The sequence below is a fragment of the Paenibacillus sp. OK076 genome, from assembly GCF_900110055.1.
Taxonomy (GTDB): Bacteria; Bacillota; Bacilli; order Paenibacillales; family Paenibacillaceae; genus Paenibacillus.
The window spans coordinates 3921481-4035983 of sequence record NZ_FOCH01000001.1 but is presented as its reverse complement, the minus strand read 5'-3'; the positions used below and the strand labels follow the sequence as shown (position 1 = coordinate 4035983).

Below are 114503 nucleotides of genomic sequence, written 5' to 3'. Positions count from 1 at the left end.
CAAACAAATCACTACACCGTTACTTTTCGCTGTACTGTTCGGTTTCAGCTCCTATCTGATGTTTACCGCGTTGATTCCGGATTCGTATCCATATGTGCAGTTTGTTATCCTGTTCTCTGTGTTGTATATGCAGTACACCCGTGAGCGCGAAGATGTCCGTTATATCCCGAATGCGCTGCTGGCATCCATCAACTTCGGACTGACGTCGACCAACATCGTGCCGTTTGCGGCCGCCATGTTTTTCGATTTGCGTACGTGGCGAAACAAGTCTGGTTGGAAAAAGTATATCGGAATTATGGCACTGGCCGTTGCCTTCATCGTAGTATTGACAGGCATCCAGTACATCGCGTTTGGCGGTCGAAGCTGGGTCAGCAATTGGCTGCTTGGCATTCAAAATGGGGGTACAAGCTATGCCACTCCATTCCAGTTCGCAGCTCATTGGAAAGCTCTAAGCCTGCTAACGATTAATCCGATGCTGTCACCGAAAGTGCATTTGCTGGACCCGGGCATGGTCGCGTTTGTAACGGATCTGTCCCGTTCCAATCCGATCTATGTTCAGCTAACGGGTATATTTATTCTGCTGCTGGCGCTCATGGGGGTTATCAAGGGCATCCGTGAACGGGAAGTATGGACTCTTGTGCCATACATTCTGTTTGCCTTTTTACTTCATATCGTCGTTGGTTTCGGGCTGGCCGTATTTCAATACGATATGTACCTGTATGCAGGACACTATCTGTTTGCGTTTTTCCTTCTCGGTGGGGGCTTCGTCATCAGTCTGCGTCCGGGGATGGGTAAAAAAGTGCTAATAGGTTTGATCATGCTATGTATCCTCGTTACTGCAGGGAACAACATCTATCGTCATGTAGAAACATTAACAACCATCAAGCAGTCCTATGATCAGTTAGAACAGGAACGTACAGTGAAATAATCAGAGGTTTTATTTATCTATATAATGAGACAAGGCCATTGGACTGTAGATCCAATGGCCTTGTCTTGTTTGGCATGATTCATTCGATATGTGCATGTTGGTTTCAAACAAAAGACCCACTGCGTTCATTACGCAGAGGGTCTCAGGGACGCTTTTAAGCAATAATTTTGGTCTTCTTGGCATTCTCGGCTGAACGTTTGGTGAGACTGCTGAGTGGACGTTTCAAAGCAAGTGCAACGATGAGACTCAACGCGATGAACATGCACAACCACAGAATATCCTTAATGGCAGTGGACCACAGGATGCCCCCGACCGACTCACGCAGCAGGCTGATCGCATACGTGAAGGGCATGAACGGATTCAATGCCTGGAAAAAGGACGATGTCATGCTGATCGGGAACGTACCGCCCGAGCTGGAGAACTGGAACACCATGAAGATGATCGCGATCCCTTTTCCGATATTCCCAAAAACGGACAGCAGGGTGTACGTTATGGTGACAAATACGGCACTCACCAGCATGGCAAACAGGACAAACCACAGTTTATCTGCGACATAGGTGCCGAGAATCAAAATATCTCCCAAGCTGACACAGATCGCTTGAAGCAATCCAATCGTTAGAAAAGTGGCAAGACGTCCAAGATACAACTCGTATCCCCTGAACTTGCCGTCTGGATTCTCAGCTTCGGCACGAAGCAGGGAAATCAGCAGCGTTGAGCCGACCCACAATGACAGCACGCCATAAAATGGTGACATGGCCGATCCATAATTAGGAATCGGGTAAAGCTGCTGTTCCTTGATTTGCACCGGACTTGCTAGGAAAGCACTCTCTTCTTCAATGTCGCCGCGCAAAAGCTTGGCAAGCTCGGCAAACTGGTTATTGCCTTCGACTTCTCTAAGTTTGTCTGCTGCCTTGCTGATGGCATTTTCCAGCGCTGGCAGATCATCACGTACCAGCGTGGCAACACGATGTACTCCTTGTTCGACCTCCGGTAGCTGATTTTGTACAAAATCGGATGCCTTGCTTATCTGTTTCTCGGCATTGGGCAGATCGTTCCGAACAAAATCAGCCGCTTCATTCAGCTTGGTCCCCAGCTTGGGCAGATCGTTTCGTATTAATGAAGACACTGTGTTTAAAGCTTGGATAAAGCCTTCACTTTTATTTGCGAGCGTCTCCGATATCTCATGAATCTTAGATTGTATTTGGGGCAGTTCACTCTGGATTTTGGTCAATTCAGTCTGCCCAAACGTAATGCCTTCTTTGGCAGATGCAAGAATGTCCGCAATATCCGGAATTCGATCCCTTGCTCCCTGTAATGTATCTGCTGAAGTGGAAAGGAGAGACCTCAGCTTATCCGCACCAGCCGCAAGAGCCGGCGATATTTCGCTTTCGTAGGTGTTCATGATATTGCCAATGCCGCTGCTAATGTCCTTGGACAGAGCATTTAACTGGGCGATGACGTCTGCGGGCGGAGTTGTATTGCGACGCAGAGCATCACTGATAATTCCAGCCAGGCGGACTTGCAACTGAAGTTTATCTGAAATGGTATTCAGCTGCGTAATTTTATTGGCAAGTGGATGGCTTGGAAGCAAGTTGTCGATTTTGCCGAGTAGTTCTGCCATACTGTCGACGAGTTTGACTGCAATCCCCAAACGGGCAGCGATCCGGTCCAGATCCTCAGCTGTTGGCAGTTTATTAAGATCAGTATTTTGCAATTGCCCAAATACGTCTGACGCAGCGTTTGCGATTTGCTGCACCAGCAGCAGGTTTTGCCGGATCACCGGGCCTATAGCCTGAAACGCTTCTTCACTGGAATCCACAAACTGATTCAAGCCTTCGGCCAGCTCAATCCCGTTACCAGCGATTTGGGATACTTTGTCCAGATCTTGCTCTGCGTCCGTTACGATAGAGAGAGCCTTGTCGGTTTTATCCAGGGCCGTTTGGATGACACCTGATACCTGACCAAAGTTTGCATCCACTTCGTGAATGCGTTCTACGGCTTTTTGAATATCGGGAATCCGCCCCTGAATAGCCAACACCTCGGATGCTGCGTCATTAATTTGTGGCCAATACTCCTGCACCTTGAGCACATACTGTGCGGCTTCATTGATTTCCGGCAGCTTTTTTTCGATCTCTACGATCTTTTGAGCATCTTTTACGATACCAGGCATGGCTTTTTCTACTTCCAGTACCTTTTGACCTGCAGCTTGTATCGCCGGAAGATTTTTCTCCAGCGTGAAAATGCCATTCTCCATTTTGCGCAAAGTAGGAAGCTGGGCATTGATCTCAACTCCGGCTTCCTTCAATTTGGTTAGAACAGCCTCACTGACGGCTTCCGTGAAATTTTCATTAATTTGTGTTGTAATCGCAGATACACCAGAGCCTGTGATTTTTGGAGCGATGGCATTAACCTTCTCGTTAACGGTATAGATTACCTCTGGGCGCTCCAGCTTCCCGTCAACGATACCTGTAATTTTGGTTGAAAAGTCCCCGGGAATGAGGAGGCTTGCATAATACTCTCCTGTTTGCACACCACGATCAGCCTCAGCCTGGTCCACAAAAGTCCATCCTAGCTTTTCGTTGTGTTTCAGACTGGACACCAGTTCGTCTCCAATATTAACGTTAGTTCCTGCAACAGTAGCACCCTTGTCCTCGGTTGTCACCGCAATTTTGATCCCTTGGGTATTACTGTACGGGTCCCATACGGATTTCACGTTGACCCAGTCATATACTCCGGGCAGTAAAATAATAGCTACAATTAGAAATATACCTGTGGGAACCTTCAAAATATGTAACCAGTCTGTTTTGTAAACTTGCCAAATGTGACGCATAACTTCCTCCTAAATGTAAATAAATGTAGGTCTTATCTTATTTCTATGTCGCGTATTTGTAAATCCTTATGTATATCGGCTTTATTGAAGCATCAATGAATTGTTTCATGTTTATAAACTTTACCCATTTCACTGGGTACTAATGCAGAGCCTTCATGTATTTCATGTTTCTGGACGTTGAACTCTATAATTAGACTCTGTTCCAACGTTGAATATAGGCAGAGGATTATTTTGGCTGTAAGATTCTCCGCAATTTCCTATGGATAAATATGCAGAATTATTGTATAATTATGAATAACGAATGAAATGTGATGTGTTTGGATGTTTTTCAGCCGAACTGCTGATTCTAAGGGGAATACAGTAGGGGAATTTCGCCTGTGATGTTGAGGTGTTGACAGAGGGTTGTCTTTCTGTCATAATTCATGAAGACAAACGGACATATTGAGTATAGAACCCTGTGAGGTCCTTCAATATGAACGACATGAATAGCACCTTTAAATCAGTCCCGTGAGACTGGCAAGGTAACGTGAACGATACATCGTTTTTTTGCTGCGGCAAATGAAGCGATGCATCCCGAGAGTAAACTTTCTTCAGAGCGGTCTGAAGTTCGGAGACTCCTTGCCAATAAACACGGCAAGGAGTCTTTTTTGTTCTCCTCGTCACGGGGCCATGATCTGAAAGGTAAATCCTGAGGAGGCTGAACGCATGAGCACAGAGACACATGTCATTATGGATGAAACCGCGATCCGCCGCGCATTAACACGGATTGCCCATGAGATTTTGGAGAAAAACAAAGGCATTGAGGGCTGTGTACTGATCGGCATTCGAACACGGGGTGTATACCTCGCAGAACGGATCGCTGCCAAGATTGAAGAAATCGAAGGTACACCGATCCCTTGGGGAGAGCTCGATGTGACCCCTTATCGCGATGATCGCTTGGATGAGAACAAAGCGAATCGCAAGGAACTGTTGACGATGACACCTGAATCACTTTCGATTCATAACAAAAAAGTGATTTTGTTCGATGATGTGCTCTATACCGGACGGACGATTCGCGCAGCGATGGATGCCCTGATGGACTGTGGAAGACCACAGAACATTCAACTGGCGGTTCTCGCAGATCGCGGACACCGGGAACTTCCGATTCGACCTGATTTTATCGGCAAAAATGTGCCGACTTCCAAATCAGAGGAGATCGAGGTTGCACTGATGGAAACGGACGGACAGGACGAAGTCAAGATCATCCAGAACCGGGGGGAACAAGCATGATGATTACACAACCAGCATTGAAGGACCGGAGCTTGCTTGGCCTTAAGGACCTTAGTCGAGATGAGATCGAATCCATTCTGAACAGAGCAGCACACTGGGAAGCGCAGAAGGAGAAACTGGTTCCTGTACTGGAATCCCACTTCGTAGCTAACATGTTCTTCGAGAACAGCACGCGTACTCGCTTCTCATTTGAGATGGCGGAAAAACGTCTGGGTGCACAAGTGCTAAACTTCACGGCGGCTGCATCAAGCGTGGAGAAAGGTGAATCCATCTATGATACGGTACGCACACTGGAGTCCATGGGCATTGACGCAGGGGTGATCCGGTTGAAACCTTCCGGTGTTCTGCAACAACTGGCTCAGAAAGTGAATGTTCCACTAGTGAACGCCGGAGACGGGAATAACGAGCATCCTACACAGGCGCTGCTGGATCTCTACACGATGCGGAAGGCTTTCGGTGAGCTGAAAGGTTTGCGAGTGTCGATCATTGGAGATATCCTGCACAGCCGTGTAGCTCGCTCGAATCTGTGGGCACTGCAAAAGTTTGGTGCAGATGTGCGCTTCTGCGCACCGCAAACGATGCAGGCACCGGAGCTGGCAGAACACGCACCTTATGTAGGTCTGGAAGAAGCACTCAATGCGGATGTAGTCATGATGCTCCGAGTTCAACTGGAACGTCATAAACACGGCCTGATTACTTCGGCCGAGGATTATCGCGAACACTACGGATTGACGGAAGAACGGGCGTCACGCCTGAAACCAAGCACAATCATTATGCACCCTGCTCCTGTGAACCGAAATGTCGAGGTGGATGACGCGGTAGTGGAGAGCGCAGCATCGCGGATCTTCCCGCAGATGGCAAACGGTGTTCCAATCCGCATGGCGGTCATGGAACGTGCGATGAAACTGTAACAGGGTCTGGCTGTGGGTCATAGGCTGACGGGACGGAAGTTCTTATAGAGCAATGTGAGGGTACACGATAAAGAAAATCATCCGGCTTGCCCGGCAAGCCGGACAGAACCGAAGCGGAGGGCAATTATGCTACAGATTATAAAGAACGCGAACATCTTGAATCAACAAGGGGAACTTGAACGGAAAACGATCATTATAGATGAAGGAAAAATTCAAAAGATCGCTGGAGTGGAAGACGAAGCGGTATTGAAAGCAGAGCAATCAGCGCATAGCGTAACGGATGCTTCAGGCAAACTGGTCATTCCCGGTTTGATTGATATGCACGTGCATCTGCGTGAACCTGGATTCGAGCATAAAGAGACGATCGAGACGGGTGCCCGTTCGGCAGCACAAGGCGGTTTTACAACGATTGCATGTATGCCGAACACAAGACCGGTAACCGACAGCGCGGATGTCGTTAAGCTGGTTTTGGATAAAGCCAAAGAAGCCGACCTGGTAAAAGTACTGCCTTATGCAGCTATTACGAAGAACGAGCTTGGACGTGAGCTTACGGATTTCGCCGCATTGAAAGAAGCGGGTGCGATTGGATTCACGGATGATGGTGTGGGCGTTCAAAACGCTCAAATGATGAAAGATGCCATGAGCCTCGCAGCAAGCATGGATATGCCAGTCATCGCTCACTGCGAAGACGACTCATTGGTAGTTGGCGGATATGTGACAGAAGGCGAGTTTTCGAAGCGTCAGGGTATCAAAGGTATCCCGAATGAATCCGAGGCCATCCACGTAGGCCGGGATATCCTGCTTGCAGAAGCAACGGGAGTTCACTACCATGTCTGCCACGTAAGTACGGAGCAGTCGGTTCGCTTGATTCGCCTGGCAAAGTCCATCGGTATTAAAGTAACTGCTGAGGTATGTCCGCACCATCTGGTATTGTCGGATGAAGATATTCCGGGCATGGATGCCAACTGGAAGATGAACCCGCCTCTTCGCTCACCACGCGATGTGCAAGCTTGTATCGAAGGTTTGCTGGACGGAACGCTGGACATGATCGTTACCGATCACGCCCCGCATAGCGAAGAAGAGAAAGCAAAAGGCATGGAGCTGGCACCATTCGGCATCGTTGGATTCGAAACAGCCTTCCCGCTGCTGTACACGAAGTTTGTGGAAACAGGGCTTTGGAGCCTGGACTTCCTCGTGAAACGCATGACAGCTGATCCGGCTCGGGTATTCCGGCTGGATACTGGCAAGCTGGAAGAGGGAGCACCAGCGGATATCACGATGATTGACCTGAACGAGGAAAAAGCGGTTGATCCTGCAACGTTCGCAACCAAAGGAAGAAACACTCCATTCACAGGCTGGAAGTTAAAAGGATGGCCGGTACAGACATGGGTGGACGGGAAAAGCGTGTGGAACAACACGGTACAACAGTAAATCAGTAACTTATTAGATCAATAAATCAATAAACTTTACCTCTTTAATTCTTTTAAAACAACAAGGCTTTATAACTCTAAATCTACAACCTATGCAAAACAACATCTTTAAAACTAACTCGAGGCAAACCATGCCGAGAGTCAAACATACGAAACAATGCAAAGTCGAATGTATGGTTTTTGAACTTGGGCGCGCTACAGTAGCTTACGAAGTGGACAGAAAAGACCCGAAGAAGCGAAGCGTTCGCCTTTATCACCGGATTACATCATTTGAAAAAATGATAAAAAGTAATCCGGGGATAACAGCGATCGAAGGGTTTTCTGTCCACGAAGTCACCGCCATTGTGGCACGCACCCCACGTTCAACGAAATACATTCGACCTGATAAACACAGAGGAGTGAAATGGGATGCAGGCACAGGCAAGATTATTGTTGGAAGACGGCACACTGTTCACCGGGAAAGCATTCGGTGCTGAAGGTGAAACAACAGGTGAGGTCGTTTTTAATACGGGAATTACAGGCTATCAAGAGGTGCTTTCGGATCCTTCTTATTGCGGTCAAATCGTAACCATGACGTATCCACTGATTGGTAACTACGGCATTACGCGTGACGACTTCGAGTCGATTCGTCCGTTCGTACACGGTTTTGTGGTACGTCGTCATGAGCCGACGCCAAGTAACTGGCGTGCGGAATACAGCGTAGACGATTTGCTTAAAGAGTATGGCATCGTAGGGATCAGCGAGATTGATACACGGATGCTGACTCGCCGGATTCGTCACCACGGCACAATGAAAGGAATTCTCACAACAGGATCGAAACCTGTGGAAGAGTTGCTGGAGATGATGGGAGACACCAGCATCGCTGAGCTGCGTAACCAGGTTCCTATGACTTCTACTCAACATGTTTACAACAGCCCGGGAACGGCTGAACGCATTGTATTGGTTGACTACGGTGCAAAAACAGGGATTTTGCGTGAACTCAGCAAACGTAACTGTGACGTTGTCGTAGTTCCGCATGATGTAACAGCGGACGAAATCCGCCGCATGAACCCGGATGGTATTCAGCTGTCCAACGGCCCTGGGGACCCGAAAGACGTTCCTCACGCAGTTAAAATGATCAGTGAACTGCTCGGCGAATTTCCGATCTTCGGAATCTGCCTGGGTCACCAACTGTTCGCACTTGCAGCAGGAGCCGATACAGAGAAACTCAAGTTTGGACACCGCGGCGGAAACCACCCGGTTAAAGAACTGGAGAGCGGACGTTGCTTCATCACATCCCAGAACCACGGTTACACTGTTAATGAAGAATCCGTGAAAAATACGGACCTTGAAGTGACACATATCAACAATAATGATAAGACCATCGAAGGTCTGAAACATAAAACATTCCCGGCGTTTTCGGTTCAGTACCACCCGGAAGCAGCGCCAGGACCATATGATAACAGCTATCTGTTCGACCGCTTTATCGAGATGATTCGGGAGCACAAGATTACTCACCCGCAACAGCCGCGTCAAGCCGTACTGGCAGCCGCAGTGAAAGGAGCACAATAACATGCCGATTAACAAAGATCTCAAAAAAATCCTGGTGATTGGTTCAGGTCCAATCGTCATCGGTCAAGCGGCCGAGTTCGACTATGCCGGTACACAAGCATGCCAGGCACTGAAAGAAGAAGGCGTGGAAGTTGTACTCATCAACAGCAACCCGGCTACGATTATGACGGATACCAACATGGCTGACAAAGTATATATCGAGCCAATCACACTGGATTTTGTAACGCAAATTATTCGCCAGGAACGTCCAGACGGTTTGCTGCCTACCCTTGGCGGTCAAACGGGTCTGAACATGGCTGTAGAACTGGCACGTGCCGGCGTCCTTGAACGTGAGAATGTCAAATTGCTTGGAACACAGCTCACATCCATTGAGAAAGCGGAAGACCGTGACTTGTTCCGTGATCTGATGCGCGAACTGGAGCAGCCTGTGCCTGAGAGTGTCATCGTAACAACACTTGAGGAATCACTTGATTTTGCGAATGAGATTGGTTATCCAATCATCGTCCGTCCAGCCTACACGCTCGGCGGAACAGGCGGCGGGATCTGTGCCAACGAAGAAGAGCTGCGCGAGACAGTTGTAGCAGGTATTCGTTATAGCCCGATCGGTCAATGTTTGGTCGAGAAGAGCATCGCAGGCATGAAGGAAGTCGAGTATGAGGTTATGCGTGACAAAAACGATAACTGTATCGTAGTCTGCAACATGGAAAACTTTGACCCGGTAGGTGTTCATACAGGTGACAGTATCGTTGTGGCACCAAGCCAGACGTTGTCTGACCGTGAATATCAAATGCTGCGCTCAGCTTCCCTGAAAATCATCCGTGCCCTCAACATCGAAGGTGGATGTAACGTACAGTTTGCGCTTGATCCACACAGCTTCCAATACTATGTTATCGAAGTTAACCCACGGGTAAGCCGCTCTTCGGCACTAGCTTCCAAAGCAACGGGCTATCCAATTGCCAAGATGGCTGCCAAAATTGCCATGGGTTACACACTGGACGAAATCGTGAACCCGGTAACGGGCCAAACGTATGCATGCTTTGAGCCAACACTGGACTATATCGTGAGCAAAATCCCACGCTGGCCGTTCGACAAGTTTATCTCGGCAAACCGCAAACTGGGTACACAGATGAAAGCGACAGGCGAAGTTATGGCGATTGGCCGGACATTCGAAGAGTCGATTCATAAAGCTGTACGTTCCCTGGAAATCGGCGTACACCGTCTGTATCTGAAAGATGCCGAAACACTGGATGAAGAAACGCTGAACGAGCGTTTGGTCAAAGCCGACGATGAGCGTATCTTCCTGCTTGCTGAAGCCTTCCGTAGAGGTTATACATTGCAACAGCTTCAGGATCTGACGAAGATTGACTGGTGGTTCCTGGATAAACTCGAAGGGCTGATTCGCTTCGAAGATCGCATTCGCGAGGAATCCGAATTGTCCTCCGAAACTCTCTATCAAGCGAAGCGTCTTGGCTTCACAGACCGTGCTATTGCTGAGCTGCGTGCTGAAGGTCAACCAGGAGGTACGCTAACGAAAGAAGCTGAAGTCAGAGCACGTCGTGAAGAGGAAAACCTTCGCCCAGTCTACAAAATGGTAGATACATGCGCAGCTGAATTTGAAGCAACAACGCCATATTACTACTCTACTTACGAAACTGAGAATGAAGTCATTCCTTCAGATAAGAAAAAAGTAGTTGTACTTGGTTCGGGTCCAATCCGGATCGGTCAAGGGATTGAGTTTGACTACTCGACAGTACACGCAGTATGGGCTCTGCAAAAAGCAGGCTATGAAGCAGTTATCATCAATAACAACCCGGAGACCGTGTCTACGGACTTTAATACATCGGATCGCTTGTACTTTGAACCTCTGTTCTTCGAAGATGTCATGAACGTTATCGAACAAGAACAGCCTGTAGGGGTTATCGTACAGTTTGGTGGTCAAACGGCAATCAACCTGGCAGCACCACTGCGTGCCGCTGGTGTAACGATTCTCGGAACAGATCTGGAAAACATTGATGAGGCAGAGGATCGCAAGAAGTTCGAGCATTTGCTCTCCCGTCTGGAAATTGCACAACCAAAAGGCAAAACAGTCATTTCGGTAGATGATGCAGTTGAAACGGCTCAAAGTCTGGGCTACCCGGTACTGGTTCGTCCTTCCTATGTACTCGGCGGTCGTGCGATGGAGATTGTATACTCCGATGCAGAATTGCTGACATATATGGAGCAGGCGGTTAAAATCAATCCGGAGCATCCGGTCCTGATCGATCGTTACATGATGGGTAAAGAGGTTGAGGTTGACGCGATCTGTGATGGTGAAACGGTATTGATTCCGGGCATCATGGAGCATATCGAGCGCGCAGGTGTTCACTCCGGTGACTCCATCGCGGTTTATCCGCCACAGCACCTGTCCCAGGATCTGAAAGAGAAAATTGTAGAGATTACAATCAAGATTGCAAAAGAACTGAAAACGATCGGTTTGGTTAACATCCAGTTTGTTATCCATGAGGGTCAAGTGTACATCATCGAGGTGAACCCGCGTTCATCCCGTACAGTTCCTTTCTTGAGCAAAGTAACCAACATTCCGATGGCGAACCTGGCAACACAAGCCATTCTGGGTGTGAAGCTGAAAGACCTCGGATATGTCGACGGTCTATGGCCTGAATCGGATCATGTTTCCGTCAAAGTTCCGGTCTTCTCCTTCGCGAAGCTGCGTCGTGTGGAACCAACGCTTGGACCTGAGATGAAATCCACAGGTGAGGTTATGGGTCGTGACCCGAATTACGCCAAAGCGTTGTTCAAAGGTCTTATCGGTGCAGGCATGAAGATCCCGGCCACCGGAGCAATCGTGGTAACGGTAGCGGACAAAGACAAAGAGGAAGCTGTTCCACTGCTTGAAGGTTTCTATAGACTGGGATACAAAATCATGGCTACCGGAGGCACGGCAGCTGCGCTTGAAGCAGCGAACATTCCGGTGACGACGGTGAACAAATTAAGTGAAGGTTCGCCGAACATTCTCGATATGATTCGCAGCGGCGAAGCAAACTTTGTGTTCAACACGCTGACCAAAGGCAAAACTCCGCAGCGTGACGGATTCCGTATTCGTCGTGAGGCGGTAGAGAACGGTATTGTATGTATGACTTCACTGGATACGATCCGTGCCCTGTTGATCATGCTGCAAACGATCAACTTCTCCTCTGAGGCTATGCCAGCACTTGTAAAATAAATAAGACGATTTGTCACTGATCAAGGACATCAGTCAGCCTTCGGGCTGGCGGGATGTCCTTTATATCGGGCAAAAACGGAAAAATCAAGCTTTTGGAAGGAGCGCTGGAATATGAATCACCCGAATTTCAACGAAATGGCTGGCCGTCTGATGGTGGCACTCGATTATCCCGGAGCAGAGCAAGCACAGAAATTGGTACAAGCCTTAGAAGGCATTCCATGTTATCTGAAGGTGGGCATGCAGCTCTTTTACGCCGCTGGCCCGGACTTCATTCGCGAGCTGAAATCGAAGGGATACTCGGTATTCCTTGATGTGAAAATGCATGATATTCCAAACACGGTCCGTGGGGGTGCTGAAAGCATCACCCGATTGGGTGTGGACATGTTTAATGTGCATGCAGCTGGAGGTACAAGCATGATGCGTGCCGCCCGTGAAGGTGCAGAGGCGGCTCTGGCTGCTGATCCTTCTCTTCGCAGACCTGAGATTATTGCGGTTACCCAGCTGACCAGTACAAGTCAGGAAACGATGAATACCGAGATCGGCATCCAGGGCAGCGTTGAGGCAGCAGTAGTCCGTTATGCAGGACTGGCTCGTGAGGCAGGTCTCGATGGCGTCGTTGCTTCCCCGCTGGAAGTACCGGCGATCCGCGCAGCCTGTGGCAGTGATTTTCACACGGTCACACCAGGCATCCGCCCAGCAGGGAGTGGCCTCGGCGACCAGACTCGTGTCCTGACGCCGGGTGAAGCTATTGCCAGAGGCAGCCATTACATCGTTGTAGGTAGACCAATTACAGGCGCTCCCCATCCGCGTGAAGCGGCAGAAACCATTTTGAAGGAGATGTTGAACGCATGATCGAACTTAATGAGATTCCTAACCATATTGCTTCCCAACTGTTGAAAATAAAAGCGGTGGCGCTGCGTCCGCAGCAGCCATTCACCTGGACATCCGGCATCAAATCACCAATCTATTGTGATAACCGTCTAACGATGTCTTATCCTGAGATTCGTAACGACATTGCTGAAGCTTTTGCAGCGATCATTCGTGATCAATACCCCGATGCAGAGGTCATCGCAGGTACTGCAACAGCGGGTATTCCGCATGCTGCCTGGGTGGCGCAAAAGCTGAATTTGCCGATGGCTTACATTCGTGATAAAGCCAAAGGACATGGCAAAGAGAACCTGATTGAAGGTCTGATTACCGAGGGGCAGAAGGTTGTTGTCATTGAAGACCTGATCTCAACAGGTGGCAGTTCAATCAAAGCCGCTGAAGCAGTACGCGTAGCCGGGGCGACTCCACTGGCAGTGCTGGCGATTTTCAGCTACCAGCTGGACAAAGGCATTAAGGCTTTTGAAGAAGCGGGAATTCCACTGCAAACCCTGTCCAATTACACCGCTTTGATGGATGTGGCTTTGGCTGAGGGGACAATCCAGGAGAGTGATTTTGAACTGCTCAAATCCTGGCGTGAAGATCCTTCTTCATTTGGTAAATAATATCATTCAAACCGGATTGGACGGTTTGCTTGTGAACGGTATCAAAATTGTAATGATTGCCGCCATAGAGGCAAATTCAGCGAATATTCAAGAGGCATCCCACTCGTTGGGGTGCTTTTTTCGTTTGTTCATCAAAATATTAACTTTTTCACGGAACGTTGTAAAAAGCTTGTAACTTTTAGTTGTGATCCGTCGTTTATAATGCAGGGTAGTATGGAATAGATTTCTATTTTTAGTGTCTTGATGAAATGAATGGGATATGAAGAAAGGATGATCGTGATTGCTGGCATGAAGAAATTATTTTCCAAAATCAGACCTGCCAAGAGCCAGTCAGGCGAGGACAGTGCAGTCGGACACACGGAGCAGCAGGAACCAGTCGGGCAGGAGGAATCTGCATACATAAGTGAACCACAGAATACATCCATCGACCCGCACGACATAACCAGTGAAATAAGCCAGGAGGAAGTTGCGGTTGCAGCAGCTGAACCTGAAGTGAAGTCCAAGCCCTCCAAGAAGGATCTGTTGCCTCCATATGACGGGCCTGTGCTGGAGGTTCGCAATGTTCATCGCAGTTTCCAGACGGGTAGCCGTATTATTCATGTGCTCAAAGGCATCGATATGGAAGTGAACCCGCAGCAGCTGGTGATGTTAAAAGGGCGGTCAGGCTCAGGGAAAACGACGCTGCTCAATATGCTGGGCGGGCTGGATCAGCCATCCAGTGGAGACATTCTGTTCTCCGGTCAACCTCTTCAGGATTGGGGTGACCGGCGGCGGACCGCATTGCGGCGCAGAGAAATCGGTTTTATTTTTCAGGCGTATGCGCTGATGCCCTTGTTGTCTGCCTGGGAAAATGTAGAGCTGTCGCTGCGCATGGCGGACGTGCCGCGTTCGGAATGGAAGGACCGTGTAGGTCATTGTCTGGATCTGGTCGGACTAACCAAACGGGTCAAGCACCGTCCATTCGAGATGTCCGGGGGAGAGCAGCAGCGGGTGGCCATCGCCAAGGCCATTGCCCACAGACCGAGATTATTGCTCGCGGATGAGCCGACAGCTGAACTCGATTCCAAAATGGGAGCACAGGTTATGGCTGTATTTCGCAATATTATCGAAGTTGAACAAGTAACGATCTGTATGACTACACACGATCCTACGATTTTGGAGGTTGCGGACCATGTTTATGAAATGGCGGACGGCAGATTTATCAAATAAAGGGGCCGCTCCGAAGAGGGGAAAACGCGCAGCGCTTATTGTGCTTAGTGCGATAGTGGCTGCAACGATGTCTGGCTGCTCTTTGCTGCCGGCAGAAACAGAGGAAGAAGTACTTCCGCCAATTACACCGCCAACGATCTCCAAGAAGCCGGAATATGAAGTTCGGACAGAGACGCTGGAGAAGAAAGTAAGCGGAAGCGGCAAGATGATGAGCCAGAGGGAAGAAAAGGTGTATTTTACGCTGGACGGTATGCATATCAAAGAGTTGAATGTAAAACCAGGTGATAAAGTGAAAAAAGGTCAACTCCTCGCTGTTCTGGATGTAGAGAGCGTTGAGAAGGAAATTCGGGCCAAAAACCTGCAGATTCGCAAATCGGAAGTGCAAATGAAGGAAACGCTTCGTAAACGGGATGAGATGGACCCGGTGGAGTTCGAAGAGTCCACGATTGCCTTTGAAGAGCTTCGTCAGGAACTCGCCGATCTGGAGGATCAATTGGGTAAAGCTACTTTGACCGCTCCATTCGGTGGAACAATCATTGCTGTGCAGGTGGAGAAGGGCGCGGCTGTCAAAGCTTATGACCCGATTGCAACCATAGCAGATACATCCAATCTGGTTGTCGCAGCTACGTTTGCCAAGGAAGATCTGGAGAAGTTCTCGGCTGGCATGAAGGCAGATGTGGATATTAATGGCGCAGGCAAAGTGGCTGGCAAAGTTAAAGTGATGCCTGTAGCCCAAGCGTCGGGAAGTGGAAGTGGTAACGGCGGAGGTTCGGGGGAAGGCGGAACGCCTCCAGCGAAAGAAAGCCTGGATCAATATGTTATCGTCTCGCTGGCGAAAATGCCCAAAGGGGTTGAACGCGGTACACCTCTAACGGTATCGATTGTCACGCAGCGTACAGAGAACGCGATTGTCATTCCTGTATCCGCACTGCGCTCCATCGGTTCAAGAACGTACGTGCAAGTGGTGGAGAGTGATGGAAGCAAGCGTGAAGTGGATGTAGAAGTCGGGCAGCAAACATCCACGGATGTGGAGATTCTGAAAGGTCTGACCGTTGGACAGAAAGTAGTGGGCCGCTAATGGGGCTGCCATTGCTTCGACTGTTGTTCCGCAAAATGTGGAACACTCGCTGGATGACGTTCAGCACACTGATCGGACTGATTGTGGCGGTAGCGTTCACCGTTAGTATTCCGATGTATGCCGATGGTGCGCTGAAGCGGGTCGTGGCCCAGACGCTGCAGGATAACAGTGAGGGACTGCCAGCCGGCTCGTTGCTCATGAGTTACCAGGCACCTGGTGGTGTGAAGACAGACACACGTGGTCTGGAAGAGGTGGATCGATATATTCGCGAGGATGTGCCCCGCGACATCGGTTTTCCTTATCATACGTATGTGAACTCCCGTTCCATCCGCAGCACAGAGGTAAACCCGGAAGACCCAACCAAAGTGGATGCCAGCCGGGTCCGCAGCATGAGTCTGGGTACGATGACAGGCCTGGATGCACAGGTTAATTATTCTGCGGGAGTGAAGCCGGGCAACCAGGTCAAGGACGATACGATTGAAGCGGTCATGCTGGAAGAGGGTATGTATCGTAACGATCTGCATATCGGAGATGTTCTGGAATATCCGATTTACAGCGGTCTCGATATTACGTTGCGTGTGAAGATTATAGGTTCCTTCAAAGCCGATGACCCTAACAGCCCGTATTGGGTACAGGGATTTGACGGGATGATGAACGGACTATATGTGGATGAATCGGTATTTAATAATGTTTTGTTAAAGGAAAAAGGGATCCCTCTTCAGAATTCACGTTGGTATTATGCATTTGATCTGAAAGAGATTCAAACGAGCCAGCTCTCGGGACTGACCTCTGTGCTGGAAAGGCTGGATATCGATCTGTATCAGCGGTTGAAGGATACGAAAGTGGACATCACCTTCGGGGATCTGCTGAAACAATTCCGCAGTCAGAGTCTGCAATTGCAGACCATGCTGTTCACATTGGCAGCACCGATGATTGCGATGGTCTTTTATTTTATTGCCATGAATGCCAGACAGTCGTTACAAAAGCAGGAAAGTGACATCGCAGTTCTGCGCAGTCGCGGAGCTTCTGCGAGGCAGATATTCTCTCTTTATCTGCTTGAAGGGATATTCCTGGGAGCGATTGCTCTTGTCATCGGACCGTTTCTTGGATGGTTTATGGCGAAAAGCATCGGTTCAGCGAGCGGATTTCTGTCGTTCGTGGATCGGAAATCCATTCCAATCGGAATATCCAAAGAAGCCATCCTGCTTGGCCTTATCGCCGTATTGGTGGCCATCATAGCCTCGCTCATTCCGGCAGTAACCTATGCGCGTGCGACGATTGTATCGGCCAAGCGTCGGCAGGCACGTACGGACCGAGCGCCGGTATGGCAGCGCTGGTTCCTGGATATTGCGCTGCTGGGGCTCGCCGGATATGGATACTACCTGTTCTATGAACGGCAAATGTTGACGTTCCAGACCGGAATGACGACAGATCAGCTTCAGGTACAGCCGTTTCTGTTCTTTGTACCGGCACTCGCCATCTTTGCACTGGGACTGTTCTTCTTACGGTTGTTCCCGTGGATTTTGAAGCTCATCCAGCTGATCGGGCGCAAGCTTCTTCCGGTTCCACTGTATCTGACACTGACGCAGCTTTCGCGTTCATCGTCTTCTTACTATCCTTTGATGATCCTGCTTGTATTGACACTCGGACTTGGTGTGTATAACTCGGCAGCGGCTCGTACCATTGATCTGAACTCGACCGAGCGCACGTTATACCGCTATGGTTCGGATGTTATTATGCAGACGGTATGGGAAGGCACACCTGAAGTTAAGCCAACGGGTTCCGGACAAAATGGAGGTTCAGGCGGCGGACAGCAAGGTGGAGGAAACGGTGGTGGTGCTGGAGGCGGCGGTAACGGCGGCGGAGGTGGCTCAGGTGGGGGCGGTGGTACTTCACAACCCACGAAGATGATCTATTCCGAGCCACCTTTTGAAGTGTTCCGGAGTCTGAATGGTGTCGAACATGCAGCGAGAGTGCTGCAAACGAAAGGCAACATTATTGTCTCTGGCAAATCAGGCGGACAGGGAATGCTGGTGGGGATCGACAATGTGGATTTTGCCAAAGTGGCGTGGTTCCGTAACGATCTGTTCCCGGCTCATCCTTATAAGTACCTTGATTTGCTTGGAAAATATGAAGGGGCCGTATTGATCTCTTCCAAATTTGCAGACAAATTCAAGCTCAAAACCGGAGACCTCGTCTCCATCGGTGTTCAGGGCCAGGCAATTGAATTTGTGGTGTTTGGCATTATCCCTTACTGGCCTGCCCAGTACCCGGATCAGATGCCGTTTTTCATCGCCAATCTGGATTACATCTATGATCAGGTGCCCCTGATTCCATATGAGGTCTGGCTGAAGATGGAGCCGGATGCTAAAGTCGCTCCTTTGATGGAGAAGCTTGCAGCAGAAGGCATTGAGTTATCGTCTGTGCGCGATGTGCGTACAGAGCTGGTATCCCAGGGCAAACATCCGTCAAGAGGCGGGGTGTTCGGCATACTGAGTCTCGGATTCCTTGTGTCGGTCATTATTTCCCTGATCGGATACATTCTGTATTGGTTCTTTAATCTATCCGGGCGTGTAGTACAGTTCGGTGTTCTGCGGGCAATGGGGTTATCCCGCGCACAATTGAGCGGTATGTTGCTGTTGGAGCAGGTGTTCACCGCGGGGCTGTCCATCATTCTGGGTATTGGCATTGGTCAGGTATCCAGTCGTCTGTTCCTGCCCTTCCTGCAAACGACAGATAATGTGTCCGCACAGGTACCTCCGTTCCGAATTGTATTTGAAGAGAAAGATATGCTGCAACTGTATGGCGTGACCGTGGTCATGCTGATCATTGGAGCAACGATGCTGCTGTGGCAAATCCGCAGGCTGCGGGTTCACCAGGCAGTCAAAATGGGAGAGGAGAGGTAAACGTGATCCAATGCGAAGGACTTGTCAAAATTTTTAAATCCAGCGATGTGGAAGTCGTTGCCCTTCAAGGTCTCAATCTGACTGTCACTCAAGGTGAAATGATGGCCATTATCGGCAACAGTGGGAGTGGTAAATCCACATTGCTCAATATTCTGGGTGGACTTGATCGTCCAACAGCTGGTACAGCCGTTGTCGGGGATTGGGATTTGCTGAAAATGACAGACGCCCAATTGGTCGAGTACAAACGTCATACCGTAGGGTTCATATGGCAAAATAACGGCCGTAACTTGCTACCATATCTCACAGCACTGGAAAATGTGGAAACGCCCATGATTTTGGGAGGCAAGCGAGATCGTGCCTATGCCATGCAGCTGCTGGAGTGGGTTGGACTGAAGGATCGGATGCACAACAAGCTGCATCAATTGTCCGGTGGGGAGCAGCAGCGGGTGGCGATTGCCATCTCGCTATCGAATCGCCCCAAGCTGCTGCTTGCCGATGAGCCGACAGGATCGGTGGATTCGGAGACATGTGATACCATCATGGGTATTTTTCGCAAGATGAACAAGGAGCTCGGGGTCACGATTGTAATTGTTACCCATGACTTAACCCTTGCTGGCAAAGTGGACCGGATCGTTGCGATTCGGGACGGCTTGACCAGCACCGAGTTTGTGAAGCGTAATCCGAATCTGGATGACGAGCATGGCTTGTCGGAGGCAGGAGCCCCGGATATTCATGAAGCTTTTGTCATTATTGATCGGGCGGGACGGCTTCAGGTGCCCAAGGAGTATCTGGAGGCGCTGTCCATCGATAATCGTGCGACATTGGAATTTGACGGTGAACGTATTGTCATTACACCGCCAAGATAATTTTAGAGGGGGAATTGGGAGATGAAGAACAGGTTTTGGGGAAAACGGGTGTTGGCCGTGTTGGCTACAGCCAGTCTGGCATTGCCGCTGATTGCGGGTTGTACAGCGAGTGAGTCCAAGGATAACGAGCAGCGTGTATTGCGTGTAGCGACGTTGTGGGGGGGCCAAGATGACAGCTATTTCCGTCAGCAGTTTACCGATGCTTTTGAATTGACACATCCAAATATAACGATTGAAGTTGTACCTGCGGTAGATCAGGGCAGCATGTATGGGTATGGTAACCAGGAAGAGCAGAAGGACGTTCCGGATACGATGGAGAGCTTGAAGAAGATAATGACAGGGGATAATCCGGTAGACGTCATCGTGGCGGATACGGCGACAGTCAAGTCGTTAATTCAGGAAAACATGGTGAAACAACTGGACCCACTGATGCAGGAAGACAAGTTTGACACATCGGATATTGTGCCGAGTGTTCTCGAAGGAATCAAGGATTTGGGAGATCAGAGCATCTACGCTTTGACGCCAACGTTCTCCTCTTCAGCTTTGTTCTATAACAAGGGTATGTTTGAAAAAGCAGGCGTGGAGCCTCCAACGGATAACATGACTTGGGATGATATTTTCAACTTGGGTACACGCCTTACCAAAGGTGAAGGAAAAGACCATGTATTTGGTTTCTCTTTCAGTACCTATCAAGGCGGTTCTCCATACTATACGATGTCGCAGTATTATAACTCTTTGCAGCTGAAAATTTTTGATGACAAAGCGGAGAAAATGACTGTAGATTCTCCTCAGTGGGAGAAAGTATGGAGCACGATAAGCAAACTCGCTTTAGATAAAGTCATCCCTAAAGGAGACGAACCGCAGGATAATCAGGATGAGAGTGGACGTTATAATCCGCTTCAGGGTGATCTGTTCCTGAGTAGCAAAACAGCCATGGTGATTGGAGATTACAGTTACATTAATCAATTGATTGATGCCAATAAAAATGCGGATAAAATGAAAGACTTTACGAAGGTAGACTGGGATGTTGTCACTCCTCCAGTTCATCCGGAGGCTCCTGAAATTGGAGGCAATATTTATCTGAGTAACCTCATGGCCATTAATAGTTCAGCTCAGAACCCTGATGATGCATGGGAATTGATCAAGTATATGAACAGTGAAGACTGGGCGAAAATCAAAGCTCGCAGCAGTTATGAGATGGTTTCCCGTAAGAGCTTCATTAAACCGAAGGATGGTTTGGATTACAACATCCAGGCGTTCTATACACTGAAACCTATACCTCCAACCAATACGAACTTGGATAAGATGTATCAAAAAATGCCGAACCTGTGGCAAGTAAGCGATAAGGGTATGGAATACTTCAATCAAGTTCTTGAGAACAAAAAAACACCAAAAGAAGCGCTTGGTGAATGGGCAGCCAAAGGGAACGAGATGTTGGAGAAGTTGAAAAAGAATCCTAAAGCCACGTTCCAATAAGGTTAGATGATTTTGTGATCAAATCATTTAGAAGCAGCCGCTGGAGATTTATATCTTCGGCGGCTATTTTTATGAAATTGGGGTATTCTACAAAAGCAGGGATAAATGATGACTTCAAGAAAGGACGAGTGGAATGCACTGGGTATATTTCAGCAAATTGTATGCAACTAAATTTCAGGCAGGGTGTCTTGCAAAACGGATGGAGCAGGATGGGTGGATTTACGGCCATAACGAGCCAGCTGAAGTGGAAGTATATCGTTCAAAAAAGGGGCGATATGGCGTACGTTTTATTCCCTAACATTACCCCTTGACTTATATAGTTGGAATGGTGTATATTAATTAAGTCGCTGTTTTAATATTTCTTACTGACGCGGGGTGGAGCAGCCCGGTAGCTCGTCGGGCTCATAACCCGAAGGCCGCAGGTTCAAATCCTGCCCCCGCAATTTAGTTTTACTGGATGATTCACAGCCATCATCTGAACGTTATACATTTTTGTTCAGGGCCCTTAGCTCAGTTGGTTAGAGCGGTCGGCTCATAACCGATTGGTCACAGGTTCGAGTCCTGTAGGGCCCATTCTCTCAAAACCCTTGCGTAGCAAGGGTTTTTTTCTGTCTTCATGTAGGATGGAGATAGAGAAGGAAGGATGACAACTTAAAATTATGAATGGTGCTAGTGCTGTTGGTTTTGCAGGGATTTTAACTATATTTATTTTCATTGGTCTGGTAGGTCTGATTTTATATGCTGTGTTTTCGATGGCCATAAAAAGATCTGGTTTAAGGGGGGAAATCTCAGGTTTGAAGCAAGAGGTTCGATTATTAAAAGAGAAAATGGAGAAAAACGATCATAACTTCGATTAAGAAATTCTAAAAAGAAAAATAATTCGAAGTTGAAGATTGTATATTTCAATCAGAATGAAACAGCTAATTTTGCAAAATTTGAAAGCTAAACGAAAGAGGCGCTGCCTTAACAATACGGGCAGTGTCTTTTTCATATGCCCTTTTTTCTAAACATCAGTGTCTGTCCAGGCCATATCTCAAATCTCACATATACTATCCTATCCCCGACAGAAGGAGGTAGATTCCATGAGTCAATTTCTCGATGCTAGAACCTCGCAGAATGCGAGTTTGGCTAACTCTATTGCGATCCCAATCCTCGTAATCAATACACCTCAACTGTTTGGTCAGATTGGTCTGCAAACAGCCGGTGCTGGTGCAAACCCACGGGTACAATTCAAAGGAACTGTTTCAGTGCAGCTTCCATTAGCCCTCGTAGGTGTAACGATAACAATTGTCAGAGGAACCTTGGCAACGGACCCTGTCATCTATTCTGCTACGTCCACATTCAGCTTGAGTGTTCTGGCTCCTCAGGTCATTACGTTCTCTGCGGATGATTTCAATCCACCAATAACACCTCAGTTGACGTACACTGCATTTATCAGCTCTAACTTGCTGGGTACGATCCGTGTAGGTCCTGAGAACTTTGATGGAGCGGTATATTCGGACTAACGTTGAGCGCCCTTGCCAACTGTTCGTTATAGATGGATCGTAAATGTATTAATGAGCAATGCCTGCCTTGATGAAGGCAGGTTTTTTTTATTTCACAAGAGTGTGGTTTAGCACTTCAATGGATCAGGCATCGTTTATGATATAATGCGTTAGAGATTAAGGGAACGGTCGATGAAATTATGAATGGAAAGCAGGTTTTCAACCAATGATGCAAAATGAAGGACAACGATTCCGCTTCAGTGAAGCTCCGGTATGGGACTGGCAGCGGGCATATTATGAACAGAAAGGGCTGCACGCTTGGACAGACAATCAGGTTCCGCAATATATTACAAGTAACCCTATGATTGCAATGGCGTATGCTGAGATGATTTTTGGTTTTCTACAAGATCTCGCCAGCAAAGGAAAGACGGCCGAGATGGTGACCATTCTCGAGCTTGGGGCGGGTGTAGGCCGCTTGGCGCACCAAATTCTGCTCAAACTGATAGAGTTGAAAGATTTTGCAGGCGTGGAGCTGCCTGCTTTTCGATATGTAATGACCGATCTGGTCGAAGATAATGTGTTGGGCTGGAGAGAGCATCCGTCCATGCAATCCTTTATTGAGCAAGGAATACTGGATTTTGCACGTTTTGACGCGATACAGGATACCGAGTTGAATCTGGTGGTGGCGGGTACAGTTATTCGACCAGGCGATCTGAAACAACCCTTGCTGTTGATTGCCAATTACTTTTTTGACAGCATTCCACAGGAATTAATTTATGTCGGTGAGGGTGAGGTATATGAGTGTGACGTACTCGTCCAATCTCCAGAGCATTCTATTCATTCCGAACCAGCTGAGTTACTGGAAAACATGACACTGAGTTATGAATACCGCCGTGCACCTGAGTACAGTGCGGAGAACTATCCGTATCAGGAACTTATCGCATTGTACAAGGAAGAGTTGGAGGATTCGCACATTCTGTTCCCGGCAATCGGTTTGTCCTGCCTCGAACGATTGAACAGGTTATCAGATTCAGGGTATGTGTTGATTACTGCGGACAAAGGGGACCATCGACTGGACAATTGGAAGTTTGCCGAGCCGCCTGAATTCGTACTCCATGGAAGTTTTTCTTTAACGGCGAACTATCATGCCATTCAATATGTAATGGAACAGCAAGGAGCCCACACTCGTTTTACAACACATCATTATAAGGATCTAAACGTGGGATGTATGTTGATGGTGGACGAACCGTTAGGGTACGTGAACACACGGCTGGCGTATCACCGATTTGTTGAACGTTTCGGACCCGATGACTTCTTCAGTATGAAGGAATGGATGGATCATCAGGTAGAGCGGATGGAACTGAAGCAGATTTTACCGTTCTGGCGTCTCGGCGGATATGATGCTGAGTTTTTGATTCATAGTGCCAACCGAATTTCGAACCTGCTACCGGATGCAAGCGATGAGGAAATGCTTGATATTCAGTCTGGAATCCACATCATGTGGTCTTCATATTATGTTATGGAGCGGCTAGGAGATGTAGCTTTTCTTGCAGGTCAGTTGTTATATGGGATGTATATGTATGAGGATGCCAAGCGGTTTCTGGAGCTGTCGTTAGGTGCTGATGCGAAAAAACAGAATTCAGCGGTGCTGTACGATTTGGCTGTGTGCTGTTATGAACTTGAACTAGAAGAAGAAACACTGGCTTACACGCGGAAAGTACTGGCTTTGGAACCTGATCATGAAGAGGCAATGGATTTGCTGAAAAGCTTCGAATGTCTATAAAGATTGAAACTTACTTCCCTTATCATCGTATTATTAGGATGACCACACAAAAATTTCCTGTATACGGAAGAGGAGATGAGTACATGAAAAAGGTTCTGACCATTTTGCTTTATCCACTTGCAGCGGTTGTGGGGGCGTTAGGCGCAAATTCAGCTGCGACTGGTAATTTGGTACTTTTTGCGAAAGATATAGCTACAGATCGAGGTTATGATGGGCAGGAGATTTATGATAGAATTGAACATAGAAACTCCTAACTACATATCATTTAAACTGTAAAAGTAATTGTTGGACGGAGCGATATGCCAAAGAGAATTACTCTTGAAGTGAAGTGTGATGAGCAGGAAGCCTGCCTCTACAATCTTTAAGCCGGTTTCGTACCTGATACAGGTATGAACCGGCTTTTATTCATGAATGGGGGATAAACGTTGAAGATTATTATTGGACAACCCAGGTTGGAACAACAATTGCTGCAGCTCGAAGCTGAATTGAAGCAACATCCTGAAGCGGATATATTGCTCTTTCCTGAAGGTTATCTGAATCAGAACGTGGAAGAGGCCAGTCGTCTGGCTGCTGCATATGGAACGATGATTGTATCAGGTCATCGCAGGTTGGATGAACGTCCCAAGGATCGTTCAATTATCATTAACAAGGCTGGGAAGATTGTGCTGGAGAAAGCGAAGTATACCCCTGCTGAGATCGTTAAGGAACAGGACTGGGTCATAAGCACCTTGTTATGTGATGAGTTGGTGCTGCAAGGTTTTCGCAACGAGAATATTGGCAGTGTGGATATCGTTATGCATTCCATTGGTGTGGGGATGTTCAGTGAAGAGCAGTATACAGAATGGGTTGAAGAAGCACGGCAGATAGCGATACAACATCAATGCATTGTAATGGGGACCAGCCATGCGGACGGTTCATATCGTGACAGTGAAATTTCAATTCCAATCGCCTATTGTATTGCCCCGGATGGTCAAGTAGTTTTGGTGTCCAGAAACGATACGCGTACTCGTTTGATTGTCCTGGATAAGCGAAATACAGCAGACTTTTATCGTGAAGTATCAGGAAATGATGTGAACATTCAAGTCATTCCTTCAGCATAATTCAACTGACAGAATAACATAATGATTGGGCCGGTTAGCTTGCCGTATAGCCCGGTCACTCATGTTCGAATCGACATATATTATGGCATACCTTGAAATTCAAAGGAGGCCAATCAAATGAGTGAAGTTGGATACGGTTGTGGCGGCAGTGTTGGTGGATTTGGCGGATGGACTTCCACAAGCGCAATTCTCGTACTCTTCATCCTGCTCGTAATCATCACTAAATCTTTCTGGGTGTAAGCCACAATAGAACAAGTTGAGGCCCTGGTTTCGTGTATGCTCCGTTGAGACTTCAGCGGGGCTTTTCTGCGTCTCTATGAAAAAAATGATATGATGAAAGAGATTTGACAACCGAAAACAATGTGCTTAAAATCACATAAGAGACTATTAATAGAGATTGAAGGGATAGCAATGCCGTTTATTCGTTTTAAAGGATTCACAGGGCCCCAACTGGAGGAAGTTGTACCCCGTATCACGGAGCAATTTGCTTTGATTACCAATATTCCGCGGGAGAGAATGAAGGCAGAGCGTCATGACGTACAAGCCCTTACTCCTTCTCCGGCTTCAGTAGAGATTCTGATGTTCCAACGTGATCAGGAGATTCATAATCGGATTGCTTCCTCAATGCAGGCTATTTTGGAAGAAGCGGATTTGCCTGATGTGCATATTTTCTTCAATATACTGTCACCAGCGCTGTATTATAAACAAGGCAAGCCGTTGACAGATTACCGATTGGATTGAGAATAAAAGGGCTGCTCCGATATTGGTCGGAAGCAGCGGAGACGAGCAGATGTGTGCTCGTCTTTTTTTGATGCAATCATTTTACTTTTTGATCCGATTTAACCGGAAAGAGCACAAGGAGGATACAATGAATAAGGCACCGCCAATCAAATACACCAGCCGAACCCCCATTTGATCAGCAACCAGACCGAAGATTATCGTAGATATGCTCATTGCAGTGGAAAGAACAATCCCATGCGCTGCGTATACCTTGGACAGGGATTCGACGGGCACACTGCTCTGAAAAGCGGTTTGCTGAGCAACATCGCGGATCTGATAAGCGGGACCCATAAGCACACATAATACCAGAGCAAGCCAAGGAAGGCTGTTTAAACCGTAAGCGATGGTCAGCAAGCTGAAAACCAGAGAGCCTATCGCCATACTGGAAATCAGGTGCTTCTGTATACGTGAGGCCAGGGCGATGGCCAGAATTCCCCCAAGAATAGTGCCGGCAGAATAGCTGGAGTTGATAAGTCCCCACCAACCTTCTTCTTGGCCCAAAGCTTTTTTTACAAAAGCAAGTGTGATAGCGCCGATCCAGATGGAGCCAGCAAGACCCTCAACCAGATCCATGAACGTTATCAGGCGTAACGACCGATTTTTCCACAGGATAAGCCAACCTTCCCTTAGTACATCCCATCTGGAAGTGGATTTCTCGACTTGTTCCTCCTTTTCGCGGGTAAGTGAGCTGATCGTAATCATTAGAAGCAGGACAGCCCAGGTTAAGCTTGTAGCCGCCCAGAATGTTTGTGAAGCCCCCCAGTGCATAACGATGAATCCTGTCATCGCATATCCAATGATCGTCACGGTCTGAGTAGAGAATGAGAGAAAACTATTCGCCTTCACCAGATCTTCTCCTTGAACCAATCGTGGAGTTAATGTGTTTATTAATGGAGATTCCCATCCGTCCAGGAACGAGAGGATCGCTATTCCCACAAGCAGAAGAGGAATGTGAGCAGTTAGATCGGTAAATGCGATGGCAATTCCGGTAATCATCAATGTTTTGGCTAAAGGAATACTAACAATCAGCCTGGAGAATGCGAAACGGTTCACAAGTAATGGTGCAGTAAAGCCTGCGACTATACGCGCTGACATTTGAATGAATGGAAACAGCGCAGCGTAAAGGACAGACCCGGTCTGACCGTAAATAAACGTCGTAATAACCATGATATATATAACATTAATGAGAGAAAGCAGCGTTTTTGCAGCCCAATATGGATAAAATGCGATGTTCATGCTAAGGTGTCCTTTCCACAACGATAATTATATATTACGGGTATCGTTGCAAACGCACCACAAACAAAGTTGTCATTTTCCCGTCATTGAAGAGCAAAAAAAGCAGCTGTCCCAAGGAACAGCTGTCTTTCTGGTTTCTATTATTCAAGCCACAACGAGCGAAAAAGCGATAAGCAGCATCAACAGACTGGTCATTCTGGTCATCGCCATATAAGGTCTGCTGGGCTCAGCCTCTCCCCGGGAAATCCAGCCATAACGCAAGTACCAGCCAAATTTCGGGAAGCACAGATTGATGATACAAAGTGTCATGAATATAAAAAAGAGGGTTCTCATACCCGATCTTCCTTCCTCATTTTACATGACCGGCTCAAAATTAACGTTTACGTCTTGTGAAAAAGAAAACAAGCAAAATAATAATAATAACGATTAATAAAAATTTCATGAGTGACCTCCTGATGACTTGATAAGTATTTTGAATGTATTTATCAGATATTACCCAAGGAACACATGACTTGAATAACTATGTTACAATTAATTATATTGTTTTTTATATAATCACATACCATTGGTTTATCGATAGCTTCATCAGGAGCGTGAATACAATAAAGTTTGGTGAAATGAAGGAGGAAGCATGACTAAATACAATCAACTCGCTATACAATGGGAATTTATTATCTCTAAGATTAAATCTTCCGTGACCGTAGTCGATGCTACTTTGCCTGATTTCCCGCTAATGTATGTAAATGAATATTTTACCCAATTGACTGGATACAGTGCGGACAAGTCAATTGGACAGAATTGTCGTTTCCTGCAAGGGCCCGATACGGACCCGGAAACCGTACAGAAAATTCGCGAAGCGTTGAAGAAAAAGCAGTCGATCAAGACGGAGATTCTGAACTATACGAAGCGTGGACAGAAGTTCTGGAATGAACTGAATATTGATCCTATTTTCGATGATTCAGGGGAATGTCTGTTTTTTGTAGGGATTCAATACGATATTTCGGAGCGGAAATATGCCGAGCAGCAGTTGCGGATGGCAGCTTCGATGACGGAAATGAACAGTAGGGGACAGCTGGAGTTCATTGGGAAGCTGAACCATGAACTTCGCACGCCGCTGAACGGGATTATGGGCATGATCGAACTTGTCGGCATGGGGGATAACAGTGAGGAGCAGAAAGAGTATCTGGAGCTTGCGCGCCAGTCAGGGGAGGCTCTTCTGAACATTATCAACAATAGTCTTGATATGGCCAAGCTCGGCAGAGGGAAAATGAAAGTGGAGCAAATCGAATTTCAGCCGTTGAAGCTGATTCAACAGATTATTAAAACGCATGAACCCGCGGCGCAGAATAAACGAATTCGCTTGCTCTGTCATGCGGATCTGGCTATTCCTGATGTACTCACGGGTGATCCTCTGCGTCTCCGACAAGTGCTGGATAACCTGCTCAGTAACGCCATTAAATTTACGGAACAAGGTGAAGTGCAATTACAGATAGATGTTGAGGAGCAGCGAGGGGATATCGTTATCCTTGTATTCACTGTTCATGATACGGGAATCGGCATTCCGGATAATAAAATTAATCAATTGTTTGAAGCATTCACGCAGACGGACGTCTCCCACGCACGCAAATTTGGCGGCAGCGGACTTGGACTCAGCATCTGTAAAGAGCTGCTCGAATTGATGAATGGTCAAATTTCGGTGGAGAGTATCGAGGGGAAAGGAACGAAGTTTGAGGTTACCTTGCCTTTACTTCGACAACAGGCGATTCCTAACGTGGGGTAGTCTATACAGAACAGCCGAGCATGTCGGCTGTTTTTTTATGTTTTTTTATATTGTTTAGCGAACTGGCGTTCTGGTATAATTCAAGTGTTGAATGGGGGAGAAACAGCATGAGTAAAAGACGCAGAAGCAGAAAGAGCAAGGGCAAGCAACGATTTAAAAAGCAGATATTGACGCTGGTGGCCATGTTAATGGTAGCTCTCTATGCATGGGTTGGAGGAGAGTGGTCTCTGGATATACCGTCCCAATTCGGGGGAAGCAAAGGGAACGTAGATCATACCATCACATTCCCGGCAGAGCGCTATCCCGAGACGGCCAATCATATCAAGACGGCCATCAAGGCAGGGCATTCGGATGTGTGCACCATTGATCGCAGTGGAGCTGAGGGTAATCGGGATTTGTCACTCAAAGGTGTTCCGGTCAAAAAGGGGAAAGATCGGGATGAATGGCCAATGGCGATGTGTGCGGAAGGCGGAGCGGGTGCGGATATCCAATATATTAGCCCCAAAGATAATCGTGGTGCAGGCTCATGGGTGGGAAACCAACTAAGTACATATCCGGATGGAACACGAGTAAAGTTTGTGGTGAAATAACGACAGGCTATGAACGAGAAAGCACTTGATACAGAAGTGTCTTGAGGCTTTGAAAGAGTGTGGTACAAAGTATGGGGCAAAAATAAAACCAGACGTCGATGCGTCTGGTTTTATTTTATGAAGGGCGAAATAAAGATGTCTAATTCACGTATAAATACATGAAATACTTGTTCCCTGTTTACAGATCAGCCGTGCACAACTGCATCCCGCTTAAATGATGAGAGCGGATAGTTAACAAACGAGTGACTTGTTCGACTTCGTCGAATGGAATCCACAGGCTTCCTTGAACTGTCCGTAAGGAAAGAATGGAAGCATCGGCTGTACGTTCCGGAAATCCAGTTACCGTTTGCCCACTTGTATTACGGACGATAATTTGTTGTTTGCGCCGAATGGCAATTTCTACCTCTTTTTTCATATGTCATTGCTCCTGGTTATGGAATAGTAATTCGATATGTCAATAATTTCAATGGTTAATTTGTCTTCTTTATCTAGTCTATCAGAACTAGGTATAGATTTCCAGATCAGAAATTATATTTTACATAGGTGAAAGGACTTATTACATGTAATCCGTTTTTGAAGAAGCAACCAGGGGTTATATAAGGGTAAAAGGAGGGGACGTATAATGACACAATTGCTGATCGGACTTGTACGCACAGAGAATGAAGCCATTATCATGCTGAATAAATTAAAAGAGGAAGGCATAGCAGATAAATATTTGGGCGCGGTAGCCAAAGAACAGGTCAATCTCGAATTGGTAAGCGAGAAGACTGGTTTGCCGATGCCCCTGAAGGGCGCAGGAACAGATGGCGCTTTAGGCGTACTTAAAGGGGTACTTGCTGGTCTGGGCAAACGGATGGATCAGACGATGTCCATCGGAAAAGCGGTACGCAAGCTCGCAGGCAACGAGATTGGAAATGAGACGGATGATCTGGTGCTTACCTTAACAGAAGCAGGGGTCTCCGAAGAAGATGCGAATTACTATGAAGATTGGCTGCTGCAAGGGCATATCCTGGTGGTGGTGGAATGCAGCGAGGAAGAGGCAGACCGAATTGCACCTATTCTTCTTTTTTAGTTTAATTTAAGCCTGATTTTAGGTTTTTTTAATGTTGGGGAGGTATTCTTATTTCACACCTCCCTTAATATAGATGGTTCAAAGAAAGTTCGGGACCGCAACTCGAACTTTCTAGGCACTGCTCGCTAACGCTGGCAGTGCCTGTTTTATTTTTTTTTTGGATAATTTTATCTTAAGGTATTGCAAAGTTATAAATTTCATGGTAAGATATTTCTTGTCGCCAAGAAATACATACCCATGCCGGGGTGGCGGAATTGGCAGACGCACAGGACTTAAAATCCTGCGGTAGGTGACTACCGTACCGGTTCGATCCCGGTCCTCGGCATCCATTAATAAAAGGAAACTCCTTTATACATAAGGGGTTTTCTTTTTTTTATAGTTTGGATTGAATAGCCTGAGTCACAGGGATTGAGCGTCTTTTTTTCCGTTGGGGACGGATTGGGGACGGGATTTTGGATCGAAGACATCGAGGTGTGCTGTTGTTTTGCGACTTAATTTCTTGGTGACGTGAGCATATGTGTCTGTGGTCACCTGAGATGTTGAGTGTCGTAGCCGATGTTGGATCTCTTTTATAGATGCACCCTGCCCAAGCAAATAGGTTGCATTTGTATGCCGCAGACCATGTAGGGAAACATTGCGGAATCCATTCCGCTCACACCATATTTTCCACTGTTGCGATGGGGAAGTGTGGTAATAAGGTTTACCTGTCCCTGCATGGAATACAAAGTTTCTATCTCCGCCTTTCCATGTCCCCGATGCTTTAGCTTCAAAGCGTAATTTGCGCATAGCTTTGATGTGTGTTGCCAATTGCTCCATATACCATTGTGGCATGTCTACATAATCTTCGGATGCTTCGTTTTTTGTATCTGTAATGTCCGCCTGTCCATTTTCTGTATTTGAAATGCTTTCATCGATACGCAACCGGTTATTTACAAAGTCACAGTCGTCTTCATCTAAAGCGATCAACTCTCCGCGTCTGAATCCTCCGATTATCGCTCCTAAAAAGTAGAGTCTCCAGTGCGTGTCGCTCTTGACTAACGTTTCAATGACCTCAGTCGCTTCGTCTTCCTCGAAAAAGTTCTTACGGTCTTTCTTTGCCTTTTTGTCTTCCTTGCTTATCTGAGGGCGCTGTACGCCTTCTAGTGGGTTCTTGCTAAGGACGCCCCATTCTACAGATCTTTTGAAAATACTCATGGTCACATCATAAATATATTGAATGGTTCGAGAACTAATGGTTTCTTTACCACCTCGCTTATCAATCCGTGCACCAGGTTTACGCAAGTCATTAAATACTGTCACCAATCTCATTGTTGTGATTTCATCAAGTTGTAAGTGCCCGATGACCGGAACAACATGATGATTGATCTTGGAGCAATGTGATAAATATGTCGTTCGCTTTAGCTTTGGCTCACCGTATTTAAGCTTCCACTCATTCTCATAAAATTCTTTGAATGTAAGCTTAGAGGGTGCAATGTAATTGCCACTGAATACTTCTTGTTTAAACTTCGCAAGCTCGTCATCCAAATAATCTTTGAGTTTCTTAGTTGTTTTCAGCAGCGCTTTATCCTCAATAGTAATTGTCTTGCGAGGACGGTTTCGGCTGCCGTCATTATTAAGCCCCAAATCCACAGTCAGTCGCCACTTGTTTTCCCCTCGTTTTTCTATACTTCCTTTTGCCATTTGTTTTCCTCCATTCGAACGTAAGTTCTGTTTTTGTGTATGGTAAACAGCCTTGCGGCTGGAAAGCGCAAAGTTACATTTCTAAGTTATGAAGCTGTTTCGGTATGCCGCATCTCAAGAGGTATGTTTCTTCTGTTTCTCCTGGCTCGCGCTCAGTGAGTTGTGTTAACAGTTTTACAGCAAAAATATTTGCCTGTCGTTCGAATTTGCCTGTATTGAAGAAAGTATGCTCATCAATCCAGAATTGGCTTAGGCCCGAATGAAGTCGATCGTGTCCAAGTTCATGAGCACACACTACACGCTGCCACTCTTCAGGCAAGCCATTATGTATAACAATGAATCGCCTTCGCAATCGTCTGTAGTACAAGCCTCTCGTGCCAGGTCCGAATTCCGCATGTTGAATTATTATGTTAAGTCCTTTAGCTATTACAAAAGGATCGTTGGTCTTGAATCTGCGAACGAGCTTGCGAATGATGTCATCCAAACCGATCACCTACTCTTCGTCTTTAGGGGTTGCCTTATTCTTACGTCCATAAGTTTTCTTGTTTAGCTCTTTAGCTTCCCAAAGTAGGCCGGTCAGAATGTCCATAGCTCTTTGACGGTTTTCATCTGTGATCGGCACCCCATCAAACAAAACTGGCTGATCTTCTTCAAGAATTTTCTTAATGTCAGCTAAATCTTTAGCTGTAGCCCATTCTGGAGCATTGAGAGCTTGAGCATCTTCTTTTTCAGTGAAGTGGTCTAGCGGCTTATTAAAATAATCAGCAATTATTTTAATTAAATCGATCTTGGGGCTCTTTGTTGTCCCATTCAGAATCTTAGTAAGTGTTGTATATGGGATCCCTGTGTCTTTAGAGACTCTGTATGTACTTAGATTGTTTGAATCCATCAATTCTTTGATTTTATCTGACAGCATCGAGATCACGACCTCCAATAGTATAACCTAAAAAGGATATAACCTAATACGGTTATATTAGAACAAAAATAGGAGATATGTCAAGCTTCAATGAGATAGAAAGAGTAAACTTATTGTTTTGTAACCTAAATCGGAGATAAAACAGTTTTACTATAATCTAAAACGGAGATATAGTGTGTTCAGGAGGTGAAAACAACATGGGGATGACAATCGGGAATAACGTTCAGAAGTTCCTTGATGCAAAGGGATGGACACCGTACAGGCTCGGTAAAGTTAGCGGAGTTTCAATGACTGTAATTTATGGTCTGAAAGGCAAAAAGCAGGGTCCAAATGCTGAGACACTTGTCAAACTTGCAACTGCTTTAGATGTAACAGTTGATGATTTGGTGAAAGATCATAGCTGAATTGAATTATAACATACTTCAACAGAAAGGAAATATTTTATGGACAAAGCATTAACCGCTTTTGAAGATGTGATACGTGCGATTGTTTCAGAACAAGTAATTGATTCTGAGAATCGGCTTCGAGCAGAATTCTCCGGTCTGATTGATAAAACACTTGATGTGACTAAAACAGCAGCACACTTAGGAATCTCTGAGAAACTTCTATACCGCATGTGCCAAGAAGGCAGTATCCCTCATGAACGTTATGGGGTGAGCGGTTCCAGAAGGCCAGTAATTAAGTTTCGCCTCTCCGATCTGGAGGTATGGAGAGCCGCTCAAAGAGCAGTGAATTACAAGAAGAGGAGTGTGACACCTTGAACAAATCACCAAGCCTGGCACCGCCAGAAGTAATGGATTTCTGCGCTAATCCAGAATGTGCCTCTGAAATCGTAGACGGTCAGATCGCTGTACGACATGGCAAGGATCTGTATTGCAAGCTTAGCTGCATGGCCAAGTCCATCGGCGCTGTAACGATAACTGCCGGAGATCAGGAAAGGAGGTGAGAATCTTGCCATTGATGACAGAACAGCATTACAAAGCAGCATGTGCCTTTTACCTGGCTCTTGCAAGCCAGATGCGCCGCAGTGGCCACATCAAAGTCGCTACTCATGCGGACAAGCAGTACCGCATGTATCGTAATCGTCTAAACGCAAAAATGCAGCTAGAAGGCTCCTACCCCTTATCAGCTGCACACAGTTAAACACTCTACAGTCAGTTTACCACTGACAGAAAGGATTATGCAATGAAAGTCTGCTACAGGGAAATTAATTTCCGTGCTGAAAGCCTTCAGCTCATTGAGAAAGTGAATAGCATTATCAATGAGTATCAGGAGATGGGTTATTCCCTCACACTTCGACAAGTTTACTATCAGTTGGTTGCTCGCGATGTCATTCCGAATAATGAACGTTCTTACAAAAACCTTGGGAATTTGATTTCAGATGGACGGATGTCAGGGATGATTGATTGGAATTCCATTGAGGATCGTACACGTAATCTACAAGAGAATAGCCATTGGAGTTCACCCGGATCTATTCTCTACTCCGCTGCCCATTCATTTGCCTACGATAAATGGGCTGATCAGGATAATTACGTTGAGGTTTGGGTCGAAAAAGACGCCTTGGTCGGAATCGTTGGTCAGGTCTGCGAAGAGTTAGACATTCCGTATTTCTCTTGTCGTGGGTATGTGAGTCAATCTGAGATGTGGTCCGCAGCCCAAAGGATGAACGATATTGCTGGACAAAAAGAAATCCACATCATTCATCTTGGAGATCATGACCCAAGCGGAAGAGACATGAGCCGTGACATTGTGGATCGCCTAGAGCTGTTTGGAGTTAGTGTAGAATTCCAGCGGATTGCTCTTAATTATGATCAGATCGAGGAATACAGCCCGCCACCAAACCCCACTAAACTAACAGACAGTAGGGCTTCAAAATACATTGCAGATTTCGGCTATGAGTGTTGGGAACTTGATGCTTTGCGTCCGGATGTCATTGACGGCCTGATTCGTAATGCGGTCACTCAACTTTGTGACTTGGATTTATTGGAAGAAGCGCGAGGCAGGGAGAAAAAAGCCAAGTATGCACTCGAAGCTGTAGCAGAGGATTGGCGCAATATTGAAAGCAAATATACCAAGGAGGATGAGAACTGATGAAAGCTACGGGTATTGTCCGCCGTATAGATGATCTAGGTCGTGTCGTCATTCCTAAAGAGCTTCGCCGCACTCACTTTATTGAGGAAGGGGATCCGCTGGAGTACTTCGTGGAGGGTGACAAGATCATCATTCGCAAGTATGAACCTGGCTGCATCCTCTGCGGGAACACTGAAAGTCTGCACTTATTTCATGGTAAACAGATATGTACACCATGTATTGCTAAAGCTTCAGAGCTTACCAAATCAAACTAAAACCTATTAGGAGGAATTATCCATGCAAAATATCGTTCCGATCCAAATCACATTCCAAGCTGTAAACGCAACTGACATTAAAAACCTGGTGCACGACCTGGCAGGCACGTTGGGCAGTATGCCTAATGCAGATGTGCCGGCACAAACCACAGTCTCCACAGTTCCTAAACAACCGGCACCGACTCAGCCGTCTACCCAGGCACCCGTGCAACAACCTCCACAGCAGCCGCAATACGGGCAACAACCTGGTTATGGGCAGCAACCGCAGTATGGTCATCAACCTGAGCAACAGCAATACGGGCAGCAGCCGCAGTATGGCCAACAACCAGAGCAACCGCAATATGGCCAGCAGCTGCCAGTGCAAGGCCAACCAGGTCAACAACCACATGGCCAACCGCAGCCACCACAACAAGGAAGCGTCCCAACTACGGCTCCAGCATATACGCTTGACCAGCTTGGCGTAGCTGCTCAGCCGGTTATGGATGCAGGCAAAGGCCAGGAGCTACTAGGATGGCTGCAGCAGCAGGGAGTAGGCGGTCTGACGCAGCTTGATCCGAGCAAGTACGGTGAGTTTGCCACATTCTTGCGCAGCCTAGGGGGCCGCATCTAATGGCGGAGATTGCACATGCAGAGCGGGATCACGCCCTGCTGTCAGCCAGCGCGTCGCACCGCTGGCTGCACTGTACACCTAGCCCACGACTGGAGGACACACTTCCGGATTCAGAGAGCGAAGCGGCAAAGCGCGGGACTCTCGCCCATGAGATCGCTGAGCTCAAGCTGCAGAAACTGTTCTCGGGTCTGACGACTCGCAAATACAATGCTGCGCTGAAGAAGTTCAAGGCAGATGAACTGTATGAGCCGATCATGGATGATCATACGAACGCCTATGTGGATTACATTCAATCCATCGTACACCAATTCCCTTCGCCGCCATTCGTGGCCATCGAGCGGAAAGTGGACTATGCCCATATTGCTCCAGAAGGGTTCGGTACTTCAGACTGCATCATCATCGGCAGCGGCCGATTATACGTGATCGATTACAAGAATGGCCAAGGTGTTCCTGTATCGGCTGAGAACAACTCACAAATGAAGTTGTATGCGCTGGGTGCTTACAAGGCTTTCAGTCTCCTGTTTCCCATTGAGACTGTTCATGTGGCCATCGTTCAACCAAAAGTGTGGAATGAGCCTTCCGAGTGGTCATTGTCTGCAGCCGAGCTATTGTCCTGGGGTGAATCAATCAAGCCGATTGCTCAGCAAGCGTTCAATGGCGAAGGTGAGTATGTTCCTGGATCTCATTGCGGATTCTGCCGGGCCAAAGCGACTTGCCGGGCGAGAGTGGAGCAGATCCTGGAGGCAGGAACCAAAGCACCGCTGAAGCCGCCGCTGCTTAGCTGGGATGAGGCAGCAGACGTACTGAAGCGAGCTGAGGGTATTGTCAGCTGGTATAACGAGTTGAAAAAGTTAGCCCTGGCTGAAGCACTGAAAGGGGGGATCGTTCCAGGCTGGAAAGCCGTAGAGGGTCGGGGCAGCCGTGAGTACGCCGATATGGACGCAGCATTCGCCTATCTGAAAGAGAAAGGCATCGAGGAAGCTGTCCTGTATGAACGTAAGCCGTTAACACCGCCACAGCTGGAGACTGCTTTGACAAAGAAAGTGTATAAAGAGTTACTTGCCGAATCCGGACACGTTATTAACCGATCCGGAGCGCCAACACTGGCTCCTGCAGATGATAAGCGTCCAAGTATCACAAACCAAGTAAAACCAGAAGACGTATTCGGCAAGGAAGATTAATCTATGAGCGATATTTTGGATGACTTCCTTGACGACTTGCTTTCCAAGTGGGATCCAAAAACTGATCTCACATTCCAACACAATCAAAGGGGATATGACAATATGACAACAGAAACAGCAATTACAACAAATGAAGTAAGACTGAGCTTTGTAAACTTGTTCACACCGCGCGCCAATCAGCCAGGGCAGGAACCGAAATACAGCACGACTATTCTGATTCCTAAATCCGACTTTGCCACCATGCAACGTATCAATGCAGCCATTGAAGCTGCTTCACAAAAAGGCGTAGCCGGTGCATGGGGTGGTGCCCGTCCAGCGCAACCGCGTAACCCTATTCACGATGGGGATGGCGCGCGTCCGAACGGTGAGGCATTTGGTCCGGAGTGCAAAGGGCATTGGGTTCTAACGGCCAGCAGTAAACAGCAGCAGGCCGTTGTGGGTCCAGACTTGGGGCCAATCATTGACCAAACCCGTGTTTACTCCGGCGTATATGGCCGAGTGAATATTAATTTCTTCGCTTATAGCAACAGCGGTAACAAAGGAATTGGTGCTGGCCTTGGCCCTGTGCAGATCCTTCGTGATGGTGAAGCTTTGGGCGGACGGATCTCCGCTGAACAGGCTTTTGGTGGCAATGGAGGCGGTGTAGGTTTTGCGCCGGCACCAGCTCCGCAGGGCTATGATCAGATCCCGCCACAGCAATACGGCCAACAACCACCACAGCAGCCGCAGTATGGTCAACAGCCTCCAGTTCAAGGTGGGTATGGCCAAGCACCACAACAACCGCAATATGGCCAACAGCCGCCAGCACAGCCGGGCTATGGACAAGCTCCTCAGCAACCACAATACGGACAAGCTCCGCAACAAGGATACGGACAGCAGCAACCACCGCAACAGCAGATTGATCCAATCACCGGCAAGCCCCATGGTGGCGGGATTTACGGGATCTAATTCATAAGTCATTTAGCAGAGGGGTTCTTCGGAACCCCTTCACTTTACCAGAAAGGAGGAAACCAACAACATGACATGGCATCTCAGTATTGACATCGAGACCTACAGCAGCATCGACATTAAGAAAGCAGGGTTGTACCGATACGTTCAGAGTCCTGATTTTGAAATCCTTTTGTTCGCTTATTCTTGGGACGGAGGTCCGACGCGAATTGTTGATCTCACTCAGGGTGAAGTCATCCCCGGAGAAGTTATCCGCGCTTTAAATGATAAAGAAGTCATCAAACACGCATATAACGCGGCTTTCGAGTGGTACTGTTTGAATAAATTTTGGCCATCACCCGTAGAGCATTGGCGCTGCACACAGATTCACGGATTGTACTGTGGATACCCTGCAGGACTTGGCAAGGTAGGCGAGGCGCTAGGCCTTCCCCAGGACAAGAAGAAAATGGGCGTCGGCGGGGCACTGATTCGGACGTTCTGTGTTCCGATCAAGAAGCCTGCCAAGTCAACCGGCTTCCGGAAGCGTACCTTGCCCCATCATGAGCCTGAGAAGTGGGAGCTGTTCAAGCAGTATTGTATGGGTGACGTTGTGGCCGAAGTCGAGATCCTTCGCCGGCTATCGGTATTCCCGGTACCAGAACAGGAATGGGATCTTTGGTTCCTGGATCAGCGGATCAATGCAAGGGGAATTGCTTGTGACCTGCAGCTGGTGGATGGCGCACTGGCTGTGGATCAACAGATTACAGCAGAGCTTATGCAGGAAGCCATTCAGATCAGCGGCCTGGACAACCCTAAGTCCGTATCTCAGCTCAAAAAATGGATTTCCAAGGAGATCGGGGAAGAGGTCGAGGATCTGAGGAAAGACACCGTATCGGGACTGATCGACAACGTGGAAGAAGGCAGAGCTAAGCGCGTGCTGGAGATCCGCAGGGAGCTGTCCAAGACCAGTACTAAAAAGTATGTGGCCATGGAGACGGTAGCTTGTGAAGACGGACGGGTTCGGGGGCTCCTGCAGTTCTACGGTGCGAACCGGACAGGTCGCTGGGCAGGCCGTTTGGTTCAGGTGCATAACTTGACCAAGAACAAAATGGAACTGGATCTCCTGCAGTATGCTCGGCAGCTGGTGCAAGACAAGCAGGTCAATCTGCTCAAGCTGATGTTCGGAAATGTACCGGATACACTCTCTCAACTGATCCGGACAGCGTTTGTTGCTCCGGACGGGAAGAAGCTTCATATAGCCGACTTCAGCGCGATTGAGGCAAGGGTCATTGCCTGGCTTGCTGGAGAGCAGTGGCGGCTGGATGTGTTCGCTACTCACGGCAAGATTTATGAGGCTTCAGCGTCGGCCATGTTCGGGATACCGCTTGAACAGGTGGACAAGGATCTACGTCAACGAGGCAAGGTGTCTGAACTAGCTCTCGGATACCAGGGTGCTTCTGGTGCACTGATCGCCATGGGTGCCTTGGATATGGGACTGGAAGAGGACGAGCTGCCCGAGATCGTAACGAGGTGGCGTAACGCCAATCGGCGCATTGTGGATCTGTGGTTTGGTTTTGAGAAGGCTGCACTTAGCGTCATGGAGACAGGTCAACCTGTAGGCGTTCGGGGCATCATCTTTGCTCGGGAGAGCCATCATGGAAACGGCCTAGACTTCTTTACGGTTCAATTGCCTTCCGGGAGAAAGTTGTATTACGTGGAGCCTCGCTTGGCTCAGAACGACTTTGGCAAACAGGCCCTGCATTACATGGGTCCTGATCAGAAGACCGGCAAGTGGTCATTGATCAGCACGTATGGCGGGAAACTGGTCGAGAACATTGTCCAGGCCATTGCTCGGGACTGTCTGGCCGTATCACTGGTGCGGGTGGAGCAAGCGGGTTTTGATACTGTGCTGCATGTTCATGACGAAATCGGAATCGAATCGGCTTATCCGGAGGACCTGGAGAAGGTCTTGGATCTAATGGCAGTGCCGGTACCCTGGGCACCCGGACTACCTCTGAAGGCAGCCGGATTCACCACAGATTTTTACATGAAGGATTAATTGGGATATTTCAAACTAAGTTTTCACTTCGCGTTTTTTACTCAACACCAAATGACCTGAATCCAGATTGCTGGATATCCGAGATAGAACGTATAAATTCCTGTTAAGGGGTCAAAAAACCAGCCATCTACCACAGGTCTCCCTAACCCATCTGCTCTAACTATGTTTATGAATAGTACAGCTGGGCTCAAAACAGGCCCGGAAACATTAGCCCCTATCACTATATTTGCCCATTTTCCACTACATGCTAAAAGTTGTGGCACTGGTACAATACGTTTCTCTTGCGGACTGTTTTCTACCAGATAACGTGTTGGAGTTGGAGTTGGAGGGGGGCCAATTGGATCTGGTGGAACAGTCCCTGTTTCAGCAGTTGCCGCGTCGTCTCTGAGTTTTTGTTGATCAAAAGTCAATAATCTCTGATGTCTTTGTATGGTTATGGGACCTGGTGGGTATGGGGGTTGCGTATTACCTGCAAATTGAACAACTGGTGCCTGACCATATCCAATTGGAGAATATGACAAATTGAAAACCTCTTTTCTAAATGGGATTTTTTGTGAATACAGGAAAGGATATTCGAGCTTCGGCCCATTTTTGCTAGTACAACAATATTTTCTAAAAATTCTCTTGAATTAATTTTAATTTATATACCTTTCATTACTGACAGTAGTCGAGCGACAAGCATATTTCTGGAAAGAGAGGTTAGGGAATGAGACGAATTACCTTTAGTCGTAATAAGGGCGTGGGATACCGTCCTTACCCTAAAACCTTTGAATTTGAAGACAACGTTACAGAAGAAATAAACCTGGCTTACCAAGATTCGGTTTGGCAAGAAGCTAGGGATGAATTCACGTGGTATGAGGAGGAATAACCCTTGGATGTAAAAACAGTTGTTCCTGAAATGGATCTTAAAAGAATTTCAAAAATTATGAAACAAGTATTTGAGCAATATGACCTGTGCAAATTTTCCTCTAATAATCCTATTCGAAAAACTTATGTAGATGCTGTTAATTCAGCGGTTAGTCTGCTGAGTGAGAGTGAAAAGAAATTAATAACTGCCAGATATCTAGTGGATTTTCAGCGTAGTGATCTGAATGTTTACACATTTCATCTTGATCCGCCTATTTCAAAGGATACCTTCACCAAAATTCGTAATAGGGCATTTCAAAAGCTATTTCTAACCTTGATCGACCTGGGATTAGTTTCAGAGAATGACGCTAAGGAGCTGGAACTGCAGGATTCAGAAAATCCAATGGCAGAGATAAACAAGATTACTGACCAGCTACCGTTACCTGTTCTCAAGGATATCAACCAGCGTATCGGTGATTGGTTGGCTTCAGGTGGCAAGGAGACGGATACCTATATCGAACAGCAGCTGCGTTTTGCACGCAGATTTTTGAAGGAAGGTGATCAGACTTGAGAGCTTTAACCGCAGATGAGAAAAAGCGCATTTCCGAATCAAAGAAACGTGTCAACAGCGCCATATCCAGAAAGAAAATTATGCTTGGCGCGCAGATCCGGGCGTGTGCACCCAGCCAAACAGCTCAAAAGAAGGACCCTGGTTCGTCAGTTTGATTCGCTTTCCCCGATCAAGGGCTATCCAGCAATTATTGAGGATGAAGAGCGTTCGATGGTCATTGACTATGAACTGTTCCGCAGGTTAACCCGATCGCTGAAGCATCGGCGTGTGGATGTTCGGCTGGATCCTGGAGGCGTAATGACCATTCATCATGAAGACCCGTCCAATAGCCGCAACCACGGCGAGATAGAGCTTTATGAGATACCGCCTTGGCAGCAGTATGCACTAACGGATTTACCTGTTATAGAGATTGATTAAACCAGGAGGCAGGCGTCATGCAATTTGACAGACAACTAACTATATCAAGCGCCGGGACCAGACACAGCACAAACTGGCAGACGCAAACGGCCTATTGGTCGGAGATCGTCGAGCGTTTACGGACTGCTGTACGGGGTGCGGAAACGCTGGCGGAATACTTGCAGCTGCCTAAGAGCAAACAGGATGACCTGAAGGACGTTGGCGGCTTTGTCGGTGGCAGTCTGTCAGGCGGTCGCCGGAAAGCCAACGCGGTCATTGGCCGTGATCTGGTTACGCTTGACCTTGATAATATCCCAGCAGGCGGGACGGCGGATATCCTTCGTCGTCTGGACTCCCTGGGCTGCGGCTATGCCGTTTATAGTACGCGGAAGCATGAAGAGAACCGGCCTCGGCTTCGGGTCGTGGCTCCGCTGGACAAGATGGCCACAGCGGATGAGTATGAGCCAATTGCCCGTAAGCTCGGGGAGATCATCGGCATTGGGCTGTGTGACCCGACTACGTTCGAAGCTTCTCGGCTCATGTACTGGCCAAGCTGCAGCGCAGACAGTCAGTATGTGTTCACGTTCGGGGATAAACCCTTTCTTTCGGTAGATGGTCTTCTGGCCATGTATCCGGATTGGCGTAATGTGGCGTCGTGGCCACAAGTGCCCGGTACCGGACAGACTCATGTACGACTGGCGGCGAAGCAGGGAGATCCCACCGAGAAGCAGGGCATGGTCGGGGCTTTTTGTAAGGTCTACGACGTGCCGGCAGCCATTGAGGCGTTCCTGCCCGGTGTGTATCTGAACACGGATGATGGCAGCGGCAGACTTACGTACGTAGGCGGTTCAACTACAGGCGGTGCGATCGTTTATGACGATGGCCAGTTCTTATTCTCTCACCACGCTACGGATCCGACGGGCGGAAGGCTGGTCAACAGTTTTGACCTGGTACGGCTTCACAAGTTTGGAGATCAGGACGACGAGGCGAAGCCTGGGACACCGACGAACAAGCTTCCTTCTTACACCTCCATGATGGACTTCGCCATGCGCCAGGAGCCTGTGGCCGGACTACTTATGCAGGAACGTCACCAGAAGGCTACTGCAGCGTTTGCCGACTCTCCAGTGTTGCCGGCAGAGCCAGAGGATATGGACTGGATGCGCCGGCTGGAATTCAACAGTAACGGGGTATACCTGAAGACGGTGGATAACGTGCTGATCGTTCTGGAGTATGATCCGGCTTTAAAGGATAAGATCGCGTTTGATGAATTCGCCAATCGGGGTCTGGTACTTGGTCCGCTCCCATGGGATGCCAGAGAAGAACGGCGGCCATGGGCCAGTTCGGATGATGCAGGGATCTACCATTATATCGAAAAGGTGTACGGCATTGCGGTAGATGCCAAGATTAACAACGCTTTAACCCTGATCACGCATAAGAAGCGGTTCAATGATGTACGGCGTTATCTGGAGGGGCTGACGTGGGATGGTGTTCAACGGTTGGATACGCTATTCACCGATTACCTGGGTGCAGAGGACAGCTTGTATACCCGGACGGTGTCCCGGAAGTCCTTCACGGCTGCTGTGGCCAGAGCGATGGAGCCTGGCGTCAAATGGGACTATATGCCGATTCTGGCGGGGCCCCAGGGGCTTGGTAAATCGACGTTTCTGAGGTTCATGGGCAAAGACTGGTATTCCGACAGCTTGACCACCTTTGAGGGCAAGGACGCCATGGAGCTGATCCAGGGCATATGGCTGAATGAGGTCGGGGAGCTGACGGGGATGAGCAAGTCCGAGAGCAACGCCGTTAAGCAGTTTTTGAGCCGGACGGAAGACATTTATCGTGAAGCCTATGGCAAACGTACAATGCCTTATCCGAGGCGCTGCGTGTTCTTCGGTACTACGAATGATAGTGAGTTCCTGCGGGATCGAACAGGCAATCGGCGGTTCTGGCCTATTGATGTAGGAGTACTGCGGCCGACAAAGAGTGTGTTTCAGGATCTGAAGGGTGAAGTCGATCAGATTTATGCTGAAGCCTATGTACGGTGGCAGCTGAATGAGCCCTTGTATCTTTCTGGAGATATCGAAGAGTGGGCCAAAGAGCGCCAGGAGGCTCACAGGGAGAGCAACGCAAAGGAAGGCATCATCCAGGCATTCGTGGATCGGCCTGTTCCGGAAGATTGGTTAAAACGTGATTTACCCACGAGACGAATGTACTGGTCCGGCGAGTTTGGGAAGCCCCAGGAAGGCGAGGGAGGCCCCCGGGACCGGATATGTGCCGCAGAGGTTTGGTGCGAATGCTTCAATTCGGACATCAAATTTATGAAACAAGCGGACACACGAGAAATTAATGGCATTTTATCCTGCATACCAGGATGGGAGGAGTATCGCGGACGATTCGGCCCATACGAAACCCAGCGCGGTTATCGCCGCAAAGATTGTTGACAATGTTGACAGATGAATTGTTGACACTCGCTTAACTGTCAACAAAGGAATGTGACAGATTTTCAAGTGTCAACATGAGTGTCAACACAACTGTCAACGTCATAAACCCTTGCTATATATACTTTTATTATACTTTGTTGACACTGTTGACAGTTATCTAGTTAAAGATAAAAAACAAATAGAATATAGAGATTATAGAAGATATATAACGCCTAATACGCCTAATTATAAAATAGTCCCGCGTGCGTAGTGCGTGCACGCGTAACACACCCTGAGGAGAGATGTCAAGTGAAAGAGAGCCAAATCGAATCATATTTGCGAGAAAAGATAAAAGCCATCGGAGGTATCGCCTATAAATTCGTATCGCCTGGTAATTCAGGTGTGCCTGACAGGTTGGTACTGCTTCCGGAAGGTCGGAGCGTATTCGTGGAGCTGAAGGCACCGGGCAAGAAACCGACTAAGCTGCAGCTAATGCAACATAAGCGGATGCAGGCTTTGGGGCATGAAGTACGGGTGATCGACAGCAGAGAGCAGGTGGACATATGGTTGCGGGAGCTTTGAGCTTCGAACGGAATAAGTTTGTCCCGCATGATTATCAGCGGTATTGCATTAACCGGCTATTGACCGATGAGGCCCTTGGGCTGTTTCTGGATCTAGGTCTAGGAAAAACGGTCATCACCTTAACGGCCGTTAACGATCTGAAGTACAACCGGTTCGCGGTTAGCCGGACATTGGTTATCGCCCCGAAGAAGGTGGCCGAGGCTACTTGGGGCAATGAGGCCGCCAAGTGGCAGCACCTGAAACATATGCGAATCGTTACTGTTTTGGGTACCTCACAGCAGCGAATCAAGGCGCTGAACACACCAGGAGACGTATGGGTGATCAACCGGGATAATGTGGCATGGCTCGTGGAGTATTACCGGAATGCCTGGCCCTTTGACATGGTGGTGCTGGACGAGCTGTCCAGCTTCAAGAATCACAAGGCACAGCGATTCAAGGTGCTGACTTGGGTTCGGCCACATATCAAGCGGATTGTTGGCCTAACCGGCACACCGGCACCTAACGGGCTGCTTGACCTGTGGGCTCAGGTGAATTTACTGGATCAGGGCAAGCGTCTGGAGAAGAACATCACCGGGTACCGAGTGAAGTATTTCGAGAAGAACTATAACGGCCACGGCTACACCGCGAAACCAGGTGCGGATGATGTGATACAGCGACAGATTGCCGATCTATGTATCAGCATGAAGGCGGAGGATTACCTGGAGCTACCGGATAGTATCATGAACGTCATTCCGGTTGTCCTTGATGCAAAAGCCCAGAAGCAGTATAACCAGCTGGAGAAGGAATTGCTTCTGGAGATCGATGACGAGATTGAGATCACGGCAACCAGTGCGGCGGTTCTATCAGGCAAGTTGCTGCAGCTGTGCAACGGTGCCCTGTATGACGAGAACCGGCAGGTCTTCGAGATCCACGATAACAAGATCGAGGCCTTCATGGAGCTGGTGGAACAGCTTAACGGGAAATCGGCTTTGGTGTTCTACAGCTTCCAGCATGACCTGACTCGGATCAAGAAGGCTTTGGAGAAAACGAGCTTACGGATCCGTGAGCTGAAGACTCCACAGGATCAACTGGACTGGAATGCTGGCAAGGTGGATATCCTGCTTGCCCACCCAGCCAGTGCAGCCTACGGGCTTAACCTGCAGGACGGGGGGAACCATGTGGTGTGGTTCGGACTGAACTGGAGCCTTGAACTGTACCAGCAAGCGAATGGCCGTCTTCACCGGCAGGGCCAGAAGCAGAAGGTTATCCTGCATCACCTGGTTGTGCAAGGCGGAGCTGACGAGGACGTGATGAAAGCTTTGGAAGGTAAGGCTGCCACACAGGACAAGCTTTTGGATGCACTGAAAGCACGCATTGAGCGGATCAAATAGAGAGGGTGAGCCCTTTGAGTAACTGGCATTATGGCATAAAGCGCAGGGAGAACGAGCTGAAAGGATCTCCGCCATCACCAGTCACCACCACGCAGCTGACACCGGAAGAACTGGAAGAGATCCGGCTGAAATACCCGGCCACAAAGCGGGATAAGGCATTCAAGAAGCCTGTTGAAATTAAAACAAGACCCAAGGGGGATAACGATATGGCCAAAGCTAAATTTAACCTGACTGAAAAACAGTTCAACGCAGAACGTGCATCTGGAAAGACGATCGGACGGATCGCAGAGGAACAAGGCGTTTCCGAGGCAACGATCTATAATCACATCAGCAAGTGGGCCGAAGCGCGGAAGCCAAGACAGGAGAAGCTTCTGCGAGAGAAAGATGTATCACCGCCAGGACCACCAAGCGCGGAGCTGCTGGATAAAGCGGAGAAGGAGATCGAACGGCTGACGACCGAGGTTACGCAACTGAAGGAACACAGAGATGAGATGAACAAGGATAACAATCGCTTATGTGAACTGTTAAAAGAGGTTGAGCAAGATCGGAACGAGTACAAGAGAATGTTTGAGAGCGGATATAAACTAAGTCAGGATCAAACAGCTAAAATATCAGAACATCTGGCAACGATCAACTCATTACGAGAACATGGTGACAGTCTGATTGAGGAGAATAACCGTCTGACGGATCGTATTGCTGAGTTAGAGGAGCATGTGTTTCAGCCGGAGCCTGTCAATGCAGCACCGATCAGCGAGGTTCTGCGTTTGGATACAGCTATTCAGGATCTGACTCGTGCACGTTGGATACTGAATCGCCTGTCTGCATCGGGGGAATAGCTTATGACAACAACGACCAAAGCAACGTGGATTGAGACGCTGATCAGTCAATATGCAACGGATTCCAGAGCCTTGGACAATTACCGGAAGAGTCTGGATCTGGATGATCCACAGGAGGCCGAGGAGGCAGATACGGTTTCTGAAATGCTGTCGGACATGAGATATGCCCTGACTTGGTTAAAACGCGGGAGACGGCCAGGCAGCCGCCGTGGCGTCGAGATTACCGACGTGTATCGGCAACGTGAGATTTATATCAAGCTATCAGGGCAGGAGATCACCGATGCTGAACGACTACGCCTGGTAGATGCTCTGCTGGCACTGAGTGACAGAGAACGAACGTGTTTTCTACTTCACATGGCGCAAGGCTTGACGCTTTTGGAAATTTCGTCTAGACTTAACTTGTCAAGAGGCGCGGCGTATGAGTATGTTAAGCGAGCAAAAGCGAAGCTTAAACAAGATTTTATCTGATTCTTGTATTACGTACTGTATTACACCGTGTATGCAAGTGTCCCACTATACGTATGTATATAACAGGGCTCTCCATCGCGGAGGGCTCTTTTTAGGTCTATTTGGCTGGTCAATTTGACCCTGTTTATATCATTTATGTTATCTTTGTGGTAAAATAAGGGTAAACATTTAGGTAAGGGCGGACAGTCATGTATGGATAATTTCTTTGGTTTTAGGGTCGGGTACATTCTTGTTGCATATATTGTTCTAAAGGCATCCTTATTTGATCCCAACGTATCTATGGTTGTATTCTACAGCCTTCTTTTGCTGTATCTAATGCCCTTCGCTTTTGATTATCATGGTTTTACTCCAGTTTCGTTATGGGGGAAAGTATCAAAAGGGTTCGGTTTCTGGACTTCTCTTTTCACAATTTGTGTGGCTTTAGCCAATGTGATCTATAGCGCAATGGTGAAGAATCATGATGTAACTCAAGGGCAGAGTGTATACCTTTTGGACTATCAAATAACTGTTAATTCAGTTTGGATGTTTTGCGGTATTTGGTTGGTGTTGGCTTTCAATGATTGGGTAGTATATAGTTCTGCTAAAGAGAGGCAGAACCGAAAAGAGTTAAAGGAAGAAGCTAGAGCTGAATCTGTTGAAAAATTTGAAGAACGTATGAACTATTACAGAAAGCAAGCTGGAATTAAAAAGTAGAAATAAGGAGGCAGAGCAATGTTTTCCTTTGTTTATATAATATTGTTGATGTATCTTGGTGTAGTGTTGGGCACTTTAATGAAATTCAACGAGAACGGTGTACGTTTCAGTATAAGTGCGTATTTGGTTATACCCTTTCTTCCTCTAGTTTTATTGGTTCTCCATTTAGTAATATTAGGTGGATATCTGAAAAATAAAAAGCTTGTCAGTTTACAAGTTTTCTTTTTCCCAGTAATCAATTACCCAGTGATGCTCGGGGAATTCATAGAGATGCTTCTTGAAAGAAAGGCCCAAAAGATGGTTATACAAGAAATGATTTCAAAGAAGAAAAGTCGAAAAAATCATAAAGTAAGCTATATACACGTAAGCAACAGTCGTCAAGGTGTGGATTGGGAAGATGCGCTTTCCCTATTAAAAAGTAAAATGGAGTTTCACTATGGAGCATAAAGAGTCCTTCCTTCTCAAAGGGAATGGGCTCTTTTTCTTTTAATCCGAGAGGAGCCTGATTACGATGAACGGATCAATGATCGACATAGGCATATGATCGTTGGAATCTCGGTAGCTTTTAAACGCTTGGGCGAGGCATTCAGAGTAATGCCCCATAAAATCCAAGAGCGTCAGGAAGTTATTCCCCTTTTGGAGCTGATCGAGCCTTATGATGAGCAGTGTGTGAAGACGAAGCCGCTGCGCCTGCGAGATCTGCCGAAGGCATTACCGATCCCAGCACCAGGTACTGAACAGAAAGCCGGTCCTTCAGGTGGCACGGAGTCATTGTTGAAAGAGGAATGTTCTTCTTTCCTGTCGAAGTATGGTGTCGAGAGGGAGTTGAGTGAAAATGAATAGTTATCGTGATTTCAAAAGAGAAATGAGTAGCATCTCTTATGGTGGATTTACGAAGATTTTATCGAATATTCAAAAATACGTTACCGATGATGAAGTGAGAGCATTCTATCCCAAAAATTTCTTTACTGACAGTGCAGAAGTTGAGTTTTTTATATTCACAGATAGAAGTATTATCCGTTTCAGGCAAAACGCAAGAGCATCTGATGTCATGTACTACAAAGATTTTCAAGTTGAGACGCTGAGAATTATTAAGTCGAATTCCCGCCAAGAAGAGATGCAACTTGAAATAAAACTCAGATCAGGGGAAAATTTTTTCTTTGATTCTAAAGCTGATTCAAATCATGATTGGGAAGATACATACGCAAAATACATTGAAAATATCTTTATCATGTTGAAATAAGCATCCATCGGGGGTGATTTTTCTATTCCATACAAACAAACACAAACGACGATGGGTTGTATATATCAGCTGGAATTTGAAAGTTGTAAAAAAAGACCGTTAATTACTTAGCGGTCTTTTTTTTACGTAATCTATTCAATCTTTTTTCTCTTAAAATTTTATTTTCTTGTATTTTAGCTGCCGAAATGTTAATTGATTTTTCTTTTTCTATAATTACTTTTTGGACTGTAAAAAGGTGCTTCTCAATTAGATTGCCATTAAATAATCGGGTGGTTAAATCACCCATCATATAAGCGGTTACTATGGCAAGTAATAATAAACTATAGAAAACAAATATTATTAAAGTCTCCATAGGATAGTACTCAGAAGCGACAGTGAAAACTGCAATTAATACGGCTAGTAAAGCTAACATTGAACCCAGATAGCTTGAAAACTGAAGGTTTTCTGTATATTTTATACGTTTCATGGATAACTCTGTTTCGAGATCTTTTAAATGATCAACTGAATATCCATTGTAAAGATCAAGGTATTTGATGCTAAGTCCAGTAAGGACTCCATTATTGTCTTGATTTTCAGCATTTGTTTTAAACTCTTTTAAAGGCTTTCTTAACTTTTGGTATACCCACTTAAAATTTTCAAAATCGACGAGAATCGTTAATCCTAAAAAAAATGTAAATGCACCAAGAATCACAAAAATACCAATTATTCCAGTCATTGTTTAAACTCCTTTTTATCTTTTTGGTTGTTAAACGAAGAAAGTCTGATGATGGTTTCAAAAAAAAATCGCAAAAATACAAAACAAACACAATCGGCGGGGGTGGTGGTGATGTAAATGGCCGAGAAGCATATACTGGCTGAACAGGATTACCTGGACGGCTTGAAATATAAAGAGATTGCCGAGAAATATGACGTTTCCCTGAACACCGTGAAAAGCTGGAAGCAGCGTCATGGCTGGAACAGGGGAAAGGGTGCACACCCTCCAAAAGGTATGCACACAAAACGACCTGGTGCACCGCCTGGCAATCAGAACGCGAAAGGGAATAAAGGCGGATCCGCTCCCAAGGGAAACAGCAATGCGAAGACACACGGTCTGTTTGCGAAGTATCTACCGGCAGAAGCCAGGGAGATCATGGAGCTGATCGAGACGAGATCCCCGCTTGACATGCTAGGTGATCAGATCTCGATTCAGTGTGCGGCCATCATCCGAGCCCAGCAGATCATGTACGTTACTGACAAGAACGAGATGATCAAGGAGCTGAAGAAAGAGAAATTTGAACTTGTTCAGGTTCCAGGTGACAGCGCCGATGATTCGCCGCAAATGAAGCAGATCCCGATTGAGCAGGAATACGAATTCCAATTTGCCTGGGATCGACAGGCAACGTTCCTTAACGCTCAGAGCAGGGCCATGGCTACCCTTCAGAATATGATTAAGCAATACGAAGAGATGTGCCGCCAGGGTCACGCTGATGAGGAACAGCAGCTGAGGCTCCAGAAGCTGAAAGGCGAGGTCAGCCTGATAGATCAGAAGGTGGCCAAGGATGACGATAAGCCGATTGAGATCCGGATCGTTCGAAAGGGTGAACGCTCATGACCGAGAAGGAAGTGAACCCCCATTTCGAGGATTTCCTGTTTGACTGGGAGCACAAGTTTTATTTCCTGGTTGGCGGATACGGATCGTCCAAGAGCTATCACGTTGCCTTAAAGCTGGTTCTGAAGCTGCTGGAGGAGCGTAGGACGGCTTTAGTGGTCAGGGAGGTTTACGACACCCTTCGTGATTCCACGTTTGAGCTGCTTTCGGAGATCATCGTCGATCTGGATCTGGAGGGCAAGGTTAAACCGATCAGCTCCCCGATGCAGATCCGGTTCCCGAATGGCAGTAAGATCATATTCAAGGGGATGGACAAACCGGTCAAACTGAAATCCATACACAACATTTCGATTGTTTGGATTGAGGAGTGCAGCGAGGTGAAGTACGCAGGCTTTAAAGAATTGATCGGGCGGCTGCGGCACCCTAAGTTAAAGCTTCATATGGTCCTGAGCACCAACCCGGTCAGCACGGCGAACTGGAGCTATAAGTATTTCTTTAAGGATCCGAAGAACAATGTTCACGTCCTGGATGACGTGGACCTGTATCGTGATCGCGTTGTGATCATCAAGGATACGTATTATCACCATTCGGTGGCAGATGATAACCTGTTCCTGCCTGAGAGCTATATCGAGCAGCTGGAGGATCTGAAGACGCATGACCCAGACCTGCACCGCATTGCGCGGCGTGGGCGTTTTGGTGTGAACGGAATCAGGGTGTTACCACAGTTTGTTGTTGCACCACACGAGGAAGTAATGGCTGCGATCCAAGCGATTAAGTCACCCGTCAAGCGTAACGGCATGGACTTCGGTTTTGAGTCGTCATACAACGCCCTGGTCCGTCTGACCGTGGATCATAAGGAGAAGATCCTGTATATCCATTGGGAGTACTACAAAAACAAGATGACGGATGACCGGACGGCAGCAGAGATTATGGAGTTCAAGGAGTCCAGGGAGCTGATCCGGGCGGATAGCGCAGAGCCGAAGACCATTGCTTATTACCGCCAGATGGGATTCAACATGCAGCCTGCGAAGAAGTTTGCCGGCTCCCGCTTGCAGTATACGAAGAAGGTCAAGCGGTTCAAGAAGATTGTCTGTTCATCGAACTGCGTAAACGTCAAATCTGAGCTTGAAGATTTAACCTATGCCGTGGACAAGAACGGGGAGATCATTGAAGACGAGTTCAACATCGACCCGCATACGTTCTCGGCTATTTGGTATGCCCTGGACGATTACGAGGTGGCCGACATGAAAGGCTATGCGGCGACGGTAAGCAGTAAAGCGAGAATTGGGGTGAGATAACGATGGCAAGGTTACCTGAGGGTAAGCAACGTATCTATCCCGGGGTGTACTACACGTTAAAGCCGGCCACCCCAGGGAGCATGGATATTCAAATGGAACTAAACATCCAATGGCACGGCTACATCTTCCTTTGGTTTCTTGGTATTTGGAAGATAGTTAAAGGACAGGTGGTGAAGAGACGTGGCAATCGTACGAAGTCGTGAGCTGCTGCCCAACTGGGACGAGATCCCGGCCAAGCTCCTGCAGTACTGTATTAAGGAGCACCGAGACGGTATTGAGCGGATCCAGAAGCTGGAGGATTATTACAAAGGCAAGCACGAGATCCTGAAGCGCGATCTGGGTGGCGATGACAAGGGGTTGCCGAATAACAAGCTGGTGGCCAATCACGCCAAGTACATTACGGACGTTGCCTCCGGATACTTTGGCGGCGATCCAGTCAAGTACACCGGCAAGCAGATTGAACCAATCACCGATGCATACAAGGCTGCGGATGTGGCCAGTCATGATTCCGAGATGGTCAAGGACTTGTCCATGTATGGTATTTCGCTGGAGCTCCACTACATGAGCAGTGATGATCCGCCGATTCCCCGCGTAAGTTGTATCGATCCCCGCCAGATCTTCCTGGTTGTGGACGATTCCGTGGAATATAAGAGCCTGTTTGCGGTCCACTACTACGAGAAGCGGGATATGGAAAACAAGGCGATTGGCTGGTACGTCAACGTCTACACGGCCAATAAGATAGCCCGATATGAGATCAAGGATATCGGTGGTGAAGACTTCGAGCAGATCTCATCCACCAATCATTATTACAAGACAGTGCCGGTGGTGGAGTTTTGGAACAACGAAGAGCAGCAGGGCGACTTCGAACAGCAGCTGAGCTTGATCAACGCATACAACACTTTGGGCAGTGATCGTATGAATGATAAAGAGCAGTTCGTGGACTCCATACTGAAGCTCATTGGTGCAAGCCTGGGCGATACGGAGGAGGATGCAGGCAGGACGATCCGTATGCTGAAGAAATACAAGGTTCTGGAATTACCTGCAGGAGTAGATGCGGATGCCAGTTGGCTAACGAAGACGCTGAATGAGGCGGACACAGAAGTGCTGCGAAATGCGCTGAAGTCTGACATTCATGAGTTTTCGATGGTACCCAATCTGACAGACGAGAAGTTTGCCGGCAACGTCAGCGGGGAGGCCATGAAGTACAAGCTGTTTGGCTTAGAAAAGCTGGCCGAAACCAAGGAACGCTATTTTGTGCAGGGCTTACGTGAGCGATTGAAGCTGTTCGCCAACATTCTTCAGGTTAAAGCTCAGGCGGTGGCCATCAATGACGTTGAAATCACCATGACACGCAGTCTGCCGAGTAATGACACTGAAACGGCTCTGTTAATCAGTCAGCTGAGTGGCCATGTAAGCAATGAGACGTTGATTAGCCAGCTTTCCTTCGTTAAGGATCCGGTGGCCGAAAATGAGAAGGTCATGGCTGAGAAGGCCCAAGCCTTGAAGGATCAGCAAGCAGCGTTTGGCATGCCGATGGGTGACCAAAACGATGATGAGGATCCAGTGACGGACGATGAAGACGAGGAGTAGCACCTATTGGGACCGACGGGCGCAGCAGCGCATGGCCGAATACCACCGGGATGCTAACACGACGATCAGGACGGTAACCCGTGGATATCAGATGGCGCAGGAAGACATCCAGTCTGAGATCGATAAGATCTTTAAGACGTTCAGCAAGGATATGGACCCGAAACGGGCTCGCCGGTTCTTGAACCAGAAGATCCCGAATCCGCTGCTGAAGCTGGCCAAGAAGTGGTATCCCCGAGTGAAGAATGACCAAATCAAGCGGTGGCTGCTGGCCCGTATGAATGCACCAGCTTATCGGGCAAGGATCTCCCGTCTGCAGGCCCTGAAAGAGCACATCGCACTCCAGGGCAAAGTGATTGCAGATGTGGAGCTGACGGCCAGCCGTAGCGGCTACCTGAAGACGATCCGAAAGAGCTATTATCGTTCCATCTTCGATCTGCAACGTGGTATTGGCATTGGGTTCAACTTTGCGCGAATTCCTGTTGGTGATATTGAAGCCATTTTGCTGAATCCATGGAGCGGTACCCATTTCAGCCGCCGCGTGTGGTCCAATACGGAGTACCTGGCCGATCAGGTGTCTGATGTGGTCACGTCCGGATTCATGAGTGGACTCAGCTCAGCCAAGATGGCGCAGAAGTTGGCTGACATTATGCAGACGGGGCTATTTGCTGCTTCTCGGCTTATCCGGACTGAAACCACCTATATGTCCAACGCAGGCGAGATGGCGGCGTATAGAGAGGCTGGTGTGGATCAGTATCAGTTCATGGCTACGCTGGATAGTCGAACGTCTGAACAGTGTCGGAAACATGACCTGAAGGTGTACAACGTCTCGGAAGCAAAGCCTGGTGTGAACTTGCCACCACTACACGCCTGGTGCCGGAGTACAACGCGGGGCTGGTTCGGCGAGGAAGCGATCGCAGGCATGCAGCGACGTGCCCGAGATCCACAGACCGGGAAGACCATGCTCGTGCCAGCAAATGTGAATTACGAAGATTGGTATAAGCGCTATGTACTGGCCGCCTAATGGCGGTCTATTCCGCATTCCCTGAAAGGCGGTGGTCAAACTGTCAAACGGCGTCATGATTACATTTCTGATCTGCTTAACGATCATTATTTTGGCCTTAATTGGTGGTAGAAAGTAACAACCTGTCCAGAACGTGCGGAGGACGGTATAAAAGCTGTCATGGAAAATAGCCGACGGGCGTAAACGGGAGGATTCAATTATGAAATTTAGGAAGAAGCGTTTCCCTCTTAACCTGCAGCTGTTTGCCGATGGCGATGGTGGCGGTACGGGAGAAGGTGCAGGAGCCGGAGCTGGCGCGCCAGGAGATCCTGGAGCTGGTGATGGTGATAAAGGTGGAGCAGGCAAAGTAACTTTTTCCGCTGATCAACAGGCCGAGGTTGATCGGATTCTTGGCGAGCGCTTGGGTAAGGCACAGTCCAAATGGGAAAAGGATCTCCAGGACAAGCTGGACGAGGCCAAGACCGAGGCGGAGAAGCTGGCCAAGATGAATGCCGAGCAGAAGGCGGAGCATGAGCGCCAGAAGCGTGAAAAGGCTCTTGCGGATCGGGAGAGTGATATCACCCGTCGTGAGCTTCGAGCAACTGCCTTGGAACAGCTTAGTGAGAAGAAGCTGCCGCTGTCACTGGCCGAGGTGCTGGTCTATACGGATGCAGATGCCACGAACAAGAGCCTGGAGGCTGTGGAAAAGGCATTCCGTGAAGCTGTTGAGGCTGGCGTTAATGACCGTCTGAAAGGCGACCCGCCAAAAGGTGGAGGCGGTAAAGGCGGCACAGCAAGCACAGGTAGTAACTATGCAAAAGCAGCAAATGAAAGCGGAAAAGCCCCCGCTGCTGCATTAAATCCTTGGGGCTAAGAAAGGAGCATTACTATGTTTGTAAATAAGGAAAGCGTGTCACAGCCTAATTTTCTGGCGAGTGCGAAGTTTGTTGCAGCTACGTATCAGATCAGTAATACAGGAGTAACGGCCAATGCAAAGGGACGGAAGATTGTTCCTGCAGGCACGGTGTATCCGGCCAATGATGCTACAGCGATTGGTATCACATATACCGAAACGGATGTGACCGAGGGGCCGCAACCTGGATCTGTGCTGATCGAAGCCTGGATTCTCAAAGAAAGATTGCCGGTAATCCCTTCAGCTGAGGCGCTTACCGCGCTTGTTGAGAAGTCAGACATTAAATTCAAACAGAGCCTGTAATTCAGGTCGAGAGGAGATAAGCAGTTATGGCAACTATCTTGGAACTATTTAATCAACGTGAGATTCTGAACTATCTGAAGAACAGAGAATACAAGCCCTTGCTTGGTGAAACCCTGTTCCCGGAGGTTAAGCGTGAATCACTTGAGTTTGACATGATCGTGGGGGCTGGCCGTACACCGGTTATTGCCTCTATTCATGCGTTTGACACGGAGGCGGAGATCGGTTCCCGTGAAGCAGCCAAACAGGCACTAGGTCTTGCGCTGATCAAGCGTAAACTCGGTCTGACGGAGAAAGAGATTATTGCTTTGGAAAGCCCGCGTAACGCTCAAGAGCTGCAGTATCTGATGCAGGTCGTGTATAACGATATCGATGTCTTGGTGGCGGGTGTACGGGCACGTGTTGAAGCTATGCGGATGGAAGCCACTGCAAATGGTACGGTTACGCTGGACGAGAACAACCTGAGCGCGACCATTGATTATGGTGTACCAGATGAACACAAGGAGATCCTGAGCGGTACCAGCCGCTGGACGGATCCGAACAGTGACCCAATTGGAGATCTGGAGCGTTTTGCGGATGCTTTGGATTCTGCACCGACTCGTGGCCTGACTTCTAAGGAGGTTATAGGCGCGATGCTTCGCCACCCGAAAGTGATTGGCGCGCTCTACGGGACAAGCGCACTTCGGGTGCCCTCTCGTTCGGATCTGAATGCATTCCTGACGGAACGCAGCCTGCCTGCTTTGGCAACGTACAACGAGAAGTATCGTAAACAGAATGCGGACGGTACGTTCACGACACACCGTTATTTCCCGCAGAACAAGATCGCTTTGTTCGGTGATGAGCCATTGGGTGAAACCATCTACGGTCCAACGGCTGAGGAAGTGCGTCTGCGCCGTGATCCAAGTATCGAGACGCAAATGGTGGGTAATGTGTTGGCTATGGTCTATGAAGAGAATCTGGATCCTGTGAGCACATGGAAAAAGGCTGTTGCTACGGCTCTGCCAAGCTTCCCAGAAGCCAATAACGTGTTCCAAGGTCAAGTCATCTAAAGGAGGATAACCGGTGAGAGTTGAAGTGAATAGCATACAGATTCGCCATGACGGGGCGCTCTATGAAAAAGGAGCGTCTTTTTCTATCTCTGCAAAGGGGTATGAGGCAATCAAGCCCCATGTGACCGTGTTGGACGAAGTAGACGAAGCGGACGAAGCGGACACGGTGACGGATCCGCTGGAGTCCATGGAGCCAGACGAGCTGAGAGCCTACGCTGCTGATCGTGACATCGATCTCGGCAAGGCGACCAGCAAAGAGGGTATTCTGGAGAAAATCAAAGCCGCTGAACCCAAGGCATAAGCGAGGGATAGGATATGGCCACATTTAGTCGTTTGGATAAGATACAAGCCCTGCTCGGTCCAGCATCCTTGGAGCAGGGTCCTTTGTTGTCTGTGTTGATCGAGGATGCGGAAGCGGATTTGCTGAGCTGGACGAACCGGCAGACCATCCCGCCAGGGCTTGAACCTACCGTCCGGCAGTTGGTCATCATGCGGTACAACAAAGTGGGCATCGAGGGGCAGAGCAGCCACAGCGAGGGCGGCGTTAGTCGTTCCTTTGTGGATCTGCCGGCGGATCTTCAGCGGACGATCAGCCATCACCGGCTATTAAAAGTGGTGGGCCGGACATGAGGCTGCGGGAACGTGATAAACGAATTGTGACCTTCCGACCTCGGGTACCACTCCAGGAGGATGACGGAACCACTTCTGAAAGCTGGGGAGATCCAATTGAGCTGCGCGGTAACGTGCAACCTGCAGGTGGCCGAGTCCTGACAGAGATGTATGGCGAACGTTTGGCGTATATGCGAGTCATGTACGTGGAGCAGGAGCCTCCTGTGAGGCTTGAATCCGGGAGGGCTTGTTTGGATACCCAGGACGATCCGGATTACAAGGTGGTGGCCGTGAGACCGTGGAGCGGCCATTTTGTCATTGATATGGAGGCGATCTGATTATGGCCATGCAAGGAATGGACCGTCTCATGCGCAAGTTGGCCAGGCTTGGTGCAGACAAAGAGGCCATGAAGCGAGGCATCCACAAGGCCACCATCAAGGTGCAGGGTGATGCGAAGGGTTTGGCTCCTGTAGGTGATACGGGCGATCTGCGAAACAGTATTAAGGCTCAGGTAACGGAGGAACGAGGGAAGATCATCGGAGAGGTATCCACGAATCTGGAGTATGCCCCGTATGTGGAGTTCGGTACCGGGCAACGCGGTCAGGCCTCACCAGCTCCGCCGAAGTATGACGGGGATCTCAGCTATCGTCAGGACTGGAAGGGGATGCCGGCGCAGCCATTTATGTTCCCTGCTGCTGAGCAAAACAAAACGATTGTCAGCGATATTGTGGCAGCTGAGCTGAAGAAGGAGATCAGAAGGTTAGGTGGTCGCTGATGTATGACATTAAGCCAGATGTGAAGAAGCAGCTCGACCAGATCGAGGGGGTCACGGTTTCCGATGCCCATCCTAAAGATTGGGCTAAGCTTCCTCACATCAGTTTTTACGAGGGAAGTAATATTGACCCTCTCGGGATTCGGAACGGCCCTTTGTCGGCTGTCACGATCCAGTTGGATATCTGGCATAACAAGTCTACCGGAGCCCTAGCTGCTGCGGTAGACACCCAAATGAACAATATTGGCTTACGGCGGGAATTTGCAGCAGATCTGAGCGATCCGTCAGGCATTAAACATAAAACTATGCGTTATCGCGGAGTTGTGGATACCCGCAGCGGCCGCGTATCGCAATAGAAAGGAGACAAGAGCATGGCTGGACTATTAACCAAAGATACCACGCTGTCCTATAAGGCAACGAACGGATCGAGCACATATACCGAGATTGGCGAATTAATGGAGGTCCCTGAACTGGGTGGAGATCCAGAGCAGGTAGAGGTAACCACGCTGAAAGATAATACCCGTCGCTATATTGCCGGGATCAAGGATCTCGGGGATCTGACATTTGCGTTCTTGTATGACAACTCTGGGCCGACTTCTAACTTTCGCATTTTGAAAGGCATTCAGGAGTCTGGTGAAACCAAGGATTTCCGTGTGGAATATCCCGATGGGACGACCCATGACTTCAGCGCTCAAGTATCCGTCAAGATGGATGCGGCAGCCGTCAATGCGGCCCTGACGTTCACAGCTGCCTTTTACCTGCAGTCTGATATCAAGATTACAGACCCGGCCTAATAGCCACAACTATGCAAGGGCGCTCCTGATCGGGGCGCTTTTGACTTTGAGGAGGAACTGAAATGAAATACACGACACTCACGATGAATGGCAAGGACTATAAATTGCGGCTTGGCGCTGCGCATATTGAGCAATTGGAGAAGCACTTGGGTGGTCGTAATCCACTGGATCTCTTGATGGCAGCAGAGAATGGCAACCTGCCACCGTTAACCGGTACTCTTCGTATTCTTCATTCATCTATGCAGAAGTTCCAACATGGCATCAGCTGGTCCGATGTACAGAACATCTATGACGAGTATGTCGATGAAGGCAACACATATACAGATCTGCTTCCACACTTGATCGAAGTATTCCAGATCAGCGGTTTTTTCAAGAAAGCTCTGGAGGCGGGGGAAGCGACCGGGGCGGAGAAACTGTAAAAACGCTGACCGAGCTGTTTGACAAGCTCTATCCAACGGCAGTTCAGGCTGGTGTGGATCCGGTGGGATATTGGGACATGTCCTATCTGGAGATCACAACAGCCATAAACGCCTTTGTAGCCAAGCAAAAGACCGACCTGCAGCATCAGGCGTTACTAAGCTTCCACCAGGCGCAGCTCATCGGCCAACTGGTTCAGAGGGCACTGGGGAGCAAGAAGAAGCCACCTGAGCTGCATGAAGCTTTTCCGGGTATCTTTCCGGACGAGCTGATTCAGCAGTCACAGAAGAAAAATAACTGGCAAGTCATGAAAGAACGTGTAGCAGCCTACGGGGCACGGTATCGGAAGCGGGGTGAAAAGCAACATGACGATAGAGGAACTACGGATACTGATTACTGGCGAGACCAGTCAGCTCCGCCGCGACCTGGCCAATGTCCGGAAGCAGCTGGGGAATACGGAGCGTGAGGTTAACCGGTCAACGGGAGCCATCAAGTCCGCATTCAAGTCCTTAGCTGCCACCCTTGCTCTGCTGAAGCTTGGCCAAGTGTTTACCAGTGCGACGAAGGATGCCATGCGCTTTGAGGCTGCCGTGGGTCAGGTCAACCGGATGATGGGGCAGAGCGTTGGCGTGTTCCGTGAATGGGTGATGTCTCAAGCCGCTGCCTTTGGTATGGGGATTTCGGAGGCTACGCAGTATGGGGCAACCTACGCCAACCTGATTAGTGGCTTCTCGCAAGACCAGGCGCAGACGACGCAGCGTACCATTGACTTGCTGAAAGCTTCCGCCATTGTGGCCAGCGCCACCGGACGGTCCATCCAGGATGTTATGGAGCGAATCCGAAGCGGTATGCTTGGTGAGACAGATGCCATCGAGGATCTGGGGATTAACGTCAACGTGGCTATGCTGGAGTCTACGGAGGCATTCAGGCAGTTTGCCGGCGATAGCAGCTGGCAGAAGCTCAGCTTCCAGACGCAGCAGACCATTCTGTATTTTGCCATCCTCGAACAAGCGGCACGGAAGTATGGTAATTCGCTGCAGGCCAACACGATGACTCGTCAGGCCATGTTTTTAGCTCAGTTAAAGAACACTCGGCTGTATCTCGGTCAGGCGTTTTTGCCGATTTACAATACCGTATTGCCGGCACTGATCGCGATGGCTAAAGCACTTGCAATGGCTATGAAATGGCTTGCTGCATTTACCACGGCCTTGTTCGGAGGATCATCTGGGGTGGGTCAGCAAGTACAGGCTGCACAGGACCAGGCTTCTGCAATAGGAGACTTGGGCGGCGCATATCAATCTGCAGGTGACCAGGCATCCGGTGCGGGTAACGCTATTAAGGATGCAGGCAAGAAAGCCAAAGCAGCCGCGAAGGAAGCTAAGGCAGCTGTGGCAGGCTTTGATAAGCTAAACCTGATTGGAGATAAAGGCGCTGGATCTGATTCTGACAAAGATAAGGATAAAGGTGCTGGGCTGGGAGACATTCCTGGGATCGGTGGAGGCGGAGGATTAGGCGGTTTTAGCGCTACAGACTTTAGTGGTGTAACGGGCGGGATGGATGCCTTAACCGAGAAAGCCAGGGCGTTTGCTGATACAGTTCGTAAAGCTTTGGAACCTCTCTCCAAAATCAGCCTGGAACCGCTGAAGAAATCACTGGCTGGACTCTGGAGTGCCCTGAAGCCTTTTGCCAAGAACATTGGCCAGGGATTGGTTTGGTTGTACAAGGAAGCTCTGGTACCGCTGGCCACGTGGACCGTGGAGAAGGCTTTGCCGGCATTCATTGATGTACTCGCTGGTGCCATTAGGGTTCTGAACAGTGTAGTCAATGCGTTCAAGCCTGTTGCCGTGTGGCTGTGGGAAAACTTCTTGAAGCCACTCGCTCAATGGACAGGCGGGATTATCGTTTCTGCGCTGCAGCAGTTGGCAGGGGCATTGAATAACCTATCCGGCTGGATAGATGGCAATCAGGAAACATTCCTGAAAGGAGCTGCCGTCGTTGCCGGCTTCTTTGGGGCGTTCAAGGTAGCGGAATTCCTAATTGCCATTGCACCGATGTTGGCAACCCTAGGCGAACTGATTGTATCCAGCGGTCTGGTGTCTACGGTACTGGAAGGAATTGCTACGGCGCTTAGTGTCATGTCTTCACCGGTTACGCTCATATCCGGACTCATTGGCGGATTGATTCTTGCATTCGTGGATCTCTACGCTGAAAGTGAGGAATTCAGGAAGCAAGTCAAGGAACTGGGCAAGACATGGCTGGAAGCACTGAAGCCTGTAGCTGAGTTTGTGAAAACCGTACTGACCGATGCCTGGACCAAGATCCTGAAACCGGCGGTGGCTTACTTTGTTGATACGTTGCTTCCAAACGTTATTTCGATCTTTAAACAATTGTGGCAACAAGTCTTGGTACCGCTAGCCAACTTCATCGGCACGATACTTCAGCCCGTGTTCAAAGTGCTGTCTGAGCTATTGACGATGTTATGGAAGCAGATTGTTGTTCCACTGGCGCAGGCGATCGGAACAGTGCTGGCAGAAGCGTGGGAAGGCTTGTACCAGATCCTTACGACAACCGTAATGCCGAACATCAACAAGGTGATTACGGTGCTGACGCAGCTCTGGAAGAATGTCATTATTCCGCTGATTGATGTGCTGTGGAAGAACATGAAACCGGCATTTGAAATCGTGTTTAACGGAATTGGAACTGTCATTGAAGGACTAAAGAAAACGCTGACGGGATTAATCAAATTCATTGTTGGTGGATTTACGGGAGACTGGAAGAAAGCCTGGACAGGCGTTAAGGATATCTTTGGTGGCGTGTTCGAATCTCTGTACGGTTTGGTTAAGATCCCGTTAAATCTTATCATCGATGCGATTAATAAAGTAATCGATGGACTGAACAGTATCAGTGTAAGCATTCCGGAGGTTGAAATCTTTGGCCAGAAAGTCGGTGGCGGTAATATAGGCTTGCCGAAGATTCCGAAAATCCCACGCCTGGCAAAAGGTGGCTTGGCCTTTGGACCAACCATGGCCATGGTTGGGGATAACAAAGGTGCGAGCATCGATCCCGAAGTTGTAGCCCCGCTCTCCAAGCTTCAGGGGATACTGGATAATAGCAGCAGCGCGGGTAACAGTGAAATGGTTGGGTTACTCGGCCAGATCCTTACGGCTCTTCGGAGTAGCAAAGGGGATCTTATATTACAAGTGGGTACAACCGAGATTGGCCGAGTGGCAGCCACCGGTATTAACGATATTCAGCGGCGCACAGGGGTGAATCCACTGCGCACATAAGGAGGGAAAGGCTTGTATTTGAAAATCAATGGTGCAGATATTGCGGCCATGCCATCCGCGATCCAAGTTACCATCCTGGATCTGGATGACGCAGAAAGCACGACACGGACCGCTGACGGCACACTGCATCGGGACCGTGTAGCTGTTAAGCGTCAGATTGAGCTAACGTTTAATGCACTTCGAATGGATGAGATATCGCCACTGTTAAAGCAGATGAGTGATATCTTTTTTGATTTCACGTATCCGGACCCGATGGTGGGCACCTATATCACAAAGAAGGTGTATGTCGGAGATCGACCTGCTAACATTCCTTTCGAGAAGGAAGGCGTGCTTTATTGGAACGGATTTAAAATGACACTGACAGAGAGGTGATCTGAGTGTTTCCAATATCACCGATCTATGCGGATTACCTGAAGCGGCCTGATCGGGAGTTTATCGTCAAGGCCATCGTGGGATCCGAAGAATATGACGATACCAAGATTGTAGATTTTAGTATTGAGAACAGTTTGAGTCTGACGGATGGATTTGCGATCGGGACAGCGATCCCTTCCAAACTGACCATTAAGCTCCGGACGAATGAAGTGATCCCGGCGAATGCTCGGATTATGCCGTATTTGTCTTTGTCGATGCGAGGCATGACCTGGCTGCAGGCTCAGTACCCTTGGCAAGACATGCATATATCTTGGACAGGTACCGGTACAGATTGGCTACCGCTGGGCGAGTTCTTTGTCGATGACCGTGAGAAGGTCAATGATGTCTGGACATTCACCTGCTATGACAAGCTGGTCTTTGCCGATGCGGCTTACGTGTCGTCACTAATCTATCCAGCCACGCAGCGTGCTGTGTTCAATGAGATTTGTAACCGGCTTGGATGGACGTATGACAACAGTGTGGTAATCAATGCTAATTATCGCATTCAGGCAGGACCAGCGGGATATACGATGCGCCAGGTGCTACAGTACATCGCGGCAGCCAACAGCGCCAGCCTCTACATCGATAAGGCCGGCACAGTTAAATTCAAGCGGTTCACACCCTCAGATGCTCCGGTATTTGAGATGACCACATTTGATTACTCATCCGTAAGGCAGACGAACCCGGTCAAGACGTACACTCGGGTAGTCGTGACGTACAACACGGAAGATGAGCTGCAGTACGAAGCTGGTACCGGGGATGATAACCATACCCTGTTTCTGGAGAATCCATTCATGACTCAGGCCATGGTCAATGATCTGAGGGCCACGCTGAACGGATTCTCTTACCTTCCACTCACAATGAGGGCCCAAGGGTACCCGCAACTGGAGCAGGGTGACGTGATCGCGTTCGAACAGCAAGAAGGGACATCCTGGGACGAGACCGTATCAACCTGGGAGGATACTCATATTCCGTGGGATGGCATCGTCCGATACAAGTCTCTGATTCTTCACCAGGTGTTCCGCTTTGCCGGCGGACTTAGCATGACTTTGGAGGCGCCATCCGTATCGGAGCAGCAGAGTGAATTCAAAGTGGACGGGACACTCACTACAGCAGTCAATAAACTGAATAAGGAAGCGGTCAAGGAAGGCAAGTCCTATTATGGGGCGACACTCACACGTACTGAGGGTTTAACCATTGAGCGTGAAGATCATCTGAGCAAGGTGATTCTAAACAGTGATAAGATGTCGTTCCAGGCTAACGGACAAGATGCAATTTATTTCGATATTCCAAGTAGACGGTATAAGTTTAACGGCACGCTGGAAGCTACAGATGGTGTGTTCAGCGGGAACCTGCAGGCGGCAGGAGGTACCTTCTCGGGTAATCTTTCAGCAGCAGGCGGGACTTTTCGCGGCACTTTGCAAGGTGTGGACGGAACGTTTAGCGGCGCACTCCAAGCAGCCAGCGGAACCTTCCGAGGTACGTTGGTTGCTGGACGGGTTGAGGGTGGCGAGATCATTGGTTCATACATTCAAGGTGCTGACATCCTGGGTAGCAAGATTAGGACAGCAGCCAGTGGTGACCGGATCGAACTGGATCCTAACGGATTCACTTTCTACGACTCGGGTAATGCACGCCGTGTCACTTTAGGTACCAATCCATCTGCTAACATCTCAGGCCATACGTATTACAATTCTAGTGGGCAATCTCAGGGATTGATCTATGCCAACTCAAGTGAATTAGCTTTCATAGGTAATTATGGTTTGCGTCTTGGGTCCACATCGGGTTCAACAGTCTTGCAAGGGAGTGTTAATTTTACTGGAAGTGTGACTGGGCTGAATTTAGGTGTTGGTCAGATCACAGGGCTTCAGAATGAAATCAATGCGCTATGGGCAGCGATTTCCGGTAAAGCTTCATCGAACCATACGCATACAGTTACCTTGCCTACACATAATCACGGTAACTCGGCCAACCAAAACTGGGGCGGAACCTTCCCAACTTCAACTCCGTAATGTATCATAATAGGAAAATAGCACCAATACGGAGGTAGAGTCATGAAGAAGTTTGCACATAAAGTTGCGTATATTGCCGGAGGTATTATTATCGGAGTGGTTTTTTCGACATCAGCGGGCGCTTTTGCAGATACTGTTAAGAGCATGGTTGGAAAAAAAGTAACCGGAGAATATACATTAGTGGTAGATGGAAAGAAACTTTCGGACAAAGGCGCGGTTATCGATTCTCGGGCAAATGTTCCTGCACGTGCCTTGTCTGAAGCGTTAGGGGCTGATGTGTCAGTGAGTGGAAAAACGATTACAATTACTTCTCAAACAGAAGAATCAACTGTGGGGTCTGAATCAGCGACTCCTGTGGGAACGAGCAATAAATACACAGGTCAGTCCAAATCTAGTTTGGAAGAGCAAAAGAGTGTTCTTTTGGATCGGATACTAGCTCCCACTAAATCGGGTAGAGAAGATATATTGAAAGAGATCGCTCTCCTCAAAGAACAACAAGATAGAGGGGTACCTGTTACTAATCTTGAAGCGTTTGAAAAACAGCTAGCTAATTATGATGCAGATATTGCTAAATACGAAGCTGATCTGAAGCTGATTGAAGAAGCCTTGGCAACAGCAAAATAAACCACTCGTCTAAGTGAAATTATGGTAGTATATACCTATAATTTACTAGGGGGATATGATTTGCTATACTTTCTTTGTTTTTTACCACCATTGGCTGTTTTGTTCTGTGGGAAACCGGGATCATTTATTTTAAACATCATTCTTACATTCTTCGGTTACATTCCTGGTGTAATCCATGCGTTCTTAGTAGTTAACAGCCACAAAGCAGACAAACGGAATGAGAAATTAATCAGGGCCATTGAGCGTAGTCGCTAATGAATTAAATAACCAAAACGGAGTCCACCAACGTGGGCTCTTTTTTCGTGCTCAGAAAGAGGTGTCAAATGAAAATTAAGAAAGTGCTTGAGCTGTCCATCGATGTAGATGGCATGTTTAATGAATTGCCACATATTCTGCGTGCATTGCTTGATACGATGCCCAACAGCGAATCGAAGCTTGCCTTACTCAAAACAATCAAGTTGGACGTGGATAATCTTTTGGAAGGAGCTGAGTCAGATGGCCAACCGTTACGGGAACCTGGTCGGAAGTAAGAAGATCAGCGAAGACTTTCAAACGATAAATGTCGGCTTTGACCGTGTGCAGGCTGAAATGGATACCAAAGGTACACCAGCAGATGCCCAGGCCAAAGCTGATGCAGCCAAGGCGGCTGCTATTGCTACAGCAGCGGAAGCTCTGGCAGCCCACAAGGCACGGGGAGCTGATGAGCATCCCACGGCAAAGGGGAACGCCGCAGGGTTTATGTCTGCTGCTGACAAGCTCTTAGTGGATGCCCGCACCAGCGCCGCAACACCTGACACACTTATGCAGCGTGACGCAGAGGGACGGGCCAAGGTAGCCGCTCCAGCCGCAGCGGATGACATTGCCCGTAAAGCTGAAACGGACGCGGTACAGACCAAGCTAGACAGCCATACAGCCGATACGGTTAAGCATGTCACCCAGGCTGAGCATGACAAACTGAATGGCATTGCTGCAGGAGCTGAGGTGAACCAAAACGCATTCAGCAAGATTAACGATGTCACCGCAGGTTCTAAAACAGACACGGTTACTCTTGTCGGGGGTACAGGAATAACCATTACCACCGATCCAGCCAACAAGCGTGTTTCCTTCACAGCGACTGGAGAATCCACACCTGGACCACACGCCTTGACCCATATCCAAGGTGGTGCCGACGTAATCCCTGATGCAGAGACAGGCGGCGTATCTGGACTCATGAGTGGTGCAGATGCCAAGTTTGTTCGGCAGGATGGGGAAACCAAGACAGGGGCGCAGGCCAAGGCTGACGCGGTAAAGGACTATGTGGATGAGCAGATTTCGGCCATTCCACCTGTTAATGATGCTTCTCAAACTGAAAAAGGAATAACGATGCTTTCTGATGCAACGAATGGAATCCGCAGTAATGTAGCTGCTACTGAAAAAGCGGTTGGACTGGCTTTTCAAGCTGGAGTTGAACGTAAAGCGGAAGTGGTTGCCGCGCTTAACTCCATAGGTGTATCGGCATCCACATCAGAATCATGGGACTCGCTCATTGCTAAGATGTCCGGGGTGATCCGGGCTACAGGAACGGCTGCTGTTTCACAAGTTCTGGCTGGATCGACTTTTAGTAATGCCAGTGGAAACAACCGAACGGGGACAATGCCCAATCGGGGACCTGGTGGGACAATCACACCAGGAACCACAGCACAAATCAAGGCAGCGGGGTATTACAACACGGACATTGTTGTTCCAGGAGAACCGAACCTACGGGGAGACGTGATTCTGAAAAACTACTCCATTTATGGAGTGGCGGGAAAGTATGAACCTAATCAAGTCGTAAACTCACCAATCACCCTATATAGTACAGGGGTAGTCAAACCAGCTAGGTACTTGCACTGGTTGACGATTCCTGCTGGAAAAAGCTTCTTCTTTGTTCCAAGCTTTACGAACGCTTATATCAGCTTCAATTCTGGTAGTGAAACGAACCCGCTATCAGGTACAAATATAGTACTGATCGACTCGCTGGATAGACAAGTTGCATTAACCTTTAATAGTGGTAATGGTCCATGGGTGTCAAGTACGTTATATATCACTTTTATACAGGTTGACCGTGTTAATCGTAGATACCGATACAGCTACAAACCGACCGTTAGTTCAAGCATTAGCTCATCAGAATGGACAACACCAGGTGGTTTCAATTGGGATAATGAGATAAAACTACAGTTCCAATACTTAAATCAATCAGTTGTAACTAGCCAGGGTACGAACACGGTTATTATCCCCGATGATGCTTTTTCAGTTTATTACTAAGGAGGTAAAACATGCTTTTAATAACCTACAAACCAGGTCAGAATACCGCAGAGGTAGAATCAATCACACACAACCCCGCACCAGGGGTGAATGGGAACAACAGTTATACAACGGATCAAGCATTGCCCATACCTGAAAACATTCCTGGTATGATCCCCATTCTATACACGAAGGTCGATACCAAGACCCTTTACTACAACTACATTAAACCAGAGACCATTGAGTCACTGATCAGTCAGTTGCAAGAACAGCAAGCGGTGATCAAGGCGGCTATGGATGATTTAATTATGGGAGGTGCAATGTAATGGGTGCATACATGGGCTTACGCATCATTGAAGGAGCCTACACATACGAGTATGTATGTGCGAGAAGACCCGATATAAAAGATGGAATCGATGCGTATCTTTTACAACAAGGAAAAGAAGAGTTGATTCAACAGGGCAGTGCTCATTAGAATGCGTTCCGAAATTGGAGCGCTATTTTTACGCCTTGTTTCTGATCATTTAACAACAATTAACCTAAATCGTATAGACCTAATAACAACAAAATGGAGGAATTAATCATGCCAATTGAAACAAATCGTTTAAAACTGCCGCTGCCTTTAGGGAATGAGAGTGTAAGCCGTGTAGGAATCAATGTCATCTTTGAGAAGATTGATGAGGGTGTTGCAACACGGGAAGATGTGGAAGAACTTCGCCAACTGGTCAACGAGATGGACATTCCGGATGCCTCACTGACTCAAAAAGGAAAGGTTCAGTTATCGAGCAAGACAAACGGAGAAAGAGAAGATGTAGCTGCTACTGAGAAAGCGGTTGGACTGGCTTTTCAAGCTGGAGTTGAACGTAAAGCGGAAGTGGTTGCCGCGCTTAACTCCATAGGTGTATCGGCATCCACATCAGAATCATGGGATTCCCTAATTAACAAGTTGGCAGGAGTGGTAAGAGCTAAAGGGAATGCTGACCCTTCTGATGTACGCGCGGGAAAAAGCTTCTCTAATTCGAATCAAGTTGATATTGTAGGGACTTTGATAGAACAGACAACAGATACATTGACAATTACACCAGGGGTGAATACCAAAACGAATCCTCCTGGGATTTACGGCGGTGACATTATCGTCGCGGGGGAGCCAAATTTGGTTCCTGGGAATATTGTCAAGGGGGTTAAGATATTTGATGTTGAGGGGACATATAATCCAACTGATGTAATTCAATGGGGTGCTGGTAACAAACTTATTCAGGGTGCAACAAGGACGGAAACTTTCTATCAGGTATACCCACTATCCGAAACTGGAATTAATATTCTTTACTCAACTGACTACCTTGAGTTAACAGGTGCTGTCGGGGGTGGGTCTAATCTCCAATCATACTTACACCTGGCATATCAAAATAGCAATAATGTATGGCAGTCCCTAGTCGTATTAGATGGTACAGGGTTCAGTGTTTCAAACTCAGGTGGGACAGGTACAGCCAACTATGTTCAATATATTAACGCATTGGTCATTGACCCCCAAAATGGATACATGACATACCAAAGGTCAATATCCAAAACATTATCTAACTTCTCACCAGTAGCGAAAAACTTCCCAACTACTAACTTAAAAAACTTATCCATTGTTATGAGCATAAGTACAACGGTACCGCACGCTAATACCCTAATGAAATTATACCAGAGTGGTATAACCACACTATCACGCGTGTTCACATAGGAGGTCAATGATGAATATTGTCACACACTACAGTACTAGTAAGGATAACGTTAAAGTAAGGCGTACCTAAATGGTGCGCTTTTATTTTGCTCTCTGGACTGGTTAGAGGGATTTTTTTTATACACAAATAGATCGGAGATATGACATGGAAAACGTGGGGAAATGGGCTTTGGCAACAGGCAGCTGGTTGGTGTCTTATTTGTTTGGAGGGTGGTCAGGAGTGTTGGGCGTATTGCTTGTATTCGTGGTGTTGGATTACCTGACTGGTGTTGCTGCTGGTTGGATGTCAGGAGAACTCAAAAGCAAAATTGGCCTTATCGGGATTGCCCGTAAGGTCTTTATTTTTGCCATGGTGGCTGTGGGGCATTTGGTGGATGGCATCCTGGGAGATGGCCATTTGTTCCGGGACACGGTGGCATTTTTCTATATTGCGAATGAGCTGCTGTCCATTACTGAAAATGGTGGGAAGATGGGTGCGCCTATCCCGGCCGTGATCAAGCAGGCCATCGAAGTCCTGAAGGGCAAAGGCGGCAACGATAACGATAAAGGAGCTGGTACAGATGCAAGCGCGTAAACAGGGTAATGCTCAGGGGATTGACGTATCGCACCACAACGGTAATATCGATTTCAAAAAGGTAGCTGCTGACGGGATTTCGTTCGTATTTATCAAGGCCACACAGGGTAAGTCCTTCCGGTCATCCAAGTTTCTGCAATTTGTCAAAGATGCCAAAGCGGCTGGCCTGCTGATCGGTACATATCACTACGTGGATGACTCTGCTGGCAGCGTTGATGCTGCAAAAGCTGAGGCAGCCAACTTCTATAAAGCTATCCAGGATGCTGGAGGGATTGGCACATTTGACTTGCCTCCCGTCATGGATTATGAGTCCAACAAAAACGGTCATAGCAAAGCAACGATTACGGCTGTAGCCACAACGTTTCTTTTGGAGATCCACAAGCTGACCGGAGTTAAACCGCTGGTATACACATACCCGGCGTTCATCGGCAACTTTACAGGCTTGTCCTCATATCCGCTCTGGATTGCCCGGTACAGCACACAAACGCCTGCTGATGCTTCTGGTTGGTTACGCTGGGATTTCTGGCAGTACAGTGATGGGGCGGCGGGTGGATATCTGCCACGGGGTAACCGCAAGGTTGACGGGATCAGCGGTAATGTGGATTTGAATGAGTTTGACGGTACGGTAGCCGAGTTGAAAGCCAAATACAGCAAAACGGTGAAGGAGGACAAGCCAGTGACAGAACGTGATATCAACGTGCCCAGCAAGTGGGCAGAGGCAGCGTGGGCAGAGGTAACCGCTAATGGGTATTTTGATGGGACACGTCCAGGGGCAACTATTACTCGCGAGGAATCGGCAGTAGTCATTAATCGGCTGAGACGTAACTTCTTGGCGCTAATTGCCGGCGTAAACGGAGATGTGAAGAACCTGGATGAGCGCTCGAAAAAGATTGATATAGAAGGATAATTTGTTTTGGGGAGAGCCCGAGATAGTGGATTTAGTTCTCGGGCTCTATTTAGAACGTATGTTTGGGAGGAATTGGGTACCCTTTTGTGGAAATAAAATGGTGCATTAGTTATGAATTGGAGGGTGAAAAAATGAGTCAGCCTGAAACTACATTATGGGAGCTCGAGCCGCATACTGAAGCCAAACATATCATTCTAAGGAACTACTTGAGGGCTTGGTTTCCGATCATGGGGCAATATAATAGCAGAATTTTATTTCTTGATGGTTATTCGGGACCGGGGCAATACGATAATGGTGAAGATGGATCGCCAATAATAGCGATTAAAGAAGCAATGCAATATTTAGATTCTTGTGACAAACGAATTTCTAACAAGCCTGAGATTGCTGAGATTGTAATGATTTTTATAGAAGAAAATACAGAGCGGGCTATTCATCTTCAAGAAAGAATTGATTCTATGGAGATACATAAAAAAATTAATGTTCAAGTAGTAAATTCTAATTTTGAAGATACTGCGAATGATATTCTACAGGAGCTTGAAAAAAGTAAAGCCCAATTAGCACCAGCATTTTTGTTTGTTGACCCATTTGGTTACAATTTGTCATTTGAACTGATTCAAAAATTGATGGATAACCCGAAATGTGAAGTATTCATCAATTTCATGTATGAATTTATAAATAGATTTATAAGACGTATTGGTCAAGAAGCAGTTATGACTAAACTATTCGGAAATGAAGACTGGAAACAGTTGGATCTAGACTGTCAACCGGAGGAAAGAAGAGAACTTATCCATGGTCTGTATCAGCAGCAATTAATCGATAATACTGCTAAATATGTTAGGTCATTCGAGATGAAGGGGAAGAGAAATTCAACTAAGTACTTCTTGTTTTATGGAACTAATCATAAAAAAGGCTTGTTAAAAATGAAGGATGCAATGTGGTCTGTTGACACAGGAGGAACCTACACATTTTCTGATGCTACCAATCCGTTACAAGGGGTTCTTTTTGGGAATGAGCCTAATTATGAGTATCTAAAAGATTTACTGTTGTTAGAATTTAAAGGAAAAACTGCCACCATTGAAGAAATTGAGGATTATGTACTTTGTTCTACTCCTTTCAGAACAACTCACATAAAATTGCCGATCCTTAAACCTATGGAGCAAAATCAGGAATTACGCATTCTAACAGATAGAAAAAGGAGATGGACCTACCCGGCAGGGACAATTATAGAAATCTTCTGATGGGAACGTATGTTCTGTGATATACTTGTGTAACAAGGGAGTGATATTATGGCAAGTAGTTCACATATAGAATGGACAGAAGCAACTTGGAACCCTGTGACAGGATGTACTAAGGTATCTGAAGGATGTAGGAACTGTTACGCTCTTGCAATGGCTAGAAGGCTGGAAGCCATGGGTAATCCTCGATATTTAAACGGATTCAATGTAACATTACATCATGATTTAATTGAAGTTCCATTAAAGTGGAAAAAACCACGTAAAATTTTTGTGAATTCCATGTCTGATATGTTTCATAAGGATGTTCCGGATGAATTCATTAAGTCAGTTTTTAAAACCATGAATGAAGCTTCGTGGCATACTTTCCAAATATTAACTAAGCGTTCTTCACGTTTATCGGAATTGGCACCCCAATTAAATTGGACAGATAATATTTGGCAAGGGGTAAGTGTCGAGAATGATAAGGTACTAGATAGGATTGATCATTTAAGACAGACACCTGCTGCGGTTAAATTTTTGTCTTGTGAACCTCTTCTTGGTCCTATTGATAATCTGAACCTTCAAGGGATTGATTGGGTAATTGTTGGAGGAGAGTCAGGACCTAAAGCCAGACCGATGGAAGAAGCATGGGCGCTAAGTATTAGAGACCAATGTGTCGAACAAGAAACTGCATTTTTCTTTAAACAATGGGGCGGGGTTCAAAAGCATCGTCATGGTCGCATTCTAGATGGTCAAACTTATGATGAGTATCCAGATGTGAAGCAACCTGTGAGTAATTGAATATTGTAACAAATCCGAAAGTATCGGTGCAAAAGAACCCTGTTAACCTTAATTGGTCAGCAGGGTTCTTTTGTTTATCTACTCAGTTTGTACAGGCAATACTGATTTAATGACACATCTTCCGCAGCGGCCCTCTCCACCAATTGCCGGTGCAGACTCCGGGGTACCCTAAGATTAAACTTCCCGCTGTACTTATCTTCTCCGATCGGTTCAGGAATGTCGTCACCATACTCCAGCTTTACAGCCAGATATTCCTCCATAGCTTCCCGAACACTTTCGTATGCTTCAGCAAAGGTATCTCCGTTGCTTTGGCACCCATCTAATTCCGCAACAGTTGCGAAGAAATAGTCACCGCTCTCGTCCTTAACGGGTCTGATTTGTATCGTATACGGGAGGGCCATGTAGTACGCTAAATCCTTCTTTTGGCTGTGATTTGCCATTATTATTCGGCTAGGATATCATGAGAATTAAGGAAAGGGGAGGTGCTACTCCCCAATCCGGTCCAGTACGTCTTTGACGTATACCGCCTTTAGTGGTTGTTCCTTTTTGATCGTTATCAAGTCTCCTGCTTGGTTTCGGAAATGGAAGTGCGAGCCGTTGCTTCTCACTAATCCATAACCGTGATGCCGGAGTACCTTGGCAACTTCATCATATTGGATTCCACTGGGGCGGTCTTTCATTTTTTGGACCAATTTTTCTATCCTAGCCATGTCTCACCTCCTGTATATATAGTACCATATACAGTACTAATTAATCAAGTGGATATTTGATTGCTTTAGTGTGTAATTATTTTTAGGCATAAAAAAAAGAGCCTACAATGGCTCCTTATTTACTAATCATTTTTACAAACTCAGCAAGTGCAATAAATCCTCCACCGATACAAATTATCGCACCTATAAAAGTACCAAATATAGAACTGAACACCCCATTAGTTCTACCATAGTGCTGACCGCAAATTGGACAGAGTATTGCTGTTGTGGAAATAGTGCTTCCACATGATTGGCATCTTTCTAATTTTTTGTTAACTTTCCCTTTGATTAGCCTGTAAATACTGATAAAAAAAGCAATTAGACATACTATACCAAAAATGAACAAACATGCTGTGATGAGGCCAGCTATAGCTAATAGTGAGTAAGATGCCATATTATCAAACATTTAATTCCTCCAACTATGTAATCCAACTTGAATTAGTTTACCAGACGATTTTAATAACTTCCATATATTTCTTCTATTTTAGGATCGATTTGAGGAACAAGATAGCTTCTTAATCCTGTGGATATTTTTGGTGTTGAATAAAGAACGTATGTTCGCATATAATATTGACTGAGGTGATTACATGCTAACGGACTATCAACGCAAGGTACTTCGGATTCTGTACAACTATAAAAGTGGACGTCGACGAATGCCCACAGTTCATGAGTTAACGGTCAAGACGGGTAAGGGTAAGCAGGACGTGATGGCTGCTCTGGACGCTCTCATAACATCTGAATACATACACTGGGAGGACAAGTCGGATACGGTTAACATCGTGATCCTGGAGGGCTGGGAGCGGGAAGGTGAACGTCCTAAGATTGATCATAGACCAGCACCGACTAACCCCAACAACACGGATTACTGGACCCAGTATTAAGGAGGCATCTATTATGGCAAGCAAATTGACAGGTAACGGGATCATTGAAGGATCTCGCATAATCCTTCCTGAACACCGGCAGGCTTACCTTAATGAGATGGATAAGCAGGAGAAACGGGGAAAGCCTGTCCTAGACGATCAGGAAATACAGCTTATAGAGCAAGCGATTTTTGGATCGTACCAGGAATGCAGGTCTATCGCGCTGACTGTATTTAATCCGTTTGATGACGAGGAGCTGCGGGGCGTTGTCACAGCTATTGATAAGCCAAGCAGGAGAATCAAGCTTGTCAGAGGCGAAGAGGATTACAGCTGGATTAGGATTGAAGAGATCATCGCAGCTTCTATATGAAGTTAAAATCCGTCAGGGAAAATACCTGGCGGATTTTTTATGACTAGAAACAGCCTAAAATCAGCCCGATTATCGACGCTGATCCGGCAGGTTTCGTATTATACTGTGCTTGTATTCGACAATATGTTCGGTCTATCCAGGAACGTGTGTTCTTGTTATAATATTAGGTAAATCAATACCTAATAGGCAATACGTGGTTTTGTGAAGTATAAAGATGTAAAGTTTTACCTTCGGGACGTTCGACACATTGCGACACAACACGTCATAGGAAAAAGGCATTATTTACATATCCAGAACAAATTGTTCTAAATCTTCCGGGGGGAGTGCGGTAACACCGCCTCATGCACGCTTTACTTTGTACTCATATAGATCTTCCCATTTACAACCCAATAACAGCACGGCAGTATACATATCTTCAGGCAGCATTACACGGGTATCGTTACAGAAATGGGATATCATCCGCTGAGACCGTCCAGATCGATTAGCATACTCGGTCTGAGTCCAGCCCTTAGCAGTAATGAGTTCAAGAAGCCTAAATCTCCCTCGGGAGATTTCCACTTATTGACCTCCAGTGCTAGTATTCCCACGATTATAACACTGGAAAGCTCTGGGGGTAAACTGAAACTAAGGGGCGCTCACCATGCGATCACACCAAATTGATGTTCATCAGACGCTTACTCAAGAAGCAGCTAAAACCCTTGCGCAGGTTTTAGTTTCTGCGCAAGGGATAAAAACTCCTGTTCTAGTAAAAGTGGTCTCTCCGTCTTTAGATCACACGGTTTTGCTTGAATAAATCAGGGGACGGGCTGGGGACGAATTGGGGGCAGACTGTAGGTCAACCCATAGAAACCAGTCCAAATGAGAACAACACACGAACAGCTTGAAGCCTTGATATGACTGTGTTTTCGTCTGTCGTTCCATTTCAGTCCAATTAAAACTCATGTCTTAAAATCCTGCGGTAGGTGACTACCGTACCGGTTCGATCCCGGTCCTCGGCATCCATTAATAAAAGGAAACTCCTTTATACATAAGGAGTTTCCTTTTTTTTTTATAGTTTTGATTGAATTGCCTGAGTCACAGGGATTGAGCGTCTTTTTTGCCGTTGGGGACGAGATTTAGGATCGAAGACATCGAGTTGTGCTGTTGTTTTGCGACTTAATTTCTTGGTGACGTGAGCATATGTGTCTGTGGTCACCTGGGATGTCGAGTGTCGTAGCCGATGTTGAATCTCTTTAATGGATGCACCCTGACCAAGCAAATAGGTCGCATTTGTATGCAGCAGACCATATTTTCCACTGATGGATAGGGAGGTTGAGTACCCGTCCTTGTATGGAATACAAAGTTTCCATTTGGAGTATGTTCAATTGAGGACAACGTAACCCTTAAATCTATTTCAGAGTAATATGGGGTAACGAAAAAACAGTAAGAAACCGCATGAAAGAGCATGGCGGTTTCTGGATTGCTGATGGCGAAATTGGTGGAAAATAAAATAACAGGCAGTTTCAAATGACTTTGGTTAAGTAAATCTATTTCTGAGCTAGTCAAACTTCGAGATCGTTGCTATTAAGCTCATTAACTTGCATTTACAGTTATGAGGTATTTTACGTAATCACCATTAGGATTAAAAGAATATACAACAGCGGTTCCAAGGGAATTATTAGATGAAACAACTCCCCCACTGCTTATTGAAATAAGGTGTCCACCAGACTGGATTTGAATATTTTGATTAGCGGAGAATAACTTTACAGATGAATTCCTGAGCATGTTGTAATTAACAGTTGCAATCAGTTCCCCTTGAGTTACAACAGAAGAATTAGTTGGTATTTCTTTAGCAAGTACCTGTGAAGATAGCGAAGGAATGGTAAAAATTGAGAGTGTAAGTGTTAATAAAATCAAGACACTTCTTACATTTTTCATAAACATACCTCCTAAAATTAGTATGAGGTTATTATATCACAGTAAAAGTTTGGAAAACAAATATTATTTTTACTTATAAAACAATAATTATAAGTATTCTAGATCCCTTAAATTTAAGCAATAGTTTTATAAGAATGAAGCATCATTCGGGGGGCTGGGGACGAATTTGAGACAGATTGTAGGTCAACCCATAAAAAACAGTCCTAATCAAAACAATACACAAACATCTTAAATCCTTGAAATCGTTCCATTTCAGATCAATCAAAAATTATGTCTTAAAATCCTGCGGTAGGTGACTACCGCTGTACCATTCAGTTCATAAACATTAAAAAACGATAATACATATCAGATGATGCCTGTCGGGCTGCCCATTATGAATTACCAGGATCGATGGTGTATACTATCCGTAGGCATAAATTACCTTTATCTTTGAACTTGAAGAACTCAAGGTTGCATATCAAACTAAACAATTTAATGGACGGAGGACTCGACCCATGTTGAAACAGCTTAAGCCCTATAAGGTGCTGCAGGAACGCAGAATTGAAGAGTTGAAGTCAGATGCGTATCTCCTGGAACATCAGAAATCCGGAGCCAAAATTGTACTCTTATCCAATCAAGATGATAATAAAGTGTTCAGTATCGGTTTCCGTACTCCTCCGGAAGACAATACAGGTGTAGCTCACATTCTGGAACATTCCGTTCTTTGCGGCTCCAAGAAATTTCCGGCCAAGGATTCCTTTGTTGAATTGCTGAAGGGTTCACTCAATACATTTCTGAATGCGATGACCTATCCAGACAAAACGATCTATCCGATTGCAAGTCGGAATGATCATGACTTCCATAACCTGATGGACATTTATCTGGATGCGGTACTCCACACGAATATTTATGATAATGAAAAAATATTTCTGCAAGAGGGTTGGAATTACAATCTGACCTCAGCTGAAGACGAGTTAACCTATAACGGCGTTGTATATAACGAGATGAAGGGTGCTTTTTCTTCACCGGAACGGATTGTACGCAGAGAAGTCCTGAATTCACTTTTTCCGGATACTACATATTCCTGTGAATCAGGCGGATTTCCCGATGCAATTCCTGATCTGACCTATCAAGGCTTGCTGGATTTCCACTCCAGATACTATCATCCATCCAACAGCTTCATTTATTTATATGGGGATATGGATATGGAAGAGAAATTGCAGTGGTTAGATGAGAACTATCTGAATGAATATGATCGAATTGAGATTGATTCTGCAATAAAGCTCCAGCCTGCTTTTGCAGAAAGAGTGGACACCGTGAAGACATATTCTGCCGGAAGTACCGAATCCGAAGTGGATAACAGCTTTTTGACCTACAATGCGGTGATCGGAACAAGTCTGGACAAGGAATTGAATATCTCGTTTCAAATTTTGCTGTACGCACTGCTTAACGCTCCGGGAGCGGTTCTGAAGCAGGCCTTGCTGGATAAGGGCATTGCTAAGGATGTCTATGGCACATATGATGACAGCCTGTATCAGCCAGTGTTCACCGTTGGATTGAAGAAGAGCAATCTGGCAAGCAAAGAAGATTTTCTGGGGACTGTCAAAGAAGTGCTTGAGCGTGTTGTGAAGGAAGGATTTGATCCAAAAGCGCTGCTCGCAGGTATTAATTCCTATGAATTCAACCACCGCGAAGCCGATTATGGAAGAATGCCCAAAGGATTAATCTACGGTTTCTCCTCATTGCAAAGCTGGCTGTATGATGTCGATGCTCCATTTACTCATTTGGAAGCAAATGACGTATTCGCCGAGCTCAGAACGAAGATGACTGAGGGTTACTTCGAAAAGTTGATTGATACGTATTTACTGAAAAATACGCATACTTCCTTCGTTGCTGTCACGCCGGATAAAGGATTGAACGCGCGTAAAGAAGAAGCGTTGAAAGCACATCTGAAATCAGTTCAGGCGGGACTGAGTCAGGAAGAGATTCAGCAGCTCATTCAGAGAACCGAGGCTCTCGCCGAGTACCAGAATGCACCGTCAACCAAGGAGCAACAACAGGTGATTCCGACGTTATCGATAGAGGATATTGAACCGAAAGCATCGACGCTGTATCAGACGGTAAATCAGGTCGAAGGTACAACGGTACTGCACCATAATATCTATACCAACGGGATCGGTTATCTGAGACTGTTGTTCGATATTAAGGAAGTCCCACGGCGTTTGCTGCCGTATGTTGGATTGCTGAAAAGTGTGCTCGGTTACGTCGACACTCAGAATTTCTCATTTAATGAATTGTCGAATGAAATCCATATTCATTCCGGGGGCATTCATAGTGGCATCGGTACGTATGCAAACGCGCATGAGCACCGTGATTTCAAGGCTACGTATGAATTCAACGCCAAAGTGCTGTATGACAAACTTGGATTTGCTTTTGACATGATCAACGAAATTGTGTTTACGTCCAAATTTGATGATTCGAAGCGTTTATATGAGATTATTGCCCAGTTGAAAGGCAACCTGCAGCGCAAGCTGATCAGCGGAGGGCATTCAGCGGGGATTGGTCGATCTACCTCTAAACACTCGGCTGTTGCAGACTTCAGGGAAGCGGTTAGCGGTATTGCCTTTTACCAGTGGCTTGAGGAGCTTCAAGCGAACTTTGAGGCTAGAAAAGAAGAACTGTCGACCAGTCTTCAATCGTTGACCAGCTTTATTTTCAGACCGGAAAACTTGCTTGTAAGTTACACTGCGGATGATCAGGGGTATGAAGGTTTGGAGAAACAGGTATCCGATTTGAAAGCGAAGCTGTTCACCCAGGACGTTGCCAAGGAAAAAGAGGCATTTACACCTGTGCATCACAAAGAAGGATTCAGATCTCCATCTGAAGTCCAATATGTCGTTCAAACAGGTAATTTTATCGATAAAGGGTATTCGTACACCGGCTCGCTTCGTGTCTTGCAGGGGATTTTATCTCTGGATTACTTGTGGAACAATATCAGGGCCAAGGGTGGAGCATACGGGTGCATGTCAGGCTTCAGACGTAATGGAGACAGCTATGTAGCATCGTACCGCGACCCGAATCTCGAAAAAACGTACAAAGTTTATGAAGAGATGCCGCAATACCTGAAGGATTTCAAAGCAGACACACGGGAAATGACGAGATATATCATTGGCGCCATCCAGGACCTCGATACACCAAGAACACCTTATGGCGAAGGATCATTCTCTCTGGAATGTTACCTGTCTAATGTCACTGAAGCCGATCTCCAGAAAGAACGGGATGAAGTGTTAAACACAACAGAAAGTGACATTATAGGTTTTGCCGAAGTGGTATCTTCCATATTGGAACAGCAGCAACGTTGTGTTATCGGTAATGAAAACAAGATTGAGGAACAGAAGCAATTATTTGACGAAACCCTTGATTTGATCAAGAACTAATCGAATGATGCATCTAAATCAAAGTATGAATGAATAAACACATCTGATCCAAACAGGGCGCTTTTATGAGCTGTAATAGCTTATAACTGCCGCCCTTTTCTTGTTATACATGGATTAATTCTCAAACTTAATTCTCAAACAACAATCTAATCAATCAGCTTCTGTTGAGGTTTAGGTAACGGCGAGCATATTATAGATCTTTAACGTGCGTAGATCTTCCTTAGACATTTTCAGTTCGTTATATAACTCCTGATTCTCAGACAAGGGTGTTCGAGAGAATAACATTTTCAAAGCGATGGGCATAAAGGGACGGAAGGAAACGCCTGCCATCAACCCCCACTTTTTCTCGGATTCCTGAAAAGATGCCAGAATGTTAATATACAGATTCTCCAGCGGTGTAGCCTGATTTTTCAGAATCAGCGTGGTGAGTGTGTCGTAATGCTCGGTGTGACCCCAATACATATTTTCGCATTCCTGATAATTCTCAAAATTCTTGACGTTCATATACATCACGGTTCGATAACGATTCGCGTCCGACTGTGCCATCATGTCAATGACACAACGGATGAGGCTGTTGTTGCGTCCATCATAAAAATACGAATAAAACCGTGTGGAATTTTTGAAAAAGCTGGACGGTACCGTATTCATAAGGGGAGAGGCTTGCTTCGGTTCAATATACAGCAGCTGCTCCACCTGAATGTTCAATGAATCAGCAATTTGATGCAGCGTGACTATATCAAGGGTGATATCTCCGCTCTCGTATTTGGACAGAGTAGCTTTACTTTTGTGAATCTGATCCGCCAGCTGCTGAACCGTTAACCCTTTCCATTTGCGGAAATTACGGATTTTCTTGCCCACTTCTTTGTTGATGGTGTTCATATCGGATCTCCTTCTGCTAAGTTTCTTAAGAATATGAGAAAAGGTGAAACCCCTCGGTAAAATCAATCTTTACGAAAAATATAACACTTTTCTCATGAAAAAACCTATTCAGAAGAAACATTAAGATCAATTTGTTTCTTCTGAATAGATTGTATTGCGTTTGATGGAACTTCTGAGCCATGAAATAATGTGACTACCAGAACCTCATCCCAGGATGGAGAACAGAGAGAAAGAGGCGCAGAAGGCTATGAAGTATGATTTTGATGAGATTATCGATCGCACAGGAACCAACGCCATGAATACGGATGGTTTCCGTCAATATATTTTTAATGCAACAGAAGATATGCAATTTCCCTTTAAGGATGAAGAATTTATTCGCATGTGGATTGCAGATATGGAGTTTGCCACACCTCCCGAAATACGGGAAGCAGTTAAGGAGCGTTTGGACCGGAAAATTATGGGGTACTCCCAGGTATTCGATCCCGCATACTACGAAGCTGTCTCCAACTGGATGAACAGATACTATGACTGGTCTTTCCCCAAGGAGCATCTGGAGACATCACATGGGATCATTCCCGCTCTATATGAATTAGTTGAATATATTTGCAAACCAAATGAGAAGGTACTGATTGTGACACCCTCCTATGGTTATTTCAAATCGGCTGCGGAGCACAATCATCTTGAACTAGTTTGCTCAGATTTGATCAACGATCAGGGACATTATTCAATTGACTTTGCAGATTTTGAAGCCAAAGCCAGGGATGAACAAGTCACCTTATGTATTTTCTGCAATCCGCATAATCCGTCCGGACGGGTATGGACAACAGAAGAGTTACAACGTGTGGGCGAGATCTGTCTGAGCCATAACGTATGGGTAATCTCAGATGAAATTCACTGTGACTTGCTGCGCACAGGTAAGAGGCATACGCCTCTTGCCAAGCTGTTCCCGGATACGGATCGAATCATTACCTGTATGTCGCCAAGCAAAACGTTCAACATGGCGGGCCTAATGTTCTCCAACGTGATTATTGCAAATGAAGGACTTCGAACGATCTGGCAGAAACGGCATTATGGATTCAAAAATCCGCTGAGCATTGCAGCGACACAAGCCGCTTACGAACATGGCGACGAATGGCTAAAACAGTTGAAAACGTATCTCGACGACAATTTTTCCTTTGTGGATCAGTATGTGAAACGTTATCTGCCACAGGCAGTCTTTCATATTCCGGAGGCTACGTATCTGGCATGGATTGATATTACGGCATACGTCACCACAAATGTAAACCTGCCCTTGTTTTTCGCTGAACAAGCGGGGGTATTACTTGAAGATGGGCATATGTTTGTAGCTAATGGAGGCGGGTGTATCCGCTTGAACCTGGCATGTCCGCGTTCGGTTGTTGAAGAGGGTCTCAGAAGAATAAGCACTCTATTGGTCAATAAAGATGAAGGCGTACCCGTTCAAGTTTGGTAAGTTTTCTATAATCAAGGTACTGGTTTGCTTTAACGCTGTAGTACAAAATCAAAGCGTATCAGTTTGCAGTGTTAGCTATTCTATGGTCACTCCCAAGTAACGTTAGTTATACAGGTAACCTATCCCCCTGAGGTACACTTCTGGTCTGCGGTCCCCGGTTATGTTAAAATGGTGGATAGTCTATGAGTCGTAGGATACGGCTCACGCAGGTGGCAGTTCGTTATGTGGACTGCACGGATATGTATTCATCAGGGAAAGGAGCCTTTACATATGTTTGGAAATGATTGGGACTCTGTACTTCAGGAAGAGACTGAAGCCGAGTATTTTAACAACATTCGTTATGCACTCGCCGCCGAGTATAAAACACAGACCATCTTTCCACCCAAGGAAGATTTGTTCTCGGCTCTTAAACTGACCCCGTACCATAAGGTCAAGGCCGTTATTATCGGTCAGGACCCTTATCACGGAGCGGGTCAGGCTCAAGGATTAAGTTTCTCGGTCAGACCGGGGGTGCGCGTTCCTCCTTCTTTGAAAAATATATATAAGGAGCTTCACGCGGATCTGGGTCTGCCGATTCCGAATCACGGATCGCTGGTTCATTGGGCAGAGCAGGGCGTGCTGTTGCTTAATGCGGTTCTGACGGTACGGGAAGGACAGCCGAACTCCCATCAGGGACTAGGTTGGCAGACGTTTACTGACGCTGTCATCAGGGCATTGAATGAACGTTCAGAACCGATGGTATTTATGCTTTGGGGCAGTCATGCCCAGAAGAAAGGGGCATTCATTAACCGGGATAAACACCTGGTGTTGGAGTCTACGCATCCAAGTCCGCTTGCAGCACATCGTGGCTTCCTGGGCAGTCGTCCTTTTTCCAAAGCCAATGAATTTCTGACCTCCAAAGGTATTGAACCGATTGATTGGACGATACCGGAAAACTAGACAAACGGGGGGGCGATGGCATTGCGACATTGGGTAGGACGGAAAGTAGCCGTATATCGTGCAACCGGCATACGAGAGCCACTGAAAGGAACGCTGGTCGAGTGGGATGAAGAAGCGGATTGTGTACGAATCGGACCCAAGCGGATCAAGGTATCGTTCGACAATATCGCAATGATCCGGCCTCTGCCTGAAGAGAGCCTTCCCTTGAAAAAAGCGCGTTCCGAGGTGCATAAGGTTGGATATGTGATGAAAAAGGCCGTACAGTTTGAAAATGCCATCTATTTCAAATCACAGGTTATGATTTGGCGTCGGGCCAAAATTGTAGCATTATCCACAACAATTATACGCCATAATGATGATCAGGTTGAGCTTGCAGACGGCCGGATTCTTCGTAAGGACAAGCATATGTTTGTGGTGCGCTCACGACGTGGAATACGATAAGTCCACGGATATTTAATATTCATTTCATGCAAAGATCATATGGATTTAATGTTCGGCCTTTATAGTAAACAGTATAACAACCCCTTCTAAATGATGTGTACTAAGTATGGGAGCCCGGCCGGCTGCAAACGGTCGGGTTTTTTTTATTCACTTGTGTATGATGTGTGATGTAACATAGTATTTACATTCATGTTGTACACTAATGAAATAGATATCAAGAAGGAGTGAAACCCATTGAAACGTATATGTGTTTTTGCAGGCTCCAACCCGGGAAATCACCCCGATTACACACAGCAGGCTATCAACTTGGGTAAACAGATCGCCGATAGCGGGTACGCACTTGTCTATGGCGGTTCATGTATGGGATTAATGGGTGCCGTCGCGGATGCTGCTCTGGAGCAGGGTGGAGAAGTGATTGGTGTCATGCCGACTGGTTTGTTCCGGGGAGAGGTTGTACATGGAGGCCTTACGCAGCTGATTGAAGTAGGTACGATGCATGAACGCAAGGCAACGATGGCCGAGCTGTCCGACGGATTTGTGGCTCTTCCTGGTGGTATGGGGACATTTGAAGAATTATTCGAGGTTCTATGCTGGGCACAGATCGGCATTCATCGTAAACCTGTCGGTTTGTTAAATGTAAACGGATATTACGAGCCATTGATGAAAATGGTTGAGCACAGCGTGCATGAAGGTTTTTCCAATACCTCACATCTTAGTCTATGGAGTCTGGAATCCGATCCGGCTGAACTGTTGAACCGGATGTCATCCTATATTCCGGCACAGTTGACCCAGAAGTGGTCTCAGCTTCAGGATAAGTAACTACCCGCTCCAGCGGAAAACTTTTCGATGTGCCCAAGCAAGTTCCCTCTCCAAACATAGTCTATAGTGTACTTTCTTAAAAGAGGGGAGTGTCACTCATGAGCGAAATCAAAGGCACAGGATACGGTTACGGATACGGCGGGTTTGCCGGTGGAGCATGGACATCAACAGGCGCAATTCTGGTGTTGTTTATCCTGCTCGTTATCATCTCTCGTACATTCATTCTGTAATTCGGTTAGCCATTCCGGGACGGTGACATGGTCGCCGGGGCAACGCCCGATGAAGAAATGGCCTTTCCAAAGAGACGCCGGTATGGCTGGCGTCTCAGGGGAACGGTTTTTTTCTGTCTGCAAAAAAAGAACTCCGTCTCCATGGAAAAGAGAGACAGAGCGGGGCAAGAGGAGTTAGACCGTTACCTCAGCACCACCACCAGGCAAACTGAGTGTTCTCCAGGCAATGTATAGTCCAATTGCGGCTGCAATAAGAGCAAGGATGGCAGCGATAAAAGCCAACTTATCCAGTTGATGTTGTTCTTCAAGAGCAGATGATTGATTACTTGTTTTGTCTGGAACAGAGAGCCCCCGAACAGATGCCTTTTTCATGTGTTGGCGTGGTCCAGGGCGCGTTCTTGTTTTGTTGTTGGGTTTGCCAGAACTGCTTTTGGCAGAAACTCTGAGCAAGGGAGCTTTTTTGGAGGGAGATTTGGGAGATACAGATCTGTTCTTCGTTAGGGGTTTCAATGGGCGACCTCCTTACAGCGGAGTGCAGTTGTCTATGACTGATATTATATTATGTCTGCTTTACAGATTGAGTTCACAAAATGAGTGAATCCCCAGCCCTCCAAGACGTTGCCCTATTCACGGACGGGGCATGCAATTAAACGCTCTGTTAATACAGGTATGACAAACTGCGTTTATAGTGAGAATCATAGAGTTAATGTTGAACTCAGGAGGCGCTGGAATGAAAAAAATAGAAAATATCGCCCATAGGGGAGCATCTGCCGTATGTCCCGAGAATACAATGGTTGCGTTTGAACGAAGTTTTCAGCTTGGAGCGACAGGCATTGAAACGGATGTCCAGCTGTCCAGTGATGGTAGACTGGTACTGATACATGATGAGACGTTAAGCCGCACTGCCGGAGCAGAAGGCTGGGTCAAGGATAAATCGTTTGAAGAATTGCGTACTCTGGACGCAGGAGCTTGGTTCCATGCCGATTTTGCTGGAGAACGTATTCCATCTTTGGATGAATTATTTGATTTGGTTCGTGGGAAAGACATCCTACTTAACCTGGAATTGAAAAATGGTATTGTTAGCTATAAGGGAATGGAAGAAAAGTTGATCCAAGCGATTCGGGATTGGGGTATGGAACAACAGGTGATTCTATCTAGCTTCAATCATGCCTCGTTAGTGAGGTGCAAACGTCTTGCCCCGGAAATTCGCACAGCAATTTTATATATGGAAAAGCTGTACCGCCCATATGATTATGCGGCTAAACTGGAAGCTTCTGCTCTGCATCCCTACAAGGTTGCTGTAACACGAGAAGAAGTTGCTGCTGCTTTGGCTCAGGGAATTGCAACACACCCGTTCACGGTGAATGATCCTGCTGAAATGCAGGAATTGATCGACATGAGTGTTCAGGGAATTATTACGGATGTGCCGGATGTGCTGGCAGCATTGACTGCTGTACATAGTCGTTAAATCATATCTCAAACCAAGGTGCTGCATTGGAGTTCTTATACTCCATGCAGTTTTTTTTAGTACAAAAATTCATTTATGCAATAAACATGTCCCATTTGTCCATTGCCAGAGACAGCTAGTTGACATACAATGGTCTATGGGAATGAGAATCAATATCAGTTATGTATTAATAGAGAGGTGAATGTTATGTACATAGGATGCGTCTACACCACTCATAACAAGGGTGGGGACATATGAGTTCGAAAGTTTCATCAGCAAGTCAACCTACGGAATCACCTACAGCCCAAATACACACTCGTCCCTGGGCTGCCACATTGATCCTGACCGGGGGGATTCTGCTGCTCGCGCTGGGTATGGCGTTGTCCATTTCGTTTGGGGCGGCAGATATCAAGCTGAGCGTGGTATGGGAGGCCATTTTTAACTTTAATCCTGAACTGACTCCGCATCAGATTATATGGGAGATTCGATTACCGCGTATTCTTGGCGGAGCGATGGTGGGTGCCTGCTTCGCAGTAGCCGGTGCCATTATGCAGGGGATGACCCGTAACCCGCTGGCTGATTCCGGGCTGCTCGGACTGAATGCTGGCGCAGGATTTGCGCTTGCTATCTGCTTTGCCTTTTTCCCGGGCATGCCATATATGTATATCATTCTGTACTCCTTCTTGGGTGCAGGACTTGGGGTTCTGTTGGTCTATGGTTTCGGTGCGGCTTCCAAATCCGGACTTACACCTCTCCGGCTCGTTCTGGCGGGGGCGGCAGTGTCAGCGATGCTGTCAGCACTCAGTGAAGGGATTGCACTGTATTTCAAAATTGGACAAGACCTCGCTTTCTGGACAGCGGGCGGTGTAGCCGGCACGAAATGGTCCCAGTTGGAAGTCATGTTCCCTTGGGTTTTGGCTGCGCTTATTGCAGGGATTATTATCTCCCGTTCCATTACGCTGCTTAGCTTGGGGGAAGATATCGCCGTTGGATTGGGTCAACGTACTGGCTTGATCAAACTGGTTGGTCTGATTGTTGTCCTAATCCTCGCAGGTACAGCTGTATCCGTGGTTGGTGCTGTTGGTTTTGTTGGGCTTATCATTCCCCATCTCACACGCAAATTGGTTGGGGTCGATTATCGCTGGATTATTCCATGTTCCGCTGTCATGGGCAGTCTGCTGCTCGTATTCGCGGATCTGGCTGCACGTATGATTAACCCGCCATATGAGACGCCAATTGGCGCCTTGGTTGCCCTAATTGGGGTACCTTTCTTCCTCTATCTGGCGCGTAAAGAAAGGAGGACTCTGTAACGATGGAATCCTCAACTCTGGTTGGAGCAGAACGCAAAAAGAGAACAAAAAGCACCATTGTCATGATTGTACTGGGTGCGTTAATTATTACCGCTTTTATTATCAGTATGAATACAGGGTTCACCCGGCTTTCCCCTCTTGAGGTGATGCGGACCTTGTTTGGCGGTGGGACGGCAAAGCAGGAACTGATCCTGTTTGAATTCCGTTTGCCGCGTATCGTCATTTCGGTTCTTGTCGGTGCGGGACTTGCATTATCCGGTTGTATTCTGCAGGGGGTATCCCGAAATCCTCTGGCTGATCCAGGGATTCTCGGAATTAACGCTGGCGCCGGATTGGTTGTTATGTTGTTTGTTTCCTTCTTCCCGACAACGACGGCGGCTCCAGTATTTTTGCTGCCCATCCTGGCCTTGATCGGGGCAACTTTTGCTGCATTTTTGATTTATGTGCTCTCTTACAAAAAGGGAGAGGGCCTTATGCCTACGCGTATGCTGCTTACAGGGATTGGGGTAGCGGCAGGGATCAGCTCAGCCATGATCGTGTTAACACTTCGGCTTAGTCCGGAGAAGTATCAATTTGTAGCCACCTGGATGGCAGGTAGCATCTGGGGTTCCAACTGGAAATTCGTATCTGCATTGCTGCCGTTTCTCATTGTCCTTGTGCCGCTTGTTCTGTATAAAGCCCGTGTGCTTAATGTACTGAACCTTGGGGATCAAACAGCGAGTGGTCTCGGCGCTCCGGTGGAGCGCGAAAGACTGATCCTGCTGGCTGCAGCCGTGGGACTAGCCGGATCATGTGTATCCGTCAGTGGCGGCATTGGTTTTGTGGGTCTAATAGGTCCGCATCTGGCACGTCGTCTCGTGGGACCCAAACATCAGTTCCTTTTGCCTGCATCCGCATTGGTCGGATCATTGCTTGTGCTTGTTGCAGATACGCTGGGACGCGTAATCTTGCAGCCTTCCGAGATTCCGGCAGGTATTCTGGTCGCCATCATTGGTGCCCCGTACTTCCTGTATCTCTTGAGCAAAACGAAATAGAAAGCAATCATGATGGTATGGTTGCTATAAGGAGGGCTTCAGTCCATGCTTCGCCGTTTCTTTGCCTATTACAGGCCTTACAAAAAGCTGTTCATTCTGGACTTTAGCTGCGCGATATTCGTAGCTCTGCTGGAACTGGCCTTCCCGCTGGCAGTTAATAGAGTCGTGGATGACCTTTTGCCAGGGGGACGCTGGGACTGGATATTATGGGCATGTCTTGCGCTGCTCGCGATCTATCTATTAAACTCGTTCCTCAACTTTGTTGTTACATACTGGGGACATAAGCTTGGTATAAACATCGAGACCGATATGCGTAAGGCACTTTTCAATCATGTACAGAAGCTATCATTCCGTTTCTTTGACAATACCAAAACCGGACATCTGGTCTCTCGTATGACCAATGACCTGATGGATATCGGCGAGATTGCCCATCATGGTCCGGAGGATGTATTTATCGCAGTCATGACGCTGATTGGTGCATTCAGCATCATGATGAGCATTAACGGAAATCTGGCCGTGTTAACATTTATCATTGTACCGCTCATTATTTATCTATCCTTGTATTTTGGCAGCAAGATGTCCAAGGCCTTTAGCCGAATGTTCGGGGATATAGCGGATTTCAACGCACGTGTAGAAAACAATGTAAGTGGTATTCGCGTGGTTCAGGCTTTTGCGAATGAAGAGCATGAAAAAGCACAATTCGCTGTAAATAACAGCCGTTTCCGTCAGACCAAACTGATCGCGTACAAAATCATGGCCTGGAACTCATCCATCAGTTACATGCTGATGAAGCTGGTGTCCCTCTTTGTACTGGTATGCGGCACATGGTTTGTCATTAATGGCAGTATGAGCTACGGTCAATTTATTGCCTTTATTATGCTGTCCAATGTGTTTCTTACACCTATTCAGAAGATCAACTCCGTTATTGAGACGTATCCAAAAGGGATTGCAGGTTTCAAACGGTATACAGAATTGCTCGATATGGAGCCCGACGTTGAAGATCGACCAGGTGCCGCTACCGTATCTCATCTGCGTGGAGATATCCGTTATGAGCAGGTGACCTTTGGCTATTCGGACCAGGAGCCTGTTCTGAAAGGGATTGATCTGAATATTCACGCTGGTGAAACCGTGGCCCTTGTTGGACCATCTGGTGCAGGGAAAACAACCCTGTGCAGTCTGCTGCCTCGATTCTATGATGTGCTGGAAGGTCGCATCACGATCGATGGTCAGGAGATTCAAGATATGACGCTGGATTCATTGCGCAGTCAGATTGGAATTGTTCAGCAGGACGTGTTCCTGTTCGATGGAACAGTTCGTGAGAATATCACGTATGGCAAGCTGGATGCAACAGAAGAAGAAATCTGGATGGCAGCTCGTCGTGCACAGATGGAAACACTGATCACTTCCATGCCGGAAGGAATGGACACGTTAATTGGTGAACGCGGTGTGAAGCTGTCTGGCGGACAGAAACAGCGTTTGTCCATTGCGCGTATGTTCCTGAAGAATCCTCCGATTCTAATTTTGGACGAAGCTACATCTGCACTGGATACGGAGACAGAAGCAGCGATCCAGCAATCCCTTGCGGAATTGTCTGAAGGACGGACTACATTGGTCATTGCCCACAGATTGGCTACGATCAAAAATGCGGATCGCATTATTGTGGTTGCCGAGCAGGGAATCACAGAGCAGGGGCGTCATGAGGAACTGCTTGCAGCAGGTGGTGTATACAGCCGTCTGCATTATGCACAGTTTGGCGCCTGAACGTAACAGAAAGTTCGTGAACGCTGACTCTGCATAAGAAAGCTGTATATGAATTTAAAAAAGACGCCTTCGTCTACTCATGATCCTGAGTAAGACGAAGGCGTCTTTTTCTACTTTTTATTATCACGTTACTGAGCTTGAGTTGAGGTGGTGGATTCACCTCATTCTGCTTCAGCTGTTGTAGTGGATGGCTCTGCTTTGCTGCTACAGGCTGATAACAGCCCACCAATCAGGGTAATCATGAGTATAAGGGTACCGAGCTTGCGTGTTGCTTTCATCGTTATAGTTCCTCCCGCATAGATTACTTATTGGATAATGATAATCATTTATTTATTTAGTCAATGTGATAAGTTTATTGAAAGCGGGAGGGTAGTACAATGGACAAACAGGCGGAAATCCTTTGTACAAAAATAAGGGGAATTTGAAGGAGAGGAGACAAACGTTATGTTGTACATTTTCATAACCTGGCTAATATTGATTTTAATGTTGATTCTACTGGCTCAAGGCATCCAAAAGAATTCCAAGGATAGAGAGGGATCTGTTAAACGTTGGCGCGGATGGTTAATCGGACTTTTTATTTTAGGTAGCGTACCATTGGGGTATGCATTATATACGGAGTTACGCGGGGGATATATAGGAGCCAACATCGGGCTGGGATTGGCTTTGTTTTTTACCTGGGCATACTGTGCCCTCTTGTTATGCGTGACATTAGTGATCTGGGGAAGGTATGGGTACAAGCAGTACAGAAAGAAGTAATTTTGTTGCCCTCAAGTTTATGATAAACATATGTTTCCATGCAACAATAACCATATATGGAACGTTGAAATTAGAAATAGGTTTTAATAAAGGGGATTACCTATGTTCCATCTTCGTCGAGTTCTGATATCGCTCTCATTCCTGATCGTATGCCTTACTGGATGTTCAGGACATATCGATTGTAATTCTGTGCAAACTCAAGCGAATACACCAAGTGAAGATGGATTCACTGGTTATGTGGTTGAGCGCAAAGACGATTCCATTCTAGTGGTTGATCCTGCGTATAAAGACTTCGGTGCGAACGGAGGAAAAAGTAGGTATTATCCGGCAAAATGGTTCTCCAATGCGCCTGATCCGCAGATCGGCTCCTATGTTGAGATCTGGACGGATGGCAGCCCCGAAAACGAGCCTTACCCTGGACAAGCCAGAGCGGGAACGATTGCTGTATCCAGTCCGGCCACCCCAGATGGTGCTCATATGAGTGAGGAGGATGCGATTCGGGTTGGACTGTTCACACCAGATGGAGAAAAGATAAGTATTCCTGTGATTGTAGATGTACAATTTTATCAGGATGTAGGGACGTGGACTATTCGCATGAGAGATGCGATGTCAACGACGGAGAATCAAGATGAGATTGAGATCAGAGTAGAGGATGTAGAGCCAGTCGAGTAACAGAGGGAGTATTTCATTTTGCATATCGATAATTAGATAATTAGATGAGAAAGGAAATTTAAATGGATATTAGGGAGTGGCTTCCCCGCGACAAGTCCGATTTTGAAGCGGTGCGTAAGTTAAGTGAATTCGGTAATGAAGAGTTGCGAGATATCATTCCTGAGCTGATGGAGTGGTTGCAAGATGGAAATTGGCCCATTTCGAAATCCGTCGAAGATTTACTTTTAAGATTTGGAGAAGAACTTGTTCCTCATATTCAAAATGTATTTAAAACAAAAGATCCACAGTGGGAATATTTTATGCTCAGTGGTTTAGACAGTAGATTGCCTTCGCGATATCTAATAGGATTGAAGGTTGATTTGGAAAGAATTTTGAAAAATCCTACAAAAAGTGAGCTGCTTGAGAAATTGGATGAGGTTATAATACCATTGCTGAATAAAATACAATAAAAAGTAGTTCAGTAATTCAGAAAAGTTCATACTAAAGAGCAGTCCTTAGCAACCTTGAACGGCTTAATGCCTTTCGGGGTTGTTTTTTGTCAAAAACAGATCATTCATTAAAGTACAAGCATTATTACATATAACATGAGTGATATTTTGTTTCGGAGTTGGGCTAACGATCTACTTATGTTTAGTCTGCAATCCATGAAAAAACGAACGTATGTTTTACGAATCAGTTGACTTTTTGTGCCAACAACAACTATACTATTATTGTTGGCACAAAAAGTGAGGTGAAGCAATGTCCGCCAAGAAGATGGGACGTCCGCTGTCTGACAATCCCAAAAGCGAAACGATCAAAATCCGTGTTGATCAAGAAATTATGAACAAGCTCGATGCTTCGGCTGAGAAGCTAAATACGAACCGATCAGACATCGTTCGCAAAGGGATTGAGAAGATTTACGACGAGCTCCAAAAATAAAAAAAGGAAGCAGCGTTCGTCCCGAGAAGAACAGCGCTGCTTCCTATCCCGCAATCACTATCAGAATGAGCTGACTGCATAAATATCCTACCATGTGCAGAACGTTCGTTCAAGTCGATGCGAATCCATTTCTGGGAGGATGCACATGAATTCAATTTTGGAAGCACTTTATAACGGGCGACTTCGCCCGGATGAGACGATGATGCCGACACATCCTGAATACCAATTATTAGGGCGGCAAATTGCGGCTCTGACAGAACAATGGAAGAATCGATTGAGCGAGGACGAATTCCGTGAGCTTGAACAGTTGTTTGACTTGTGTGGTCAATGTGATGGTATGCATAGCGAAGCAGCATTTGTTCAGGGATTTCGACTGGGGGCCAACATGCTGATTGAAGTGATGAGTCAACGTGAGGAGTCGGTTCTGGCGACCTCTGCAGATTGTAGTGTAGGAATGATTTGATGATGTAGAAGTTTATGAAAAAAGAAGGTGTGATTTTGATTTTGTATCAAGGAAAGTCAAGAAAATTCATCAATATATTGTTATCGTTGTATACTTGTTTAACATTTTATTTCTTATTCCTGGGCTTCGATAGAAGCTCGTCCAGTCCCGATCAGGGCTTGCGATACAGCTTATCCCTTCAAGGAATTCCTTTACATTTTCCGATGGGGAGAGATTTTAAGATTTGGTTTTTTGAAATGGGGAACTTTGTAGCGTTCATCCCCTTCGGGATGGTCATTCCGCTCCTCTTTCGCTGTGGGTTTATTCGCTTTATCAGCATATTCATTCTCTGTATTACGATGGTAGAGACAGTGCAAATGATTTCCCGTTTAGGTGCGTTTGATATAGACGATATCCTGATTAATACTTTGGGGGCTGCAGTGGGATATGGAGCACAGCGGACAGTAACGCATCATCGGAACACATTAAAAGGACTTATTCGAATCTTCCTGACAGCGATTATTTTTTCAATAGGTACGATCACTGTTGTTGGTGGTCTTAATTATTATTTAGATAACGTTGACGGAAAAAGTGTTGCACTGAATGAACTTGTTTCGAGTGACGGGGCTGTAGTATGGGATGAAGAATTCTCCAGTTTTACAGTAGGCCAGACAAATGTTGAGCCTCAAATCAATCTGTACAGTAGAGAAAAACAAAAAACGAATGAGTTTTCATATCACTTAAATGGAAAATACAAAATTATGAAAGGTTATTTCGCTTTACCGGACGATGTCATCCGAACAGCAAGCCATGAGCCTATTACAATAAGCTTTATCGCCGATGGCACAGAAATCTATTCCTTGATTGTATCAGCGAACAGTGCGGAGAACCATCCTGACTCTTTTCAAACTCCGTTAAAAGGAGTTAAAGAACTGACTATAAAAGTAATAACCGATGGTTCAAATCTGATGACCAATATAGTGATGTGGGACATAACACTGACAGAGCCAAACACAGGGCAAAAGTTCATCAACAGCATTAAATCCATGTTTTAATACATCAATAAAAGCCCTCGATCCTGCCACTTAAGCAGCAAGATCTGAGGGCTTTATCCATTTTCATGCCATATCAACAACAACAGCTAGTACATCCATTACATAACGCTACCTTAATCCGCAATATTTCCCGCCATTTTGAGACGACGTGCAATTTCCTGGAAGTCTTCCTGCGAAATGCCTGGGGCGAATTCTTCTTCCACCGGGGGAGCTTCAGGAATCGGATAACCTTCAGGTACGCCTTGAATGACTTCCAGCGGTTGTCCATCTTCGGGGTGTGTCCCTTTCCAGATCTGACTGATCGCAGTAAAGTCTTTATCACTATAGGTATACAGCTTGGTGTGTAGACCTTTTTCTTCGTATTTCCACGCCTCGTTAAAAGATTTGTTGCTCAGGGATGGAATCGGCACCAATTTGGTTACATTCACTCCGGTTGCAATCTCAAGCGCTTTAGCATAAGCGACCACATGCACGCCGCCGCGTACCAGCAAATAGCCAACAACTGCCCGGGCTGCGGGGTGATCGGTCATTTCATAAACCTTCATTTTATGTGTGCGGGCTCCGCATTCGAGGAAAAAGTTATGCAGCAGATCTTCGACCAGATTGCCACTGTTGAAGACGTTCGCTCCGGTCCACGGATTGCCCATCGAGTCGAAAGGCATTGCTCCCTGTGCGCCAGCCAGGAAATGATAAGACAGACGTGCATCCTTCACAGAACCGAGCGGTGTATCATCCGGCTCTTTGTAATCGGTAGAACCTCTAAGGCATTTGTTAATACCATGAGACACAAGCTCCACATGACCTAATTCTTCGGCGGTGATACTCATCACCAGATCGTAGAAGGGTTTCAATTTTTCCTTGGAGCGAAAGTTAAAGGATTGATAGAGGTAGTTGTTCAACGTTGACATTTCTCCGAATTTACCACCCAGCAATTCTTGTATCGCTGCCGCTGCATTCGTGTCTGGTCTCTCGACATTGGGGATTTCAATTGCGATTTCATCCATACGTTTGAACATTCGGGTATAACCTCCTCGAAATGATTGCTCAGAATAATGAAGTGATGCTGTCATGGCCTATTACACGTTTATCGGATACGCTAAACCCATAATTTTGCAAATGAGGCTTAAGGCGTATGTAATGATGCCTGCATTTGTTATTTCCAATCCCATGTTATTTATGTACAATCAGGACGAATGAAGTTAAGTATGGTTGTCATTATCTGATTTAAATGAAGGAGAACTGAGAGTGCGCAAACGTTGGATTATGGTGGGATGGGGTGTCCTGCTGCTTGTCGTTTTTGGATGTAGCGATGTTACGGCAGCATATGCAAATTATCCGAGTGGATTGGATCAACAAACACGAGATGAGCTTATAGAAAAGTACGGTTTGGAAAAGCCGGAAGATCCACTACCGCGAAATCTTTTATTGGAGGGTGACTTGGGGATGAGCTTCAAATCACCAATTGAACGGTATAAGATGGCGATTAGTACGATTCAATCGCTCCAGCAACCAATTACGTTTATCATTCGTCTACTGGTGTAAAATAAACTTCTACAGGGCAGGCTAACGTAAACATTGCCCAAGGAGTGAATGATATGAGAATGCTCATCGTAGCCCTGATGACGGTGATACTAAGTTTAAGTGGACTAGCAACAAGTTCAGCAACGGCGATTCCGGATTATGCGAAGTGGGGAATCATTGCAGTGAAGGAAACGCAAACCAAGTACAACGTGGACATTTTGGATTACAAACACATTGGCCGCACCTCGTTAACAGCAGACCAATCCCGTGAACAGTTCAAGTTATGGGTACGTAATAAAGACGGTAAACAATTTGCTGTATTTGTGAATGTTGATTTTAACCCGTCTACCCAGCAGCTGAAAAAAGTACAATTCACGGAATCGGATCGACGTTGAACTGAACAAGAACTGCACAGCAAGAAAGATAGGAACCAGACTTCTCTGTAAAAGGGAGTGAGTCTGGTTTTTTAATTTCAAAAAAATCCTTTTTTTAGTTGTTGAATAAAGAACTTATGTTCGCATATAATAATAAAACAAACACATGTTCTTATTGGAGGGATGATTATGCTAGGGAAATATATTGGTCAGATGGTGGAGCTCGTCTACATGGATCGTGCAGGGCATATTACACAGCGGCAGATTCGAATCAACAGTGTGCGGGAAGGGAAGATTAGAGCATCCGCAGGGAAAGAGGGGGCACCCCGAACATTTCTGGAACAAGGTATTCTGGCATGGCGTCCCGTACTCCATAAGGAAGGGAAGGAAGAAATATGCTGAATGATTTTGAACGCAAAATTTTGCGTATTATTGTTAATTATGCGGGGCAGCGTCGCCGGGTGCCACGAATGGATGAGTTAGAGAATAAGACGGGCAGAAGCAAGGCGTTCATTCATGAGTCACTGCTGGAGCTTGAGCGCAGGCAGCATATTGTGTGGGAAAACAAGTCTACGCTGGAAGGCATATTAATTCTGCAAGGATGGGAGCAGGAACAACAGCCCATTCGTAAAAGCCCACCCGCTGGAGATGCCGTGAAATATTTTACCGAATATTAAAACGTAAAAAACGCCAACCCGGAATGCCGGATTGGCGCCATGTGAGGCAGCATACATCTATTAGAAGATAGGAAGTTGATCAAGGTTATTGGTTGGGTCGCCGTCTGCATCACCGCGAATGTACATTTCGCCGTCTTTGCCTTTAAAGACGTTTACACCTGCAATTGCTCCTGCTTTGACTTCTGCCAGTGCTTGTTGGTAGTCCAGCACACGTCCGGATGAAGTTTGGAACGCTGTCAGATCACCGTCACCATTTTTTTGTACTGCTGTGAAGCTTTCGCGTGTCGTTTGATCCATGATGTCACACTCTCCTTATTTGACCAAATAGGAATCTGGTTACCTCTTTAGCCTGTCCGGATCAAAAAAAAAGTATGCATAGCATGGCTTCATATCGCTCGCAGTGATAATTTACAGGCTCTTTTGCATCCGAACATGCAGAATGTCTGCATCATAAAAAGGCTCTTCCGAGATGACTTCATATCCGAGCTTTTCGTAGAACTTCTGCGCCTGGCATTGTGCGTCCAAAACAGAGTAGGAAAGTCCCAATTCGCGTGCCCGTTCTTCCATGGCTAACAGCAGCACACGCCCGTAGCCGAAAGCACGATGAGATTTGAGAACAGCGATACGCTGCATTTTGGCGGTATCCTTGGTGTAATAGATCAGACGCCCTGTAGCTACAGCCTGTCCATCTGTACTTAACAATACGTGATGCACATCAGGGCTGATGATATCATATTGATCGATCTCAATGTCAGCAGGCACCTGCTGCTCGATGACAAAAACATGATTGCGAATATCCAATGCTTCCTGAAGTTGTTCTTCAGTAGTTACATAACTAATCTCAGCTGCCAATTCTATACCTTCTTTCTGCTCTACGCTATCAGACTGAATTATACAAAAAAATGCTTTTCCTGTATAGTTAAGACTGGAACATACTGGGAGAGGAGGGATGAACCATGGGTATGGCAGGAGTGATGGCAATCACCCTTTTAATGGCGGCCGGCATGATTGCTTTGTTGTATTATGTGACCAAGAAGGCGTACTCCAAAAAGTGGGACGAAGATGAGTGAAATGCGACATCCTGTTCCTCAGGGTAAGACTTCAACATTGCCTTGTGGGGAGTACACGTCATGCACAACAGACTTGGAATACACATCCAGCCAAACGGGCAGGTCATCATTCACCTCTTTGGGCTCTTTTAACTGTTGAAATTGTACGGTATGTTCATCCCGTTCCAAACTGCAACCGACAGAAACGTATATTAATGCAACAAGCGCAATCAGACAGGCTACGTTTTTGGCAGTGATAATGAAACGCAGCTTACGTTCTCTCATATTCCTCATATGGAAGTCACCTCGTCATCAAAATGGTAATCATTCCTTTATTGTGCACCAATTCGAATAAAATATTACCAATATAACGATTGACAATGAACACGGTTACTTGGTATGATACTGTTACTTGATTGGCAAACAATTAAATATCATGATCTGTTAGCTCAGCTGGGAGAGCACTATCTTGACAGGGTAGGGGTCAGTGGTTCGAGCCCACTACAGATCATACGTGAGAAGCCTTGCAGAGCAAGGCTTCTTTTCCTTATAGAAGAAACTTCACTATAATTTTTGTGTTCATTAAAGAGAAATGGTCAATTTTTGGTCAAGATCATGTTTTTTTGCTAAGTTTCTCGTTAATTAAATTGCTTTCTACAAGTTCTGTTATTGATTATCGTTAAAAAACACCAACGTCACATTAACTGTGAGTTGGTATTTTTTACGTTAACCGAAAGAATACTGTTTAACTTACAGCTGTTTCTTTTTCATGCTTGGAAGCAAATGAATGTAACATCTAATCTCATTTTTACTGTAGGGTGTCCTAACCGTTCTGAAGCGATTTTTGGGTTAACACTCTGTGATAATAGGAGATTTACACGGGTATGTCGCATTACGTGAAATATAATTATTGGAATGCTCCAACAGCAGCCAAAAGTATTTAATCACTTGGCAGAAATAATTATAAATCGACTGTTTGCCGTCAAAAGCCTCCATAATGAGAAAGTAACTGCTTATGATGTAGCGATCGAGCACCGACAGAAATACAACGAACAGTTGCAGAACTGCTGGCGTTCTGATTTTAAATAAAAAGTTTTCTTACTGTGTAACATTCCCTGCTTGTAAGTGTTCATTTATATATAAGCTAATTTAAATTACAAACAAAGATTTAAGTACTTTCACAAGTAAAGTTCAGAATGCATTTTCAAGCAGACCAAAAATAACTTGAATAAATCAACACTAATGATTCAACTTTAGGAGGATATTCTTATGAGAACGAAATCACTAAAATTAATTACAGTTGGAGTGACTTTTGCTTTAGGGGTTGGAATAGGTGTCTATGGCTGGGGAGCTGTATCTGCTGATACTAGTCCCTCTGAAGATCAAATGGAAATAAAAATCAATGATAAAGGTCAAACATATGGTTCATTTGTTTATCATGGTGAAACACAATTAGATCTAGTTAAGGCTATAGGTGTAGACGGAACTGAAGGTTACATCAAGACTTCAGATATGAATCAAGATTTGCCACAAACTCCTGAAGAAGCAATTCAGAGTATGGATGAACCAAAAGTCGATAAGTACATAAACTTGTACGATAGCAACGAGAATGTTATCGGAAAATTTCTACTCGAAAGTTCAGAAGATTAAAACTACACTACTCCTCCAAAAGTTGCTCTCCATAAGGATCGAGAGCACTTTAAAATCCAATAAGTAAATTCCAGTTCACGTACTGCTCGACTTGTAGTATTCTACTGAAAATATAAAGCTTGCGGTACCATCGCTAATTCTTCTGCAAAGCAGCAAGATTCTGTCTACCCCAATCGCAGAGAATCTCCAGCACGCATCAGCGTTAATCCTTCACGAGACAAAGAGTATTCTACTTTTGGCGGTAATTGTGGGTACTTATGCGTAATTCCATCCAAAGCTCTTTTTCAGTTCTCCATATCGCAATGTTTCTTTATCCATAACCAAAACAAGATATGCATTTTCCATTTTCCACATAATTTCTTGCAGCCTTATACATTACCAATGGTTTTACGCTGAAAAATAGAGTGGTCATGGCGCTTATCAGCAAGGTTCGTTTCGGAAGGTCATGCACTTTACTACCGACAGTCAGGAAGGGACTGATTACCAGAATTCGCTTGCACCGATGGAGGGCTTTGAGAAGAAGATGTAAAAGTTAATATATATTAAGGTGGATTCAACTTTTGGATCATTAATAAATATGTATCAATTACGGAGCAACCATTTCCTTGTATTACATGAGGAAGTGGTTGTTTTTTTATAATAATGATTTACAAACACAATTTAATTGTGTACAATGTAATTGTTAGCAATACAAAAGAGATGTACCTTTACAAAATAAAATCTAAACATACAGAGGAGCCAATACTCATGAAAACATTATATGAAACTACAGTTATTAATACAGGTGGACGTCAAGGGATTGTGCAATCGCCAGATAACGTATTTATGCTTGATGTCGCTGCCCCGCCTGAACTGGGAGGCAAAGTGACGACAGCTACGAATCCAGAGCAATTGTTTGCAGCAGGCTACAGTGCTTGCTTTAATTCGGCGCTGGAGTTTCAGTTGAAGAAACACAAAGTCGAAATTGAGAGAAGCACGGTATCGGCTACGGTTATGCTTGTGACAGACCCTACGGATAATGGTGTGAAACTGGAAGTGGAACTTGAAGTTAAAATTGAAGGTCTGGATGAGGAGACAGCACAGAAATTTGTCAAACTTGCTCATGACTACTGCCCATATTCCAAAGGCATCAAAGGGAACGTCAATGTTACCGTTGGGCTAGCTTAATCATTAAGCCAAGCCAAGTCAATTCAACCGTTAGTTTGAACTTCATTGTTGAAGTCTGAAGCACGTATCTAAAATACGGTCTAAACTACCTGAAGGCCTCCGAGAAATCGGAGGTTTTTTTGATATGCTCTTTAACTTTGCAGCGACAACCAATAAATAGGTAATGAAATCAATTACGATTGAAATATACCCATATGGGGTATATTATAAGAGTAGAAATCGAAAGTTCAAAGGAGTGCAACTCATGAAAAAGTATGCAATGATATTGCTGACTACGGTGATCACGGGCAGTCTGATGTTAAGTGGATGTGGCAAGAATGCTGGGCAGGATAATAGCAGTAGTGACAGTCATGCAATGAGTACAGGAATGATGCACCACTCGGATTCGGGAGAATTACCGGAAGGGCTGCAGGAAAAGAAAAATCCTACATATCCAGTGGGCAGCCAGGCCGTGATGAGTACGGACCATATGGCTGGAATGAAGGGTGCAGAAGCGACCATTGTGGGGGCCTATGAGACGACAGCGTATGCAGTCTCGTACACACCCACCACAGGGGGAGACATTGTGAAAAATCATAAATGGGTGATCCAAGAGGAAATTCAGGACCATACGGATCAACCGTATGCAGCAGGAGCAGAGGTTGTGCTGAATGCTGATCACATGTCTGGAATGAAAGGTGCCAAGGCAACGATTGACTCTGCTGAGCAAACGACGGTATACATGGTTGATTATAACCCGACCACAGGCGGAGATCCGGTGAAGAATCATAAATGGGTCACGGAAGAAGAATTGTCTATTCAATAATATATTTTAATGAATAAACAAATTTTCACTCAATTATGGGTTATACTGGAACTATAAGATTAAAGTTGCTGGAAAGGGGAATGTATATGATGGACTTTAGCAAGCCGCCCCATGCTTCGGAATCACATACACACAAACAGCGCCATGAAGAAAATGAACAACAGCTTTTAGCCGGAGGAAAAAGCATTTGGTGGGAAATCAGCAACTGGCTCATTCTCGCTGGGATACTTGCGGTGATCTTCGTATTGTTTAAGTTCGTTTTCTAGAAAAGATTAAACATTAAAACTTTGGATAAGGGCCATATTACATGGGCTCTTTTTTTTACGCTCGTACATATAAATCATCAACCGAATAACAAATGACAAAAATAAATATTTGTCACGAAAGCAAGAAAGAATTACTTGAAGGCGTGACTGCACAATGGCTTGAAGATGAGATTATCGCGCCTTGGACGGCAATAACTAAGGATCAGAGTTATAACAGAGAGGGCACACGTCATCTAAAAGTATATATAGAAGCATTAATCGCTCGTAAACGTCATTATGCCGAATCCGATGCAGAGTTGTTTGAGATGTACGCACGGGTAACCCAGGAATCAGCAGATATTATCAATAAACATGTGCAGCATCTGGTGCGTCATTTGAGTGAGATCATCCAGCAGGAGAACCCATTCCAATTCAACAACCCAGATGTGCTTGCTGCGGCGATTCTTCAAGCTACCGCTCGTTTTCATCATCCGGCACACGTCTACGAATGGCAAAGCCCTGCAATTGATGCGGAATTTGAGCAGGTGTGGTTGTTGATCGAAAAGGGATTATTACATTTGGAACAAGAGAGGGAGTCATCGTAAATGAAAAAGCTAACAGGTAAAGTGGCCATTGTAACTGGCTCATCCCGGGGGATTGGACGTACTATTGCAGAGCAACTCGCTGAATTGGGCGCAGATGTCGTCATTAACTATGCGAGCAGTCCCGATAAAGCAGAACAGGTGGCAGATATTGCTCGTCAAAAAGGAGTGCGTGCCATTACCGTTCAGGCTGACCTTGCTCGGAAGGAAGATGTGGAGCGTTTATTTTCCGAGACGATTAGCCAGCTTGGAAAAGTTGATATTCTGATCAACAATGCAGGCATCATGAAAACGACGCCTCTGGCAGATGTGACTGAGGAAGAATTCGATCAGCAGTTTGCCATCAATGTTAAAGGTACATTTTTTGCTTGTCAGCAAGCATTGAAACACATGGAGGATCAGGGCCGAATCGTTAACTTCTCCACTTCCGTAAACGGACAGATGTTTCCGGGATACAGCGTGTACGCAGGTACCAAAGGTGCAGTTGAACAGATTACTCGTCAGCTCGCGAAGGAATTTGGCTCCAAACAAATCACCATTAATGCCGTTGCACCAGGTCCGGTGAATACCGAATTGTTTTCAGTCGGAAAGACGGAGCAACAGCTCGAAGGGCTGCGTAAAATGAATGCATTTGGTCGTCTGGGTGAGCCAGAGGACATTGCCAATGTGATCTCTTTCCTTGTCAGTGCAGAGTCGCAATGGGTCACAGGACAGACGCTGCGTGCAAACGGTGGCTTCATTTAATTATATCATGCACGAAGTTTACTCTTTTTGACACACAACCGGGCGAATCCCCATATGATGCATTACATCAGCAAGTAATTGGGGAAATGGGGAATCCGGGATGGCAAAAGCAAAGGGAAAAAAGGCTCCCGTGTTAAAGAGTGACAAACTTCGTGTATCCATGAAGTTGGTTACTTCGGATGTATGTGAGCGCTGCAAGACCCCCTGTACACGAGGAATGGATTATGCAGCACGGATGCGAACCGATGGAGCTGTAGGCAAGGGCGTACCTTGTATATTGACTCGTCATACCTCGTAGTCAGCAGCATAATAAAATTGATCCACAAGAAATTCGCATAATTACGCATTGCCAATAACTATACTATAGGGGCGTCCTTTAACAGGGTACGCCTCTTTTTGATCGTTCCAAGGGGTGGAAAATATTCTGGATAAAAAATGAAAAATGATGAAAAACAGCGCAACTTTGTGGATGAGTCTGCAGTATAAATGTACAACAGCTAGCAGCAGGGGAGGGAATATTGACGGAATGAAATGGAAAAGAATTTTGCTGTGTGTCACGGTATTCTCCTTGCTCGGCGGGTCTTTATTGTTTGCAGATTCAGTGAACGAGAAGATTCGGGTTCTCATAAACGGCAAGGAAGCAGCTGACGGTGGTTATCTGATTGACGGAACGACCTATGTACCTGTAAGGGAAGCGGGCGGAATCGCCAGATGGGATAGCACAAACAAGAGAGTAACGGTTATCAAACCGAATGTACATATTTTTCTCTTCAAGGGAGATACCGTGTTTGGCAACGTGAACGTGGGTAAGTTGAAATTTAATGTGTTCTCACAAGTCGATAGTTTGACAACGGATATAGCTGCTGTAAAGGTGACGATTACCAACCCAAGTGGTGAGGTTAAGGATATTCAATCCCAGGAGCTTAAGACACAGAAGGATAACTTCTGGTTCCGAACGTACGATTTTACGTATGATTTTAGCCGGGCTGGTAAGTACCAAATCGGTTTTTATATTAAAGAAAATGCAAACAGTGGTTATGTGCTGGCAGCCGAGAAAATCATTACCGCGCTGAACGATTGAAGCAAAAATAACCTTGTCGGTTAAATTGACCTGAACCATTGAACATGTTACGATATGCAAGGTTACACAATTTCTATTTATAAAGCGAGGTATATCAATGAGCGATCACACACATGAACACGGCGATGCCTGCGGATGCGGTCAAGACCACGACCACGACCACGAGCATGAAGAAGTTCTTCTGACACTGACAGACGAGAACGGAAATGACGTGGAAATGGTTTTGGTGGAGACGTTTGACGTGGAGAAGCATGTTTATGCGCTCCTGCTGGAACGTAACAATCCTGAAGCTGACGGCATCATTCTGCGTATGGAAGAAGAAGACGAGGAAATGGTGCTCTACAATATTGAAGACGAAGAAGAGTGGACCCGTGTTGAAGCGGCGTACAACGAACTCGTTGCAAGCCAAGAATAGTCATCCTTTTGGAATAAAGCAAGAAGGCTCCTTGATCACAGGGGGCCTTTTGTTTGCTTTTTATTAGGTGTATCTGCTGTTTTTTCTTGTCATAGGGACAGTGAAATAGGTGGGAAAATGCAAACGATACAGCGATCATAAGCCCAAGGCAGGACAAGTATGGGTGGAGAAAAAATAAAAAGGCCAAGCATCCCGCTTGGCCTTAGAGATCGATCAACCTCATTTAGAGGTGGCTGTTCTAGAAAATTGCATCTGCTTCTACGATGACTTTTACGTTAGTTACGCTACGGTCTTCAGGTCCTTTTACAGGCAAACCAACTTCAACATGATCAATGATGTAGTCGATGTTTTCCTGAGTGATAACCTCACCTGGGAGCAGAATCGGAATTCCTGGCGGATAAACGTAGATGAATTCCGAAATAATCCGGCCCGCGGATTCCTTGAAAGGAATGACTTCGGTATCACCATAGAACGCATCACGTGGAGTCAGCATCAGCTGTGGCACATCTGGAACCTTGACCACCAACTCATGAGCTGGATTCACTTGATAATACGTACGGGATAGATCTTGCAGGGCGCTCAGCAAGATTTCTACCGAATCATCCGTATCTCCCGGCGTGATGAGGCAAAGAATATTATACATATCACTGAGCTCCACCTCGATTTTGTAATGCTCACGTAGCCAGTTCTCTGTTTCGTAGCCTGTAATTCCAAGGTGGCGAACATGAACAGTTACTTTGGTTGGGTCGTAATTAAAGGTAGCCTCTGTGCCCAGGAGCTCTCTGCCGAAGCAATACAGACCGTCCATATCATTAATGGAGCGTCTTGCAAACTCAGCCAGATCAATAGCTTTCTGTGCCATCTGATGGCCATTCAGAGCCAGATTACGTCTCGACGTGTCGAGCGAAGCCAGCAGGATGTAAGAAGTCGACGTTGAAGTCAACATACTCAAAATGGTTTGTACACGTTGCGGATTGACATATCCATTCTTCGTGTTCAGGTTAAGTACAGAACTCTGAGTCATCGATCCACCCAGCTTGTGTACACTCGTTGCAGCCATATCAGCCCCGGCGGCCATAGCTGAGAGTGGCAGATCTTCATGGAAATGAATGAGTACGCCATGCGCTTCATCCACAAGTACTGGGACTTGATAGCTATGCGCCAGTTCAACAATTTCTTTCAGATCGGTACATACGCCGAAGTACGTTGGGTTAATGACGAGCAGTGCCTTGGCATCAGGATGACGCTCAAGAGCACGTCGGATCGCGCCCGTAGTGACACCGTGATCGATCCCTAGATTGGCATCCTGCGCAGGAGAGACGAACACAGGTTTCGCTCCTGAGAAAATGATGGCAGACATGACCGACTTATGCACATTACGGGGCACAATAATCTTGTCACCCGGCTCACATACGGACAAAATCATGGTCATGATGGCACTGCTTGTGCCTTGCACACTAAAATAGGTATAATCGGCTCCGAAGGCATCGGCTGCCAGAATCTGCGCTTCCTCAATGACACCGGTTGGCTGATGCAAATCATCTAGCGGTGCGATGTTAATCAAATCTATGGAGAGGGCATTATCGCCGATAAATTCACGAAATTCGGTATCCGTTCCCAATCCTTTTTTATGTCCCGGAATATGAAATTGCACCGGATTGAGTGCCGCGTGATTTTTTAAAGCGGTAAACAGCGGCGTACGGCGGTGATCCATCAGTGCTGTCACAACCTTTCCTAATTATAATTTGTAAGAAAAACGTCTTTCGACGTAAATTCTATGAAGACAGACCGCATATAGCGGATGTTTTTCTTGCGATCACGGATTTAAGTTCAGCTTCGCTGAAAACTTATCATATTGTAATCTCAAACAAATTTGAGTATAGCAAATTAAGAACCGAATGCAAGCAGTATTGCTTGACAATTTTTCGAATTGCTGAGATTTGGACACATCCCCGAGGGTTACAGTAAGGATAGGAGATGGGCAAGCGAGCATCGAAAGGGGAAAAAGAATGCAAACCAATACAAAACCAGCCAAAATCTTGCGATCACCTTTTTTTATCGCCATGTGGCTAACGCTTTTTCTAGTTGAAATCATTAAGGGTGCCCTGCTGGTCGCTATTTTGCCCGTGTATATGGACAATATTCTGGGCTTGTCCGCTGGCGTGATTGGTGTGGCCTTTGCCCTTCAATATTTGGGAGATAATCTGTTCCGGGCTCCCTCTGGCTGGGCTGCAGAACGGATTGGGTTCCGCGCGACAATGGTGACGGCCCTAATTTGTACATTAGTTGCTGTAATCATGATTATATTCTTCAAAAGTGCATTTGGACTTGCCATGGCTTGTCTCATTCTTGGAATTGGTACGTCACCCCTTTGGCCTTGCGCCATGACAGGCGTGACCGCGATGTCGGGGCCGCAGAACAAAAACGGTACAGCCATGGGCGCGCTGGAGATGGCGGCTCTTGGGGGCACTGGACTTGGGCCGATCGGCATGAACTGGCTGCTGGAGCGGACGCATCACGATTACCGCACCATTTTCCTGGTGTTGATGGGTGTTGCAATCCTGGTTATTCTGGTCGCCTTAGTTCTACCCGGACGTGTCGTTGTTGAGGGAGAGCATGCGCAAAGTGAGACCAGCCGGGCAGATATGAAATATCCGGCTAAACCGAATATTCTTACGCCTTTCATCCGACTCAAAAACAGTGTCCAGGGCACATTGCAGCGGGTACGCAGCACCCTTAATGTGAATCCGCTCGTATATCCTGCACTGTTTATGCAGTCTTTTGTTATTGGCCTGCTCAGTCCCGTGCTTACGCTATACACTCGCACAGACCTGCACATCTCGCCCAACCTGTACAGCTTGTTGCTGATAGCCGGTGGTGGCATCACGGTCATTGCACTGCTGCCTGTAGGGAAAATGGTAGATCGGTTTGGAACGGCACCGTTCCTGAACATCGGTTTTTTGATGGCAGCAGCAAGTCTGTTTGCTTTTTCTTCCATTACGTCCATTCCTGTTGTGTTCGGCATCGTCATGCTGGTTGGCGTTAGCTATGCGATGATTCTCCCAGCCTGGAATGCGTTTGTAGCCACATTGATTCCCAAAGGAGAACGCGGAGCGATCTGGGGTTTCTTCTTGACCCTTCAGGGATCAGGCATGGTCGTAGGGCCGATTGTATCCGGTCTGCTGTGGGATCACATTAGTCATCCTGCGCCATTTATCGGAAGTGCTGTCGTTATGGCTGGACTTGCTGTTGTGCATTATGTGTTATCCCGTAAACCGTATCGTACAGCTCCTGCCAAATGATGCGATTGAAGTCTGGTAAGGTTGATCTATTAAAAAAGGGAGTTCCAACAACCGTACAGGTTGTGGAACTCCCTTTTTGATTGCTAAAATGCCTCCATTTCGCGGCCATTATATCATGAAAAACGGGAGCTTGCCCCTGTGCATCTGCGGAAAGCTGCGATCCTTCGGATCAATCGGTGAAAAATAGTCAAATAACCAAGTACCCTTACATAAAATGAAGTATAAAATAGGGTAAGCCGATTGAGTAGAAGCGATTGAAGAAGATGGCCGGAGCATCTCCGGTACAGATGGAGGGAGTGCCGTGAATAAGAGTTATGAAGTTGAATATTGCAATCTGGAGCTGCGGTTCAACCGTCGGCATATCCAAAATTTGATCAAAGACCTTATTCGTGAGGGGTATTCACTATATTGGAGCGAGGACGAATCCTTTTTTATTCTGTCAGTCCGCACCGGACGCAAGCTGGTAAAGCTCCGTTTTCAACAGACGCGCAGCGGGAATTACAAGATGACGGGAGATTATATTATCAAGGACGCAAAGCTTGCGGAATGGTTAGAGAAGCTGATTGGGGATACACGCGGGCATGCCGTTGTGAAACGGTTTAAGGATCAACAGATGACCGTGGAGAATATTTTGTTCGGTGAAGTCATTCGTCTCGTTGAAGTATCCGGGTTCAAACAGCGTGTTATTTTTCAAAAGGAACCTGCGCCGACGGCGGAAGAGATGGAAGAAATGTTCCTCTCGCGCGAAGGTGAGGAGCGACTCATGCTGCTGCGCATGGAAGTGGATGATGAACTGGAGCGTCTGTATGCCGCCATTCAGATGGATAATATCGAAAAAGCAAATGCCTGTCGGAAAGTCTTAAAGCAGTTGTCAGGGCACCTGTTGATGCTGGAAGGCTGACATATAACGCTGTATTTATGAAAATACGATGAACACCTCAGGTAATTGGGGTGTTTTATCGCTGTGCGACCATGGTCCGGGGTTCACTTCTATGCGTAAAACCGTTAAAATGGGGGTATTGTTGAGAATTCATTCAATAAAATTAATTGGAGCAAAGGATGGAGGACCAGATGGCGAAACAACAGATCGGTGTCATTGGACTTGCAGTAATGGGCAAAAATTTGGCCCTTAACATTGAAAGCAGAGGTTTCACGGTATCGGTATTTAACCGTTCCCCGGAGAAAACCAACGATCTTCTGAAAGAAGCCGAAGGTAAAAACCTGACAGGCACATTCTCTATTGAAGAGTTTGTGGCATCCCTGGAATCCCCGCGCAAAATCCTGATTATGGTACAAGCTGGTTATGCAACCGACGCTACCATTGAACAACTGCTTCCTCATTTGGATGAGGGCGACATCATTATTGATGGCGGTAACGCATACTTCCCTGACACCCAACGTCGCAGCAAAGAGCTGGAAGACAAAGGCATTCGCTTCATCGGTACAGGTGTATCCGGTGGGGAAGAAGGCGCGTTGAAAGGCCCGGCAATTATGCCAGGTGGACAAGAGAGTGCGTACAAGCTGGTTGAACCGATCCTGACAGCCATTTCGGCCAAAGTCGGGGACGATCCTTGTTGTACATACATCGGACCGGACGGTGCCGGACACTATGTGAAAATGGTGCATAACGGTATCGAGTACGGAGATATGCAGTTGATTGGTGAAGCTTACCACTTGCTCAAATCTGTATTGAACGTATCCGTTGAAGAGTTGCATGAGATCTTCACCGAGTGGAATCAAGGGGAGCTGGACAGCTACCTGATCGAAATCACTGCAGATATCTTCTCCAAATATGATCCAGAAACAGGCAAACCGATGGTTGACGTCATTCTGGACGCGGCTGGACAAAAAGGAACAGGTAAATGGACAAGCCAAAGCGCGTTGGATCTCGGCGTTCCATTGTCCATGATTACGGAATCCGTATTCTCCCGTTTCCTGTCTGCTATGAAGGACGAGCGTGTAGCAGCTAGCAAAATTCTGAATGGACCAGCAACTGAAGCGTTCTCTGGCGACAAAAAAGCGTTCATCGAGAATGTTCGCAAAGCCCTGTTTGCAAGTAAAATCGTATCCTACGCACAAGGCTTTGCCCAAATGCGCGCAGCTTCCGACGAGTATGGCTGGGATCTGAAATACGGCAACATCGCCATGATCTTCCGTGGTGGCTGCATCATCCGTTCCCAGTTCCTGCAAAACATTAAAGAAGCGTATGACAAAGATGCAGCACTGAAAAACCTGCTTCTGGATCCATACTTCCAAAACATTGTTGAATCCTACCAAGGTGCATGGCGTGAAGTTGTAGCTGCTGCGGTAACTCAAGGCGTTCCGGTTCCTGGGTTCTCCAGCGCATTGTCCTACTACGATAGCTACCGTACAGAGCGTTTGCCTGCAAACCTGCTGCAAGCACAACGTGACTACTTTGGCGCTCATACGTTCAAACGTCTGGACAAAGAAGGCAGCTTCCACCACAACTGGATGGAATAGTAGCGTATACGCAAGTCCGTGAAATCTGGCTAAAGTGTCCTGAATGAGGGGCCTTGGCTTGAAGCTAGGCATGGACAGAAGCTTGGAAAGGGGACTTGGAGAGTCGGTTCATACCGATGAGCTCCAGGTCTCTTTTTTATCGTATGTGTAAGCTGATCTGAGTTCGTTGAAATCGTTGGGAGTTCATGGACATGCTTCGATATGCTCTGGAATTGCTTGCGGATGCTTATAAGGAAGTCGGTCACTATGGCCTTCCCCCGTCCGCAGGGCTGTGTTATGATAGGACAAAAGTGCTCACGAATTGCTTGAATTAAAGGAGTGTACACCTTGAGCAAGTCTAACAATATTATTCTCATCGGCATGATGGGAACTGGCAAATCAACCGTTGCTGACATGCTCGCACGCGAGCTGGGTTACCGACTGATTGATGTGGACGCCGCGGTGGAAAAAGAGGAAGGCTGTACGATTCCTGAATTGTTCACAGGCAAGGGAGAGACGTATTTTCGCGATGCCGAGAGTCGCATGTTGTGCTCGGTGTTAGAGAAAAAGGCGCAGGTGATTGCAACCGGAGGCGGTGTGGTTCTGCGTTCGGACAACTGTGATGTTATGTCGAAGAACGGCTGGGTGGTTGCCCTGACTGCGGATCCGGCAGTGATCGTAGAACGCGTCAGCGGCTGTGATAACCGTCCGCTCTTGGCAGGCAATGCCGAGGAACGTATTCAGACGATTATGCAGGAACGGAAGGACGCATATCGGTTTGCACATTACACAGTGGATACAACTGAGTTATCCGCTTCTGAAGTGACTCGTTTAATTTTAGCGCATTACCGCGTCTAAGCTTGTAATTATGTGGAGGAAGATATGCCGACGGATTTAAAGTGGTGAATGGGGACGTGTTACCGCAGTAGATTGAAGTGAAAAACGGGCCGATTGGCCCGTTTGACTGACGGTAAGGATCAGAATGCACAGTGGTTATAGAAAAATGCTGAATACAGCTATTTTATCCTAACCTTTAACCCCGATCCTGATGCTCTTTATTCTTCCTCTTGCCATTGCAGCATGCCGCCAACCATATTGGTGCAGCCATCATATCCGAGCTGCTGCAAGTACTCACAGGCACGCTCGCTACGGTATCCACTGCGGCAGATTAGAACAATCTCACCGGACTTTTGAATTTCGGACAGTCTGTCCGGAATCTGTCCAAGCGGGATGTGCTTGGCGCCCTCGATCATGCCTTGTGCGACTTCATCGTCCTCACGGACGTCTATCATCTGCAGCTTCTCTCCCGCCTGCAAACGGCGGCGCAGCTCAGAAGGTTCAATTTCAGCAATTTGTGTCATATTCAGGTCCTCTTTTCTGTATGGACTTAACGCCTATAATGATACCCAAGCGATGTATGGAATGTCAATTTGGCAGTTCAACATCACCGCATGTATCCTGAACCAAATAGGTAACAGGATCATCTAACGAAGCACATTATGATCAATGAAGGAGAATTTCATCCATGGACGTTATCGTTAAACCAACCCCATCTCTGAACGGGGAAATTGGAGCTTTGTCTTCCAAAAACTACACCACACGCTACTTGCTTGCTGCTGCGCTGGCAGATGGCACAAGTACGATCCATTACCCGGCTCATAGTGAAGATAGTGACGCTATGCGCAGATGTATTCGTGATCTTGGAGCGGTTCTTGAAGAAGATGATAGCAAAATCGTTATCCAAGGCTTCGGCAGCCATCCGCGTGATGTGCGTGAATTAAATGTAGGTAATGCGGGTGCAGTACTGCGTTTCCTGATGGGGATAACGGCACTTTGTCCAGAGGTTACGTTTGTAAATACGTACCCGGATTCTCTTGGCAAACGCCCACATGATGACCTGATCGATGCACTTGGTCAGCTCGGCGTTGAGGTGCAGCATGAACAAGGACGCTTGCCAATTACAATCAAAGGGGGTCAGGCCAAGGGTGGACATATCCGTGTATCCGGTTCGGTCAGCTCCCAGTATTTGAGCGCGTTGCTGTTTGTAACTCCTCTTTTGGCCGAAGACAGCACGATTGAAGTATTAAACGACTTGAAATCCAAAGTGGTCATCGGTCAGACGCTGGAAGTATTGGAACAGGCGGGCATCGTCATTCATGCGAGTGATGATTACATGTCCTTCCGCGTACCTGGCGGTCAAGCCTATAAACCGCAAACATATACCGTTCAAGGAGACTATCCGGGTTCAGCTGCAGTCCTCGCGGCAGCGGCTGTTACTCAATCGGATGTTAAAATTTTGCGATTGATGGAACAGAGCAAACAGGGTGAGCGTGCCATTGTTGACGTTCTGCGCATGATGGAAGTGCCGTTGACGCATGAGAACGATGTGGTACATGTTCAAGGAAACGGGAGATTGAAAGCCGTGGAATTCGACGGAGATGCCGCCACAGACGCGGTTTTGGCGATGGTAGCGGCTGCTGTGTTTGCGGAAGGCACCTCACGGTTCTATAATGTAGAGAACTTACGTTACAAGGAATGTGACCGAATTACGGATTATTTGAACGAACTGCGGAAGGCAGGAGCCAATGTAGAGGAACGTCAGGCCGAGATTATCGTACACGGTCGTCCGGAAGGCGTCGAAGGCG

Annotated in this window: 130 protein-coding genes and 4 tRNA genes (2 of these 134 only partly in view); 114 read left to right on the top strand and 20 right to left on the bottom strand. The window is 46.7% G+C overall.

All coding sequences use genetic code 11. The features are described from left to right. Positions 1-928, top strand: partial view of a DUF6080 domain-containing protein gene (locus BMY78_RS18070; RefSeq protein WP_090901451.1) — the 3' portion only. 374 nt of this gene lie to the left of the window's left edge; only the last 928 of its 1302 coding nucleotides appear in the window; its start codon lies beyond the left edge, outside the window; its stop codon occupies positions 926-928. A 154-nt stretch (positions 929-1082) separates the two neighbouring features. Here the strand turns inward: BMY78_RS18070 and BMY78_RS18065 are convergent, their stop codons facing one another. Beyond that, positions 1083-3758 (bottom strand): YhgE/Pip domain-containing protein, encoded by a 2676-nt coding sequence (locus BMY78_RS18065; RefSeq protein ID WP_090901448.1) that lies wholly within the window; start codon positions 3756-3758, stop codon positions 1083-1085. A 705-nt stretch (positions 3759-4463) separates the two neighbouring features. Here BMY78_RS18065 and pyrR point away from each other — a divergent pair. The 21 genes from pyrR to BMY78_RS17970 all read left to right on the top strand — a co-directional run bounded on the left by pyrR (position 4464) and on the right by BMY78_RS17970 (position 26272). Continuing rightward, a complete protein-coding gene (pyrR, locus tag BMY78_RS18060) occupies positions 4464-5027 on the top strand; it encodes a bifunctional pyr operon transcriptional regulator/uracil phosphoribosyltransferase PyrR (protein ID WP_090901445.1) in 564 nt (187 codons plus the stop codon). Then, the gene (locus BMY78_RS18055) at positions 5027-5938 is read left to right on the top strand and encodes an aspartate carbamoyltransferase catalytic subunit (protein WP_090902574.1); all 912 of its coding nucleotides are present in this window, start codon (positions 5027-5029) and stop codon (positions 5936-5938) included. Before pyrR ends, BMY78_RS18055 begins: the two co-directional genes overlap by 1 nt. A gap of 126 nt (positions 5939-6064) precedes the next feature. Then, positions 6065-7369, top strand: coding sequence for a dihydroorotase (locus BMY78_RS18050; RefSeq protein WP_090901442.1), 1305 nt, complete (start codon positions 6065-6067; stop codon positions 7367-7369). Positions 7370-7776: 407 nt separating this feature from the next. After that, on the top strand, positions 7777-8919 hold the full coding sequence (gene carA, locus BMY78_RS18045; RefSeq protein ID WP_090901439.1) for a glutamine-hydrolyzing carbamoyl-phosphate synthase small subunit: 1143 nt from the start codon (positions 7777-7779) through the stop codon (positions 8917-8919). Between the two features lies 1 nt (position 8920). After that, complete coding sequence (gene carB, locus BMY78_RS18040) at positions 8921-12139, top strand: carbamoyl-phosphate synthase large subunit (protein WP_090901436.1); 3219 nt, start codon at positions 8921-8923, stop codon at positions 12137-12139. Positions 12140-12250: 111 nt separating this feature from the next. Next, the gene (gene pyrF / locus BMY78_RS18035) at positions 12251-12991 is read left to right on the top strand and encodes an orotidine-5'-phosphate decarboxylase (protein ID WP_090901433.1); all 741 of its coding nucleotides are present in this window, start codon (positions 12251-12253) and stop codon (positions 12989-12991) included. Then, a complete protein-coding gene (pyrE, locus tag BMY78_RS18030; RefSeq protein ID WP_090901429.1) occupies positions 12988-13629 on the top strand; it encodes an orotate phosphoribosyltransferase in 642 nt (213 codons plus the stop codon). Before pyrF ends, pyrE begins: the two co-directional genes overlap by 4 nt. A 270-nt stretch (positions 13630-13899) precedes the next feature. Further along, entirely contained in the window at positions 13900-14838 is a 939-nt protein-coding gene (locus tag BMY78_RS18025) for an ABC transporter ATP-binding protein (RefSeq protein WP_090901426.1), read from the top strand. Beyond that, complete coding sequence (locus tag BMY78_RS18020; protein ID WP_090901423.1) at positions 14801-15916, top strand: efflux RND transporter periplasmic adaptor subunit; 1116 nt, start codon at positions 14801-14803, stop codon at positions 15914-15916. Before BMY78_RS18025 ends, BMY78_RS18020 begins: the two co-directional genes overlap by 38 nt. Next, positions 15916-18822, top strand: coding sequence for an ABC transporter permease (locus tag BMY78_RS18015; RefSeq protein ID WP_090901420.1), 2907 nt, complete (start codon positions 15916-15918; stop codon positions 18820-18822). The genes BMY78_RS18020 and BMY78_RS18015 overlap by 1 nt, the downstream gene beginning before the upstream one ends. 2 nt (positions 18823-18824) lie before the next feature. Next, positions 18825-19688, top strand: coding sequence for an ABC transporter ATP-binding protein (locus tag BMY78_RS18010; RefSeq protein ID WP_090901418.1), 864 nt, complete (start codon positions 18825-18827; stop codon positions 19686-19688). A 21-nt stretch (positions 19689-19709) separates the two neighbouring features. Next, a complete protein-coding gene (locus tag BMY78_RS18005) occupies positions 19710-21164 on the top strand; it encodes an ABC transporter substrate-binding protein (protein WP_090901415.1) in 1455 nt (484 codons plus the stop codon). Between the two features lie 369 nt (positions 21165-21533). Next, positions 21534-21607 (top strand) — tRNA-Met (locus BMY78_RS18000). Between the two features lie 56 nt (positions 21608-21663). After that, positions 21664-21737, top strand: a tRNA-Ile gene (locus BMY78_RS17995). 86 nt (positions 21738-21823) lie between these two features. Then, positions 21824-22021 carry a hypothetical protein gene (locus BMY78_RS17990; protein WP_090901412.1) on the top strand — a complete coding sequence of 66 codons (198 nt, stop codon included), beginning with the start codon at positions 21824-21826 and terminating at the stop codon, positions 22019-22021. Between the two features lie 225 nt (positions 22022-22246). Then, positions 22247-22669 (top strand): hypothetical protein, encoded by a 423-nt coding sequence (locus BMY78_RS17985; protein WP_090901409.1) that lies wholly within the window; start codon positions 22247-22249, stop codon positions 22667-22669. 205 nt (positions 22670-22874) lie between these two features. Continuing rightward, on the top strand, positions 22875-24431 hold the full coding sequence (locus tag BMY78_RS17980; protein WP_090901403.1) for a hypothetical protein: 1557 nt from the start codon (positions 22875-22877) through the stop codon (positions 24429-24431). A gap of 83 nt (positions 24432-24514) precedes the next feature. Further along, entirely contained in the window at positions 24515-24685 is a 171-nt protein-coding gene (locus tag BMY78_RS32900) for a hypothetical protein (RefSeq protein ID WP_177185770.1), read from the top strand. A gap of 171 nt (positions 24686-24856) precedes the next feature. Beyond that, entirely contained in the window at positions 24857-25531 is a 675-nt protein-coding gene (locus BMY78_RS17975) for a carbon-nitrogen hydrolase family protein (protein WP_256222179.1), read from the top strand. A gap of 117 nt (positions 25532-25648) precedes the next feature. After that, positions 25649-25771 (top strand): hypothetical protein, encoded by a 123-nt coding sequence (locus tag BMY78_RS33370; protein WP_256222178.1) that lies wholly within the window; start codon positions 25649-25651, stop codon positions 25769-25771. A gap of 171 nt (positions 25772-25942) precedes the next feature. Continuing rightward, positions 25943-26272 carry a DUF1904 family protein gene (locus BMY78_RS17970; RefSeq protein WP_053784203.1) on the top strand — a complete coding sequence of 110 codons (330 nt, stop codon included), beginning with the start codon at positions 25943-25945 and terminating at the stop codon, positions 26270-26272. Between the two features lie 81 nt (positions 26273-26353). On the opposite strand, the gene BMY78_RS17965 is transcribed toward BMY78_RS17970, so the two are convergent. After that, complete coding sequence (locus BMY78_RS17965) at positions 26354-27547, bottom strand: MFS transporter (RefSeq protein ID WP_090901400.1); 1194 nt, start codon at positions 27545-27547, stop codon at positions 26354-26356. A 144-nt stretch (positions 27548-27691) separates the two neighbouring features. Further along, positions 27692-27880: a DUF6199 family natural product biosynthesis protein gene (locus BMY78_RS17960; protein ID WP_090901397.1), complete on the bottom strand. Its 189-nt coding sequence runs from the start codon at positions 27878-27880 to the stop codon at positions 27692-27694. Positions 27881-28178: 298 nt separating this feature from the next. On the opposite strand from BMY78_RS17960, the gene BMY78_RS17955 reads away from it, so the two are divergent. Continuing rightward, positions 28179-29327: a sensor histidine kinase gene (locus tag BMY78_RS17955; protein ID WP_090901394.1), complete on the top strand. Its 1149-nt coding sequence runs from the start codon at positions 28179-28181 to the stop codon at positions 29325-29327. Positions 29328-29434: 107 nt separating this feature from the next. After that, the gene (locus BMY78_RS17950) at positions 29435-29917 is read left to right on the top strand and encodes a NucA/NucB deoxyribonuclease domain-containing protein (protein ID WP_244192757.1); all 483 of its coding nucleotides are present in this window, start codon (positions 29435-29437) and stop codon (positions 29915-29917) included. Positions 29918-30095: 178 nt separating this feature from the next. On the opposite strand, the gene BMY78_RS17945 is transcribed toward BMY78_RS17950, so the two are convergent. Further along, on the bottom strand, positions 30096-30332 hold the full coding sequence (locus BMY78_RS17945) for a hypothetical protein (RefSeq protein ID WP_090901391.1): 237 nt from the start codon (positions 30330-30332) through the stop codon (positions 30096-30098). Positions 30333-30539: 207 nt separating this feature from the next. On the opposite strand from BMY78_RS17945, the gene BMY78_RS17940 reads away from it, so the two are divergent. Both BMY78_RS17940 and BMY78_RS17935 read left to right on the top strand, forming a co-directional pair. Next, positions 30540-30989 (top strand): general stress protein, encoded by a 450-nt coding sequence (locus tag BMY78_RS17940; protein WP_090901387.1) that lies wholly within the window; start codon positions 30540-30542, stop codon positions 30987-30989. Positions 30990-31228: 239 nt separating this feature from the next. Next, positions 31229-31314, top strand: a tRNA-Leu gene (locus BMY78_RS17935). Positions 31315-31388: 74 nt separating this feature from the next. On the opposite strand, the gene BMY78_RS17930 is transcribed toward BMY78_RS17935, so the two are convergent. From BMY78_RS17930 to BMY78_RS17920, 3 genes are all read right to left on the bottom strand, one after another. Then, positions 31389-32669, bottom strand: a complete 1281-nt coding sequence (locus BMY78_RS17930; RefSeq protein ID WP_090901384.1) for a site-specific integrase — start codon at positions 32667-32669, stop codon at positions 31389-31391. Between the two features lie 73 nt (positions 32670-32742). Beyond that, positions 32743-33153 (bottom strand): ImmA/IrrE family metallo-endopeptidase, encoded by a 411-nt coding sequence (locus tag BMY78_RS17925; RefSeq protein ID WP_090902568.1) that lies wholly within the window; start codon positions 33151-33153, stop codon positions 32743-32745. Between the two features lie 9 nt (positions 33154-33162). Then, complete coding sequence (locus BMY78_RS17920; protein WP_090901381.1) at positions 33163-33585, bottom strand: helix-turn-helix domain-containing protein; 423 nt, start codon at positions 33583-33585, stop codon at positions 33163-33165. A gap of 197 nt (positions 33586-33782) precedes the next feature. Between BMY78_RS17920 and BMY78_RS17915 the strand changes: the two genes are divergently transcribed. From BMY78_RS17915 to BMY78_RS17810, 22 genes are all read left to right on the top strand, one after another. Beyond that, positions 33783-33989 carry a helix-turn-helix domain-containing protein gene (locus tag BMY78_RS17915; protein WP_090901378.1) on the top strand — a complete coding sequence of 69 codons (207 nt, stop codon included), beginning with the start codon at positions 33783-33785 and terminating at the stop codon, positions 33987-33989. Positions 33990-34028: 39 nt separating this feature from the next. Beyond that, positions 34029-34346: a helix-turn-helix domain-containing protein gene (locus tag BMY78_RS17910; protein WP_090901375.1), complete on the top strand. Its 318-nt coding sequence runs from the start codon at positions 34029-34031 to the stop codon at positions 34344-34346. After that, positions 34343-34531 (top strand): hypothetical protein, encoded by a 189-nt coding sequence (locus BMY78_RS17905; RefSeq protein ID WP_090901372.1) that lies wholly within the window; start codon positions 34343-34345, stop codon positions 34529-34531. Before BMY78_RS17910 ends, BMY78_RS17905 begins: the two co-directional genes overlap by 4 nt. A gap of 5 nt (positions 34532-34536) precedes the next feature. Beyond that, the gene (locus BMY78_RS17900) at positions 34537-34728 is read left to right on the top strand and encodes a hypothetical protein (protein WP_090901370.1); all 192 of its coding nucleotides are present in this window, start codon (positions 34537-34539) and stop codon (positions 34726-34728) included. A gap of 42 nt (positions 34729-34770) precedes the next feature. After that, positions 34771-35676 carry a hypothetical protein gene (locus BMY78_RS17895; RefSeq protein ID WP_090901368.1) on the top strand — a complete coding sequence of 302 codons (906 nt, stop codon included), beginning with the start codon at positions 34771-34773 and terminating at the stop codon, positions 35674-35676. Then, complete coding sequence (locus BMY78_RS17890; protein ID WP_090901365.1) at positions 35673-35930, top strand: AbrB/MazE/SpoVT family DNA-binding domain-containing protein; 258 nt, start codon at positions 35673-35675, stop codon at positions 35928-35930. Before BMY78_RS17895 ends, BMY78_RS17890 begins: the two co-directional genes overlap by 4 nt. Positions 35931-35952: 22 nt before the next feature. Next, entirely contained in the window at positions 35953-36540 is a 588-nt protein-coding gene (locus tag BMY78_RS32895; RefSeq protein ID WP_177185768.1) for a hypothetical protein, read from the top strand. Further along, a complete protein-coding gene (locus tag BMY78_RS17880) occupies positions 36540-37721 on the top strand; it encodes a DUF2800 domain-containing protein (RefSeq protein WP_090901361.1) in 1182 nt (393 codons plus the stop codon). Before BMY78_RS32895 ends, BMY78_RS17880 begins: the two co-directional genes overlap by 1 nt. A gap of 102 nt (positions 37722-37823) precedes the next feature. Next, positions 37824-38669, top strand: coding sequence for a DUF2815 family protein (locus BMY78_RS17875; protein ID WP_256222177.1), 846 nt, complete (start codon positions 37824-37826; stop codon positions 38667-38669). Positions 38670-38739: 70 nt separating this feature from the next. Next, a complete protein-coding gene (locus BMY78_RS17870) occupies positions 38740-40707 on the top strand; it encodes a DNA polymerase (RefSeq protein ID WP_090901355.1) in 1968 nt (655 codons plus the stop codon). Between the two features lie 706 nt (positions 40708-41413). After that, on the top strand, positions 41414-41575 hold the full coding sequence (locus BMY78_RS32890) for a hypothetical protein (protein WP_177185767.1): 162 nt from the start codon (positions 41414-41416) through the stop codon (positions 41573-41575). 3 nt (positions 41576-41578) lie between these two features. Beyond that, positions 41579-42124, top strand: coding sequence for a DUF6877 family protein (locus BMY78_RS17860; protein WP_090901349.1), 546 nt, complete (start codon positions 41579-41581; stop codon positions 42122-42124). Positions 42125-42208: 84 nt separating this feature from the next. Then, positions 42209-42541 (top strand): hypothetical protein, encoded by a 333-nt coding sequence (locus BMY78_RS17855; protein ID WP_143067045.1) that lies wholly within the window; start codon positions 42209-42211, stop codon positions 42539-42541. Between the two features lie 17 nt (positions 42542-42558). Continuing rightward, positions 42559-44961 carry a virulence-associated E family protein gene (locus BMY78_RS17850; RefSeq protein ID WP_090901343.1) on the top strand — a complete coding sequence of 801 codons (2403 nt, stop codon included), beginning with the start codon at positions 42559-42561 and terminating at the stop codon, positions 44959-44961. A gap of 288 nt (positions 44962-45249) precedes the next feature. Beyond that, positions 45250-45522: a PDDEXK family nuclease gene (locus tag BMY78_RS17845; RefSeq protein WP_090901340.1), complete on the top strand. Its 273-nt coding sequence runs from the start codon at positions 45250-45252 to the stop codon at positions 45520-45522. After that, the gene (locus BMY78_RS17840) at positions 45504-46892 is read left to right on the top strand and encodes a DEAD/DEAH box helicase (protein WP_090901338.1); all 1389 of its coding nucleotides are present in this window, start codon (positions 45504-45506) and stop codon (positions 46890-46892) included. Before BMY78_RS17845 ends, BMY78_RS17840 begins: the two co-directional genes overlap by 19 nt. Positions 46893-46906: 14 nt before the next feature. Continuing rightward, positions 46907-47728 carry a hypothetical protein gene (locus BMY78_RS17835; RefSeq protein ID WP_090901335.1) on the top strand — a complete coding sequence of 274 codons (822 nt, stop codon included), beginning with the start codon at positions 46907-46909 and terminating at the stop codon, positions 47726-47728. Positions 47729-47731: 3 nt separating this feature from the next. After that, positions 47732-48196 carry a sigma-70 family RNA polymerase sigma factor gene (locus BMY78_RS17830; protein ID WP_090901330.1) on the top strand — a complete coding sequence of 155 codons (465 nt, stop codon included), beginning with the start codon at positions 47732-47734 and terminating at the stop codon, positions 48194-48196. A 192-nt stretch (positions 48197-48388) separates the two neighbouring features. Then, the gene (locus BMY78_RS17825) at positions 48389-48889 is read left to right on the top strand and encodes a hypothetical protein (protein WP_090901327.1); all 501 of its coding nucleotides are present in this window, start codon (positions 48389-48391) and stop codon (positions 48887-48889) included. 18 nt (positions 48890-48907) lie between these two features. Then, positions 48908-49336, top strand: a complete 429-nt coding sequence (locus BMY78_RS17820) for a hypothetical protein (RefSeq protein WP_090901324.1) — start codon at positions 48908-48910, stop codon at positions 49334-49336. 147 nt (positions 49337-49483) lie between these two features. Further along, a complete protein-coding gene (locus BMY78_RS17815; protein WP_143067044.1) occupies positions 49484-49732 on the top strand; it encodes a hypothetical protein in 249 nt (82 codons plus the stop codon). Further along, positions 49725-50132 carry a DUF3908 family protein gene (locus BMY78_RS17810; RefSeq protein ID WP_090901318.1) on the top strand — a complete coding sequence of 136 codons (408 nt, stop codon included), beginning with the start codon at positions 49725-49727 and terminating at the stop codon, positions 50130-50132. The genes BMY78_RS17815 and BMY78_RS17810 overlap by 8 nt, the downstream gene beginning before the upstream one ends. 103 nt (positions 50133-50235) lie before the next feature. Here the strand turns inward: BMY78_RS17810 and BMY78_RS17805 are convergent, their stop codons facing one another. Then, positions 50236-50847, bottom strand: coding sequence for a hypothetical protein (locus BMY78_RS17805; RefSeq protein WP_090901315.1), 612 nt, complete (start codon positions 50845-50847; stop codon positions 50236-50238). 117 nt (positions 50848-50964) lie between these two features. Between BMY78_RS17805 and terS the strand changes: the two genes are divergently transcribed. The 29 genes from terS to BMY78_RS17665 all read left to right on the top strand — a co-directional run bounded on the left by terS (position 50965) and on the right by BMY78_RS17665 (position 74280). Further along, on the top strand, positions 50965-51723 hold the full coding sequence (gene terS, locus BMY78_RS17800; RefSeq protein ID WP_090901310.1) for a phage terminase small subunit: 759 nt from the start codon (positions 50965-50967) through the stop codon (positions 51721-51723). Next, positions 51720-53018 carry a PBSX family phage terminase large subunit gene (locus tag BMY78_RS17795; RefSeq protein WP_090901307.1) on the top strand — a complete coding sequence of 433 codons (1299 nt, stop codon included), beginning with the start codon at positions 51720-51722 and terminating at the stop codon, positions 53016-53018. The genes terS and BMY78_RS17795 overlap by 4 nt, the downstream gene beginning before the upstream one ends. Positions 53019-53198: 180 nt before the next feature. Continuing rightward, complete coding sequence (locus BMY78_RS17785) at positions 53199-54608, top strand: phage portal protein (protein WP_090901302.1); 1410 nt, start codon at positions 53199-53201, stop codon at positions 54606-54608. After that, positions 54592-55629 carry a minor capsid protein gene (locus BMY78_RS17780; RefSeq protein WP_090901299.1) on the top strand — a complete coding sequence of 346 codons (1038 nt, stop codon included), beginning with the start codon at positions 54592-54594 and terminating at the stop codon, positions 55627-55629. Before BMY78_RS17785 ends, BMY78_RS17780 begins: the two co-directional genes overlap by 17 nt. Positions 55630-55828: 199 nt before the next feature. Continuing rightward, a complete protein-coding gene (locus BMY78_RS17775; protein ID WP_177185766.1) occupies positions 55829-56482 on the top strand; it encodes a DUF4355 domain-containing protein in 654 nt (217 codons plus the stop codon). A gap of 15 nt (positions 56483-56497) precedes the next feature. Then, on the top strand, positions 56498-56824 hold the full coding sequence (locus tag BMY78_RS17770; protein ID WP_090901296.1) for a hypothetical protein: 327 nt from the start codon (positions 56498-56500) through the stop codon (positions 56822-56824). Positions 56825-56850: 26 nt separating this feature from the next. Beyond that, on the top strand, positions 56851-57870 hold the full coding sequence (locus BMY78_RS17765; protein ID WP_090901293.1) for a major capsid protein: 1020 nt from the start codon (positions 56851-56853) through the stop codon (positions 57868-57870). 13 nt (positions 57871-57883) lie between these two features. Further along, positions 57884-58171 (top strand): hypothetical protein, encoded by a 288-nt coding sequence (locus BMY78_RS17760; RefSeq protein WP_090901290.1) that lies wholly within the window; start codon positions 57884-57886, stop codon positions 58169-58171. Positions 58172-58185: 14 nt separating this feature from the next. Then, positions 58186-58500, top strand: coding sequence for a phage head-tail connector protein (locus tag BMY78_RS17755; RefSeq protein ID WP_090901288.1), 315 nt, complete (start codon positions 58186-58188; stop codon positions 58498-58500). After that, positions 58497-58817 carry a hypothetical protein gene (locus BMY78_RS17750; protein ID WP_090901285.1) on the top strand — a complete coding sequence of 107 codons (321 nt, stop codon included), beginning with the start codon at positions 58497-58499 and terminating at the stop codon, positions 58815-58817. Before BMY78_RS17755 ends, BMY78_RS17750 begins: the two co-directional genes overlap by 4 nt. Positions 58818-58819: 2 nt before the next feature. Further along, positions 58820-59254: an HK97-gp10 family putative phage morphogenesis protein gene (locus BMY78_RS17745; protein WP_090901282.1), complete on the top strand. Its 435-nt coding sequence runs from the start codon at positions 58820-58822 to the stop codon at positions 59252-59254. Further along, positions 59254-59607, top strand: a complete 354-nt coding sequence (locus BMY78_RS17740; RefSeq protein WP_090901279.1) for a hypothetical protein — start codon at positions 59254-59256, stop codon at positions 59605-59607. The genes BMY78_RS17745 and BMY78_RS17740 overlap by 1 nt, the downstream gene beginning before the upstream one ends. Before the next feature lie 15 nt (positions 59608-59622). Beyond that, positions 59623-60045 carry a phage tail tube protein gene (locus BMY78_RS17735; protein WP_090901276.1) on the top strand — a complete coding sequence of 141 codons (423 nt, stop codon included), beginning with the start codon at positions 59623-59625 and terminating at the stop codon, positions 60043-60045. A gap of 62 nt (positions 60046-60107) precedes the next feature. Beyond that, positions 60108-60464 carry a DUF6096 family protein gene (locus BMY78_RS17730; RefSeq protein ID WP_090901273.1) on the top strand — a complete coding sequence of 119 codons (357 nt, stop codon included), beginning with the start codon at positions 60108-60110 and terminating at the stop codon, positions 60462-60464. A gap of 77 nt (positions 60465-60541) precedes the next feature. Continuing rightward, positions 60542-60928 (top strand): hypothetical protein, encoded by a 387-nt coding sequence (locus BMY78_RS17725; protein ID WP_090901270.1) that lies wholly within the window; start codon positions 60542-60544, stop codon positions 60926-60928. Continuing rightward, positions 60828-63749, top strand: a complete 2922-nt coding sequence (locus BMY78_RS17720) for a phage tail protein (protein ID WP_143067043.1) — start codon at positions 60828-60830, stop codon at positions 63747-63749. Before BMY78_RS17725 ends, BMY78_RS17720 begins: the two co-directional genes overlap by 101 nt. Positions 63750-63761: 12 nt before the next feature. After that, positions 63762-64121: a DUF6711 family protein gene (locus tag BMY78_RS17715; RefSeq protein WP_090901265.1), complete on the top strand. Its 360-nt coding sequence runs from the start codon at positions 63762-63764 to the stop codon at positions 64119-64121. Between the two features lie 5 nt (positions 64122-64126). After that, the gene (locus BMY78_RS17710) at positions 64127-66172 is read left to right on the top strand and encodes a hypothetical protein (protein WP_090901262.1); all 2046 of its coding nucleotides are present in this window, start codon (positions 64127-64129) and stop codon (positions 66170-66172) included. A gap of 42 nt (positions 66173-66214) precedes the next feature. After that, positions 66215-66796: a stalk domain-containing protein gene (locus tag BMY78_RS17705; RefSeq protein ID WP_090901259.1), complete on the top strand. Its 582-nt coding sequence runs from the start codon at positions 66215-66217 to the stop codon at positions 66794-66796. Positions 66797-66817: 21 nt separating this feature from the next. After that, complete coding sequence (locus BMY78_RS17700) at positions 66818-67051, top strand: YqaE/Pmp3 family membrane protein (protein ID WP_090901256.1); 234 nt, start codon at positions 66818-66820, stop codon at positions 67049-67051. A gap of 68 nt (positions 67052-67119) precedes the next feature. Next, positions 67120-67326, top strand: a complete 207-nt coding sequence (locus BMY78_RS32885; RefSeq protein WP_177185765.1) for a hypothetical protein — start codon at positions 67120-67122, stop codon at positions 67324-67326. Beyond that, positions 67292-69079 (top strand): tail fiber protein, encoded by a 1788-nt coding sequence (locus BMY78_RS17695; protein ID WP_177185764.1) that lies wholly within the window; start codon positions 67292-67294, stop codon positions 69077-69079. The genes BMY78_RS32885 and BMY78_RS17695 overlap by 35 nt, the downstream gene beginning before the upstream one ends. Positions 69080-69090: 11 nt before the next feature. Then, complete coding sequence (locus BMY78_RS17690) at positions 69091-69384, top strand: hypothetical protein (RefSeq protein ID WP_090901250.1); 294 nt, start codon at positions 69091-69093, stop codon at positions 69382-69384. Further along, a complete protein-coding gene (locus tag BMY78_RS32880; RefSeq protein ID WP_177185763.1) occupies positions 69384-69533 on the top strand; it encodes a hypothetical protein in 150 nt (49 codons plus the stop codon). The genes BMY78_RS17690 and BMY78_RS32880 overlap by 1 nt, the downstream gene beginning before the upstream one ends. Before the next feature lie 108 nt (positions 69534-69641). After that, complete coding sequence (locus BMY78_RS17685; protein WP_177185762.1) at positions 69642-70784, top strand: tail fiber protein; 1143 nt, start codon at positions 69642-69644, stop codon at positions 70782-70784. A 145-nt stretch (positions 70785-70929) separates the two neighbouring features. Beyond that, entirely contained in the window at positions 70930-71358 is a 429-nt protein-coding gene (locus BMY78_RS17680; RefSeq protein WP_090901244.1) for a phage holin family protein, read from the top strand. Further along, positions 71345-72265 carry a glycoside hydrolase family 25 protein gene (locus BMY78_RS17675; RefSeq protein ID WP_090901242.1) on the top strand — a complete coding sequence of 307 codons (921 nt, stop codon included), beginning with the start codon at positions 71345-71347 and terminating at the stop codon, positions 72263-72265. The genes BMY78_RS17680 and BMY78_RS17675 overlap by 14 nt, the downstream gene beginning before the upstream one ends. A gap of 131 nt (positions 72266-72396) precedes the next feature. Continuing rightward, positions 72397-73503, top strand: coding sequence for a three-Cys-motif partner protein TcmP (locus tag BMY78_RS17670; RefSeq protein WP_090901240.1), 1107 nt, complete (start codon positions 72397-72399; stop codon positions 73501-73503). A 48-nt stretch (positions 73504-73551) separates the two neighbouring features. Next, positions 73552-74280 carry a DUF5131 family protein gene (locus BMY78_RS17665; RefSeq protein WP_090901237.1) on the top strand — a complete coding sequence of 243 codons (729 nt, stop codon included), beginning with the start codon at positions 73552-73554 and terminating at the stop codon, positions 74278-74280. A gap of 74 nt (positions 74281-74354) precedes the next feature. Here the strand turns inward: BMY78_RS17665 and BMY78_RS17660 are convergent, their stop codons facing one another. The 3 genes from BMY78_RS17660 to BMY78_RS17650 form a co-directional block, all read right to left on the bottom strand. Continuing rightward, complete coding sequence (locus BMY78_RS17660) at positions 74355-74681, bottom strand: type II toxin-antitoxin system HicB family antitoxin (protein ID WP_090901234.1); 327 nt, start codon at positions 74679-74681, stop codon at positions 74355-74357. 84 nt (positions 74682-74765) lie between these two features. Continuing rightward, complete coding sequence (locus tag BMY78_RS17655; RefSeq protein WP_024632369.1) at positions 74766-74990, bottom strand: type II toxin-antitoxin system HicA family toxin; 225 nt, start codon at positions 74988-74990, stop codon at positions 74766-74768. Between the two features lie 115 nt (positions 74991-75105). Next, positions 75106-75435, bottom strand: coding sequence for a hypothetical protein (locus BMY78_RS17650; protein WP_090901231.1), 330 nt, complete (start codon positions 75433-75435; stop codon positions 75106-75108). Positions 75436-75616: 181 nt separating this feature from the next. Here BMY78_RS17650 and BMY78_RS17645 point away from each other — a divergent pair, with 181 nt between their 5' ends. The 3 genes from BMY78_RS17645 (at position 75617) to BMY78_RS32875 (ending at position 77052) form a co-directional block, all read left to right on the top strand. Beyond that, positions 75617-75910 carry a hypothetical protein gene (locus tag BMY78_RS17645; protein WP_177185760.1) on the top strand — a complete coding sequence of 98 codons (294 nt, stop codon included), beginning with the start codon at positions 75617-75619 and terminating at the stop codon, positions 75908-75910. A 13-nt stretch (positions 75911-75923) separates the two neighbouring features. Further along, on the top strand, positions 75924-76259 hold the full coding sequence (locus BMY78_RS17640; protein ID WP_090901228.1) for a YolD-like family protein: 336 nt from the start codon (positions 75924-75926) through the stop codon (positions 76257-76259). Positions 76260-76899: 640 nt separating this feature from the next. Further along, a complete protein-coding gene (locus BMY78_RS32875; RefSeq protein ID WP_177185759.1) occupies positions 76900-77052 on the top strand; it encodes a hypothetical protein in 153 nt (50 codons plus the stop codon). A 779-nt stretch (positions 77053-77831) separates the two neighbouring features. Here the strand turns inward: BMY78_RS32875 and BMY78_RS17630 are convergent. Beyond that, the gene (locus tag BMY78_RS17630; protein WP_090901222.1) at positions 77832-78176 is read right to left on the bottom strand and encodes a hypothetical protein; all 345 of its coding nucleotides are present in this window, start codon (positions 78174-78176) and stop codon (positions 77832-77834) included. A gap of 494 nt (positions 78177-78670) precedes the next feature. On the opposite strand from BMY78_RS17630, the gene BMY78_RS17625 reads away from it, so the two are divergent. After that, entirely contained in the window at positions 78671-81592 is a 2922-nt protein-coding gene (locus tag BMY78_RS17625; protein ID WP_090901219.1) for an insulinase family protein, read from the top strand. A gap of 171 nt (positions 81593-81763) precedes the next feature. On the opposite strand, the gene BMY78_RS17620 is transcribed toward BMY78_RS17625, so the two are convergent. Next, positions 81764-82471: a helix-turn-helix domain-containing protein gene (locus tag BMY78_RS17620; protein ID WP_090901216.1), complete on the bottom strand. Its 708-nt coding sequence runs from the start codon at positions 82469-82471 to the stop codon at positions 81764-81766. A gap of 247 nt (positions 82472-82718) precedes the next feature. Here BMY78_RS17620 and BMY78_RS17615 point away from each other — a divergent pair, with 247 nt between their 5' ends. The 5 genes from BMY78_RS17615 to BMY78_RS33090 all read left to right on the top strand — a co-directional run bounded on the left by BMY78_RS17615 (position 82719) and on the right by BMY78_RS33090 (position 86371). After that, positions 82719-83942 carry a MalY/PatB family protein gene (locus BMY78_RS17615; protein WP_090901213.1) on the top strand — a complete coding sequence of 408 codons (1224 nt, stop codon included), beginning with the start codon at positions 82719-82721 and terminating at the stop codon, positions 83940-83942. A gap of 270 nt (positions 83943-84212) precedes the next feature. Beyond that, positions 84213-84881 (top strand): uracil-DNA glycosylase, encoded by a 669-nt coding sequence (gene ung / locus BMY78_RS17610; protein WP_063565748.1) that lies wholly within the window; start codon positions 84213-84215, stop codon positions 84879-84881. Positions 84882-84896: 15 nt separating this feature from the next. Next, positions 84897-85322 (top strand): hypothetical protein, encoded by a 426-nt coding sequence (locus BMY78_RS17605; protein WP_143067041.1) that lies wholly within the window; start codon positions 84897-84899, stop codon positions 85320-85322. A 234-nt stretch (positions 85323-85556) separates the two neighbouring features. Next, positions 85557-86141 (top strand): LOG family protein, encoded by a 585-nt coding sequence (locus BMY78_RS17600; RefSeq protein WP_090901207.1) that lies wholly within the window; start codon positions 85557-85559, stop codon positions 86139-86141. Between the two features lie 98 nt (positions 86142-86239). Next, positions 86240-86371, top strand: coding sequence for a YjcZ family sporulation protein (locus tag BMY78_RS33090; protein WP_208642734.1), 132 nt, complete (start codon positions 86240-86242; stop codon positions 86369-86371). A gap of 174 nt (positions 86372-86545) precedes the next feature. On the opposite strand, the gene BMY78_RS17595 is transcribed toward BMY78_RS33090, so the two are convergent. Beyond that, a complete protein-coding gene (locus BMY78_RS17595; RefSeq protein WP_090901204.1) occupies positions 86546-86881 on the bottom strand; it encodes a hypothetical protein in 336 nt (111 codons plus the stop codon). A gap of 220 nt (positions 86882-87101) precedes the next feature. Between BMY78_RS17595 and BMY78_RS17590 the strand changes: the two genes are divergently transcribed. The 9 genes from BMY78_RS17590 (at position 87102) to BMY78_RS17545 (ending at position 95766) form a co-directional block, all read left to right on the top strand. After that, positions 87102-87839, top strand: a complete 738-nt coding sequence (locus BMY78_RS17590; protein ID WP_090901201.1) for a glycerophosphodiester phosphodiesterase — start codon at positions 87102-87104, stop codon at positions 87837-87839. A 233-nt stretch (positions 87840-88072) separates the two neighbouring features. After that, entirely contained in the window at positions 88073-89128 is a 1056-nt protein-coding gene (locus BMY78_RS17585) for a FecCD family ABC transporter permease (protein ID WP_090901198.1), read from the top strand. 2 nt (positions 89129-89130) lie between these two features. Then, positions 89131-90162, top strand: a complete 1032-nt coding sequence (locus BMY78_RS17580) for a FecCD family ABC transporter permease (RefSeq protein ID WP_090901195.1) — start codon at positions 89131-89133, stop codon at positions 90160-90162. 45 nt (positions 90163-90207) lie between these two features. Then, on the top strand, positions 90208-91923 hold the full coding sequence (locus BMY78_RS17575) for an ABC transporter ATP-binding protein (protein ID WP_090901192.1): 1716 nt from the start codon (positions 90208-90210) through the stop codon (positions 91921-91923). An 858-nt stretch (positions 91924-92781) separates the two neighbouring features. Then, entirely contained in the window at positions 92782-93351 is a 570-nt protein-coding gene (locus BMY78_RS17565; RefSeq protein WP_090901186.1) for a DUF3221 domain-containing protein, read from the top strand. A 62-nt stretch (positions 93352-93413) separates the two neighbouring features. Next, positions 93414-93800 carry a DUF5071 domain-containing protein gene (locus BMY78_RS17560; protein WP_090901183.1) on the top strand — a complete coding sequence of 129 codons (387 nt, stop codon included), beginning with the start codon at positions 93414-93416 and terminating at the stop codon, positions 93798-93800. Between the two features lie 289 nt (positions 93801-94089). After that, a complete protein-coding gene (locus BMY78_RS17555) occupies positions 94090-94269 on the top strand; it encodes a ribbon-helix-helix protein, CopG family (protein WP_090901180.1) in 180 nt (59 codons plus the stop codon). Between the two features lie 145 nt (positions 94270-94414). After that, positions 94415-94732, top strand: a complete 318-nt coding sequence (locus BMY78_RS17550; protein WP_090901178.1) for a DUF6809 family protein — start codon at positions 94415-94417, stop codon at positions 94730-94732. A gap of 14 nt (positions 94733-94746) precedes the next feature. Continuing rightward, a complete protein-coding gene (locus BMY78_RS17545; RefSeq protein ID WP_256222176.1) occupies positions 94747-95766 on the top strand; it encodes a VanZ family protein in 1020 nt (339 codons plus the stop codon). Positions 95767-95879: 113 nt separating this feature from the next. On the opposite strand, the gene BMY78_RS17540 is transcribed toward BMY78_RS17545, so the two are convergent. Continuing rightward, the gene (locus tag BMY78_RS17540) at positions 95880-96782 is read right to left on the bottom strand and encodes a manganese catalase family protein (RefSeq protein ID WP_090901175.1); all 903 of its coding nucleotides are present in this window, start codon (positions 96780-96782) and stop codon (positions 95880-95882) included. 229 nt (positions 96783-97011) lie between these two features. Between BMY78_RS17540 and BMY78_RS17535 the strand changes: the two genes are divergently transcribed. The 4 genes from BMY78_RS17535 to BMY78_RS17520 all read left to right on the top strand — a co-directional run bounded on the left by BMY78_RS17535 (position 97012) and on the right by BMY78_RS17520 (position 98338). Next, complete coding sequence (locus BMY78_RS17535) at positions 97012-97308, top strand: hypothetical protein (protein ID WP_090901173.1); 297 nt, start codon at positions 97012-97014, stop codon at positions 97306-97308. Positions 97309-97361: 53 nt separating this feature from the next. Continuing rightward, a complete protein-coding gene (locus BMY78_RS17530; protein WP_064636525.1) occupies positions 97362-97682 on the top strand; it encodes a DUF3889 domain-containing protein in 321 nt (106 codons plus the stop codon). A 168-nt stretch (positions 97683-97850) separates the two neighbouring features. Beyond that, positions 97851-98063 carry a hypothetical protein gene (locus tag BMY78_RS17525; RefSeq protein ID WP_064636528.1) on the top strand — a complete coding sequence of 71 codons (213 nt, stop codon included), beginning with the start codon at positions 97851-97853 and terminating at the stop codon, positions 98061-98063. Continuing rightward, the gene (locus BMY78_RS17520; RefSeq protein ID WP_090901170.1) at positions 98057-98338 is read left to right on the top strand and encodes a hypothetical protein; all 282 of its coding nucleotides are present in this window, start codon (positions 98057-98059) and stop codon (positions 98336-98338) included. The genes BMY78_RS17525 and BMY78_RS17520 overlap by 7 nt, the downstream gene beginning before the upstream one ends. 60 nt (positions 98339-98398) lie before the next feature. Here the strand turns inward: BMY78_RS17520 and BMY78_RS17515 are convergent, their stop codons facing one another. From BMY78_RS17515 to BMY78_RS17505, 3 genes are all read right to left on the bottom strand, one after another. Further along, the gene (locus BMY78_RS17515) at positions 98399-98635 is read right to left on the bottom strand and encodes a DUF3892 domain-containing protein (RefSeq protein ID WP_076288193.1); all 237 of its coding nucleotides are present in this window, start codon (positions 98633-98635) and stop codon (positions 98399-98401) included. A 111-nt stretch (positions 98636-98746) separates the two neighbouring features. Further along, on the bottom strand, positions 98747-99190 hold the full coding sequence (locus tag BMY78_RS17510; RefSeq protein WP_090901168.1) for a GNAT family N-acetyltransferase: 444 nt from the start codon (positions 99188-99190) through the stop codon (positions 98747-98749). 236 nt (positions 99191-99426) lie between these two features. Beyond that, the gene (locus tag BMY78_RS17505) at positions 99427-99681 is read right to left on the bottom strand and encodes a hypothetical protein (RefSeq protein WP_090901166.1); all 255 of its coding nucleotides are present in this window, start codon (positions 99679-99681) and stop codon (positions 99427-99429) included. A 144-nt stretch (positions 99682-99825) separates the two neighbouring features. On the opposite strand from BMY78_RS17505, the gene BMY78_RS17500 reads away from it, so the two are divergent. The 10 genes from BMY78_RS17500 to BMY78_RS17450 all read left to right on the top strand — a co-directional run bounded on the left by BMY78_RS17500 (position 99826) and on the right by BMY78_RS17450 (position 106096). Next, a tRNA-Val gene (locus tag BMY78_RS17500) sits at positions 99826-99898 on the top strand. Between the two features lie 758 nt (positions 99899-100656). Beyond that, a complete protein-coding gene (locus tag BMY78_RS17495; RefSeq protein ID WP_090901163.1) occupies positions 100657-101037 on the top strand; it encodes a hypothetical protein in 381 nt (126 codons plus the stop codon). A 747-nt stretch (positions 101038-101784) separates the two neighbouring features. Beyond that, positions 101785-102204 (top strand): organic hydroperoxide resistance protein, encoded by a 420-nt coding sequence (locus BMY78_RS17485; RefSeq protein ID WP_064636540.1) that lies wholly within the window; start codon positions 101785-101787, stop codon positions 102202-102204. 244 nt (positions 102205-102448) lie between these two features. Further along, positions 102449-103009: a YdhK family protein gene (locus tag BMY78_RS17480; RefSeq protein ID WP_090901160.1), complete on the top strand. Its 561-nt coding sequence runs from the start codon at positions 102449-102451 to the stop codon at positions 103007-103009. A gap of 86 nt (positions 103010-103095) precedes the next feature. Continuing rightward, the gene (locus BMY78_RS17475; protein ID WP_064636548.1) at positions 103096-103275 is read left to right on the top strand and encodes a hypothetical protein; all 180 of its coding nucleotides are present in this window, start codon (positions 103096-103098) and stop codon (positions 103273-103275) included. Positions 103276-103367: 92 nt separating this feature from the next. Beyond that, positions 103368-103859 carry a TetR/AcrR family transcriptional regulator gene (locus BMY78_RS17470; RefSeq protein ID WP_143067040.1) on the top strand — a complete coding sequence of 164 codons (492 nt, stop codon included), beginning with the start codon at positions 103368-103370 and terminating at the stop codon, positions 103857-103859. Further along, positions 103860-104600 carry an SDR family oxidoreductase gene (locus BMY78_RS17465; RefSeq protein WP_090901154.1) on the top strand — a complete coding sequence of 247 codons (741 nt, stop codon included), beginning with the start codon at positions 103860-103862 and terminating at the stop codon, positions 104598-104600. 100 nt (positions 104601-104700) lie between these two features. After that, positions 104701-104898, top strand: a complete 198-nt coding sequence (locus BMY78_RS17460; RefSeq protein WP_090901151.1) for a hypothetical protein — start codon at positions 104701-104703, stop codon at positions 104896-104898. A 228-nt stretch (positions 104899-105126) separates the two neighbouring features. Continuing rightward, positions 105127-105681 (top strand): copper amine oxidase, encoded by a 555-nt coding sequence (locus BMY78_RS17455; RefSeq protein WP_090901148.1) that lies wholly within the window; start codon positions 105127-105129, stop codon positions 105679-105681. A gap of 97 nt (positions 105682-105778) precedes the next feature. After that, the gene (locus BMY78_RS17450) at positions 105779-106096 is read left to right on the top strand and encodes a DUF1292 domain-containing protein (RefSeq protein ID WP_063565566.1); all 318 of its coding nucleotides are present in this window, start codon (positions 105779-105781) and stop codon (positions 106094-106096) included. Between the two features lie 238 nt (positions 106097-106334). Here BMY78_RS17450 and BMY78_RS17445 read toward each other — a convergent pair whose 3' ends face one another. After that, a complete protein-coding gene (locus BMY78_RS17445; protein ID WP_090902557.1) occupies positions 106335-107810 on the bottom strand; it encodes an aminotransferase class I/II-fold pyridoxal phosphate-dependent enzyme in 1476 nt (491 codons plus the stop codon). A gap of 295 nt (positions 107811-108105) precedes the next feature. Here BMY78_RS17445 and BMY78_RS17440 point away from each other — a divergent pair, with 295 nt between their 5' ends. The 4 genes from BMY78_RS17440 (at position 108106) to BMY78_RS17425 (ending at position 112716) form a co-directional block, all read left to right on the top strand. Then, a complete protein-coding gene (locus BMY78_RS17440) occupies positions 108106-109398 on the top strand; it encodes an MFS transporter (protein ID WP_090901144.1) in 1293 nt (430 codons plus the stop codon). Between the two features lie 301 nt (positions 109399-109699). Continuing rightward, positions 109700-110299, top strand: coding sequence for a hypothetical protein (locus BMY78_RS17435; protein WP_090901140.1), 600 nt, complete (start codon positions 109700-109702; stop codon positions 110297-110299). 170 nt (positions 110300-110469) lie between these two features. Further along, the gene (gndA, locus tag BMY78_RS17430; protein ID WP_090901137.1) at positions 110470-111879 is read left to right on the top strand and encodes an NADP-dependent phosphogluconate dehydrogenase; all 1410 of its coding nucleotides are present in this window, start codon (positions 110470-110472) and stop codon (positions 111877-111879) included. Positions 111880-112206: 327 nt separating this feature from the next. Beyond that, the gene (locus tag BMY78_RS17425; RefSeq protein WP_256222175.1) at positions 112207-112716 is read left to right on the top strand and encodes a shikimate kinase; all 510 of its coding nucleotides are present in this window, start codon (positions 112207-112209) and stop codon (positions 112714-112716) included. Positions 112717-112913: 197 nt separating this feature from the next. Here BMY78_RS17425 and BMY78_RS17420 read toward each other — a convergent pair whose 3' ends face one another. Further along, positions 112914-113219 carry a rhodanese-like domain-containing protein gene (locus BMY78_RS17420; RefSeq protein ID WP_090901134.1) on the bottom strand — a complete coding sequence of 102 codons (306 nt, stop codon included), beginning with the start codon at positions 113217-113219 and terminating at the stop codon, positions 112914-112916. A 164-nt stretch (positions 113220-113383) separates the two neighbouring features. On the opposite strand from BMY78_RS17420, the gene aroA reads away from it, so the two are divergent. Beyond that, positions 113384-114503 carry the 5' portion of a 3-phosphoshikimate 1-carboxyvinyltransferase gene (gene aroA / locus BMY78_RS17415; protein ID WP_090901131.1) on the top strand. The gene runs 176 nt beyond the window's last position, so only the first 1120 of its 1296 coding nucleotides appear in the window; its start codon is at positions 113384-113386; its stop codon lies off the right edge, out of view.

Bases quoted from the DNA above. Each gene is read 5' to 3' on its own strand.
- BMY78_RS17480 (WP_090901160.1), top strand. From the start codon at position 102,449: ATGAAAAAGTATGCAATGATATTGCTGACTACGGTGATCACGGGCAGT.
- BMY78_RS32880 (WP_177185763.1), top strand. From the start codon at position 69,384: ATGGGTGCATACATGGGCTTACGCATCATTGAAGGAGCCTACACATAC.
- BMY78_RS17965 (WP_090901400.1), bottom strand. From the start codon at position 27,547: ATGAACATCGCATTTTATCCATATTGGGCTGCAAAAACGCTGCTTTCT.
- BMY78_RS17700 (WP_090901256.1), top strand. From the start codon at position 66,818: ATGGTAGTATATACCTATAATTTACTAGGGGGATATGATTTGCTATAC.
- BMY78_RS17810 (WP_090901318.1), top strand. From the start codon at position 49,725: ATGAATAGTTATCGTGATTTCAAAAGAGAAATGAGTAGCATCTCTTAT.
- BMY78_RS18055 (WP_090902574.1), top strand. From the start codon at position 5,027: ATGATTACACAACCAGCATTGAAGGACCGGAGCTTGCTTGGCCTTAAG.
- BMY78_RS18020 (WP_090901423.1), top strand. From the start codon at position 14,801: ATGTTTATGAAATGGCGGACGGCAGATTTATCAAATAAAGGGGCCGCT.
- BMY78_RS17585 (WP_090901198.1), top strand. From the start codon at position 88,073: ATGAGTTCGAAAGTTTCATCAGCAAGTCAACCTACGGAATCACCTACA.
- BMY78_RS17970 (WP_053784203.1), top strand. From the start codon at position 25,943: ATGCCGTTTATTCGTTTTAAAGGATTCACAGGGCCCCAACTGGAGGAA.
- BMY78_RS17950 (WP_244192757.1), top strand. From the start codon at position 29,435: ATGAGTAAAAGACGCAGAAGCAGAAAGAGCAAGGGCAAGCAACGATTT.
- BMY78_RS17815 (WP_143067044.1), top strand. From the start codon at position 49,484: ATGCCCCATAAAATCCAAGAGCGTCAGGAAGTTATTCCCCTTTTGGAG.
- BMY78_RS17665 (WP_090901237.1), top strand. From the start codon at position 73,552: ATGGCAAGTAGTTCACATATAGAATGGACAGAAGCAACTTGGAACCCT.
- BMY78_RS17705 (WP_090901259.1), top strand. From the start codon at position 66,215: ATGAAGAAGTTTGCACATAAAGTTGCGTATATTGCCGGAGGTATTATT.
- BMY78_RS17755 (WP_090901288.1), top strand. From the start codon at position 58,186: ATGGCCACATTTAGTCGTTTGGATAAGATACAAGCCCTGCTCGGTCCA.
- BMY78_RS17455 (WP_090901148.1), top strand. From the start codon at position 105,127: ATGAAATGGAAAAGAATTTTGCTGTGTGTCACGGTATTCTCCTTGCTC.
- BMY78_RS17525 (WP_064636528.1), top strand. From the start codon at position 97,851: ATGCTAGGGAAATATATTGGTCAGATGGTGGAGCTCGTCTACATGGAT.
- BMY78_RS17465 (WP_090901154.1), top strand. From the start codon at position 103,860: ATGAAAAAGCTAACAGGTAAAGTGGCCATTGTAACTGGCTCATCCCGG.
- BMY78_RS17505 (WP_090901166.1), bottom strand. From the start codon at position 99,681: ATGAGGAATATGAGAGAACGTAAGCTGCGTTTCATTATCACTGCCAAA.
- BMY78_RS32885 (WP_177185765.1), top strand. From the start codon at position 67,120: ATGAAAATTAAGAAAGTGCTTGAGCTGTCCATCGATGTAGATGGCATG.
- BMY78_RS17850 (WP_090901343.1), top strand. From the start codon at position 42,559: ATGCAATTTGACAGACAACTAACTATATCAAGCGCCGGGACCAGACAC.
- gndA (WP_090901137.1), top strand. From the start codon at position 110,470: ATGGCGAAACAACAGATCGGTGTCATTGGACTTGCAGTAATGGGCAAA.
- BMY78_RS17605 (WP_143067041.1), top strand. From the start codon at position 84,897: ATGGCATTGCGACATTGGGTAGGACGGAAAGTAGCCGTATATCGTGCA.
- BMY78_RS17990 (WP_090901412.1), top strand. From the start codon at position 21,824: ATGAATGGTGCTAGTGCTGTTGGTTTTGCAGGGATTTTAACTATATTT.
- BMY78_RS17470 (WP_143067040.1), top strand. From the start codon at position 103,368: ATGACAAAAATAAATATTTGTCACGAAAGCAAGAAAGAATTACTTGAA.
- BMY78_RS17540 (WP_090901175.1), bottom strand. From the start codon at position 96,782: ATGTTCAAACGTATGGATGAAATCGCAATTGAAATCCCCAATGTCGAG.
- BMY78_RS17520 (WP_090901170.1), top strand. From the start codon at position 98,057: ATGCTGAATGATTTTGAACGCAAAATTTTGCGTATTATTGTTAATTAT.
- BMY78_RS17830 (WP_090901330.1), top strand. From the start codon at position 47,732: ATGACAACAACGACCAAAGCAACGTGGATTGAGACGCTGATCAGTCAA.
- BMY78_RS17775 (WP_177185766.1), top strand. From the start codon at position 55,829: ATGAAATTTAGGAAGAAGCGTTTCCCTCTTAACCTGCAGCTGTTTGCC.
- BMY78_RS17695 (WP_177185764.1), top strand. From the start codon at position 67,292: ATGGCCAACCGTTACGGGAACCTGGTCGGAAGTAAGAAGATCAGCGAA.
- BMY78_RS17795 (WP_090901307.1), top strand. From the start codon at position 51,720: ATGACCGAGAAGGAAGTGAACCCCCATTTCGAGGATTTCCTGTTTGAC.
- BMY78_RS17825 (WP_090901327.1), top strand. From the start codon at position 48,389: ATGGATAATTTCTTTGGTTTTAGGGTCGGGTACATTCTTGTTGCATAT.
- ung (WP_063565748.1), top strand. From the start codon at position 84,213: ATGTTTGGAAATGATTGGGACTCTGTACTTCAGGAAGAGACTGAAGCC.
- BMY78_RS17720 (WP_143067043.1), top strand. From the start codon at position 60,828: ATGACGATAGAGGAACTACGGATACTGATTACTGGCGAGACCAGTCAG.
- BMY78_RS17420 (WP_090901134.1), bottom strand. From the start codon at position 113,219: ATGACACAAATTGCTGAAATTGAACCTTCTGAGCTGCGCCGCCGTTTG.
- BMY78_RS17895 (WP_090901368.1), top strand. From the start codon at position 34,771: ATGAAAGTCTGCTACAGGGAAATTAATTTCCGTGCTGAAAGCCTTCAG.
- BMY78_RS18015 (WP_090901420.1), top strand. From the start codon at position 15,916: ATGGGGCTGCCATTGCTTCGACTGTTGTTCCGCAAAATGTGGAACACT.
- BMY78_RS17670 (WP_090901240.1), top strand. From the start codon at position 72,397: ATGAGTCAGCCTGAAACTACATTATGGGAGCTCGAGCCGCATACTGAA.
- BMY78_RS33090 (WP_208642734.1), top strand. From the start codon at position 86,240: ATGAGCGAAATCAAAGGCACAGGATACGGTTACGGATACGGCGGGTTT.
- BMY78_RS17870 (WP_090901355.1), top strand. From the start codon at position 38,740: ATGACATGGCATCTCAGTATTGACATCGAGACCTACAGCAGCATCGAC.
- BMY78_RS17590 (WP_090901201.1), top strand. From the start codon at position 87,102: ATGAAAAAAATAGAAAATATCGCCCATAGGGGAGCATCTGCCGTATGT.
- pyrR (WP_090901445.1), top strand. From the start codon at position 4,464: ATGAGCACAGAGACACATGTCATTATGGATGAAACCGCGATCCGCCGC.
- BMY78_RS17735 (WP_090901276.1), top strand. From the start codon at position 59,623: ATGGCTGGACTATTAACCAAAGATACCACGCTGTCCTATAAGGCAACG.
- pyrE (WP_090901429.1), top strand. From the start codon at position 12,988: ATGATCGAACTTAATGAGATTCCTAACCATATTGCTTCCCAACTGTTG.
- BMY78_RS17880 (WP_090901361.1), top strand. From the start codon at position 36,540: ATGGCGGAGATTGCACATGCAGAGCGGGATCACGCCCTGCTGTCAGCC.
- BMY78_RS17985 (WP_090901409.1), top strand. From the start codon at position 22,247: ATGAGTCAATTTCTCGATGCTAGAACCTCGCAGAATGCGAGTTTGGCT.
- BMY78_RS17675 (WP_090901242.1), top strand. From the start codon at position 71,345: ATGCAAGCGCGTAAACAGGGTAATGCTCAGGGGATTGACGTATCGCAC.
- BMY78_RS17515 (WP_076288193.1), bottom strand. From the start codon at position 98,635: ATGGATCAAACGACACGCGAAAGCTTCACAGCAGTACAAAAAAATGGT.
- BMY78_RS17555 (WP_090901180.1), top strand. From the start codon at position 94,090: ATGTCCGCCAAGAAGATGGGACGTCCGCTGTCTGACAATCCCAAAAGC.
- BMY78_RS17445 (WP_090902557.1), bottom strand. From the start codon at position 107,810: ATGGATCACCGCCGTACGCCGCTGTTTACCGCTTTAAAAAATCACGCG.
- BMY78_RS17945 (WP_090901391.1), bottom strand. From the start codon at position 30,332: ATGAAAAAAGAGGTAGAAATTGCCATTCGGCGCAAACAACAAATTATC.
- BMY78_RS18065 (WP_090901448.1), bottom strand. From the start codon at position 3,758: ATGCGTCACATTTGGCAAGTTTACAAAACAGACTGGTTACATATTTTG.
- BMY78_RS18025 (WP_090901426.1), top strand. From the start codon at position 13,900: ATGATCGTGATTGCTGGCATGAAGAAATTATTTTCCAAAATCAGACCT.
- BMY78_RS17910 (WP_090901375.1), top strand. From the start codon at position 34,029: ATGGACAAAGCATTAACCGCTTTTGAAGATGTGATACGTGCGATTGTT.
- BMY78_RS17980 (WP_090901403.1), top strand. From the start codon at position 22,875: ATGATGCAAAATGAAGGACAACGATTCCGCTTCAGTGAAGCTCCGGTA.
- BMY78_RS32900 (WP_177185770.1), top strand. From the start codon at position 24,515: ATGAAAAAGGTTCTGACCATTTTGCTTTATCCACTTGCAGCGGTTGTG.
- BMY78_RS18050 (WP_090901442.1), top strand. From the start codon at position 6,065: ATGCTACAGATTATAAAGAACGCGAACATCTTGAATCAACAAGGGGAA.
- BMY78_RS17645 (WP_177185760.1), top strand. From the start codon at position 75,617: ATGCTAACGGACTATCAACGCAAGGTACTTCGGATTCTGTACAACTAT.
- BMY78_RS17620 (WP_090901216.1), bottom strand. From the start codon at position 82,471: ATGAACACCATCAACAAAGAAGTGGGCAAGAAAATCCGTAATTTCCGC.
- BMY78_RS17580 (WP_090901195.1), top strand. From the start codon at position 89,131: ATGGAATCCTCAACTCTGGTTGGAGCAGAACGCAAAAAGAGAACAAAA.
- BMY78_RS17875 (WP_256222177.1), top strand. From the start codon at position 37,824: ATGACAACAGAAACAGCAATTACAACAAATGAAGTAAGACTGAGCTTT.
- BMY78_RS17530 (WP_064636525.1), top strand. From the start codon at position 97,362: ATGAGAATGCTCATCGTAGCCCTGATGACGGTGATACTAAGTTTAAGT.
- BMY78_RS17565 (WP_090901186.1), top strand. From the start codon at position 92,782: ATGTTCCATCTTCGTCGAGTTCTGATATCGCTCTCATTCCTGATCGTA.
- BMY78_RS17485 (WP_064636540.1), top strand. From the start codon at position 101,785: ATGAAAACATTATATGAAACTACAGTTATTAATACAGGTGGACGTCAA.
- BMY78_RS17650 (WP_090901231.1), bottom strand. From the start codon at position 75,435: ATGTTTGATAATATGGCATCTTACTCACTATTAGCTATAGCTGGCCTC.
- BMY78_RS17805 (WP_090901315.1), bottom strand. From the start codon at position 50,847: ATGACTGGAATAATTGGTATTTTTGTGATTCTTGGTGCATTTACATTT.
- BMY78_RS17960 (WP_090901397.1), bottom strand. From the start codon at position 27,880: ATGAGAACCCTCTTTTTTATATTCATGACACTTTGTATCATCAATCTG.
- BMY78_RS17740 (WP_090901279.1), top strand. From the start codon at position 59,254: ATGTATGACATTAAGCCAGATGTGAAGAAGCAGCTCGACCAGATCGAG.
- terS (WP_090901310.1), top strand. From the start codon at position 50,965: ATGGCCGAGAAGCATATACTGGCTGAACAGGATTACCTGGACGGCTTG.
- BMY78_RS17770 (WP_090901296.1), top strand. From the start codon at position 56,498: ATGTTTGTAAATAAGGAAAGCGTGTCACAGCCTAATTTTCTGGCGAGT.
- BMY78_RS17625 (WP_090901219.1), top strand. From the start codon at position 78,671: ATGTTGAAACAGCTTAAGCCCTATAAGGTGCTGCAGGAACGCAGAATT.
- BMY78_RS17685 (WP_177185762.1), top strand. From the start codon at position 69,642: ATGCCAATTGAAACAAATCGTTTAAAACTGCCGCTGCCTTTAGGGAAT.
- BMY78_RS17440 (WP_090901144.1), top strand. From the start codon at position 108,106: ATGCAAACCAATACAAAACCAGCCAAAATCTTGCGATCACCTTTTTTT.
- BMY78_RS17840 (WP_090901338.1), top strand. From the start codon at position 45,504: ATGGTTGCGGGAGCTTTGAGCTTCGAACGGAATAAGTTTGTCCCGCAT.
- carA (WP_090901439.1), top strand. From the start codon at position 7,777: ATGCAGGCACAGGCAAGATTATTGTTGGAAGACGGCACACTGTTCACC.
- BMY78_RS17940 (WP_090901387.1), top strand. From the start codon at position 30,540: ATGACACAATTGCTGATCGGACTTGTACGCACAGAGAATGAAGCCATT.
- BMY78_RS32890 (WP_177185767.1), top strand. From the start codon at position 41,414: ATGAGACGAATTACCTTTAGTCGTAATAAGGGCGTGGGATACCGTCCT.
- pyrF (WP_090901433.1), top strand. From the start codon at position 12,251: ATGAATCACCCGAATTTCAACGAAATGGCTGGCCGTCTGATGGTGGCA.
- BMY78_RS17615 (WP_090901213.1), top strand. From the start codon at position 82,719: ATGAAGTATGATTTTGATGAGATTATCGATCGCACAGGAACCAACGCC.
- BMY78_RS17765 (WP_090901293.1), top strand. From the start codon at position 56,851: ATGGCAACTATCTTGGAACTATTTAATCAACGTGAGATTCTGAACTAT.
- BMY78_RS17745 (WP_090901282.1), top strand. From the start codon at position 58,820: ATGGCCATGCAAGGAATGGACCGTCTCATGCGCAAGTTGGCCAGGCTT.
- BMY78_RS17780 (WP_090901299.1), top strand. From the start codon at position 54,592: ATGAAGACGAGGAGTAGCACCTATTGGGACCGACGGGCGCAGCAGCGC.
- BMY78_RS17660 (WP_090901234.1), bottom strand. From the start codon at position 74,681: ATGGCCCTCCCGTATACGATACAAATCAGACCCGTTAAGGACGAGAGC.
- BMY78_RS17955 (WP_090901394.1), top strand. From the start codon at position 28,179: ATGACTAAATACAATCAACTCGCTATACAATGGGAATTTATTATCTCT.
- carB (WP_090901436.1), top strand. From the start codon at position 8,921: ATGCCGATTAACAAAGATCTCAAAAAAATCCTGGTGATTGGTTCAGGT.
- BMY78_RS17545 (WP_256222176.1), top strand. From the start codon at position 94,747: ATGAAAAAAGAAGGTGTGATTTTGATTTTGTATCAAGGAAAGTCAAGA.
- BMY78_RS17495 (WP_090901163.1), top strand. From the start codon at position 100,657: ATGAGAACGAAATCACTAAAATTAATTACAGTTGGAGTGACTTTTGCT.
- BMY78_RS17550 (WP_090901178.1), top strand. From the start codon at position 94,415: ATGAATTCAATTTTGGAAGCACTTTATAACGGGCGACTTCGCCCGGAT.
- BMY78_RS32875 (WP_177185759.1), top strand. From the start codon at position 76,900: ATGCGATCACACCAAATTGATGTTCATCAGACGCTTACTCAAGAAGCA.
- BMY78_RS17730 (WP_090901273.1), top strand. From the start codon at position 60,108: ATGAAATACACGACACTCACGATGAATGGCAAGGACTATAAATTGCGG.
- BMY78_RS17655 (WP_024632369.1), bottom strand. From the start codon at position 74,990: ATGGCTAGGATAGAAAAATTGGTCCAAAAAATGAAAGACCGCCCCAGT.
- BMY78_RS17725 (WP_090901270.1), top strand. From the start codon at position 60,542: ATGTCCTATCTGGAGATCACAACAGCCATAAACGCCTTTGTAGCCAAG.
- BMY78_RS17680 (WP_090901244.1), top strand. From the start codon at position 70,930: ATGGAAAACGTGGGGAAATGGGCTTTGGCAACAGGCAGCTGGTTGGTG.
- BMY78_RS17690 (WP_090901250.1), top strand. From the start codon at position 69,091: ATGCTTTTAATAACCTACAAACCAGGTCAGAATACCGCAGAGGTAGAA.
- BMY78_RS17920 (WP_090901381.1), bottom strand. From the start codon at position 33,585: ATGCTGTCAGATAAAATCAAAGAATTGATGGATTCAAACAATCTAAGT.
- BMY78_RS17750 (WP_090901285.1), top strand. From the start codon at position 58,497: ATGAGGCTGCGGGAACGTGATAAACGAATTGTGACCTTCCGACCTCGG.
- BMY78_RS17575 (WP_090901192.1), top strand. From the start codon at position 90,208: ATGCTTCGCCGTTTCTTTGCCTATTACAGGCCTTACAAAAAGCTGTTC.
- BMY78_RS17930 (WP_090901384.1), bottom strand. From the start codon at position 32,669: ATGGCAAAAGGAAGTATAGAAAAACGAGGGGAAAACAAGTGGCGACTG.
- BMY78_RS17460 (WP_090901151.1), top strand. From the start codon at position 104,701: ATGGCAAAAGCAAAGGGAAAAAAGGCTCCCGTGTTAAAGAGTGACAAA.
- BMY78_RS32895 (WP_177185768.1), top strand. From the start codon at position 35,953: ATGCAAAATATCGTTCCGATCCAAATCACATTCCAAGCTGTAAACGCA.
- BMY78_RS18005 (WP_090901415.1), top strand. From the start codon at position 19,710: ATGAAGAACAGGTTTTGGGGAAAACGGGTGTTGGCCGTGTTGGCTACA.
- BMY78_RS17475 (WP_064636548.1), top strand. From the start codon at position 103,096: ATGATGGACTTTAGCAAGCCGCCCCATGCTTCGGAATCACATACACAC.
- BMY78_RS17640 (WP_090901228.1), top strand. From the start codon at position 75,924: ATGGCAAGCAAATTGACAGGTAACGGGATCATTGAAGGATCTCGCATA.
- BMY78_RS17560 (WP_090901183.1), top strand. From the start codon at position 93,414: ATGGATATTAGGGAGTGGCTTCCCCGCGACAAGTCCGATTTTGAAGCG.
- BMY78_RS33370 (WP_256222178.1), top strand. From the start codon at position 25,649: ATGAGTGAAGTTGGATACGGTTGTGGCGGCAGTGTTGGTGGATTTGGC.
- BMY78_RS17630 (WP_090901222.1), bottom strand. From the start codon at position 78,176: ATGAAAAATGTAAGAAGTGTCTTGATTTTATTAACACTTACACTCTCA.
- BMY78_RS17915 (WP_090901378.1), top strand. From the start codon at position 33,783: ATGGGGATGACAATCGGGAATAACGTTCAGAAGTTCCTTGATGCAAAG.
- BMY78_RS17820 (WP_090901324.1), top strand. From the start codon at position 48,908: ATGTTTTCCTTTGTTTATATAATATTGTTGATGTATCTTGGTGTAGTG.
- BMY78_RS17450 (WP_063565566.1), top strand. From the start codon at position 105,779: ATGAGCGATCACACACATGAACACGGCGATGCCTGCGGATGCGGTCAA.